Source organism: Alteromonas lipotrueae (genome assembly GCF_019249215.1).
GTDB lineage: Bacteria > Pseudomonadota > Gammaproteobacteria > Enterobacterales > Alteromonadaceae > Alteromonas > Alteromonas lipotrueae.
Genome location: NZ_JAESDI010000012.1, coordinates 1 through 115,343 on the forward strand (window position 1 = coordinate 1; position 115,343 = coordinate 115,343).

The window sequence follows — 115,343 nt, forward strand, 5'->3', positions numbered from 1 at the left end:
TCGAATATGAATCGTCGTTGTGTGACACTCTTAATGAGTGCCCACACAGATTGTCTTGTTATAAATTGTTAAAGAACGTGGTGCAGAATCGCGACGCTTTCGGTCGGGACTTCTGCGCAAGGAGGACGCACATTACATATTGCAGTGTCGTTTCTCTTGCTGTGCCGATAAGTATTTTACCGACCTCACTATAAGCTCTCGCTTTCCGTGAGCGCTTCTCTTCGAAGCGGATGCGCATTTTACGCCGTTTGTTTTTAGTGTCAACGTTTTTCGTAAATTTCTTTTCGAATCGTCATTTACTCCGAAGAGCCTCTAAAAACTGCTTTTTCGTCGTTGTTACCAACTCCTTGAAGCGAGGCGCGCATTCTACATCGTTAAGTTCCGATGTCAACCCTGTTTTCAAACTATTTAACCAGTCTTAAATCAGGGTTTAGCGCTATGTCTTGCGAGTGCCTGAAGCCCCTCAAAACGTGGAGCGCATTATAGATAGGTGGCGTAAAAGATCAACCGTTATTTGACAGTTATTTGTATTTAAAACCATTTTCACCTTTAAACGCTCATTTTTACATCATTTGGGTGTATTCCATTGGTCTTTAGGATAGTTCTTTCACATTTTATTGTTCTAATTGTTACAAATGAGTAAACTATGACCAGCCTTCATTATGATAATAAACACTAGAAAGGTAGGTATATGAAAGTAGGCTTTATTCAATGCACTGTTATTAGTGCTATCTTTGCAATCGCAGGATATCTGTTGTTTTCATCAGCTAGTATAGAGGCGCACGTGCCGTTAACGGTTTCAGCGTCTTTATTAGTAAGCGGTATATTAACTCCGTGGCTAGCTTCACTCCTTAACAATTCACCCTCTGAAAATGCTGCGCCCTCCACTAGCAGCACAACCACTGAAACACTCTATGTCGGTAATCTACCGTATCGTGCAAACGAATCTGCGGTTAAAGAGTATTTTGGTAGTTTTGTCGAAGTGCAATCTGTCCGACTCATGAAGGATAGAAAAACTGGCAAGCGAAAAGGTTATGGCTTTATTGAAGTGTTAACTAGCGATCTTGACCCAGTAATAGCGAAGACTAACGACTCAGTGTTCCAAGAGCGAACATTAAAAGTTAGGCCAGCTAAAGATAAAGTAGAACAAGCATAAATAAAAAACCTGGGTTTTAAGCCCAGGTTTTTTTCTTTATTCCGTAGCCGCTTGCTGTGGCATTGCGTTCAATAAGTTTTGATTAAACGTATGGAAGCGATTTATAGCTGATACTAAATCTGGTATTTGTACATCTTTCATTTCACTGATAATACCCGCAAGTAAGGTATTATAGTCATCTCCAGAGCTTAAAGTATTCTCAGCATTTTCGAATGTAGACATCATCTTTTCTAGATACTGTGCGATTGGGCTAACTACATTGCCATATTGGTTTTCAGCTTCACCTTCTTCACTATAATGCTTAACGTTCTCATAAGCCTTTACCATTTCGGTTTGTGTAGTGCGGTTTAACTGCAATGCATACCCAACTAACTCTTTATCATCGAAACCTAAATTCAACGCTTGTTCGAAGGCCTTATCCATATCGCCGCTATAGAATGTATCAGCTAAGTCCTGTGCTTCACCCACAAGGTCTGCAATAGCTGTCATTTCATCTTCATCGATTTCACCCTTTAACGAAAAGCTGATGCCACTTCGTTCAAAGTATTCATATTGAGAGGACTGTTGCACCACAACTGAACCCGTATTCGAACTAGACTCTTGGGTGTCGTCATTTGCGGGTATATACAATGACGTCTGGCTAGCAGCACTAAATTGTCTGATACTTTCAAAGCTAAGGTTTACTTCATCCCCATCTTTGGTTCGAATAAGCAAACTACCTGATTTAGCATCAGATGCAGATACCGCGTTAAGCTCGCTCACACTCACTGGATTAGGGTTGAAGATATTCTGTTCTAAATCGTCGATGCCGCCATCTATCATTTCACGGCTACGAGTAACACCTTCTTCAATCTCATCATTCATAAAGCCTTCGAGATCCTTTTCAGCCATAGCGAAGCCACGACTTACGCCTTCACGGGCCTGACCAAATAACCCTTTTAGGGTATCGTCATCAGCGCCACCGTCAGCAGCACCTTGAATGACACCGGTCACGAACCCAAGTACATTACGTGCGACTTTCTCGAAATCGAATAAGCTTTTATTTTCTTCGCCGTCTTCAGACTGCTTGCTTTCATTCGGGCGCTTGCCATCAATAACCACATTTTGACTTAAACTACCACTGAAGACCTTTAAGCCGATACTGGTTTGCGTGCTATTCACGGTGACCGTTGCTGAATGCTGTTTGGTAAACTCGGCTGCTTGTTGTAAACCCTCCTGTTGAAGCTGCTTCTTTATAGCTTCATTCGGGTGAACCGATGCCTTTTCATCCACTTTCTGGTCGCCCATGAAAGCCTTAATTTGACTCACGTTCATAATTTGATCCTCACTATCCTCAATCAAGTTATCGGCACCAATCACGTATTGTTTAATTTTAATACGAAATTTTTGGTTCTGTGAGTTTTATCCGTTGCACATATAATATAAGGCACTACAATTCGCAGCCTTATTTAAATGATGTTCGGAGAACCACATGACAACCACCACTGCAAAAGACTATCAAGCTCAACTCGATGAGAAAGTGGATCGGTTAGGTACTCTCCTAGCTCCGTTTAACGCCCCTACCCTGTCGGTGCATCCGTCTAAACCTGAAAATTACCGCATGCGAGCTGAATTTCGCGTATGGCACGACGGTGACGATCTTTATCACATCATGTTCGATCAAAGTTCTAAAGAGAAATATCGCGTAGATACGTTTCCACCAGCAAGTGAAACTATTAATAATGCAATGCTGCAATTAATAGACTATCTAAAACCAAACGAGCTGCTGCGCAAAAAACTTTTTCAAATTGATTATCTAACTGGGCTATCCGGCGAACTCGTTATTAGCTTGCTGTATCACAAGCCACTTGATGATGCTTGGGAAGCACAAGCTGAACTGCTTCGCACCTTTTTATCTACGCAATTTACCGCGGTAAGTATTATTGGACGTGCTAGAAAGCAAAAGCGCATTGTGGGTAACGACTTTATTATAGAGCGCTTACCTATTAATGGCCGTGAGTTTGAATTTAAACATATTGAAAATAGCTTTACCCAGCCTAATGCAGAAGTAAATTGCAGCATGATTGAATGGTCACTTGAATGCTCTGCTCCCCTAACCGGTGATTTACTAGAAATGTATTGTGGTGCAGGGAACTTCTCGATGCCATTGGCGGTTCATTTTGACAATGTGATAGGAACCGAAATAGCAAAGCCCTCGGTACAAGCAGCGCAATACAATATTGCGGCAAACCACTTAGATAACGTGAAAATTGTGAGATTGTCGGCAGAAGAGTTTACCGAAGCAATGAACGGGGAAAGAACCTTCTCTCGCTTAGAAGGTGTCAACTTAGCTGAATACAATTTTACCACTGTATTGGTTGACCCACCCCGTGCAGGGTTAGACGTAGATTCATTAAAAATGATTCAAGGGTACGATAATATAATCTATATTTCTTGTAATCCTGAAACTTTAGCTGAAAACTTAAGCCTGCTTTGTGATACTCATGAAGTCGCAAATGCCGCGCTATTCGATCAGTTTCCGTTTACCCATCATATTGAAGCGGGTGTGTTACTCACCAGAAAGTAACGCTTGGCCTTATTTGATTGGTTTTATCGATGCTTTTGAAACCTGCTTTGAAAAGTGTCAACGCTATTTAGGACGGCTCACGGCATATATAAATGGCTTGAGGGCTTCGCAGCAAGCTCAAATTCTAACGCTTAAGTTGGGTCAGGTGATGTCTCTGATGAAAGCTTCGACATTGCGCCCAATTGCACGAAACGTAATTGGGCTTTAACCCTTTCACCAATTTCCACCTTTAACTTAGTATCAGCCTCTAGCGCTTCTGCCCCTGCACTAAATACCAACCTAACCATCGCATCAGCTTGCAGCTGCGCAATATTGTACTCCACGCCTTGTTGCTCGATGATGTAATCGGTTAGCTCTTCAATAAAATGCTGAATTTCGCGAAAAACCGCCATTCGGTATGCCGCTGACGTACCCGTATGTTCCCGCAACAATAATCGAAACACATTTTTGTTTGCTGAAATGAACTCCATGAAGGTTTCAACTGACGTGTGAATTACGCCGCCACCTGAAGCTATTCTACGGCGAGCCTGGCGCATTAATTGGCGAAGGGCTAACCCAGCTTCATCTACCAGCGTTAACCCTAATTCATCCATATCTTTGAAGTGTCGATAGAAGGACGTTGGCGCAATGCCAGCCTCTCGCGCTACTTCACGTAAACTAATAGCAGACAAACTGCGATTTTCATCCAGTAATAGGAATGCCGCATGAATGATATTTTGGCGGGTTTTAAGCTTTTGTTCCTGACGAGTCACAATAGTACCAGTTTGTTAGTCTTCACTAGTCTATCCCATGAGTGCCTATGGGGAGAAGCTTAAATTAATTCGGCTCTAGGCATAAACAGTATTAGCACTTACTTAGTATTATCTCCATAGCGTTTTATAGTAACTGTTGTTACTGTACATTCAACTCTTAACAAGTTGTTAACCATGTAGCCGTTATTCTCCTGTAAGGCATTACTGGGACTTTATTAGAGTGCCTAGCCAGAATTAATTTATCTCATTATTTCCTGTGGGAATGCTGGACTATGGGGTTATAGGACTATCGGCCTACATGAACGAAAATAACTGATCCAATAATGAAAAAAAGTATTCAGCCCTACGTGCTACGATTCATTTCGAGTAACACGCTACTAAGTATTAAACGCCGCTATTATTCTAGTGCACGCCTTTTTAGGCGTGGTGTACCTAAATTAGAAATTTTCATAAAAGTAGATGACCCCTACTCATTCCTACTTGTTCAAGCATTACCGACACTAGAAAAAAAGTATCGCGTAGCCATTACAGCTCGCGTCATTATCAATTCAGATCCAGTGATGTTTCCTGAATTAACTATGTGGAATAAGCATTCAATTAATGATGCGATGCATTTAGCCCACGTCTACCATCTTCATTTTCCGTGCTCTGCTACTGAGATTACCCACCAAGCACGCTCAGTTTTTACTGCGTCCTGTGCCGTTCAGCAAAAAATAGATGAAGGCGCTTCATGGACAGCCATTGCTGAATTGCTACTTGCCTATTGGAAAGGTAATCATATTGATGCCTCGTCTAGCATTGATGAGGCGGCATTAGAAAAACGCTTTGAAGCACACCTACATCAGCTTTCCTCGAAAGGTCACTATCTGCCCGCCACGACTTTTTACGAAGGTGAATGGTATTGGGGTGTGGATAGGCTTGATCACTTAGAACGTCGACTTATTGATGAAGGCTATGGCATACAACCCAACACTCAAATCGAATTTGATAAAACCTACACTTCACTACTACAGCCTCTCAATTTTTCGATAGATACGAAAAAGTGCGCCGAACCTTTAACCCTGTTTTGGTCTGCCCGTAGCCCTTATTCTTATATTGCGTTGTTACAGGCCGTAAAACTAACCATTCACTACGGTATTCCCCTTGAAGTAAAACCTGTATTGCCGATGATGATGCGTGGGTTGTATGTTCCCCCTAAAAAAGCCATTTATATTTTTCTAGACACAAAACGCGAGGCACAGAAACTGGGGATTGAATATGGGTTTCTTGCCGATCCGTTAGGTGAAGGTGTAGAGCGATGCTATGCGTTACTAGCCTATGCTCGGGCGAATAATAAATATCTGGATTATTTACTCTCGTTTGCGAAGTCGGTAAATGCACACGGTGTTAGAGCAGATAAAGACAGCGGAATGAAAAAAATAGTGGAAGGCGCAGGGCTATCTTGGCAAGAGGCAAAGCGACACTTAGCCAACACTGACTGGAAAGAAGAGGTCACTGCAAACCAATCGGATATTTACCAAAAAGGCAGTTGGGGTGTGCCCGTTTTCAGATATAAAGATATTCAGGTATGGGGACAAGATAGGTTATTCGTAATGGAAGATGCCATTCGGCAAAACCTTAACCGCATAAAGGTGCAACAGTGATGGGTAGTGCATAACATTGGCCACTCCCCCAACTTGAAGCGCCTACCGATGTAAGTAATTCAATAATTTCGTTTATAAACACCGATAAGACTTCCTTAGCATAAAGTGTAGTAGGCAATTTCTTGAAGCTTACTATAATTAAAGTTTACACACGTAAGCAGAACTTCTGTCCATTCTGCTTGCCTGATGAGCAATAAAACGATAAATTAGCGCACAGTTGTAAGCTGAGTTGTAGAAAATGAAAAAACCACCTCTTATCCTGACGAATGTCTTAGTGTTCATTATTACCGGCGCCATCGCCTTTATTGGCGTACCTGTTTGGGTTATCAATCATGGAATTGATTGGGCGGAAATAGGCACTGCGATTTTCTTATTTTATTTCACTGGTATGTCAATTACTGCTGGTTACCATCGTCTGTGGTCACATAAAACCTATGATGCGAATATTGTCGTGCGCGTAGTACTTGCCATAGGTGGCGCAATGGCGCTGCAAAATAGTATTTTGCACTGGAGTTCAGATCACAGAATTCACCACCGTCATGTAGATGACAACGAAAAAGACCCTTATTCTGCAAAACGCGGTTTATGGTTTGCACACATTGGTTGGATGCTCCGCGAGTATCAGGAAAAACGATATGACGACTATAGAAACTGCAAAGACTTGCAGAAAGATAAAGTTGTTATGTGGCAACACAATTACTATTTACCTATCGTTCTTGCTGCTAACTTCGGCGTTACTGGCTTTTTGGGTTGGTTGAATGGCGACATTCTAGGCATGATTTTAGTGGCTGGCGTATTGCGCTTGGTACTTGTGCATCATGTAACCTTCTTTATCAATTCCTTAGCACATTTCTGGGGAAACCAGCCGTACACTGATTCAAACACGGCCAGAGACAACGGCGTGCTTGCGTTTTTTACCTTCGGCGAGGGTTATCACAATTACCATCATATTTTTGAATATGACTATCGCAACGGTATTCGTTGGTATCAATTCGATCCTACAAAATGGTTAATTCGCGGACTGTCTTACGTGGGTCTAACGCATAACCTACGTCGTGTACCTGAAGAGCGTATTGAAAAAGCGAGAGCTGCCATGCAACTGCAACGCGCTAGCGAACAAGTCTCTGTACTACCAAATGCAGAAGAGTTAATGCACACTATCGAGCAAGAGTATGAGTTACTTATGCAACGTATGTCTGACTACTATGCGGCGAAAAAACGCTTGATGAAGGTAAAACAAACATCACTCAAGCGCACCATAGAAGGCTTAGAGCTTACCTACAAGTACAAAGAGCTTAAGCATGCGTTAGCCCTACAGAAAGAAAAGTGGCTTCAATTACAGAGCCTTTCGCTGCAAGCCGCATAGAATTATTGGCTACACCCTAGTGTATTTTAAGAACCCACATGCGCCTTGCACATGTGGGTTTTGTTTATTTGGCGATTAGCACTAGAGTTAGTGTTACAAACCCAGTAACGTAGAATATTAGTAGAAATTATTTTACGACAAGCGCGGCCACTCAAAAATAGGATGTAGTTATGGCGACAAAGCAAAAAGACAAACCAGTAACCCCTTCTTACCAATACGATGCCATTGTTATTGGCACAGGACCTGGGGGCGAAGGTGTAGCCATGCAGTTGGCTAAAGCTGGCAAGAAAGTCGCCGTAGTAGAAAGGTACGAAGCGGTGGGAGGCGGATGTACGCATTGGGGTACTATTCCATCTAAAGCGTTAAGGCACTCAGTTAGCCGCTTAATTGAATACAATAGCTCTCCCCTTTTTGCTGATAACCATTTAAGCCGAAGCCTCACTTTTGCAGAAATTATGCATCATGCCAGTGGTGTCGTAAAAAGTCAGACCCGTCTTAGATCATCCTTTTATGATAGAAACCGTGTCAACTTGTATCATGGTGAAGCCAGCTTCCTAGATGCCAATACCTTACAAATTGTCCGTGATGATGGGTCGAAAGATATTTTAACAGCAGCACAAATTGCTATCGCCACCGGCTCACGCCCTTACACGCCTAAAGATATCGATTTTGATCATCCTAGAATTTACAATTCCGATACTATTTTATCTCTCGATCACGATCCTAAATCCATCATAATTTACGGTGCAGGTGTTATAGGGTCTGAATACGCCAGTATCTTTCGAGGAATGGGCGTAAAAGTCGACCTCGTGAATATGCGCGATAGGTTACTGTCTTTCCTTGATACCGAAATTTCAGATGCGCTAAGTTACCACCTGTGGAATAACGGCGTGCTTATTAGGCATAACGAAACCTATAAGTCGGTGGAGGGTAAAGAAGACAGTGTAGTATTGAACCTAGAGTCAGGTAAACGAATGAAAGCTGATTGCTTATTGTTTGCCAACGGCCGTACAGGTAACACTGACATGTTGGGTTTAGAGGCCATTGGTCTCAAAGCAGATAATCGCGGGCAACTCAGTGTGAATGAGAAATACCAAACCCAAGTGGACAACATCTTCGCTGTAGGAGACGTTATCGGATACCCAAGTTTGGCGTCTGCCGCATACAATCAGGGGCGATTTGCCGCTGAAGCAATGTTAGGGGCAACGACACACACCGCACTCGTGGCCGATATTCCCACTGGCATTTATACTATTCCTGAGATTAGTTCGGTTGGTAAAACCGAGCAAGAGCTTACTGCCGCAAAAGTCCCTTACGAAGTGGGTAGAGCTCAATTTAAACATTTGGCTCGCGCTCAGATTGCGTCAACACAAGTTGGTAGCTTGAAAATTCTATTCCATAGAGAGACTAAGAAGGTCTTGGGTATTCATTGTTTTGGAGAGCGTGCATCTGAAATTGTGCACATTGGGCAAGCTATTATGCAGCAAAAAGGTGATGGGAATACCATCGACTACTTTGTGAATACAACATTTAATTACCCCACCATGGCCGAAGCTTATCGCGTAGCAGCAATTAACGGGCTCAATAGAATATTTTAGGGAAATTTGGACACAAAAAAACCGGCACTGAGTGCCGGTTTTTTTAGTGCGATTAATCTCGGTAGGCAGCCAGAGTATTTAGCGCTGAAAGCGCATCTCTATGTGCTACGATATCGATCTGCATCTTTTCTTGGTCGAATGTCATTGTTGCAGTTGCGTAGTCTCCAAGACTTTCGCTGGCAACATTTACCAAATCAGTTTGTGCATCACGGAAATGAATGTTGTTGTTGATGTTCTCAGCTATACATTCATTATTCAATTCGAACGATTTTGCGTCCATACAATCGAAAAGCTGGTTTTCGCCAGAGCCCGCATGCGCAATACCAAAGACGGACATTAAGGTTAATCCTAGTACTACTTTACGCATGGTTTTTCTCCTGTTCAGCAGTTCATTACTGCGATGATCTAATAATAATGTATATACGTTTTAATGTCAAATCGGATCACGGAAATGTGACAGCAATATTACAAAGTGAAATATTATGAGCAATTCAGCAATTAATTTTGAGGATTTAGTCAAAGAGGCAAAACAGTGTTCAATGTGTATTGAACACCTCCCCTATGGCGTAAACCCAATTTTCTCAATTGGGCCACAGGCGAAGGTTGTGCTAATTGGTCAAGCGCCCGGCCTAATCGCACATCAAAAGACAAAAGCCTTCAGTGATAAAAGTGGTGAAAGGCTAAGGCAGTGGTTACACATCGATATTACAACGTTTTATGATGAAAACAAATTAGCGATTATGCCTATGGGGTTTTGCTTTCCGGGCTACAAAAATGGGGCCGATGCGCCGCCTAGAAAAGAATGTGCTCCCACCTGGCACGATAAGATGTTAGACGCCATTCAACCAGAACTAATTCTTCTTGTAGGTAGATATGCCCAGCAGTATTACTTGCCCAAGCACCGCACACTAACAAACGCTATAAAAAACAACAGTGATAACAAGTTTGCCGTGCTGCCCCACCCTTCTGGTAGAAATAACCGCTGGCTCGCACAGCATCCTTGGTTTGAAACTGAATATTTACCCCATGTGGTAGCACGCTTAACGCCACTACTTGAGTGAACCGTTAGCTCGCGTTTTTTTGGGATACAAGGTAATCCATCAATTCATTAAATGGCATGGGCTTAGCGTAAAAGAAACCTTGCGCTTCGTTACAACCCAGTTTAATCATATACTCAGCTTGCTCCTTGGTTTCAATCCCTTCAGCAATAGTGAGTAGTCCTAATTTGTTTCCTAAGGTCACAATGGTCTCAGCAAGCACTGCGCTCTTACCGGGTTCAATATCTCGAATAAACGAGCGATCTACTTTTAAGCGATCTAATGGAAGTTGCTGCAAGTAACTCATAGACGAAAATCCCGTACCGAAGTCATCTATTGCTATGGCAACACCATGCTCTTTTAACGTTCTAAGGGCATCTATCACAATTTGCGGTTCATCCATTACCACACTTTCTGTTATTTCTAACTCGAGTAAACTTGGATCGCATTTAGATGTGCTAATAGTGCCAAGCACTTTATTAACAAACGACCTATCTCTAAATTGAGGCATTGATATATTTACCGCCACCCTTAAGTCGCCGAAATTAGCCTCTTTTAAATCTTTCAATCGGTGGCAGGCTTCTTCGAGTACCCACTCACCAATATCAACAATAAGACCTGAATACTCAGCCAGAGGCACAAACACAGCGGGGGAAATATAGCCGTTTTTCCCATCAGGCCAACGTAGCAAACCTTCCATGCCTACCACTTTCTCGCTACCTAAGTCTACTTGCGGTTGGAACCATAACTCTAGCTTACGTGCCATGAAGTCGCTGCGTAAGCGGCGGATCATTTCAAGGCGCCACGTAGTTTTGTCTTCAATATCTTTAGCAAAATACTCGAAGTTATCGCTGATATTTTTTTTCGCGCGGTTTAACGCAATATTAATGCGTTTTAAAATTTCTAAGCCAATATTTCGTTTGTCGTCAAGTTGACATAGCCCCATCGTCACGCTGACAGGCAAGGTATGGTCGCTCACCTTAAACGACGATTGAAACAATGAGTTGATGTTGTCGGGGTTAACCACATTCGAAGGGCCAATAAGCCCGAACACATCCGCACCAATGCGCCCAATTTTTACTGAGTCATTGAAGCACGCTTGAAACCTATCACTGATAGCACGCAATAGCTCATTTCCAGCTTCTTGACCTAAACCATCGTTGATGTCTGAAAAATGATTTACATCAATAAGCGCAACTGAGCAGTTTTCGCATGCAAAAATATGCGGCTTATCGAGCATATTGATAAATTCATTACGGTTGGGAAGTCTCGTAAGCCAATCCCTAAAGGCAGCGTTTCTTAGTTGGTGAAACAAGTTTACGTTTTCATAGCCTACCGAAATACTGGATAAAAACACTTCTAACAAGCTTTTATCTAGGCTAGTAATTTCACTTACCATATTCACGTAAACGGCCGCTTCAAACCCGGAGCGGTTAATATACAGCACAGATGAATCAGATTCGAAAATATGGCGTTTGAGGCGAAGACAACGAACTACTTGCTCGGCAATTTCGCTGTTATTAATGTTATCGATAGACTCATTAATAAAAGAAGCATATTCGCCAGCGGCTCCTAAGATATACACACCGTTGTCGTCTTTATCGAGAACCGAACCAGCCCTTGCGCAAACTAGCCCTTCAGCATCCAATCCAATCAACGAACTAATCTGGGTGACAACCCCTTCGCAAAACCCTTTTACCGAATGCTCTTCAAACAAATTGGCCGACGAGGTAATGATTTTCTCTAAGCCAACGCGGTTTTGATTGATTGTCATAATTTGCTGATACGAGCGCAGAGAAGAGATAACCGTGGTCATCAGCTTGGCGCGGGTAAGCTCAGTCTTTGTTTTGTAATCGTTAATGTCGTAGAGCTTAATGACCTCTTCTTCAGGTGCATAACCAGGTTGCCCTGTTCTTAAGACAATACGTGGCTCGGTTAGCCCCATAGATTCGCGAATATAACGCACAACATCGAAACCGGCGTCGTCAGTTTCCATTACAACATCCAGTAGAATGATAGCAATGGTTTTGCCGTAATCATGCAACAGGGTTTTGGCTTCTTTAGCCGAATAAGCATGAAGGAAATTAAGTTTTCTGTCATTGACAATAAGGTCGGAGAGCGCGAGTCGCGTAACGGTATGAATCTCCTCGTCGTCATCAACGATGAGAATATTCCATTCCTTATAGATTGTAGTGTCGATATCAGAACTTCCATCATCATCTAAGAAGATAAGTTCATCATTATCGTAATCCGTTGCCGACATAACTGCTTAAACCCTCGTCACTGATTCATACATACTTTTTTGTCTGTATGCTGTTTATCAGAATTGCTAAATCGATACTGCAATGCAATAGTGGTAATCTATTGTTTATGCTTTTAATGGCAATCTACATATTAAAATGAAGATAACCCCTGATCCTTATACCAGCTCACTTCCTAAGACCAAGCGCCCTACTGAACCATCGCCGGCTAGCCGTAACGAAAATTCAAACCAAAGTGCCACTCAAAACGTGCAGCAAGATACACCGACGCACTTTGTACGGCAAAAGATACTCTCTTGGTTCTCTCGTGTCGGTATTTCTCCATCAATGGCGAAAGATCCAAAAAGCCAACGAAACACGTTAGAACGAAGAAAGCAGATAATTGAACTACAAAAAGCCGCAAACCTCCAGGCTGTCTTAAATATAGCACTAAATGTAACTATAACCGAATCAGAAAATGATGGGCTTGATCCAGATTGGTTTTTTGCCTTTAGCAACATGGCAGAAGAGATCCACAGCCCAGGAATGCAGGAACTTTGGGGCAAGATTTTTGCCGTTGAGGTAAGTAAACCCGGCAGCTTTTCTCTTCGCAGCTTACAGATGTTGAAATTGCTTACTCACAGAGACGCAAAAGTCTTTGCGAAGGCCGTCAGTATAGCCAGTAGAAGGCAACACGATACCATCCCTCGTATATTAGTCGGTTTTCATAGAAAAAAAGGCATACTTTCATTTTTCAAACGTGCGGTTCCAGAACAGTTAAATTTAGCCTCTGTCGGCCTTTCCTATCCTGATTTACTGGCGCTCCAAGATATGAAACTACTTTATGCCAGTGAGATAGAAAGCGGTGAATATGCAGAGGGCCAACAAACAAAATGGCGCTGTGGTGCCGAGCAGTTCACTTTGGAAAGTAAGCAGCCAGGTGTGGCCCTAGTGTATTTTAAATTTACCGCGGTAGGAAGCGAGCTTTATAAGCTCGTACCAAGAAAACAAAACCCAGCTTACCTATCGGCACTTAAGGGCGTATTAAGCGAAGTCTTCAACATCCATTAACCCGCTATTTAAGCCCCGCCTTTTTCAGCCCGCTTTTTCAGTAAGCTAAGCGAGCGAGGTGACATGTTAGATACCGTCACCGAACTCGTGTAACCCACACTCACGCTTAAGCCCGAAGAAGCGAGTATCTTGTTCACTCATGCCTTCCTGCAAAGATTGTGTGGTATGCCAATCGCCAATAGATACATAACCTTCATCCCATAAAGGATGGTATGACAAACCATGCTCTTTTAGATAATAGTGCAGGTCTTTGTTGCTCCAATCAATTATAGGGTAAAGCTTAAACTGATTACCCACCTTTTGAAGCACTGGTAACTTGCCGCGGGTATCAGACTGGCTGCGGCGTAGACCCGCAAACCATGTTCCAGCATTAAGGTCTTTTAGGGCACGTTGCATAGGTTCAACCTTGTTCATTCGGTTGTACTGCTCAATACCTTCAACACCTTGCTCCCACAATCGACCAAAGCGAGCTTCCTGCCACGCAGATGAAATATCTGCGCTATACACGTGCAAGTTCAAATTCAATGCGCTTTTAAGCTCATCAATAAACTTGTAGGTTTCAGGAAACAAATAACCAGTATCCGTTAAAACTACGGGAATATCTGGCTTAGCTTGGGTAAGCATGTGCAGCATAACCGCAGATTGCGCACCAAAGCTTGATGACACAATGTGACTGTCAGGTAAGTTTTCAAGCGCCCACGCAACACGGTCTTGAGCACTCATTTCTTCCAGTTCAACATTGATATCGGCAAGGGATTCCTTGCTGATATCAAGTGTTAACGGACTGCTATTAAGTCGCGTCGAATTACTCATAAAAGTCTCTAGCTGAATCGACAACGGGTGCGACAATTTCAGCGCGAATAACATAATCACCAAACGATTCGTTACCGTTACGCTCTTTCGCCCACTTGCCAATTAATGAATCAAGTTCCGCCATAATTTCTTCTTCACTGATGTTTTCACGATACATTTTAGGAATACGCGTTCCTTCACGATCGCCACCTAAGTGGAAATTATATTTACCAGGGCCTTTACCCACTAAACCGACTTCGGCCAACATGGCACGACCACACCCATTAGGGCATCCCGTTACACGGAAAATAATACTGTCGTCAGCTAAACCATGCTTCGCTAGCAAGCCTTCCAGTTCCGTTACCGCATCAGGCAAATAGCGTTCTGCTTCTGCCATTGCTAATGGGCAGGTAGGCAGTGCAACACAAGCCATTGAATCAAGGCGCTGGTTTGAAATTTCTGGCGCAATAAGGCCATGCTCACGAGCCAAGGCTTCAATCTTTTCTTTATCTTCTGCCGGTACACCTGCAACAATCAGGTTTTGATTCGCGGTTAAGCGGAAGTCGCCAGTATGAATTTTTGCAATTTTAGCACACCCTGTTTTCAAGGTTTTGCCCGGATAATCTAAAATTCGGCCGTTTTCAATAAATAACGTTAAGTGGTATTTACCGTCAATACCTTCAACCCAACCGAAGCTATCGCCACGGGTTGTGAATTCATATGGACGAGTGTCGCCAAAGGTCACGCCGGCACGCTTCTCTACTTCGGCTTTAAAGTTATCTACGCCAACTCGTTCTAACGTGTATTTGGTTTTAGCGTTTTTACGGTTAACACGGTTACCCCAATCACGCTGAGTAGTTACCACTGCTGCAGCAACGGCTAATGTGTCATCCAAACCAATAAAACCAAAGTCACTGGCTTTACGTGGGAAAGTGCTCTTATCGCCATGCGTCATGGCAAGGCCGCCGCCCACGAGTACGTTAAAACCAATCAGCTTGCCGTTTTCGGCAATAGCCACAAAGTTAAGATCGTTCGCGTGAACATCTACATCGTTTTGTGGTGGAATAACCACGGTGGTTTTAAACTTACGGGGTAAGTAATTGTCACCTAAGATTGGCTCGACTGGCTTTTCAGTAGTTTCCACTCTTTCACCGTCTAACCAAATTTCAGCATAAGCACGGGTTTTTGGAAGTAAATGCTCGCTTATCTTCTTAGCCCACGAATATGCTTCAACGTGTAAGGCAGACTCAACCGGATTAGAGGTACAAAGTACGTTTCGGTTTACGTCACCAGCGGTGGCAATAGAGTCGATTCCTGCTTTATTCAGCATTTGGTGCATCGACTTGATTTTCGGCTTTAATACACCGTGAAACTGGAACGTTTGACGAGTAGTAAGACGAATGCTGCCGTACATAGTGTGATCGGCAGCGAATTTGTCGATAGCTAACCATTGGTCAGGGGTAATAACGCCACCCGGTAAACGGGCACGTAGCATTACGTTGTGCAATGGCTCTAGTTTTTGCTTAGCACGCTCGGCGCGAATATCGCGGTCGTCTTGCTGATACATACCGTGGAAGCGAATAAGTTGGAAGTTATCCGCCGTGAACCCACCGGTTAAATCGTCTTTTAAATCGGTTTCGATAGTGCCGCGTAAGTTGTTACTTTCACGTTTTAAACGCTCGTTGTCAGCCAGTTTGCCCTCAACGATAAATGGTGATTTTTCATTGCTCATTAATAGACATCCTTCTGGTAACGTTTCGCTTTGCGTAATTCAACTAAGTACGCTTTAGCATCGGCTTCTGATTTTTCGCCGTACTGTTGCACAATACTGATAAGTGCATTTTCCACATCTTTTGCCATGTAGGTTGCATCGCCACACACATAAAAATGTGCACCTTGCTGAAGCCATTCGTACACTTCTTTACCATGCTCAAGCAAACGGTGTTGCACATAAACTTTCTCTTCTTGGTCGCGAGAGAAAGCCAAAGTAATTTTATCTAGTAGGCCGTCTTTCACGTAACCTTGCCATTCCACTTGATACAAGAAGTCTTGCGTGAAATGCGGGTTACCGAAGAACAACCAGTTCTTACCTTCAGCCTCTTGTGCATCACGCTCTTGCATAAAGGCTCTAAAAGGGGCAATACCCGTACCTGGGCCAACCATGATAACCGGTGTATTTCCATCTTCAGGTAAACGGAAGTGATCGTTGTTTTCAACAAACACGTCTACTTCACCGTTTTCTTCTAAATATTCACATAAAAAACCAGATGCCCCGCCTTGGTGGCGATGACCAAAGGCTTCATAGTCTACGTGAGCTACCGTTAGGTGAACTTCGTCTTCAACTTCGGTTTGACTAGACGCAATAGAGTATAAACGCGGTGTTAGGGGTCGAAACGCTTCAACCAGTTGTTGCGCCGTTAAGCTGCCCGGATGGTCGCGCACAATATCAATCAATTGACGCTCTGCCATGTAGGTGCGCAATTTCGCTTTATCTTCCATCATCGCGGCTAAGCTTTCAGAGCCAGTAGCTGCTTGATAGGCTTTAATGAAGTTAGGGTAACTAAGCGTTAGCTCAAGCTTGCTGGTTAATGCTTCACGCAACGTCAACGTTGCGTCAGCAACCTTCACTTCTGCATCGCCATCAAGAGAAAGTGTATCTATAAATGCATTAACAAGACTTGGCGCATTTTTAAACCACACGCCTAATGCATCACCCGCTTTGTAAGTAATACCAGAATCTTCAAGGCTAATTTCAATATGGCGAATGTCTTTTACTGAATCACGGCCTGTAATTTTCTGAGCATCAAGCAAGGTTGCCGTAAAAGGTGCTTTTTTGGTATACGCTTGTTCAGGTGCGCCTTGCACGGCTGAGCCGGTTTGCAGTGCTTGGGCAACAGGCGCTGAAGCAGTAAAGTCATCCTTAAGAGAAGCGATTAAGTCATTCAACCACGTTTCAGCTTGCGCTTCATAATCAACATCGCAATCGGCACGCGCAACTAACTCGGTACCACCAAGTTTGCCTAAGCGTTCATCGAAGTCTTTGCCCGTTTGGCAGAAGAATTCGTAGCTACTATCACCTAACCCTAACACCGCGTACTTGGTGTTGCTTAATTTAGGTGCTTTCTTGCCGCTAACAAATTCATGCAGCTCGATTGCATCATCTGGCGCATCGCCTTCACCATGGGTGCTAACAAAAAGCGCAACATGGGTTTCAGCTTTAAGCGAACGAGGCTTGTAATCTGCCATGCTAACTAACTTTGAGTTAAAGCCCGCTTCTTCCGCTTTAGCCTGACACTGTTGAGCCACACCTTTCGCATTACCGGTTTGCGAACCGAATAAAATAGTAAGTGTAGGGGCATCAGTCTGCGCTGGTGCTACTGCACCGGCAGCGGTTGGCGCAACGGCGCCGCCTTGTGCCGCCGCCATACCCGCAGCATAGCCACTGATCCAAGTCAGTTGATCACGGTTTAACCCAGAAATTGCTTGGGTAATTGCATTGAACTGTTGTTCATTTAATACGGCACCAGTAGCCGATGGATTGTTCGATTGTTGTGACATAATTCTTTAGCCTTAATTCGATGGGCATAAGGCTAACGACTTTCTACAAGAAGAGAAAAGAATAAATGAAACTTTTTTATTACTGAAAGTGATTAAGAGTGAGTATTGAATTATAAACAGGGCTATTTTCTGTGGGCTGCACAACAGGTTGATAGTATTTATCTGCTTTCCTACCCATAATTGATAAATTATAAAACAAAAAAATAAGCATTAATAAAGAGGTTTTAAGCAACCACGAGCTCGACTCACACATTCTATTAGCTAAATGTAAAAATATCTAAGCACTTAATAAATAAGTCAATTTAAGTATAAAACCACTAAGACTACGACGGCAAAACATGCTGTAATTACCCAAACTTTTCAATTGCTGCATTACGTCTCTATTTTCATTTTTTAGATCAACCGCCTCGTTAACCATTCTGTTCTTTCTTAGCGCAATTTCATCTAGTCATGCCGACACAGTTAAGTATTCAGATGTGCAATTGAATCAAGAGTGGCATAAAGATGAGCATGACGAACATTAATCCCATCACGATGAAGTTGAAAAATCCTGATTCAAGCGTCTGGTTTTGGGCGCATCGCCGATGCAGGAATAAGAGTTAAATTTGGCCACTAGCGCAACGGTACAGACATGAAAAAACAAAAAAACGACGCATGTCGGTTTTTTGTTTAATAGCTAGATGTTGGCAACAATTAGAAGTGGACTTCTAACCCTGCAAACGCGCCATCAAATTCCATGTCTGCGTAGATATCGTCTAGATCTTCAATATCCATTGTCACTTTGCGATAGCCCACCTGAAGGGTCATATCAACCGCGATACTTTCGATAAACGAGTAAGTCACTGCCACTTGATAATCACTCAGTTCATGATCGTCAAACGACAAATAGCTACCTTCAGCATAAGCCGCTAAGCCCGTAAACGGCAAGCCAACTTGTACTTTGGAATACACCATTGGTATCACACCAGAAAAATCACCTGAGCCCTGTGTGTCGCTAGCGGTATCGTAAACTGAGAACGCGCCGTCAATATACTTAGCATTCAAGCCCACATCGAAACTAATTAGGTCGTTGTCGAACAGTTCGTAATACAAAATAATGTCAGTCGCATCTAACTCAACAATAGTATCTACTTGGCTCTCTGCGGTGTACAGATCACCATCGAAGGTAAAGTTAGTATTTAGCGTAGTCGTGCCCGAGTTATCAAGGGTGGTATGCCCTATCTTAACGTTAGGCACAAATGGCAACGGGTGCTCAAATGCAACGTATAACGCGGTATTTGTTTCATCATCAAAATTAAAATCAGCGGTAGACGAACTATCGGCAAAACCACCACTGGTATCCGTTTGCCAAACTTGTGCACCTGCGTACACCCCTGCAATTGTGTCTGCATGTGAAGATGCGGAGAAAAGAGCACAACCTACTAAGGTTGCCAAAAGACACTTTTTCATTTGTTATCCTTGACTGAGAAGTTCTGAAAGTTCAATTAAAGCAGCGTTAGCGCGAGAAATATAGTTCGCCATCACTAAAGAATGGTTAGCCAGCATACCAAAGCCACTGCCATTTAGAATAACAGGACTGAACACAGACTGCTGAGTTGCTTCAAGCTCACGAATTATCTGCTGTAAGCTAACCAACGCGTTTTTATCTTCTAATACATCGTAAAATTCAACTTCTACCGCTTTAAGAAAGTGTAGTAGCGCCCATGTCGCGCCGCGCGCTTCATGAAAATTATTGTCTAGCTTGAACCAACTGGTTTTAACCGTGCGCTGCTGCGCTACCGATGTAGACCGCTTCGCTTTAGAATCGCCCGCTAAATCTGTATTAATTCTTGCAGAACCAACACTGGCACTTAAACGCTGAGAGTAGCTGCCTAAACGCTTTTCAACTTGCTTAAGCCACTCACGTAAATTATCAGCACGGGTATAAAATTGACTGTCGGAATTTTGCGGGTTCGCAAGCTGATCGCGATAAAGCTTTAGAAGTTCTATGCCGTCTCGGTAACTAGACTCAGACGACGGAAACATCCAACTTTTATGATCCATGTTAAATTTAGGATGCGCTTTAGTGAGATAAGGGTTTTCTAACGATTGAGATTGCGAACGGCTAAAGTCTTTACGCATAGAAAGCGCAAGGTCACGAATCATTTCCAGCGCGCCAAATTCAAAAGAAGGCATATTGTCTAAGAAAACACCCGGCGGCATCACATCGTTCGACAGGTAACCGCCAGGTTTATCTAGCAAGGTTTCAGAGACATCAATCATGGTTGCAGTAAGCGTATAGCCAGCCACGTCTTCTGGATTAATATTTTGTGCTTGCTGTGCCACCCGCTTTTTAACGTCATAGGCGTCTGGTGCCATGCTCCAATACAAACCTATTAACCAAAAAATCAGAAACAACACTGCAATGACAAGGGCTACTCGTTTTGTGCTAATTGATTTTCTCATATCAATGCCAACCTTCCTTTCAAATGACACAAAGCCGGACTTAACCGGCAATGTATAACTAATTATAAATACGCGAGAATTACTAAACCTTTATGACGGTTGCAGTTATATCACCATTTAACGGCCTAATAACACAACTTAAATAAACTTATAATCATCATACAGGACGATTTAGGTGTTGATCGCGCTTGGATTTGTCCTTAAATGCATAGATAAGTATAGCAAGAACGACGATTGGCCAAAACGCGCCAATGCCTGCAGCAAGTAACGCCAAGAACACCGCGCCTACAGCCAACAATAGCGTGCCAAGAACACTGACTGCTACGACAAAACCCACTACTGCTAAAAGAACCCCTATGACAGATAGCGCAGCAAGGTTTTCCCAAGGGCTAAGTAATTCATCTGACATTACGATATGCATACCAAACCAATCGTCAATGACACTGCCTAAACAATTGACCAGAATCACAGCTAACACAATGGCGATAAGAAAATTTTTCATTACACTGCCCTTGGTAATAGCATGACTGCTGCGAAATAAGAAACCACGGCGATAGCTGGCATAAAGATAAGCGCCGTTGCTGCACCTACGCGAACCCAAATGGGATCTACCTCTAAGTGTCGTGCAACACCCGCGCAAACACCTGAAATAACCGCGCTGTCTAAATCTCTATAAATACGTTTTTGTGATGGCATTTTCATTTTCATTTCCTCAAATTCATTTCAGATTTGCTTAGGGTTGTACGGTGAGAGTGCGCAGGTAATAACCTACGCCACGCTCTACTCGATATTTATGCGACCTTCTGCTTCTTCAGAGCTGCGAGTTCATTCTCTATCGTTTCATCTGCTTCTAGGGCGTCGAACTCAGCGGCCAACGAGGTAGCATTGCTGCTGTCTTTCGTTAGGTCATACGCATCAACCTGCGCTTCTAATGAGTCGATGCGCTGTTCGTAATGCTCAAAACGCATCATGGCATCATCAATTTTATTACTGTTATCTACACTTTTTACTTTAAGGCGCGTTTCTAACGTTTGTTTGCGGCTAACAAGCGATTTTTGCTTTTGCTTTGCTTCACTTAGCTTGCTATTTAAACGCCCTGTATCAACTTGAATCTTCTCGATAATTTCAGCTAGCTGTACCTGCTGCTGCTCTAACTGGTTGAGCTTGGCAACATACTTCTGCTTTTCTACCAAAGCGGCTTTAGCCAACCCTTCTTTGTCGTTATTCATGGCAAGCTGTGCTTTGTCCTGCCAACCATTGATATCCTTTTCTGCTGACGCCATATGCCGAGCTAAGGTTTTCTGGTCGGCTAAGTAACGTGCTGCATCAGTGCGTACTTCAACCAAGGTCTCTTCCATTTCTTGGATAATAAGACGGATGATTTTTTCTGGATCTTCAGCCTTATCTAACATGGCATTTAAGTTTGCTTGCACGATGTCGTTTATTCTTGAAAACATACCCATTGTTATTGCTCCGTTTCAGTGTGATTAATAACGTAGACTAGGCAGTAGCCATACTACGGTTGGCGATTAACTATGCTGACGCCAATCTTGTCGCTTACATCTCTTTGCTTACTATATTCATTACAATTGGCGTGCCAAATAAGTAAGCAACTGTTTTATATAAATAAATCGTAAACTTATAATTTACTAATGCATCGCACCATCCATATAAACTAACTATTTAGTAAATTTAACCACTTACATTTCGTCAATTTAACCACTTATAAAATCAGCGCTACGTTCTAAATTTAAGGCAAAAAAAACGACCTTATTAGGTCGCTTTTCATAAATAGGGTAAAACCGGTGATGGCTTACTCAGCACGGGGGTTCGCTTCTTCAATATCGGCAGTTGATGCCGCTGCGATATCGGTAACCTGTACTTTACCTGTTGTAGCTTCACCTTCTAATTCAAAGTGGTAAGCCGTATTCGCCACCGTTTGATACACATTTGCTTTTACTTCATTGGTCGTGATACTCACGGCGTGATCAACCATATTCGTCAATATTGACTGAAGGATTGATTCTTGCGCATTGGCGCCAGCGCTAAATAAAGTGATAGAAACGATTGATGCTGCTAAAAGTGAAGTTTTCATAATTTCCCTTGATGGTAATCACTGCAACAGCACTTCGCTATTGCTTTGATTAATAGATAGCTAAACTCGTGCCATCTAGAAAAATTATAGGTAAATAATTGAATTTAATTGAGATATTAGAACGTACCACGTCCGCGACATTTCGACCAAATTTCGTACAACACCAAGGTTTAGTCAAATTCATTAAGTAGATTAGTGTATTTGACCACTCGGTGCCTGACCACTCATTTAGGAAATATTATTCGCCGCCTTTTGCGCATTGTAGTCATTGATTTCTTGCTGTGCTGACTCAACAGCTTCAAGCGCATTCATTAATAAATGAGGATCCGGAGACTTTCCGGTACCATTTTGGCTTAAATAACGACGCCAAATTCGCCCACCAGCTTGTCCTTGATACAAACCGAGCATATGTCTAGCCACATGCCAGGGCTTAAAGTAAGGATCGTCTTGCCGCGCAATACATAGCTCTATGTATTGCTGCATGTTAAGTACTACATCACGACGGCTAATAGGCTGCACCGAATTGTCGCCAAAAATCTCGGCATCAACACTAGACAGAATGTAGGGGTTGGCATAAACCTCTCTGCCCATCATCACGCCATCAACGTATTTCAACTGTTCTTGAGTATCGGCTAACGTTTTAACACCGCCATTAATACTAATAGAAAGCCCAGGATGAGCCTCTTTTAGCATATGCACTCTAGGGTAATTCAGCGGTGGAATATCTCTGTTCTCTTTTGGGCTTAGCCCTTGTAGCCAAGCTTTGCGCGCGTGAACAATAAAGGTATCGCAACCAGCGTTGGCGACGATGTCAACAAAACGGGCGAAGTCTTCATACTCATCCATGTCGTCGATACCAATCCGGCATTTCACCGTAACAGGAATATCTACAACCGCTTGCATGGCCTTAACGTTCTCAGCCACCACTTCTGGCTGAGCCATTAAGCAAGCACCAAAGCTGCCGTTTTTCACCCTATCAGAAGGACAGCCCACATTGATGTTAACTTCGTCGTAACCCCGATCCTGCGCAAGTACCGCACATTTAGCCATATGCTCTGGGTTGCTGCCACCAAGCTGCAGCGCTACAGGGTGTTCTTCTTGGTTAAATCCAAGGTAGTCGCCTTTGCCATAAATAATCGCCCCTGTAGTTACCATTTCGGTATAAAGCAAAGAATGCTTTGACAGCAACCGAAGAAAATAACGGCAATGGCGATCGGTCCAATCCAGCATTGGCGCGATAGAGAATTTACGATTTAGCGGAGCGAAAGACAAAAAGTCACCTCAATATTATATAGATAAGTAGCGTTTCCTTGTTTTAAAGACTAATACTTAAGTCTATAAACACTTCGCTGAATGACATTATTTTACTACTGTAACGGTAAAGGTTAAAGCTCATCGGTCATATTAGCGGCGTGCGTTGGCGCGAAAGTAAAAAACACATTTAGAACTAATGTGTTATTTCCAATCTCGCCTTTACGCGTTATGGTAGGAAAATGAATAAAAAACATCCTATTTTTCAATTTAATGGGCTTATCTGATACGCCCATTTCAGAGGTTTGATGTGAACGCAGTTATGTTTATGCCTAAGGGAGATTTTTTGCATGGCAAATAAACCATCTAAAAACGTGGAAGCCAAAGCCGACGTTACACAAGCGGGTGATGAGCTTACTCAGTTGAGAGAGATACTTTTTGGTCAAACTAATCGAGCATTCAAGGCAGATTTAGCCAGCTTAGAATCTCGCATAAATGACAACTTTGCGACCTTAAATAACCAGTTAGAAGTTCAGTTCAACGACATTAGAAAGCTCATCGATAACCAAGTTCAAGATTTATCACATCGACTTGAAGGGGCGAATAGCTCAAACAGCAATGTACAGAATCAACTTCAAGCCACTACAGATAAATTACAATCAGAACTTGAAATAGCCGAAACCTCTGCCAAAAACGATAACGATGCCCTAGAAGCACATGTAGTGAAAGAACTAGATGCTTTAGAAAGTGTATTTAGTAAACGTCATCAAGAGCTACTCGCGCGTCTGCAGCAGGTGACAAGTGAACTATCAGAAACGAAAACTGATAGAAAAACGCTGGCGAACTTGCTTTCCACTATGGCTTCGAACTTAGCGACTGACCAGTAGCCATTAATGGAAGACAACGGGCTTTCTCCTGAGTCAAAAGATAATTCTCTAGATCAAATCAGAGCGTTAATACTTGGCCGGGACGACAAATATATACAAGAAATCGTAAAACGCGATGCCAAAGAAGTGGTAGGCGGTATTGTTTCTGAAGCATTACATGAAAGAGAAAATAAAGACGGCTCGGTGAATAAAGTGCTGGTGCCGCTGGTTGAAAAATCACTGCATCGCTCAATTGAAGCAAACAGCGATAAAATCGTAGGGACACTATACCCTCTTGTCGGCACCTTAGTTCGCAAAGCGGTATCGTCATTTTTAGTCGATTTTGTAGAAAGAACCAACGCACTTATCGAAAACAGCCTTAGCCCTAAAAGCGTTTCGTGGCGTTTTAAAGCGTGGCAATCTGGTGTTAGGTATTCTGATTACGTTGCTTCTCAAGTCTATCAATACCAAGTTCAGCAGCTTTTTGTCATTCACCGAGAAACCGGTACGCTGCTACATACCATTTCCTCTGATCCTGAACGCAGCAAAGACGCAGATCTTATTTCATCCATGCTGGTTGCTATCAATGATTTTGTTGCTGATGCATTTCAGTCGCAAGAGTATGAGACCGAAAACGAATTAGGTGAAATTAAAACTGGCGACTTCACACTGCTTATAAAAATAGGTCCACAGGCCATTTTAGTTGCCGCGGTCGTCGGTAGTGTTCCACCGGATATTAGAAGCCGACTACAGCAAGCATTAGAAGAATTCCACCAGTTCTACCAGGTGCCATTGCAGGAGTATCAGGGCGACAGCACACCTTTTGCGGGTTGCGAAACGTTGCTGAATGACTGTTTAATTAGCGCGAAAAAAGAGGAAGCGAAAGGTAAGAAAAAAAGACTCATCGGTGGTGGTGTTATCGGCATCGTACTGCTGCTTTTAGCTTATCTTGCATTTTTACGAATAGATTTGTCGATACTGCAAAGCACGATAAGAGATTTATCTCCCCCAGCTGGCGTTGTGCTTACTGACACGGCCGTAAAAGATGGAAAGGTGCAAGTCCGCTTACTGCGCGATCCTCATATGCAATCATCTCTCTCATGGTTAGAAAGCCAAGAAATTAACACTAGCAAAGTGATTATTCACGAAGCGCCGTTTGTGTCGCTACAAAAAAATGTAGTTATCGACAAAGTATCATCCTTAGTCGTAACCATTAACGGACTGACAGCCATTTATGATGAAAATGATGCATTATTTCTGAGCGGCTCAATGACAATTGATGCATTACGTGCATTCACACGTGAACTTCGTGCAATACCCGGTATTTCTCAATTGAAACCTAATCTTTCTGGCATCGATATTGTTGATGAGGTGCGTGCCAATACTGAAGAACTTGATAACGCGGTAATCAACGACCTTGTGGCGAGAATTTCTTCTACGCATTTACCGTTTGCAATTGCGCAAGAGAACCTTGATTCTGAGCAATTGGAAGTATTAGAGCGCTTAGGCCAAGAGTTGTATCAGTTGCAGCTACTTGCGAAGCAGCTTAATCTGTCAGTTGCTGTCTTTATTTTGGGCGCAAGTGATAATTCGGGTAGCCCTTCACGCAATCTTGCTTTAAGCAAATTAAGAGCTAACAACGTGAAAGAAGCGCTGCTACCCATGAAGGTTGACCCTAGCATTCTTTTTCCAATAGGGCTTGGCCAGTTATCTTTAAGTGAGGGTTCAATGGGACGAACTGTATTTTTAAATGTTTTGCTATCTGACCCAAAGACATCAGAGGTAAATACACAGTGATTCAAAAAAAGGTATGTATCTTAGGTCCTACCGGTGTTGGGAAAACGAGCCTTGTTAAACAATTTGTCGAAAGTATTTTCTCTGAAAAATATAAAACGACAATCGGTGTGAAAATCGATAAAAAACAAGTTAACAAAGATGGCCGAGGGGTCCAGTTGCTGCTTTGGGATCTTGAAGGTATCGATAGATACTGCGGTTTCAATCCACGCTATTTACGTGGCGCAAGTGCCTATATCATCGTGGTCGATCAAACCCGCTCGCAGTCGTTATTAGAAGGTATAGAAATCCTAGAAATGGCTAGAGAACATTATCCTGATATTCCTGCTTTCTTCGTGGTCAATAAAACCGACCTCCCTTCAAGCTGGCACTGGAGTGAAGAAGAACTTGATTCCTATGCAAAGAAGTTTACATCACTAACTAAAACCAGTGCAAAGACCGGCGAGAATGTCGAAAATCTCTTCAGTACAATTGCGTTTTGGTAGGAGCAACGTATGGATATACACCTTCTTAATGCGCTAGGAATTACAGACTGCGCTATCTTTAAAAGCACAACGAGCCTTCAATGCCTAACGCCTGATGTTTCGTGGCTACATAAGATCGCCACCCTCGATGAAGATAACAAGGTTAATCCAGATACCTTTTCCTCCATTTTTCTAGACGACTTTATGACGGATGCCAATGATATTTGGCAAAATGACAGCGTATTTACCCTATCTTCAGGTTTTTGGACTGAAGAAGACGAGAACGAGTCCCTCCATTTAGAAGCACTCGCGATTAATAGCGGCGAAGGTGAGCATTTCTTAGTTATAAAGAATGTCGAAAGCCAATACGAAGAAAAACAAAAAACCCTACAAGCCGCACGAGAGCTACTTTTAAGCCATCACGAAATAGTAGGTCAGCACGAATACATCCGCCAGCGTCTAGATAAAACACTACTTAAAAACAAAAATTATGAAAAGCTAGTCCCCCCGATAAAACAAGCTATCCACCACCTAGAAACTGGGGTAGTTATTTTAAATAAAGACCGTGAAACGGTGTTAGACAATAAATCTGCTAGGCAGCTGCTTTCCTGTAGCCGATCAAATGATAGTGCCAATAGGCTTGAACACTTACTTGAAGATGTCAGCGTTCCAGACACCTTCCTCCCAACACTCATTGAAAAACGTTCAGCATGGCAAGGGGAGCTTTATTGGAAGCCTACCGATAATTATGAAATATGGTTACAAGTGACCATTCACCCGGTTATTCATGATAATGAACTCACCCACTGGGTATATCTTCTTACCGATATCAGTCACATTCGAAATAAAGAAGAAAGCGTACTATCTGCCACAGGAATGGACTCTTTAACCAAAATTGCAAACCGCAATTTTTTCAATAGCTATGTTCAGAAGTTGGTTCAAGAGGACGTTAAATTTGCTCTGTTTATTATAGATATACGAGAGTTTAAGAAAATTAACGAAAAGCTTGGCTATCATTCAGGTGATGAGATACTCAAGTCTTTTGCATCAAGATTACAAGGATTTGTTGGCAACAGCGGGTTTATTGCCAGAATAGGGAGTAACGAATTTGCCATTGTAAAACGCACCGATACCTTCAGTGGCGTTAACCCATTAGACTATGCGCAAGCTATGAAGAAGAAGCTGGTTAATACCTATACTTCACTTCATGGTGCCGAATCCAATCTTGGCATTAACATTGGCATCGCGAGTTATCCCGAACATGGAGATCAAGCGAATGTACTACTGCGTCATGCAGATATCGCGCTCCAAATTGCGAAGTTTCAAGGTAAAAACGTTATTCTTGAATACAGCGAAATGTTGCATCGCCAACATCAGAGTATGTCTGAGTTAGAGAGTAAACTTCGCACCGCCATTGAAAACAAGCAATTAGCGCTTTTCTTACAACCTATCGTTGATTTAGAAACCGGTAAAATTGTTAAGTGCGAAGCATTAGCGCGGTGGAAGACAGAAGACGGAAGCTACATTCCACCAGATGTTTTTATTCCAATTGCAGAACGTACAGAGCTGATATTCCCATTTGGTGAATGGTTAGTAGAAGAAGCTTGTAATGCTATCGATAAGCTTACAGAGGCTAATTTAGATATTCGTTTGGCGATTAATATCTCTGGCCGACAAGTTACCGATCTTGTGCTGCTTCATCAAATACAATCATCCTTAAAGCGCCGAGCCATCGACCCAAGGCATTTATCGATAGAACTCACCGAGAGTGTGTTCATCGACAGTTTAGACACTGTCTCCGTGTTGCTGAACGAACTTAGAGCCATGGGCATTACCATCTCAATTGATGACTTTGGAACTGGCTTCAGCTCTTTGGTTTACCTTAAAAAGCTGCCTATTGATGAACTCAAAATAGACCGTTCTTTTGTGAGCGATTTAGAAGCGAATACCGACGACCAGGCTATTATTCAAGCTATTCTGGGTTTGGCTAAAAATTTAAATATTAGCATTATCGCGGAGGGGGTTGAGACGCAAGATCAACAGGCGTTTTTGGTGAATAACGCGTGTACTTATGCCCAAGGTTATTACTTTGACAGACCCATGTCGATTGGCGACTTCGTAGAAAAGCTGCGTTAGAAAGCTGCACGTTATCAGGCAACTAACTAACGCATGTAAAATGGGGCACTGTCGCTTAAATAAGGCCTAGATGCCCAGCATGAAACTCTAGGTGCTCATCAATAAACGACGCTATAAAAAAGTAACTGTGATCGTAACCTTCATGCATGTTCAGCGTTAATTGTGTATCTGTTTGCTGAGCCGCTTGCACAAGTGCCAGTGGTTTTAATTGCTCTGACAGAAATTCATCGCTATTACCCTGCTCAACCAATAATGGAATTGCGTGGTTCTTATTAGCAATAATCTTTGCAGCATCGTATTCATCCCAGGCTGATTTCTCATCACCTAAATACTGACCCAATGCCTTTTGGCCCCATGGGCAATCAGAAGGGTTCGCCACTGGGCTAAACGCAGAAACAGATACATAGCGATTTGGATTACGTAAACCAGCGATTAGCGCGCCATGGCCGCCCATTGAGTGACCGCTAATTGCGCGCTCTTTTGTCACAGGGAAGTGTTGCTCAACAACACTAGGCAATTCATCGGTGACGTAGCTATACATTTGATAATGCTCATTCCATGGCGCTTGTGTTGCATCCACATAAAAACCAGCACCTAGCCCAAAATCATAAGCGCCATTTTCGTCATCAGGAACACCATCACCGCGAGGGCTGGTATCTGGCGCAACAATCGCCATTCCTAGCTCTGCTGCTAGTTTCATCGCCCCTGCTTTTTGCATAAAGTTTTGGTCGTTACAAGTAAGCCCAGACAGCCAGTATAAAACCGGCACTGGTTTTTCAGCGGAGGCAAACGGTGGTAAATAAATTGCAAATGTCATACTGCAATTGGTGCTCTTTGCATCGTGACTGTAGCGTAAATGCCTACCGCCAAATGCACGATTTTCACTAATAAGCTCCATAATGACTCCTGTACACTAATAAATTTAGAAAAATAACCACTTTGCTGTAGCAAACAGTAAAGGGTCTATCGGATTTTAAATCAAGTTCGTTTACACTAAGTGCCTAATTTTTGAGGTAAGTACGATGATAAGAAGCCTAATGCATCATCTGGTTGGCACCATTTCAGTAATTTTTTATTTTTTAAATACAGTTTTATGGGCAACGCCCATCATTATTTTGTCTTTTTTCAAACTTATTCCGCTTGCGCCTTGGAGACGATTTATATCGTATATCTTGGACGCGTGCGCAACCGCATGGATTACGATTAATAATCTTAATCAACGAGTGAGTAGTAGAACAAAATGGGATGTTACCGGCCTTGATCAACTTACCCGCAAAGACTGGTATTTAGTGATTGCCAACCATCAATCTTGGGTCGATATCTTAGTTTTACAACGTGTATTCAACCGAAAAATCCCATTTTTAAAGTTCTTCCTTAAAAAGGAACTTATTTACGTCCCTATCTTAGGCCTCGCCTGGTGGGCTCTCGATTTTCCCTTTATGCGTCGATACTCAAAATCTTTCTTGGCGAAGAACCCACACCTGAAAGGCAAAGACATGGAAACTACTCGCAAAGCATGCGAAAAGTTTCGTACCAAGCCGGTAAGTATTATGAACTTTGTGGAAGGAACACGCTTTACCCAAGAAAAACACGACCGACAGAACTCACCGTTTAGCCACCTGCTGAAACCTAAAGCGGGCGGCGTAGCGTTTGTGCTTTCAGCGATGGGCTCTCAGTTGCACAAGCTCATTGACGTAACGATTGATTACCCTGGCGGCGTTCCCTCATTTTGGGATTTCGTCAGCGGGAAGGTACGTGATATTCGCGTCAGTATAAAAGTAACCCCCATCACGGATATTACCGAAAATGGCTACTTTAATGATAATTACTTTGACGATCCACAAGTAAGAAGCCAATTTCAGCGTTGGTTAAATAGCCGCTGGCAAGATAAAAATGACCAATTAGAATCGATTAACGCAACTCAGAAGCCACTATGATCCGTACCTTGTTTTCTCCTGTAACTTTCGTTGTCCACACGGCGCTTCAAGTAGCCAACCTTGCGCTATGGGGAGGGCTGATCATCTTGTTCGGCGTCATTAAACTGATACTCCCTTCAGGTAAAGTTACCGAAGCGTGGAATAGCGTCATGCACGCTTGCTTGTTTAGTTTTGGACGGGTAAGCGTATTGCTTATTCGCCTCTTTAACAATGTAAACATTGAGTGTGCGGTTCATGGTGAATTGTCGAAAGATAGATGGTATTTGATTATCGCCAACCATCTTAGTTACCTTGATATTGTGCTACTTATTGAATTTGCGACTCATCGTATACCTGCGCCAAAGTTCTTTCTCAAAAAGGAATTAATTTGGCTTCCTTTTGTAGGATTAGGTGCTTGGGCCTTAGATATGCCTTTTATGCACAGATACACTAAGGCCTATTTAGAAAAGTACCCAGAGAAAAAAGGCAAAGATTTGGAAACAACAAGAGCATCTTGTGAAAAATTTCGTACGGTGCCCACCACTGTCATCAACTTTGTTGAAGGCACACGATTTACCACACAAAAACACCATCAGAAGCAAAGCCCTTATGAAACCTTGCTTCCACCTAAAGCGGGAGGCGTTTCCTTTACACTGGCTGCAATGGGTGAGTTGTTTACTAATGTGCTCGATATTTCTTTGCTATATCCAGAAAATAAGCGCCACCCAATGATGGCTATGCTAAGTGGCACAATGACCAAAATCATAATCGATGTTAATGTGATGCCTGTGCCAGCACTTCAGCAACACTCTTCAATGAGTGAACCTGAGTTTCGCACCACTTTCCAAGATTGGTTAAATGCCATGTGGAAAAATAAAGATAGCCGTATCAAACGTCTTTTGGAGTCGTAATTGTGGAAGTAAGTTCGACTGTACGTGATAGCTTCATGCATTTAGTGAAGGATTTCTTTCCATCACTGACTATGCACGACCCGCTATATAATGCGCTAGCATTGGGCACCATATTGACGATAGCGATTGTCATTTATATATTTGCAAGGTTGATTGTTCGCCCTGAAATAGCGAGATGGGTATCGAAGACCACCAACATTTGGGATAACGCATTACAAGAACATGGCTTCTTCCGCCGTCTTATGCATTTATTCCCTGCTCTTTTTATATTTCTTGCCACTCCAGTACTTATTGAAGAAGCCTCTGTGCTGTACGGCTTATTAATAAAAAGCGCGTTGTTGTATATGCTTTACAGTGGACTGTTGGGTATTTACGCCATTTTGAGTACGGTGGAAGATGTATACAACGCCTCTGCATTATCTAAACGTGCACCTATTACTGGCTTTATTCAAGTCACCAAGCTTGGCTTTGCCATTCTTACCATTTTGTTCAGCATCTCGTTAATTGTAGATAAAAGCCCCTTACTCTTAGTGTCTGGCTTAACGGCTATTGCCGCCGTACTGCTATTAATTTTCCGCGATACCATATTGGGCTTTGTGGCAGGTATTCAAATTGCGGCTAACCGCATGTTTAACACCGGTGATTGGATCACCATGCAAAAATACGAAGTAGATGGTGAAATTAAAGAAATAGGTTTAACCAACGTAAAAGTGCAGAACTGGGATAAAACCATTTCAACTCTGCCTACCTATAATTTGACTACCGAGGCAGTTAAGAACTGGCGAGGCATGCAAGAATCTGGTGGCCGAAGAATAAAGCGCTCGGTGTATATCGATGTTCATTCTATTAAATTGTGTGACAACGAAATGTTAGAACGCTTCTCAAAAATTCGCTATATCAGTGAGTATATAGAGAAGAAAACAAATGAACTGCGTGCTTACCACAGAGACTATTCTATTGATGAATCTGACTTATTAAATAGCCGCAAATTAACCAACATTGGTACCTTCAGAGCTTATCTTGAGTCTTATTTGCGTAAACACCCTAGTGTGAACCAGGAAATGACCTTGATGGTGCGCCAACTGCCACCTAACGAAATTGGCCTGCCACTGGAGCTATATTGTTTTAGTATTGAGAAAGACTGGGTGAAATACGAAAAGGTTCAAGCGGATATATTTGACCATGTGATGGCCATGTTATCTTTGTTTGACCTCGTTGCTTACCAGCGTGACGGCCACTTAGGTTACTTATCCAGTGCAATGGAAATAAGCCAGAGCGAACAAGACTAGTTCTTGCAGTGACCAAAAAATGTAAACGATAGACATAAAAAAACCGGCTTAAGCCGGTTTTTTTATGTCTATCATTACTTAAGCCAACGCATAACCCATTAGCAAGCAAACCACTAGCCCAGACACGCCAAAGAAACCATACTCGATTTTTTCTTGCATGCCTTTTGCGCCAGTTTCAGCTGTCATGAAACCCATTACGATGCTGCTAAGCCCCAGAGTGAAGGCAATTAGCGCAACACCAAATACAATTGCGTTAATCCAATCAGTCATTCTCTAAACCCTTTAATTTTTCTGGCATTATTATGCACGAAATCAATCTGGATGAACATGCCTCAAAAAACATTAAATGCAAGTAATGTGCTCTTTTCCTCACCCCTTTGATCTTAGTCAAAAATGCTAAATAGTTAAGCTAATTGCTAACTTTTCGTAAATAGTCAATGTCACATCCTTTCTATAAAACCTTAAGACATTGAAATAAATGTATTTATTAAAATGGCACTGAGGTTGCAATAACAATAACTAGTGTAACAACTAGTGCAATCACTAGGCTATAAAACAGCGTGACCACAACACAGAGTTCATAACACTAGACGGTCTTCGCGACAGCATCATGGTTAATAGGATTTCAGAAAATGAAAATTAAACAATTACTTCCACTCGCCTTAGTATCTTCATCTTTACTTAGCGTGCCAGCGTTTGCTTTTGAGACTAGCTGCGACATCGAATTAGATGGCCATCTTCAATACCACCAGGGCCTAATTACTGTCGACATGCAAAACGGTTCTACCATGTCGATTGATGACACTTACCATTTGGTGATTAACGGTGAGAGTGTGACGTTGAACAACGAACAACAACAATGGGTCAATACCTATTACGACCGTATCGATACTGCTATTCCCATGACTCTTAACATCGCAAGTGAAGGGTTAGAGATTGCCAGTGTTGCCGTTTCTGAAGTATTCGGTGAACTGCTTGGCGGCGATAATGAGCTTACTGAAGATTTCGACACCATGTTCACTTCGCTTAACGAAAAGTTAGCAACGTCTTTTTACGACGACAACGGCAATATCAAAGTGGATACAGCTAAGTTTGACGAGCCAGGCTTTTTCGACGAAAGCTGGGAAGACGAATTTGAAGCGCAATTCGAGTCGCTCATAACTGAATCAATGGGCCGTATTTTGATTGCTGTGGGCACCCAAATGCTATGGAACGGCGGCGATATGGAAGCCTTCGAGGAAAAAATGGAACGCTTTGGTGAGACTATTGAACACCGTGTTGAATCACAGGCCGCAGCACTTGAAGAAAAAGGCGATGCCCTATGTGAAGTGTTGCAAGAAGCTAATTATGCCGAAAACAAAATGCAAGCCAGCATTCCTGGGTTAGGTGGCTTAGACTTAATTGATATGCGCAGTGGCGAAATGAAAATGTAATTGTGTTTTTATTCGTGCAGTGACTGCCCCCACTACATTCAAACCACGTTCAATTTACATTTAATAACCTTACAACGCTAGCTTTCCCGCTAGCGTTTTTTTATAACCAAATTGATTTTAATAGCTTTTCTCCCTCATCGGTTAGCGCTTTGCACCTTATCCTCAGAACTATGCACCTAACACCCAGCATTTGTGTACCTGGTATTTACCACACAGAACCAATCCGTTTTGCGCCTTACCGCGTATTTTTGATACTTTTACTTTCACCCTCTTTTTCTCATCTAGAAGACGTTATGAATAATAAGCTAGTTATCTGCGGTTACGGTTGGCTTGGTGGCTACCTAGGCGAAGCCATGTCAGCTACCCATGCAATTATTGCTACCACGCGAAGCAAAGAAAAAGCGTTGAAAATAAGCGATAAGCACATTAAAGGCTTGGTTTTTAGTTTGGGTGACGACACCACCGCACTATGTAAAGAACTTAACGATGCAACACTTGTGCTAAACATTCCACCTGGCCGTCGTAATACCCAGTTAGATGACTTCACCAATAACATGCTTGCTCTTATTGATAATGCAATGGCGGCCAGAGTAGCTCGTATTATTTTCATGAGTACCACCTCGGTATACGGCGATAATAGAAGTGATGTGTTGAATGAACACGCCAGCACCCAGCCTGAAACCGCATCGGCAAAAGCGCATGTTGCCATAGAGCAGCACGTGTTAAAATTAAAAACGAATGCCAAGGTAGACGCTAAAATAGTACGCCTTGCTGGGTTAACAGGCCCAGATCGCCACCCTGTAAATTCCTTAAGCGGAAGAAGCCTGAATGCGGGCAATAAACGAATTAACTTAGTACATGTTCATGATGTTATTGCCGCGTTAAAGGCACTGATTTTGGCCGAAACTAGCAAGGGTGACAGCACCGATTTATATCATTTATGTAGTTTACAACACCCGAAAAGAGGCGATTACTATACCCAAGCGGCACTGAAAAAAGGCATACCGGCTCCCACCTTTAGTGAGTCAGAGTTGGCCCCTACGGGTAAGGCGATTGATGCAAAAGCGAGTTGGAATTTACTGGGAATACTTCCTGACTATGCCAACCCTGATGACATGATTTAGTTAAATAGGATGTTGTGAAGGACATTCATTTATAAAAAGTGCAGTTTTATAAAAAGAGCAGGCTTATAAATAAAGTACAGAATTACAAATAGATAAGGCGCTCACATTTGAGCGCCTTATCGTTGGTATCTCTATTACAACAAGTTTAGTAAGCGACTAGCCAAACAGGCTAACGCCGAAGTATTTAACCGCCACGGTATTGATGAAAATAACTAACAAGATGGCAGGGATAAACGTTTTAAGCGATACATCGACATACTTTTCAAACCATCCACCGCGATAGCCTGAACTCCCCTCTTCAAGGGATGCGTTGAAGTTTGCACTTTTCCAACGATAAATAACAAAGATACAAATCAAGAAGCCGTTTAATGGCAAAATAGTCTCGTAAAATACGTCAATAATAACGTCGAACAGCGACTTATCTACACCCGCGTAGCTGGCGAACTGCGTAAGTGCATCAACTTTACCAAATGACAAAGTACACAGTACCGCTAGTACAAGCATCACGCTACCAAGTGACGCTAACGCCCACTTCCTGCTTACCCCTTTCTCGTCCATTAGCGCCGCTACTGGCACTTCAAAAATAGACACTAAAGACGTGATGGCAGCAAAGAACACTAATAAGAAGAACAGGCTTGCCACGATAGACGCCCCCACATACCCAATAGAGCTTTGCAGCGCTAAAAATATATTAGGTAAATAGGTGAAAATCATACTCACCGATGACTCACTAAGTTCATCAGGATTAATATCAGGGTTGAAAGAGAATATCGCAGGTAGAATCATTAAGCCTGCAGTGAAGGCCACTGCGGTATCTGTTATTGCCACTAACTTTGCCGACGTAGGCACATCCGCTCTCTTGTCGATATAACTGCCGTAGGTAATCAAAATCCCCATACCTAACGAGAGGGAGAAAAACGCTTGTGCGAGCGCACCATTCACCACACTTGCTGTCAGCTTTGAGAAGTCAGGAATGATATAAAACTTCACCCCTGCCATAGCATTCTCGCGGGTGAGTACGAACAACACTAAGCCAATTAACATAACAAAAAGGGCTGGCATCAGCAGCTTAGCTGCTTTTTCAATCCCCTCTTTAACACCGCCTTGCAGAATGAGATAGACCACACCAACAACCACGGCCATATAAGCGAAAATAGACGATGAATTAATAAATAACCCAAAGGTATCTGGGTTAGCTAAGGTGTCTAAATTACCGCTGACGGTTTCAAAAAGATAACCGAAAATCCACACCGTTATCACCATGTAGAACACGGCAATCATAAATGGCGTAGCAATGGCTAACCAACCGGCGATTTTCCACTTTGCTGAATTGCCACTGATTGCGCTGTATGCGCCTAATGGATCCTTTTTGGCATGACGCCCCACTGACATTTCCGCTAACATCACAGGTAAGCAAATAGCGAATACAAAAATGGCATACATCAATAAAAATGCACCACCTCCATTTTTTGCTGCGCCAACAGGAAAACCCACTAGGTTACCAATACCTACTGCCGATCCTGCCGCTGCTAGAATAAAACCTATGCGCGATCCGAACTGTTCTCTGGCCCCGCTCATATCCCTTCCTCTTGTTGAGTTTATTTTTATGTTTTCTGGGATGGCGATAACTTATGATTATTTCATCGTGCTAATGGCGTCGACTACGTCGTATTGCTCGCCTTTTTTAAGCGAGTCAAAACACTGCACCATTCCCTAAAATGCATGGTAACAGCAGTGTAATAAAAAGTCTTGATATTGGGCTTACAGAAAGCGGCAATTGGCGTATCACCAAGTTACCACCTTACCGTCCCAGTCAATGAAGTGGCAGCTTTCGTCGCGATTTGAATGCCGAGAAGCGCTCAGTGTCGACAAATGGGTAAGCAGTTGTTTAGCGGTAAATTCCGGTGTGAATAGCTTATTTGCTTTTACGTTTTTCTGAAATGGCGCTGATAAACCAGTATCGACAGTGCCTGGGTGGTAACAGATTAAAAGTGGATCTTTTAGTCGCCGTGTATACTCTACCGAGGCTGATTTTACCAACATATTAAGCGCGGCTTTTGAAGCTCGATATCCATACCAGCCCCCCAGTTTATTATCTGAAATACTGCCCACCCGCGCGCTTATGCATACAATAGACGGGCTCTCTTTCACCATCACAGTCACCAAGTACTTCATCCATAAAGCGGGCATCGTACTATTGATTGCAAAGTAGGTTGCTAGCGCTTCTTCACTGATATCTTCCAGCCGCTTTTCCGGGCGGAGCCCCAACGTTTCGTTATTGAGCACACCTGTGGCGACAATCGCTAACTTCACGCGCAGACCTTTGGTTTTTAAGTCTTTAACAAACGCCTCTATATTGCGTTCATTGTGTTCCGGCAAGCTAAATGCCGTTACATTATCAGGCCAAGTGGCGTCTCTATAACCAGTGCGGCTAAGCGCGATTACCTTATTGGGATTATCACCTTCATGGGCCTCAGCGCTTGCCAATAGATGAACCAGTGCCTTACCGATCCCTCCTGACGCCCCTATCACAAGAGTGACCGTATTAGCGCTCTGCTCAGCAGTATTTTGCTCAGTTTTGGGGTTATCTGCCACTGTCGCCACCTTTGCCTTTTGTGCTTTCGGTATTCGTAATATGTTCCGCCCCAGCGGAGCTTCTAGTATTCGCCGTGCTGGGTAATTTTTGTTGCATATCAGCTGGTACACATCGGTCACAAGTACGCTTTTTACCGGTCAATAAATACGAAATGGTATAGCGGTGTTTAGCGAATTTAAGGTAACACCAATCGGCAATAATACGAATACCTGGCCAGCGCAGGGGGGCGTATAGCCAACCTACACCCACAGCTTTCCACGCCTGGTGGGTTACATCTAGCCCCGTAATCAGTGTACCATCGGGTAATACCCCGTGAATTCTGGCGTTGAGTGCATGCCAATCTAATTCAGGGTATTTAGCAGCAAACTCTGGAGTTTGAATATCAACAAGGGTTAATGCACCTTGCTTATCCCGTTTTTGTAAATGGCGCATTTCTGTTTTGCACAACGGGCAGTAGCCATCGTAAAAAATTATCAATGTAGTCACCTCTGACTTGGCGGTAGCTTTCTATGTTCTGGGCTTTTTATTTATTATGCTTTTATACGCTAAAAAAATGCACTTGGATGACTTGAGTTTAACCGCGCTCACACCCACACTGATGTCATACGTTTTTTCTGAGGTAACGCAATGGCAAATTTACAAGTAACCACCCTAGCAGGCGGGTGTTTTTGGTGTATTGAATCAGCATTTAATACTGTTGAAGGTGTTGAAAAAGCGGTATCTGGGTATGCAGGTGGCGAAGATCCCTTACCAACTTATGAATCGGTTTGTGGTGGCGGTACTGGTCACGCTGAAGTGGTTCAAGTTACCTATGATGCAGATAACATCAGTTATCGAGAGATATTAGAAATTTTCTTTGCACTGCACGATCCTACGCAATTGAACCGTCAAGGTAACGATGTGGGCACGCAATACCGTAGTGCGGTTTTCTATCATGACGACGCGCAAAAAGACGCAGCCAAGGCCATTATAGAAGAAATCACCACGGAAGAGATTTGGCCTGATCCGGTTGTCACCGAAGTAGTGCCGATTAATAACTACCATCAGGCTGAAGGCTACCATCAAGATTACTTTAAAAATAATCCGCAGAACCAATACTGTTCAATGGTAGTAGCACCTAAACTAGCAAAGTTTAAAAAGACATTTGCATCCCGTATACGCCCAGAAGCATAAGTAGCCTTATTAAGTATCGCTTGGTTTGAACAGCCTGACAAAAAGTGCGGTTGCAGCGTAAAATCTGCAACCGCATTTTTTATTTCTATCGATAGCCAATAAGTTTGAAGATCAGTACTTTTGAAACTCAATGCTTTCTAAAAACAAAGCTAATTAAACTTAGCGCGATTGCAGGTTAGTGCTACTGAAACCAAGCTCTATCTAGAGGCACTGAGAACAACAAGGGTGCCATAGCCTCATAACGCGCAGTTTCTGCCTCACATTTGATGTTCTTCAAGTAGTTCACTTTCCACGGGTCGTTAATTAGCCACAAGGTATCTTCTACCACAACGAGTCCTTCAATTGAGGCGTTATCCATTACATATTCGCCACAGTCGTTATCTGCATTCACGTTAAACTGCATGGAGATACGTTTAGTTTCAGCCTTACCAGCAACATCAATTACCCATACCTCGTTGTCATTTCGGGCAGCGGCTAATAAGTAACTATTACCGCTATCAGCGGCATTATAAAGTGCTAAACCATTGATAGGGTGACTACCCGCATCAAACGTAGGCACCGACAAATCAGGTTCATCTACCACAGCGAAATCAGCACTTTTCCAAAAGTCATCTGTCATGTTTAACGAGAAAATACGCGGCTGCCCCGCTTTGTCTTTCTCAAGACCTAAGTACAAGGTGCCATCTTTTGCCATGGCCATGCCCTCAATACCGTCGTTAGGAAAGTTACCCACTTCAAATTTGGTAGGAAACTGCAAAGGGCGAACATGGGTCATTGTCACAGTATTGTCTTCATCTCGCGCTAATCGAACCAATAAGGTGGGATAATCGGTCGAGCCCGTATCTTGATATTTCTTTTCGCAACGGGTAGAAAGCGCTCCTGTGCGGGTAGCATCTTCGGTTACGGTATAAATCACATTCGGGTTATGAGGATCGCTAGCAAGCGCTTCTAAATCTGGTGCATTGGTTAAATAGTCACTAAAACAACTTCTGCGCACGCGTGTGGCTAGTTTAAATGCATTACTTGATGTGGTCAGTGTTGCCGTTTCTTTATCAAGAAAGTGCAGTTTTCTTTGCTGCTCAAAGGCGGCACTACCATCTGCTATGGTGACTAATTGACCATTAATTTCAATTAGCCCCGAGGTTTGAGGGTCTTGCATTACCTCGCTGGTGTCGGTGGATATCCAGCGCCCAACAGAGGTTAAAACCGAACTTGTTGTGGCACTAGGTACTTCTTCGTTAAATGCGGCATCTTTGCTCTCGCTACAGCCTGCCATAACACTACTTAACGCGACAACAATACACGCGGCAACCGGCCAATTATTCAACATATCTTTCATTTCCTTCAACGTTAAGATGCCCCTATAACTCACGCCTAGCAAAAGCTGCAAGCACTAGCTTATAATTCTACTGCTCACCAAATCCACGATACCGGCTGCATTTTGACCTGCATTTTGAGCAGTTAGGCAGAAGCAAATTTATGGGCGAAAACCGTCACGAGTAAAGCCCATTAGGGTAAAAAATGTAAGCGAGTATATCTACCATACCGTTTAAAGCCAAAAAAGAGTAAGGTACATTTTTCTTCTTGTTGCTTTTGGTAGGAGCATATTATTTCTAAGCAGTGTATTCCTGCGGTGGTTGCGGGCCCAATCGTTAGGCGAGTCACACAAAGTGCGTGTCATATTTGGTTAGTCACGTCAGAGGCTAAGGCCCCAACATTTACGCTTTCACAAAATGATGCGAAGCTTGACGCAGAGGTGACAAGCACCTGCGTGCAAGTAGGTAAGCACGCCTTCATTCATTTATTATCTGCCACTGTAGATGAAAGCTTTACCGCTAATATACCCATTTACTACCAACTCACCTTTACAGCGACTGAATGCCAAGAAAAGTGGCAAAAAGAGCAAGCAGACTTACTTTATGCTAATCAAACTGCATTGAGCTTTTGCTGGACAAACAAGCCTGAAACCCTATTGCATGGCTCATGTCGAAAGCCTCATTTTGATGGAGATGACGCTCTAGCCCAAGTTGATAATTTACTCGATAATGCCATTGCATCAAATAGCCCTCGCCCTGATGTGCTTATGATGACAGGCGATCAGGTATACACCGATGATGTAGCCGGCCCTACTTTGCAAGCCATTCACCACGTCATTGCATTACTCGGGCTTTTTGAAGAGCCCCTTGAGGGCGCGGTTTTAGAAAATTCCGCAGAACTCCCTACTCACCTGCATGGTTTTTATGAACGTGAGCAGTTACTGCCTCAAACGGAGACGAATACCGCACTTTCATCACTCTTCTTTGGCGCCAAAAGAAAACCCATTTTCACCTCGGTGAATGCGCAAAATCACTTAATAAGCTGCGCCGAAGTGGTGGCCATGTATTTCTTGGTGTGGTCACCTGCCCTGTGGCGAAACGTGACTTTTCAAGTGAATGATATAGCCGCGCAACACAAACAGACCTTTGAAAAAGAACAACGCGCCATTGAAGGTTTTGTGAGCAAGTTGCCAAAAGTCCGTCGTGCACTGGCGCATATCCCCGTTTATATGATTTTTGACGACCACGATGTCACCGACGACTGGAATTTAACCCGGGGTTGGGAGCAAGAAGTTTATGGAAACCCTTTTTCTAAACGTATGATTGGTAATGCCCTTACCGGTTACCTACTTTGCCAAGGCTGGGGCAATGCGCCACAAAAATGCGCGCCGTTGATTGCTAAAGCCAGTGAAACCTTTACCGAAAGTGGCATGGTGAAACAAGATGAACTCATCGATCAATTGTTAGACTTTGAACATTGGAATTATCGCTTAGACACCACGCCCCCTATTGAGGTATTGGATACCCGAACCCGTCGTTGGCGCTCAGAATCAAGTATGAAAAAGCCGTCTGGCTTGATGGATTGGGAAGCCTTGTGCGACTTTCAGCATAATATTATTGGAAAGGATGCCGTGATAGTGGTGTCGGCCGCCCCTATCTATGGGGTGAAGTTTATAGAAGCCATTCAAAAGACTTTTACCTTCTTTGGCAAAGCACTGACTGTGGACGCCGAAAACTGGATGGCGCACAAAGGCACGGCGAATGTCATGCTGAACATTTTTCGACATTACAAAACGCCACCTGAATTTATTATCTTATCTGGTGATGTTCACTACTCGTTTGTATACGATGTACGACTACGCTTTCGTCGCAACAGCCCTCACATTACCCAATTTACCTGTAGCGGATTAAAGAACGCCTTTCCAGAAGGCTTAATTCGCTGGTTAGATAGGCTTAACCGTGTTTTCTACGGGCCAAAATCTGTGCTGAACGTGTTCACGCGGCGCAGAAATATGTCAGTCACCGCCAGAGAGCCATCATCAGGATACGGTGAGCTATATAACGGCTGCGCCATTGGTATATTACAAATTTCACAAAATAGTACAGTTGTTGGCTGCAAAGCTTTGTTGAGCAATGGTAAAGAGGTAGAATTCCCGCCCATAAAAGATAATTAGTGTGTACGGAAAGAGGTTTTCATGAGTGATAATGCGCTGTCGATTGGCTTATTCTACGGTTCAACAACCTGTTATACGGAAATGGCAGCGGAAAAAATTCAGGCACAATTGAATAGCTTTTTCGACGATAACATTGTAGATGTTCACAATATTAAAGATGTAAGTTTGAACAAAACTGCCGACTATGACGTTATTATCTTTGGTATTTCTACTTGGGACTTCGGTGAGCTGCAAGAAGATTGGGAGTCTCACTGGGAAGAAGCCCACCAGCTTAATTTGGAAGGTAAAATCGTAGCCTTATACGGCATGGGCGACCAACTTGGTTACGCTGATTGGTTTCAAGATGCCTTGGGTATGCTGCACGATGCTATCGCCCCTTCCAACTGCACTATTATTGGTTATTGGCCCAATGAGGGTTATGAGTTCACAGCGTCTAAAGCATTAACTGAAGACAAGTCACACTTTTTAGGCCTCTCGTTAGACGACGAGAACCAGTACGACAAATCAGATGAACGTATTGCTGCATGGTGTGAACAACTGCTTATATCGTTAGCGGGTTAGCTGTGACCCAAGGGCGCATACATCAAGACTTCTATCGTAATGGCCCAAGCCATAGAGATGGTGCCGATGTCACTTTTCAAGATATTCGCAAGCTGTTTAATTTTTCGAGTATCACCATTGGAAAATGGGTAACCGCTGATGAACAGCAAATAGCGGCCAACTTATTCTTCGACGCCTTGTATGATCTGGCCACCATTTTAAACGTGAACGAACAAGTGCTGTCTTTAAACGGCACATTATCGCTAGCCTTTGGCAGTGGTGGTCAAAAAGGCGCCAGCGCACATTATAACAGCGCTCGAAGACAGCTCGCATTGGCTAAGAATGCCGGCGCAGGCGCATTAGCTCATGAGTGGTTTCATGCGTTTGATCATTATATTGCACCCAAAATGTTTGCCGATGTAGGTGTGGGTAGCTTTGCCTCGCAAGCGTGGTTAGATAATGCCCAACTCAACCCCCATCCACTCAATGAAAAACTGAGTAAATGCTTCTCTTCGTTGTTTTTAGACAACAATAATCGACCTAACGATTATTTTGTACGATCTGTAGAGGCGGATCGCGCATTAAAAATCTATTATTACGCAATGCCACAAGAAATGGCCGCCAGAGCCTTTGAAGCCTGTGTTCAAGACCATTTGATCAAAAATGCATTCTTGGTTCAAGGCACAAAAAGATCAACTGAGGCTAGACTTGGCATTTATCCTCATGGTAATTTGCGTATAGCGCTCAATGAGTCGTTGATGTTGTATTTTTACCAATTAGGCGTCGCCATTTCCCACAAACAATCTTAAGTTTGTTGTTTTACGATGGAAACTGAGCAATTTTTCAGCAACAAGTGTTAACGAGCACGCTGTTTTGTACAAAACCCTGTTTATTTTTGTTACAGGCAGTATACTAAAGCGCTCGAACGTAACAGAAAAAAGAAGACGAGATGAAAAGAAAAAAGCATACCTCGGCCGAAGACGAGGCTCAGATTGATATGACCCCCATGTTGGACATCGTGTTCATCATGTTGATTTTCTTCATCGTAACGACCTCGTTCGTGAAAGAAAAAGGGTTAGATACAAACCGCCCAGAAGACAATGAGGCTAAGAATGATCAGCCTTCTAAAGCGCTTTCTATTCGTATAGATGCCGATGGCACTATCATGATGGGTGGCCGTGAAGTTGATATCCGCCGTGTTGTTGCAAACACACAAACTTTTTTAGCGGAAAACAACACTGATTCAGCAGCTATACAAGCTGATGAAGATACTGAACACGGTACAGTGGTAGAAGTAATGAACCAGGTTAAAGTAGCTGGTATCGCTAAAGTGTCGGTACTGGTCAAGAAAGGCTAGTTCTTTCGAAAGTTTTAAAAAGCCGCCTCTAGGGCGGCTTTTTCGTTTTTACTCGTCCACCGATTTATAGACTCCCCATCAATGTATTTGAAAAACTTCACTTCGACCTCCAACATTTATGATTGCTCTTTTTTCCATCACTTATCATCTTTGTCACAATACTAAATAAGTTACTGATATTAAAAACGGTACCAAAAATACTGCCTACTGAGAGGGCGTACATTAGCCCAAGTGTTTCGGCGAGCAAGAAATATCGCCTGATTTTGTCTGTTTCTCTTAAGACAATTGAGCCTATAGTAAAAATGAGGGATGACGCATAGGCGATAAAAATGTTCCAGTCATGGTGCAGAATAAACCACTCATACAGCATGAATAGGATATTGGCGGCCACGAAAATAAACAGTACCCATCGGCTACGATGCTTTATAGCGATAAAATTACGCAACCCCGCTAAACATGTACCCACGCCAGCTGCCATGGCATCAAGCATAAAAAAATGCACACTTAAGCTCAGTAAAGCAAAGGCAGAGATAAATAAATAGCGCTCTACACTATTTTGCCTATAACCAATAAAATTAAGTACGACGGCAATAGCACCGAACGCTTCAGCTACAATCAACATGCCAAACTACCTTTGTTAAAAGCGTAAATAGAAATCGCGGCAAAGCGCTTTAAAACGACTTGAGTAATCTCCGCTTTCATCTCTAATCACCAGATTGTCAATGTCGCTCTTTTTGTGTTGTTTACTCATACAAAATACCGTCACATAAGGGGGGCGTTGGTCATTGTGCTGCACTCTTAGAATACGATTTGTGACTAAGCCTATTTCAGCAGCTATGCCTATAATTTCACTCTCCCGAGCAAAAGGATAAAGGCAATAGAACTCACCAGTACTGGTAAGTTGCTCAGTAACAAATGAAAATAGATGCGCTGGGGTAAGTGAAACAGTTTGCCGAGCCTGTTCTCTAGTGTCACTTTGCGACTTGTAGGCATGACTATGGCCTTTTACATGCTCGAAATAGGGCGGATTAGACACGATAAAGTCGAACGCGTTATCCGCAGCTAAGTCCGACAACTTATTATGCTGCACTGTTATTTTTGTTGGCCAAGGTGAGGCAGCTACGTTTAACCTCGCTTGTGATGCAGCCTTTTCATCAATATCGATAGCGGTGATTTTGGCTGATGGCGCAGACGTTTGCGCCATCATTAGCGCGAGAATACCGGTGCCCGTGCCTATATCAAGAATATGGCTACTTTGATTGGGCTTGGCCCAACTGCCTAATATCATACTGTCGGTATTTACTTTCATAGCACAATTGGTTTGATTAACCACAAACTGCTTACAGCGAAACATGGTAGCTCTCTTTATATTTTTGTTTTCTAGGGCGTTGTGCTCTGGCACTACCACTTCTGCCTTGTCATCATGTTTCTTGCTACATCGACAGCATGCACTGGGCGGTATTTTTTTAACGGCCCTTGCATCAATATTTTCCAAACTGGTGCGGTTTTCTGTGCCACATCTTCAAGGGTGCGAAATTCGCTTCGCGTTCCCAACAGAAGTGAAGGACGTACTGCTGCCGCATGAGGAAGCTGTGGCATGCGCATTATCGCGTTTTCTAACTCGCCTTTCACCCGTAAATAAAAGTTACTGCTTTTTGCATCTGCTCCAACCGACGAGATCCATACAAAACTGCCGGTGCGCTGTGCACGAGTAAGTTGAGCAGCAACATGTACGTATTCAAAATCCACCCGTCTAAACGCCGACTTAGAGCCCGCTTGTTTAAGTGTGGTCCCTAAACAGCAATATACGTGATCGACACCGAAGTACCCTTGGTAGTCTTGCAGGTTATCAAAATCAATAACCACGGGTTTAAGCCTATTGTGTGGATCGGCGAATTGATTAGACTGTAGCGGCTTTCTTACCAAACAGGTCACTTCGCTATAGCGGCGGTCCTGTAAAAGTATGTTTACCAACGTTCGTCCCACTAATCCGGTCGCTCCTAGCACCATTGCGGTTTTCATACTTAGTACCTTGTATCCTAAGACAGTTTCTCTACAATCAACTATTCGACAGTTAAAAATATGCAGATAAAAATGAAAAAAGCCCTTTTAATAGGAGCCGCTATGCTCTCTACCGCTTTACAGGCCGAACCGCTCGATATTGAGCGTATTTTCGCTTCTCCTTCCCTTGATGGCAATGCGCCTCGTGCACTTAAAGTTTCTCCTGATGGAGAAAGAGTTACGTTTCTAAAAGGAAAACAGACCGATTATGAACGTCTCGATTTATGGGAATACCATATAGACAGTGGCGAAACTCGCCTTCTATTCGACTCAAATGACCTTCAAAGTGGCGAAGAAGTATTGAGCGACGAAGAAAAAGCCCGTCGCGAACGCATGCGTTTATCGGGTAGCGGTATTGTCAGCTATCAATGGTCTGCCGACGGAAAAGCCCTTCTATTCCCACTAGGTGGCGATGTGTATTACCACAAGCTTGGCGAGAAAGGTGCAAAGCAACTTCTTGATACCGACGTATTTGAAACTGATATTAAGCTATCTCCGAAAGGAAATTACATTTCTTTCATTCGCGACCAAAACTTGTATGTAAAACATATTGAGTCGGGAAAAGAAACGGCCATTACAAAGGAAGGTGGCGACAACATTAAATTTGGTATGGCCGAATTCGTTGCTCAAGAAGAAATGGGCAGAATGACCGGTTACTGGTGGTCACCAGATGAAAGCTTCATTGCATTTACCAAAGTAGATGAAAGCCCTGTAGACGTCATTTCGCGTTCTGAAATCTACGCAGATGACATTAAAACCATTGAACAGAAATACCCTAAAGCAGGCACCAACAATGTACTTGTTGAACTTGCTATTCAAAACATCAATAACGGTGCACGCAGATGGGTAGACTTAGGCGAAGACAAAGACATATACCTTGCCCGCGGTAAATGGATGCCTAACAGTGAAACCTTCACGTATCAGTGGCAAACTCGCGACCAACAGACTCTTGAGCTGCGAGCGTATAACGTTCCAACAGAAAAACAGGAAGTATTGTTAAGCGAAACCAGTAGTACGTGGGTTAACTTGCATAACGATTTATACTTTTTGTCTGACTCAGACCAGTTTATCTGGGCCTCTGAACGAGATGGCTTTAAGCACCTTTACCTTTACGAGAATAGCGGTAAGTTAGTGCGTCAATTAACTCAAGGCGATTGGGTGGTTGATAACATCGAAGCGGTTGATGCCAAGAACAACCGAATTTATTTCGCGGGTCGTAAAGATACACCGCTTGAAAGCCACGCCTATTCGGTATCGTTAAACGGTGGCGATATTTCACGTATTACCAACGAAGGCGCTTATCACAGTGTGTCGTTCAGTAAAGATGCCTCCATCTTTATCGACCGTTTCTCTACCATTAACTCACCTGCCCAAGTAAGTTTAAATGATGCTTCTGGCAAGCGTATTACATGGCTTGAAGAAAACAAAGTTGAAGAAGGCCACCCGTTACATGCCTATATGGATAGCTGGACGAAGCCTGAGTTTGGCGACATTACTACCAAAGACGGCGCCACCTTAAAGTACCGTATTTACAAACCTGAAAACCTTGAAAAGAAACACCCTGTTATTGTGTACCTTTACGGTGGTCCACATGCGCAAGTTGTGACGAATAGCTGGGCAGGTAATCGCGGGTTACTGATGCAACATTGGGTAGATAAAGGCTATGTGGTGTTTACCCTTGATAACAGAGGCTCCAATTACCGTGGCAAAGCATTTGAAGATCCTATTTACAAGAAGATGGGCTTTATAGAAGTTGACGACCAAGTAGCGGGTGTTGAGTTCTTACGAACCCTACCTTATGTAGATGCTAAACGTATTGGTGTTCATGGCCACAGTTATGGCGGTTACATGACGCTAATGACCATGTTTAAAGCGGGCGACTACTTCCAAGCAGGTGTGTCTGGTGCTCCAGTTACCGACTGGCGCCTGTACGATACGCATTACACTGAACGCTATATGGGCAACCCTAAAACTGATGACGATGCATACACAGCCTCTTCCGTATTCCCTTACGCGAAAGACTTAAAAGGTGACTTGCTTATTTATCACGGAATGGCTGACGATAACGTATTGTTCACCCACTCTACGATGCTATACAAGCACCTTCAAGATTTGGCAATTCCATTTGAAACCATGGATTACCCAGGTAAGAAGCACAGTATTCGTGGTAAGCAAACGGGTATCCACTTGTACAAAACCATTACTAACTTTTTCGACAGAAATTTAACGCCTGAGCAATAAGGTTTTAAATTTTAGGCTTTGAAAAAAGCTGAGAACGAAAAACGGCGATGCTTTTAAAGCACCGCCGTTTTTATTTATACTTCCCATTCTTTATGTCAAACCGCCGTGAAATCTAAGCCGGCAATAAGTATAGAATTATGCAAACACCTGATTGGCTAAGTTCTTCTGTACATCTTGCGCAGATGCTTTACTTAACTCAATTTCGATAGCGTCACCTTTACCTGATAACCATATTTTTAGTTCTGCATCGGTATCGAAGTGTCCTGCCGTTTCTACCACAAACTGCGTGATCGACTTATAAGGAATGGAATGGTAATTAACCTTTCTGCCCGTTAGCCCTTGCTTATCAATAAGAATTAAACGCTTATTGGTAAATACGCTTAAATCTCTTACTAGTTTAAATGCTGCGGTGACGGTTTCATTTTCAGCCAATATGGGTGAGAGTTCTTCATTTACCGCTTCAGCACTGGTTTCACTAGCGTTACCTAGCAAGGTGTCAAATAAGCCCATTTTATTCTCCTAAACAGACACGAGTTTTGTCAGCCACTGTACGCGATGAGCAAGGGGCTTGGGCTTGTCTAAGGCAAAACCTTGACCATAGTCTACCTGTAGTGCCTTTAGTACATTTGCCGTTGCGGTATCTACCACAAACTCCGCCACCGTTTGCTTACCCATACTGTGAGCAATATTATTTATCGCAGTAACTGTAGCATGATCAATCGGATCGTGAACAATATTTCGAACGAAGGAGCCGTCAATTTTGACGTAATCAACATCCAAGTTTTTAAGGTAAGTGAACGACGACATTCCTGCACCAAAGTCGTCGAGGGCAAAGCTGCACCCTATTTCCCGAAGGGTGGAAATAAAATGTTTAGCCGCACTTAAGTTAGTGACTGCTGTGGTTTCTGTGATTTCAAAGCAAATTTTTTCTAGTGGTACTGTCGTACCTTGAAGCCGCTGGGTAATTTTTAACAAGGTGATTTCATCGCCGAGGGTAATTCCCGACAAGTTAATCGCTACTTTAGCCACATTGTCTACATGCAGTGGATTGGCCTCTAATGTCTTTAGTGTATTGTCTACCACCCAGTAGTCCACTTTGTTCATCAAGCCGTGACGTTCGGCAAGGGGTATAAACAAACCTGGACTAATAAGAGTGCCATCACTTCCGGTTAAGCGTAGTAGAATTTCATAGTGTTCAAGGCCGTTGGTATCGTCTTCAGTTATGCCATTAAGGGGCATAATGGCTTGGCTATATAATTCAAAACCATCGAACTGTAGCGCTTTGTGCAGCGTGTGTAACACATCATTTTCGCTGTTATCCATGTTCAGTTGTGCATCGTGAGCATGGTAAACAAAGTACCTATTTCTTCCTAAATGCTTGGCCTTATAGCAGGCATTATCAGCGGCCTTGATGAGTTCTGCGGCGTTATGCTCTTGCGGATTCATTTCAATTACACCAATGCTCGCCCCAACGAAAAATAGCTTATCTCCATACATAAACCGGTAAGTAGAGATAGCCTTTAACAGCTTATCGAGCTTAATTTTTACCTTATCAAGGGGCTGTTCATGATAAATAATACAAAATTCATCTCCGCCTATTCGGGCAAGCAAGTCTTTCTCACTAATGTGCTGCCTAAATATGGTAGACACTTCTTGAAGTAACTTATCGCCAGCGGGGTGCCCGCAACTGTCGTTTACTAACTTAAACCTGTCCATGTCGATAAAGCACATTACGCCAGGGTTAGTGCTATCATCCGAGTTTCGTGAAGGGTATATGGTAGTGACGTTGTCTCTTTCCACGTCTGTATTTTTATCAGGCGTATCGGCTGCATTCGCCTCTAAAATGTCACGGAGTTGTTTATCAAAAGCATACCGATTGAGTAGACCTGTAAGTTGGTCATGATTGGCCTGATAGGCGACTTCTTCTTGCAACGCCTGCTCTTTGGTTACATCTTTTGCAATACCTTCAACTGCGATTAGGGCACCAGACTCGTTCAAGATCGGCGTATCTGAAAACTCTAGTACCAATTCTTTTCCTTCACAGCTGGTGTAGTGAACCAAATATGGGTCGGGTTTTACCCCCTCCCCCGATTTCATTCGTATATCGAAAGTCTCGTCTGGTATTTTCCTTAACAGTCGCGATTCTTTCTCGATGAAATACTCTGGCGTAAACCCCAAAATAGTATTAATTCCAGCACTGACATAAATAAACTTATGTTCAGCGGTTTTGGTATAAACGAAGTGTCTATGCATGCCATCGACAAGCCTCCGATAGCGCTCTTCGCTATGTTTAAGTGCTTGCTGAGCTTTGAATCTTTCTGTGACATCCCTAGCGGTTAAGGCAATATTGTCTCCCGCTTTAACCACTTGTACCTTCAACCATTCAGGCGCAATTTTACTTTCCTTAATAGCGACGTACTCTTCAAAGGGCATGTTGTTTGTTGCCACCTCCTTGATACAGTCGAACAGTTCGGCTTTACCTAGAAACGCTAACTGGTCTTTCAGTGTTTTAGTGCTTAACTCTGAGCATGCTCCACGAAATAGAAAACGGCTGTAGCGGTTCGCTTCAACTAGCTCGTAATCACTGCCCTTGGGCCGATAAATGACTAACGCATCTAACGAGGCCTCGCTTGCCGTAAGGTAGCGCTTTTGACTGACCGATAGATTCACCGCACCTTTCATTTGCTTATGAAAAATCCAGCTGGCCAACGCCGACATTAAAAGCCCGATTACCGCGACTAATAGGCCAACGCTATAACGCCCCACTTGAGTTTGCATGGAAAGCGAAAACTGCCGACCAATAAATGAAAATGGCTCAGTAGTAATAACGGTTCCATCATTGACCAACTCACCATTGCTAAATAGGGTGTGCCCCGAGTCTCGAAGCACAAAATTAAACTGAGGACCTTCTAGTTCACCTAGCATAACGCCCAAAATCGTTTGTGCGTCAAAGCCCGCCAATAAGTACCCGTGATTGAGTTCTTGAGGGCTAATAGAACGGCCAACAATAATATGGTAATGACCCGTTACTGACGAATGTACCAACGTACTCGCCAGCGATTCAGCAAGCGCGGGAATAGTTAGCCCCACCGATACGAGTGGCTGGCCGATAAGTTGGTTCGATAGGCGAGTTTTCATTCCATGAGAGGGCGTAGCAACCCATTGAATAATGCCGTTTTGATCAGCAAACGTTAGTGAACTATAGCCGCGCTGCATCCCCATCAAAGACATTGCTTGCGCATTAAACCAATCTACCTGATTGGGCGCAAAGGTTGGCCAGTTACGCATTAAATTGTGGACGGCTTGGATGCGTTCGGTAGAGAATACTTCTAAGCTAATTTTTACCTGTTCAGCAACTGACTGGGCTTTTGAAATCCGCACCCGTTTGTCTTCTTTGTCGAGATAGACACCCGCTGAAACAAAAAGTATGGAAAGAAACACGAACAGCACTAAGGGGAGTCCGTAAATTCGGTGGGTAACTCTTGATTGCATTACAATGACCTCTCATTCGAGAGGCTGGGACTATAAACCTCGAATATGAAATTTTTATGAATTATCCTTTTAGAATTTAAATGGTAGGGTATACCTTTACATAATGATCACTGCGTTTAAATAAACGTATTTCTAATGAAGATACAAGGCGTTACTCATGCACCCTAATGAAACGGAACTCTCCTATTCGTCTATAACTCAAGCGTATGACAGAATAAAAGACCACGTAACGCGCACACCTATTATGGAGTCGAGTTTGTTAAATAGGTGGATGGGGCACCGTATTTTATTCAAAGCTGAATGCCTTCAAACCATAGGCGCGTTTAAGCTTCGCGGCGCACTGAACTTTTTAGGTCACCTTCACGAACAAGGTAAGTTACCAAAACAAGTCGTAGCGAATAGCTCGGGTAATCACGCACAAGCCGTGGCATACGCGGCGGCAAAGTATGGCATTCCCGCGACTATTTTCGCTAGCAAAACAATTTCTCCTATTAAAGCAGCGGCCACTGAAAGTTATGGGGCAACACTTAAGTTGTTCCCCACCCGCCAAGAAGCAGATATCGCCGTGGCTAATGCAGCCGAAGAAGAAAATACTGTGTGGATCCCACCATTTAACCATCCAGACATTGTGGCCGGTCAAGGCACCGCCGCAATGGAAGCCCTCGAAGATACAGGAAAGGTAGATGCTATCTTTGCCCCTTGTGGCGGTGGTGGACTGTTATCGGGTACTTTGCTTGCGGCTCGTGCGCTACAACCCGATGCGCTAGTGATTGGGGCTGAACCACTGGCTGCCAACGATGCATCTCAGTCATTGCAGCAAGGCGAGATTATTGCCCTTGATGCCCCACCGGTAACCCTTGCCGACGGCGCAGCAACGCCCTCGGTTGGCAATGTGACCTTTCCTCTATTACAAGAGCTTGATGATTTTTACGAAGTGGACGAATTGCAAATAGTCTACTGGACGCAGTGGCTACAGCACCTATTAAAACTTCATATAGAGCCCACTTGTGCCATGAGTATGGCAGCGGTTGCTGCTTGGGCTGCTAACACGCCACCTGGGCAAACGGCATTGGTGATGCTGTCAGGCGGCAATATAAGCCAAGCCTCTATGACCGAAATTTGGCAGCGCGACTTTTTACTACAACCCCCTATTATTAACACAGAAGAATAAGCATGCTAAAAATGCACGTTAATACGACAGAAATAGTAAGTGGAATTCCCCCTAATCAAAGTAACAGATACGGCATTAAGCGCTCCTTTCTTAAATTCGGTGGCGCCCTTGCTATAGCCACACTATCGGGTGTTGCGTGTGCAGCAACACTTTTTACCAACGTAAAAGGTTACACGCTGAATGATGATGCTGATTTAATATCGTTCACATCGATTCTTATCGACGAAGGCAAAGTGCTTTCTCTCGATATAAAAGTAGATGAGACCACTGCTCAAACGTTAAATATTTCCAACACCATTGATGGTAAAGGCCGCGTAATGTTGCCGGGGCTTATTGATGCGCACGGGCATTTATTGGGCTTAGGTGCCAACCTACTGGAAGTTGATTTACGTGAAAGTACCAGTGCTGCCGATGCCGCTGATAGCGTAGCAGAATATGCACTGGCGAATAGCACGCAACCATGGATTACTGGCCGAGGGTGGAACCAAGAGTTATGGTCTGATAGAGCCTTTCCAACCAGTGGTGATTTGGATAAAAAAGTGTCCGACCGGCCGGTATGGCTAACGCGTGTAGATGGCCATGCGGGTTGGGCTAATACCAAAACCCTTACCTTGGCCGGTATTACCAAAGACACCCCCACGCCCGTTGGCGGTGAGATAGTTAAAGATGCTAACGGCGAGCCGACTGGAGTATTAATTGACAATGCCATGGCATTAGTCGAACCCTATTTACCAACACAGAGCAATGCGGTTTATAAACGCCAACTTGATGCCGCAGGTAAGCACTTACTATCAAATGGTATTACGTCAATGCATGATGCGGGTGTCGGCCGTGGTGTGTACGACTTCTATATTAAACAAGCAGTTCAAGCTGAATTACCCATTCGAATATACGCCATGATAAGCGCCACTGACCCTGACTTAAGTAAACTACTTGGAAAAGGGCCAATACGAGACGCTAATGATTATTTGTACATTCGTTCAGTCAAAGCCTACGGTGACGGAGCCCTTGGCAGTAGAGGCGCAGCCTTATTAGCCCCCTACTCTGACGCCCCCCACCAGCATGGTTTATTACTCACTCAGCCTGAGGAAATGACGCCGTTATTTACGTCGGTCATCGGTGCTGGGTTTCAATTGAATTACCACGCTATTGGCGACAAAGCGAATCATGTTGCGCTTAATGAATTTGAAAAAACATTTGCTGCTATTGGCGGTAGTGAATTACGTAACCGAATAGAACATGCGCAAGTTATCGCGCCTGAAGATCTCGCTCGTTTTGCCGAATTAGATGTATTGCCATCCATGCAACCAACACATGCCACCAGCGATAAAAATATGGCTGAAGATCGCATTGGAAAAGACAGAATGAAAGGTGCTTATGCGTGGCAAACTTTACTTGAATCAGGCATTCCTTTGCCATTAGGCTCAGATTTTCCTGTCGAACTGGCAAACCCATTTTATGGTTTGCACGCTGCGGTAACCCGTCAAGACAGAGACAATCAACCTGTGAAAGGCTGGTATGCACACGAAGCGCTTACTATTGAGCAAGCCTTTAAAGGCTTTACGTTGGATGCTGCTTACGCGGGACATATGGAAGATACACTTGGCACCCTTACACCGGGCAAATGGGCTGATTTTATACTGGTTGATCAAGATATCTTCACCATTGATAAAAAAGATATTTGGAAAACCCAAGTGCATGCTACCTACATAGCAGGCAAACAAGTGTTTTCGAAATAGCCGTTGTTGGGAGGCAGCACATTGGAAATTGTTATTATACCGGTTACGCCATTTGCTCAAAACTGTTCGCTTATTTGGGACGCAGGTAGTAAACAGGGGGCATTTGTTGACCCTGGCGGAGATATACAGAAACTTATCGGCGCGGCGTCGGATAATCAGGTCACTATTGAAAAAATCATTCTTACCCACGGTCATTTAGACCATGTAGGTGGCACCGTCGAACTGGCTAAACATTACGATGTGCCGATAATAGGGCCACATCTGGGGGACAAGTTTTGGCTAGATGCCCTTATGCAGCAAAGCCAAATGTTTGGCTTTCCACCTGCCACGCCCTTTGTGCCTAACCAATGGTTAAATGATAAAGATACCATTTCAGTTGGCGAGCTAACGCTTGAGGTGTTGCACTGTCCTGGGCATACCCCTGGCCATGTGGTTCTGGTGGAGCGAACGAGTAACAAGGTTATTGTGGGTGATGTGATTTTTGCAGGCTCGATTGGGCGCACTGATTTCCCTCAGGGAAATCATCAGCAGCTACTCGATTCAATAAACGCGAATATTTTAACGCTGCCTGACGATATGGTGATTTATCCTGGTCATGGCCCTACTACCACGGTAGCAAAAGAAAAAGCCAGCAACCCTTATGTTGCGGGGCAATGGGGTTAAGTGCTAATAGAAGTGCCAATACGGTAGCTTTCCTGCCCATTAAAAAAGGCGAGTGATCCACTCGCCTCTTACTATTATCAATGTCTAACGTTATAGCCATTGATGCCTGCTTCCTTTCCTATTGCCTTTACCTATTGGTAGGCACCGCTGGCGTAATGAAGTTCATAGCTGTGGCTATAAATTTCTAGAATGTTGCCAAACGGGTCTTCCATGTAAATCATGCGGTAAGGCTTCTCGCCTGGGTAGTAGTAACGCGGTGCCTTCATGCGTTTCTTTCCACCCGCTTCTACAATCTTCTCTGCCAAGCCTTCAACATCTGGGTCTTGAACACAGAAATGGAACACGCCAGTCTTCCAGTATTCGAAGTTATTTTCAGGGTTTTCCTGATTTTTAAACTCGAAAATTTCTACACCCACACGGTCGCCCGTTGAAAGGTGAGCAATACGGAACTTATCCCAACCTGCACCAAATACGTCGGTACACATCTCGCCAATTGCTGAATCATCTTCAACAATCTCAGTGGGCTTCATAATTAAGTACCAGCCTAGTACTTCAGTGTAAAATTTAACGGCGGCATCAAGGTCTGGAACCGAAATACCAATGTGCGAAAACGTACGTGGATAAGGGGTGTTAACTGCTTCAGTCATCTTTATCTCCTCAATGTAAAGTATGCACGTATATTAACTAGACAAAGCAAACACTAGAAATTATGATTAATTCTCAAATCCATAATTTAAATTTATACCATGCTAAATCCACAGTGGCTTGATACGTTCAAAGTGCTAGTAGAAACGGGGAATTTTACCCGTACCGCAGAACAACGATTTATGACGCAGCCCGGTGTGAGCCAACACATAAAAAAATTGGAAGAAGCCTGTGGCTGTGAGTTACTCATTCGCCTAGGTAAAGGTGTAGAGCTAACTGAACAAGGGCAACGAGTTTACGACTATGCGCAAAGCTTGAGTAAGCATGAACAGGCACTCATAGAAAGCTTAAAGTTTGATGCGCCCTACGAAGGACAGTGTGTAATTGGTTGCTCGGGTGCGTTGGCTCAGCGTTTGTACCCTGTACTTGTTGAGCTACAGGTTGCCCATCCGAGTTTGAGTATACATTTAGAAGTTGCGCCCAACCGAACCATCCTCAATAGCATTCACGCTTCTAGCCTAGAGTTAGGCATCGTCACGCAACAACCTGATGAAGAGATGTTTTCCTCTGAAAAAATCGGTAGCGAATCTTTGGGGCTTATATTGCCCAAAGGTGCTCTTGGTAATTTAAGTACGAATAGTGCTGATAATAGTGCTGACAATAGTGCAAGTAGCCAAGAAAAAGACATTGCCGATATCTTGCTATCGCTTGGGTTGATTAACCACCCCGACGCCATGCACTACCTAAAACTTTACTTTAGCCACTCGGGCGAGCAAGCGCTAATGCAATTAGATCCTAGTCGGTTGCCAAAGCGTGGTTACATTAATCAGCTGTCTCAAATTTTATTGCCCGTAAGCAAAGGGCTGGGCTTTACCGTACTGCCCATTAAAGTACTAGATAGCTTTGCCAACGCCACTGAAAGTTTAACGATATACCCTGCAACAAACGATGTTGCGGAGCCTCTTTACTTTGTGAAAACACCCCACCGTTCGTTGCCACTACGCTATCAAAAAATTCAGTCGTTGATTGTACAAGCGCTTGGAAGCAGTTAAATCAGCAAAAAGCGATGTTAGCTCAACTTGCTTGTTACGCGCTCAATTCAGGGCTTGGGCTTGTCATGGCCGCTTCAGATTTGTGCACAGGAACATCCACTTTACCGCTGGCAATCACCTCGCCTTGCTGCCATAGCTTCCATTCACCACGCTCGTAAATATCCCATTGTTCGTCATGGGTTAGTGGCGCAGTGGCAATGATACTCACCACATCGTTGGGTGTGGTTTCTGCAGCAAAATCAATCTCTACCTCCACGTCGCTGAGGCAAGCTGGGCCAAACGGGGCACGGCGGGTAATGCTCGCCATTTTGGTGCTACAAAATGAAAACAACCAGTCGCCATTGCTTAATAAACAATTGAATACGCCCTGCTCTGCGTAGCCTTTTGCGATATCCACCAGTGTATCGGCCAATTGTTGCGGCATCGCATCACGAGGCAAGTTCTCGCGCACCTGATTCATTAAGTCGCAGAACATGGCTTCGCTGTCAGTATCCCCAACGGCTTCATACATACCTTCACGAGGTACAAAGTTAGGCAGCTGCCCATTGTGGGCAAACACCCAATACTTACCCCACATTTCACGGGTGAAAGGGTGGGTGTTAGCAAGGTTTATATTGCCTACATTAGCTTGGCGAATATGACAAATAGCCGTTTCGCTTTTAATCGGCAGGTGAGATACAAACTCTGCAATTTGAGACGTGGCACAGGGCTCTGGATCGTGAAAAAGGCGAATGCCCTTGCCTTCATAAAATGCCATGCCCCAGCCATCTTTGTGCGGGCCTGTCTCGCCACCACGTCGGGTGAGGCCAGTAAAGCTAAAACACAAATCAGTTGGCGTATTGGCACTCATGCCAAGCAGTTCACACACGATGTACCCTTTTTTAGAACGTTAATAATAACAGGCTTGAGCATAAACAAGCTTGGCGCGCTAAGCAACGCGCAATACGTCTAATTTACACCTATTTATTGTGCCTGTTTTGCAAGCTAGCTGGGCGATAAGGCGCATCTACACCAACATACGCTGGACCAAAGGTAGCTAAGCCCTTTGGGGTTAAAAATGCATCAGGTGCAGGCAAAATAATAACCGCTAACGATTGGCCAATTTCATAATGCGGATTGGTCACTGGCTCACCGGTATTCTCATCAATTACACAAATGAGATCTGGAATAGTCACATCCACTTCACCATCGTAGTAGCTGACCAGGTTTTCGTTCTTAACCCCTAACTGGTAGGTATGTCCTGCGTCATCTCCCTTCATCATCGTCTGCGCCAGCTAAATCAACGGTTCCGACAGAAAAGCCACCTATGGTATCAAATTCAAAGGCTGTCACTTTGCCTCTAAAGGCAACAAAACCATTGCCAACGTCTGCAATCACTTTGGCAATATCCGCACCTTGCTGTTTGGCTGCCGACACTGCTTTACCTAGCGCCCACGCTTTTGAAATAGTTCCACCAATAAGGGCATGACGGATATCTTTTACCGGCATAGCGTGGTCGATAGCCGCAATGTCGTTGGCGCTAACTCGGCAAAGTGCACGCATAACGTGCTCGGCTCTTTGGTCATCATGCAACCCTTCACACACGAAGATTTCGCAAAAGCTATTGGCGGCAATAACAGGCGCGGCATCAAGTCCGTTTAGATAATAGGTTGAGTGGGTTATTTCAGGTACAGCCCGCCCAGCGGGATCACCGTCAATCACCACGCCACCATTTAACGCTGCGGTATAAAATGCCACAGCCGTATTGGAACCGCCCATTTCACAGCATACCGTGCCATAAAACTTTCTATCAAAATAAGACTCTATGCGGCTATACGCGGCGCATATAGCTGGCTCAGCATTTCTGGGTAAGGCTTTGTATTCGTCGGCCTCTTTGGCCGTTAAATCGAGGGCGCCGAGCAAATAAGGCGTGCAAATCCATTCATCGTCGGGGGCTTCATCTAGCCCTACAAGCCGAAGTGGTAATCCTTTCTCTATCACTTCGTTAATTAATTCTAGGCCTTCACTCATTTCACCACCGCCCCCGGTGCCTAGCACAGTACAGCCTAGCAAAATGTCTTTCATATCTTGAAAGCTTAGTTCTTTCATAGGTTTTCTCTTTCGGTGGTGTCTTTGGTTGCGGTTATGGTTGCGGGTGTAGCGCTATTGGCACTGTTCTTTATGGCGGTCTTATTAGTAAGAACTCGCATTGCGCGGGATAAAAAAAGGTAGCTGGCTAAGGAAATAATTAAGGCGTCTATGGCTTCAATAGGGGTGATAAAAAGCCCAGTTTCAGCGCTCGAAAAGCTAAACAGGATACCGGTTATCCACGCGGCTATGGCGCAAATGTTAAACGCAGGAATAAAGTCACCCGCCCGGTACACAGCTTGTCGTCGCAGAATAAAAAAGTCAGCGCAGTAGATAGCGGCAACAGGGGTAAACATGATGGACAAGGAGAAAAGGAATTCAGCGCGAAAAACAGTTCTAAATGTAGTAACTCGTGTGTTTAAGCCAACAGAAACCACCTTATGAAAAAGATTATTCATTTAGATAGTTACAATCAAAAAATATTGGCTATATTGCATTTGCAAGCAGACCTCACCAACGTGGAATTAGCGGGCCGAGTTAACCTTTCCCCTAGCGCCTGCTTTCAGCGAGTAAAAGCATTAAAAGAAGCCGGGTACTTTCGCACCTTTCACGCTGATGTGAATATTGAAGCCATGTGCGAACATGTTTTCGCGTATGTTGAATTTACCTTGCATGACAATAGTGCCCCATTTAAACGGCGCTTTATTGCTGCTATTCAAGAAATACCAGAGTTCATGGATTGCATGCAGATTACAGGAAAAGTGGATTATGTGTCGTTCAGTTGTTTTGCGAATATCGCCAAACTAAATGATGCCTGTACCTTGCTGAGTGACAGAGAAGAGCTTGGTATTAAGCGCATTGAAAATCGAATTATTTTATCAAGAGAAAAATTCTTTTTGGGCTATCCGCTGGCGCAATTAAAATGGTTAGATAAAGCGAAAATTTCTATGCTTACCGATAACTAAAAAAAGGAGCTGCTACTTAGCTGCTCCTTGTTTGTTTTTAAAAGTGGCTCTACGTGCTTCGACTAAGCGCCTTTGTATAATGTTGTAATCCACTTCTCTTCAGAAATGAAGCTCCATGCCCACTTGTCCCATTTACTATCGAGCCCTGCTTCAGTAATTGCTTCAAGGCTCATGCCTTTTGCTTTCTGCGCTTTTACAAAGGCAAAAGTTTCTTCAATCATGGCAAGAAAATTGGTGTACTCGGTTTTATTGCTAAGTTCTCCATGACCAGGAATGAGCACAGTATCGTCATTTATCTTCGCCAACACTTGCTTGACTGATTCGATGTAGCCTTTAACACTGCCGCCAGAATTTAAGTCGATGAATGGGAATAACCCATTAAAGAATAAATCACCCGTGTGCATGATATCCGGCTGTTCAAACCATACTATGCTATCGCCATCGGTGTGCCCTGATTCAAGATGCATAATGTGAATGGTTTCACCGTTAAAATGTAACTTAATACCGTTTTCATAAGTGATAGCTGGTAGCGCATCTGGCGATACTTTTTCATCGTTGGCTAATCGAATGCGCACGTTATCGTGGGCTAATATAGTCGCGCCTTTGTGGCTGTGGAAAAATGCATTTGAGCCTGTATGGTCGCCGTGGTAATGGGTGTTAATCACATACTTGGGCTTATCGCTGCCAAGCTCGCCAAGTGCCGTCGCAATTTTTTCAGCTAGAGGTGCGAATTGATCGTCAATAATTAGAATGCCATCGTCACCCGCAGAAACGCCGATATTGCCGCCCATCCCCGTCAACATATGCACAGAACCTTTAAGTGCTGTTGCCTCTATTTCAACCTTTTCGAAACGGTCTTGCGAAAAAGCGGCAGGAATGAAGGTGGTCGATACTAAACTTGCAGCAAGTAGAAAACTTCGGGTAAGTTTGTGCGTCATTAGGGTTCCCTTAAAGAGTGCTTATTATTAAATAGATTTAAGTACACTATGACTTAGTTTACGGTTCAGATCATTTTTTCGTCGTTTGGGATCTCACCAATATAAGCAAATCGAGGGACTGACTTACCTTCTACCACCACCTCTTCTTGAAACATACTTAATGGACGAACCCACAGGGCTTTTTCGCCATAACATGGACGATATACCACTAAGGAAGACTCGTCTTCTGAATGTATCGCCACTTCGTAAACGTCGTAATCACTGCCTTTATAATGGCGGTATCGACCTGGGGTTTTAAGTTCTTGGGTTTTAGGTTCCGGGGTAGTCATGATGGTTCCTGCTTTTCACTTTTTTGTTAATTTGAATACGGTAAAATTCGGGCTCTGTTCATAAAGCGTCTGATAAGGTTTCCCGTACTTTGCGGCTATTCACCTATGTACACACCAGTCTACGCTCTTTACTACTCACTTTTCTACTCACCTTCTAGGGGCAAAGGGAGCTGATGTATGGTTTGTGCCTCACCAAGACCAATATGTAGCCCAACTAAGCGTATACCACGGCCTTTAGCGCGCTCGTAAGCTTCTTTTAGTAGGGTATCAAAGTAATGCGCATTTAACGAAAGGCATCGATGCTCAACCGTGGTTAGCTGGAAGTCTTGAAATTTAAGTTTCACCCCTTGAGTACGAATACGAACAGGTTTGCCTGTGCGCTTTTCATGCGCCTGAATGCGTTCCTGAAGCTTTTCCAGTAAATGAGGCATAAAGTCTCTACATTCTTCCATCGAATGAATATCGTTGCTTAGGGTGCGCTCTACGCCTATAGACTTACGCTCTCTTGATACTGACAGTTCTCGATCATCAATACCATGCGCACGCTCCCATAATACCGCACCAAATTTACCTAATTCCTTTTGTATGCGCTCAAAAGGATAACTGCGCACATCGTTACAGGTAGCTAAGCCTAATCGTTGTAGCTTTAGCATTGTCACCTTACCTACCCCTGGAATTTTTTTAAGAGGCATGCCCCTCACAAAACTATCTAATTTATCAGGAGTAATGACACAAATACCATTAGGCTTATTTTCATCGCTGGCCACTTTTGCTACGAACTTACAGGGTGCAACGCCCGCCGATGCGGTTAAGCCCAACTCTGACTCAATTCGACTTCTAATTTCTTCGGCTATTAACGTGGCACTGCCACCACAATATTGGCTATTGGTCACATCGAGGTAAGCTTCATCTAACGAAAGTGGCTCGATTAAATCGGTATAGTCGGCAAATATTTCGCGAATTCGTTGAGACTCTTTTACGTAAGCCTCCATGCGCCCTTTCACTAAGGTGAGATTTGGGCAAAGCTTGAATGCATAAGCGGTGGCCATGGCGGAACGAACGCCATATTTACGGGCGGGGTAATTACAGGTAGAAATAACCCCTCGATGCTGAGAGCTTCCACCAATGGCAATAGGGATATTGCGTAACGCAGGGTTGTCACGCATTTCAACCGCAGCATAAAAGCAGTCCATATCTACATGGATGATTTTTCGCATGGTGTATGCTCCCAAACTGCCCCTAAGCCGCCCCTAAGTTGCTAGCTCTTATTATACAAGCCTTTAAAAGGGCTGTATGTAAAAACAGTATTCTAGAACATATCAGTTAGGCTTACCACTGTATACGATGAATAGTGAGCAACCACTTTGCGCGAACTATGAGTGAATGGGCAAAATAGGCGTATCGTTTTAGATAAAAAAAGCGCGGTAAGCTTGCAGCCTATCGCGCTTTTATCTAGGAACGGTTATTGCCGTATAGTGTGATCCAATGTTGTGAAAGGCTCTGTTTTATCAGCGCCTACTTACATCACTAGGTTAACTACATCATCAGATTAAAGGATCTGATTTTGTTTCCATTCATTCAATTTCTTTTCTCTCGCTTCTTCTTTTTCCATACGAGATTTTTTCCTGTCGCAAGGCTCGGGGCAATCACATGCTTTAGCGATACCTAATGCGCCTAGTCCACCGCAACTACCCGAAATAGTTTTGCGCTGCACCAGGTAGCCAACAGCCATGGCGAGTACCATAGTGAGGAAGAAACCGAATGCTAAAATAAACGTAGACATAGCCTACTCCTTAATTATTTACTTCTACCAGTTTATCAAATTCTGGCGTGGCATACTCTTCAAATCCGTCGGCTGTGCGACGAATGAGGAATACAGCAAGTTGCTCTTGCTCTGCAAGGTCGATTGCACGTTGCCACCCCATTACATTAAACGCTGTGGCTAAGCCATCAGCAATCATTGAAGATGGGTTTACCACCGTAACCGACACCAAATCATGGGTTATCGGTGCGCCGGTATTCGGATCAATCAAATGAGAATAACGTTTACCGTCTTCTTCGTAATAGTTACGGTAATCACCCGAAGTCGCTATAGCATTAGTGCCAATAGACACCACTTTTTGTACCGCGCGTTCTGTCGTTACCGGCTTTTCAATCGCAATTAGCCATTCATTGCCATCACCACGCTCGCCTTTAACCCGCATTTCACCGCCAATCTCTACAAGATAATGCTCTAAATCATGGGCATCTAAAATGGCCGCCACTTCATCAACACCATAACCTTTAGCAATCGTTGATAAATCAACATACAGCATGGGGTTTGCTTTCTTAAGGCCGGTTGGCGTAGTAGATAATTTCTCAAAACCTACGTAATCGCGAACTGCATCAATATCTGCTTGGGTTGGCACTTTTTCTGGCCGTTTATTCGGGCCAAATCCCCATAGATTGACCAAGGGCCCAACCGTAACATCTAGCACACCGTCACTCAAACGGGCCAAGCGAAGGGCTTCAGTAACCACGGTAAGTGTCTCTTGAGACACAGCAAAGTTATCTGAATATCGGTATTGGTTAAAACGAGACAACTCAGACGTTGTATCGTAAGTCGACATCATTTTATTAATGTTAACTAACTTAGCGTCAATTTCTTCCTGCAAACCTTCTACTGCCGCCTCACCTTCACCTAGTACGTACTTAACATTGTAAGTCGTGCCCATGGTTTGGCCTTGCAGATGTACTACCGAAAGGGGTTTTTCACTGCAACTGGCAATAAAGAGGATGCTCATAGCAATAACTGCTAATGCTATTCTGGCAAAGAATCGAATCACGTTATGGGTCCTTTAACTAAACAAAAAGGGGGCTTACGCCCCCTTTACTCACTTGTCGATTTTCGGATTAACCACCGAAGTCATCAAGCATAATGTTTTCGTCTTCAACACCTAGGTCTTTCAGCATGTTGATAACGGCTGCGTTCATCATAGGTGGTCCACACATGTAGAACTCACAATCTTCTGGCGCAGGGTGATCTTTCAGGTAGTTCTCAAGAAGAACTTGGTGAATGAACCCAGTGTAACCTTCCCAGTTGTCCTCAGGCTGAGGATCTGAAAGGGCAACGTGCCACTTGAAGTTATCGTTTTCTGCAGCTAACTCATCGAAGTCTTCTGTATAGAACATTTCGCGAAGTGAACGAGCACCGTACCAGAAACTCATCTTACGATCAGTTTTTAAGCGACGAAGTTGGTCGAAGATATGCGAACGCATTGGCGCCATACCCGCACCACCGCCAACAAATACCATTTCGTTTTCGGTTTCTTTTGCGAAGAATTCCCCAAATGGACCAGAGATCGTTGCTTTGTCGCCTTCTTTAAGGCTCCAGATGTACGATGACATTTTACCAGCAGGTAGGCTTAAGTTATTAGGTGGCGGCGTAGCGATACGCACGTTCAACATAATAATACCTTCTTCTTCCGGGTAGTTAGCCATTGAGTAAGCACGAATGGTTTCTTCATCTACTTTAGATTCGATATCGAAGAAGCCAAAGCGTTCCCAATCACCGCGATACTCATCAGGGATTTCAAACTCTTTATACTTAACATGATGCGCAGGGGCTTCAATTTGAATGTAACCACCAGCACGGAAAGGTACGCTTTCACCGTTAGGAATTTGAAGCTTAAGTTCTTTGATGAAGGTCGCTTTGTTGTCGTTAGAAATAACTTCACAATCCCACTTTTTAACACCAAATACTGACTCTTCAAGTTCGATTTCCATGTCTTGCTTAATCGCAACCTGACATGACAAACGGCAGCCTTCACGGGCTTCACCTTTAGTGATGTGATCAAGTTCAGTTGGAAGAATTTCACCACCACCTGAATGCACGTCTACACGGCACTGACCACAAGAACCACCACCACCACATGCTGAAGATACGAAGTATCCAGCATCTGCAAGTGCACCGAGAAGCTTGCCGCCTGGCTCAGTTTTGATTGCTTTGTCTGGGTCACCGTTAATAGTGATAGTTACATCACCGCTTGGTACCAGCTTCGACTTAGCAAACATGATGATAAATACTAGCGCCAATACAATGGCAATAAACATGCCGACGCCTAGGAAAATTTCTACTTGATTCATTTATATGCTCCCGAGCTCGATTACAGCTGAATACCAGTGAATGACTGGAAGCCAAGTGCCATAAGACCCGCAATCATGAACACAGAGCCCAGACCACGAATACCATCAGGCATATCGGCATATTTAAGCTTCTCACGTACAGCGGCCAACAGCACAATTGCAATTGCCCAGCCCATACCACTTCCTACGCCGTAAACGACACTTTCGGTCAAGTTATACTCACGTTGTACCGCGAATGCCACACCACCGAAGATAGCGCAGTTAACCGTAATTAGCGGAAGGAAGATACCAAGCGCGTTATAAAGCGCAGGGAAAAACTTATCTAAGCTCATTTCCAAAATTTGAACCAATGCCGCGATAACGCCGATAAAGGTTAAGAAATTCAGGAAGCTTAAATCTGCGTCAGGGAAACCAGCCCACGCTAGTGCACCTGGTGCAAGGATGTTCACATAAATGATTTGGTTAACCGGTACAGAAATACCCAGTACTACGATTACCGCAACACCAAGACCCATAGCAGTTTTAACTTTCTTCGATACCGCCAAGAAGGTACACATACCTAAGAAAAGTGATAACGCCATGTTCTCAACAAAAATTGAGCGAACAAATAACGACAAATAATGTTCCATGACTTACTCCTTAGGCTCTACTTGCTCGGGACGAAGGGTACGGATAACCCAAATCATACCGCCGATTAAGAAGAATGAGCTAAATGGTAGGATTAACAAACCATTACCCTGATACCAACCACCGTTTTGAACTAGTGGAAGAATTTCGAAGTTCAGAATAGTACCGAAACCGAATAGCTCTTTAATTGTACCAATAACAATGAGTACAAATGAGTAACCTAAACCGTTACCAATACCATCTAAAAAGCTCATCAGAGGTGGGCTCTTCATTGCATAGGCTTCAGCACGACCCATTACGATACAGTTAGTAATAATCAAACCAACGAATACCGACAGCTGCTTCGAAATTTCGTACGAATAAGCCTTCAATATTTGGTCAACTACGATTACCAACGACGCAATGATAGTCATTTGGATGATGATACGAACGCTTGATGGTATCTGGTTACGAATCATTGAAATAAACAAGTTCGAGAACGCTACAACCGTTGTTAGCGCTAAAGACATTACCAAGGCTGTTTCTAGCTTAGTGGTAATAGCCAGTGCTGAACAAATACCCAGAACCTGTAAGGCGATAGGGTTGTTGTCCATAATTGGCCCAAAGAGGGCCTTTTTCATTTCTTTAGTATCTGCCATGAGACTCCCCTTATGAACGCCATGCCTGAGTCTTCAGGAACTGGCCGAAGCCTTGCTCGCCTACCCAGTATTGAATAGTGTTTTCAACACCTTTACTGGTTAGGGTAGCACCTGAAAGCGCATCAATAGTGTGTGGATTGCTTGGGTTTGCATTTTTAACTACGCGGATAGCCACTTCGCCATCTTCAAATAGTTTCTTTCCATCCCATTTGTCCTGCCACGCTGGGTTTTGCACTTCGCCACCAAGTCCTGGTGTTTCTTTTTGTTGATAGTAAATCAACTCACGAACGGTTTCGCCATCGGCGTCAAGGGCAAGAAAACCGTACATAAGATCCCAAAGACCACTACCGTGCACTGGTAAGATAATGCGAGATACATCGCCAGCTTCATCACGTACCAAATAAACACTGGCAACATTAGGGCGACGTTGGAAGCCAACGTTGCTGCTAGTCACTTTTGTGCTGTATTCAGTTTGCTTGGCTGCTTTATACATATCGTAATCTGGCTCTGGCGCTTCTACAAACTCACCGCTTTCCAAATCAACATAGCGAGATTCAATCTTTTCGCTATATGTACTTTCGATGGTTTTACCCGTCATGCCTGTTTCGTAAAGCCCTGCTGCGTTCAAAATGTTGCTCTTTTTATCGAGCGACGCATTAGTTTGTTGTAACGAGCGCAAGCCTACAGCGGCGCCAGATACAACAATTGAACACACAAGACAAACGGCAACTACAACGCCAATCGTTTTTCCTAAAGATTCTTTCTTAGCCGACACGAGCTACCCTCCGCTTGATATTACTTTGTGCGACGAAATAGTCGAACAGTGGCGCCCAAAGGTTGGCAAAAAGAATGGCCAACATTACACCTTCTGGGAAGGCTGGGTTTAGCACACGTACAAGTACTGTCATAAAGCCGATGAAAATACCGTATGCCCACTTACCTTGGTTGGTAAACGATGCAGACACAGGGTCTGTGGCCATAAAGAACATACCAAAGGCAAGACCACCAATAACAAAGTGCCAATATGCAGGCATAGCAAACATGTAGTTGGTATCGCTACCAATCATATTCAGCAAGGTGGCAAACACGGCTACCCCAATCGCTACACCAGCAACAATTCGCCAGCTTGCAATACGCATGTACATAATGAACAAGCCACCAATTAAGATAGCTAATGCAGATACTTCACCCGCAGAACCTGCGATAGTTCCGAAGAAGCTATCAAACCAAAGGTCCATGTTAGCGTAATCAAGCGTGCCTGAAGCCGCTTGGCTTAATGATGTTGCACCTGAGTACCCATCAGCAGCAACCCAAACTTGGTCACCAGAGATTTGTGCAGGATATGCGAAGTATAAGAACGCGCGACCAGACAATGCAGGGTTTAGGAAGTTACGGCCAGTTCCACCGAAGACTTCTTTAGCGATAACCACACCAAAGGTAATACCTAATGCAACCTGCCAAAGCGGGATAGTTGCTGGTAACGTTAATGCGAAAAGTACCGAGGTAACGAAGAAACCTTCGTTAACTTCGTGCTTACGTACCGAAGCAAATAGTACTTCCCAGAAGCCACCAACAATAAAGGTAACTGCATAGATAGGTAGCCAGAAGCAGGCACCATAGAAGAATAACCCTAACAAACCGGAATTCGCTAAGTCTCCACCTAAGGCAGTGAATAAACCTGCTTGCCATGTGTCAGGCAGTGTACCGGCACCAGCAGCAATAGCTTCTTGCGCTTGGAAACCAATGTTGTACATACCGAAGAACATTGCTGGGAATGTTGCTAACCACACCAAAATCATGATGCGTTTAAGGTCAATGCTGTCACGCACGTGCGTGTTAGCTTTGTTTACTTTACCAGGAGTGTAGAAAATAGTTGCCGCTGCTTCATACAGTGCATACCATTTTTCGTGCTTTCCACCTGGCTCAAAGTTCGGTTCAATCTTTTCTAAATACGCTTTTAAACCCATGACTAACCCTCTTTCTCAATCGTGGTCAAACAGTCGCGTAAAATCGGGCCGTAGTTGTATTTGCCAGGGCATACATAGGTACACAATGCCAAATCTTCTTCGTCCAACTCTAAACAACCCAATGTCTGAGCACTGTCACAATCACCAGAAATCAGATCTCTAAGCAAAAGCGTAGGGATGATATCTAGGGGCATAACGCGTTCGTAATTACCAATTGGCACCATAGAGCGCTCAGAGCCATTGGTTGTTGTTGTCATATCAAACTTCTTGCTGCCACCTAAGTGGCCTAGATAAGCGCGCGTGACGGAATGCTTGTCTGAACCAGGTGTGATCCAGCCAAGGAATTTCTTCTCGCGACCTTCTTTAAGCAGTGATACTTGGGTGTGGAAACGACCTAAGAAGCCGTGAACACCTTGTGCTGTTACGCCGTTTAACACGGAACCCGAAACGACACGTACGTCACCGTCTTGTTGTTCGTTTGCTAGCAACTCTTCTAAATCAGCACCTATAGAGGTACGAACTAGACGAGGATTTTTAGCAGATGGACCACCAATAGCAATAACACGACGGGCATCTAGCTCACCCGTAGTAAGCAATGCACCAAAGGCCATTACATCTTGGTAGCTAATATGCCAAACCGTTTTATTCAAACCAGCAGAATCCAAATAATGGATATGTGTACCTGCTAAGCCGGCTGGGTGTGGTCCACCGAATTCTTCTACGTCTACTGCGGCATCGCCAGTGGCTACTGATGAGCCTGCAGCTTTACAAACATAAACTTTGCCGCCACTTAACTGCGTTAACGCTTTTAAGCCGTTTACGAAGTCATCGTTGCGCTCAGCAATAATCACCGCTGGGTCCGCGGCTAGCGGATTGGTGTCCATTGCTGTAACAAAGATTGAATTTGGAATCGAGTCGAGGGCTGGAGATTTGCTAAATGGGCGCGTACGCAACGCTGTCCACATACCTGACTCAACTAGGATTGATTGGAGTCGCTCCCGCTCAGTACTCGCGATTTTGTCTGCAGCAATTTTATCAAAGCTAACAGCATCACTGCCATTAACCTTAACCACTACTGATTGCAAAACACGCTTTGCACCACGGTTTACCTCTACCACTTCACCCGCAGCTGGAGCAGTGAACTTAACGCCAGGATTCTTTTTGTCTTCAAAAAGCATCTGGCCTTTTTTCACTACATCGCCAACTTGGACGTGCATGGTAGGGCGCATACCCACATATTCTTCTCCCAGAATGGCAACGCGTGAAACAGCAGACCCTTCAGCGATCTCCTGCTTCGGCGCTCCCTCTATTGGGAGGTCGAGACCTTTCTTGATTTTTATCATATGTAATCGCACTACTCTAATAGAAATACTCTTTTGCATGACCGTAGACAATCCTGCTTATCAGCATGCAAAAGCGTACTATTGTTAAGGTGTTGAACACCTTTAATATTTAGATTGACGGAATTTTTTACTGTTACGGTCAGCCTGTTATGAAGCCGTAACTTATATTCCAAATGTATAAGCGACGTTATACGCCTTTTCTTTTATAGACCAACAGTGAAAATTCACACTTATTTTTGTTGTTGTATTACTGCTATCAACGCCGTTGTTGAGTAGGGGTAGAATAGACCCCTGCTTAATTTCGGGATTTTAGCATTAACCGAGCGGTTTGTGCCACGCAAATCATAGATAAAGAGCAACTTTTCTATAATTTAATGTAAACCCCATTTACGTTTAAGTGGTAAGTAAACAACGAAAAAGCCGTCTATTCGACGGCTCTACTCAATATTAGGCTTAACTAAGTATAGTAAACCTTTACCATTTCACGAGTGGGTCAATATCCTGTTCGTAATCAACACCTTCAATATCAAAACCAAACAGTTTTAAAAATTCGTGATGATAACCAGCGTAATCGCTTAGCTCATGAAAGTTCTCTTGGGTCACTTTGTCCCACAAGGCTTGAATTTTAGCTTGCGTAACGTCATTGGTTTCAATGCCGTCCATGCGATAGCGGTTTGCCTCATCTAATGTAGGTGTATCACCGAATAGGCAGGTAGAGAACAACCCATGTATTTGTTCAATACAGCCTTCATGGGTCCCGTCGCGCTTCATCACTTCCTGCATTAACGATATATAAAGCGGCATAACAGGAATGGCAGAACTGGCTTGTGTAACCAGAGCTTTCAACGAACTGACATTCGCTTCAACGAGTAACTCGGTGTTTTTACCAATGATAGCAGCAGCGGCTCTGTCTAAGTCTTCCTTCGCTTTTCCGATGGTCGCCTGGCCATAGATAGGCCACGTTAGGGCTTTTCCTATGTAGGTATACGCCGTGGTTTTGCAACCTTCAGCAAGTACGCCAGCTTCGCCCAGTTGATCCATCCAACGCTCCCAATCTTCTCCGCCCATGACTTTAATGGTGTTTAAGATTTCGTCGTCGTTTGCCGCCTCTAGGGTAACATCATGCACTTTGTCTTTGTCGGTATCGTAAGTTTTGGTGGTGTACTCACGCCCCACAGGTTTAAGCGTAGATTTATAGACTACGCCCGTATCTGGATCGGTTCTGCGCGGTGACGCCAAGCTATAAATCACAAGGTCGACCTTACCCATATTGGCTTTAATCTTATCTATTGTTTGCGCTTTAATTTCATCAGAAAACGCATCACCATTGATAGTCTCAGCATAAAGCCCTTTTTTAGCTGCCTGCTGATGGAAAGCAGCAGTATTGTACCAACCCGCAGTGCCAGTTTTACGTTCTGAAGGCGCTTTTTCGAAGCAAACGCCAAGGGTTTTTGCTCCATAACCAAATGCAGAAGTAATACGCGATGCCAAGCCATAACCCGTAGAACTACCTATGACTAGCACATTTTTAGGGCCATCACCCAAGCTGCCTTTCTCTTCAATATAGGCAATTTGTTGCTCTACTGACTTTGCACAACCCACAGGATGTGCGTTTGTACAGATAAAGCCTCTCACTTTAGGCTTGATAACCATATTCATTTTCCTTTTTTATGCGTGCGCCTATTGTAAACGTGCAAAGGCTGATAACAACTCGGAGCAGATGACATCAATATACACACCGAACACCTTATTCATCAAAAAGATACACATGTACAAATGGGTAGCCTAGTACGAAAACTGTTTTTAACGTCTATATCGAAAGAATATCTTGGAACGCTATAGAATGTATACGAAAACAAAAATGATTAACGACTATTACGCTAGAAGTTAATGTAAAACGAGGGTAGATGCTAATTTAAGAACGGACGTATAAGTCGAGCAAGGGAGAGAAAAGTGAAGTGTGAAGTGTGACGTTAAATGTGAAGTGAATAAAAAGGTGAGCCCCCACAAGAGCTCACCTTTTTGAGTGAATTAACCTAAGATATCAAGCAATTCAACATCAAAAATTAACGTGCTGTATGGTGCGATTGCTGCACCAGCTCCTTGCTCACCGTACGCAAGATCATGTGGTACGTATAAACGCAACTTAGCACCAACTTTCATAAGCTGTAGTGCTTCAGTCCAGCCTCTGATCACGCCACCAACTGGGAATTCAGCCGGTTGACCACGATCGTAAGAACTGTCAAAAACGTCACCTGAAGTAAGTGTGCCGTGGTAATGCACGCGAACCGTGCTATCTGCAGTTGGCGTTTCGCCATCGCCTTCAGCCAATACTTCGTATTGTAGGCCAGATTCAGTTACCTGAACTTCTTCACGCTTTGCGTTTTCTTCAAGGAACTTAACGCCTTCTTCGATAACCGCTTTGCTTGCTTCTTCTTTCTCAGCTTGCATACGCTTATGGATTTCGCCGAATGCATCACGTAGTGCGTCGTTATCAACCTGCGGAGCTTGACCCGCGAAAGCATCTTTTAACCCTGTCACTACCGCGTCAATAGCTAAACCTTCAAAAGGATTAGATTGCAATTGTTGACCCATTTGAAAACCAATGCCGTAACTTGCTTGGGTTTCCACTGTGTTGAATGTATCAGTCACAAGAACTCCTGAAATTAAATTACAAATGCAGTACAAATTTCAAACAAACCGCGTTTCACGAATATGTTTCTGCATTTTCCGATGCAAGAGTGTAGCACACCATAATTTATCTTGCTTTGAGCATTAAATAGATGGGGGCAAATGGAACAAAATATTGTAAATTATAACGCAAAGTGGTTTTACAACTTGTTAAGTACTTAGTATGGTGAAGGCCATATAATTGGGAGGATAGCATGCACACTCATTACGATGCTGAACTAAAAGATACAGTTAGATACCTTGGCAAAACGCTAGGTGAAACCATCAAAAACCAATTAGGCCAAGAGTGGCTTGATCGCATTGAGAAGATTCGAAAAGACGGCCGAGCGTCTTATCAGGGAGACACGAGTTGCAGTGATGAACTGAAAGAAACTTTCAAAACGATGACCGACAGCGACTTGTTGACGGTAGGCCGTGCTTTCGCACAGTTTTTAAACCTAGGGAATATTGCTGAGCAAGAATATAACAGTGCAATGAATGTTGACGCGTCTATTGATGCACTGTTTAAGCATCTAGATAAAGCCGACCTCACGGCTGATAAAGTGCAAGAAGCAGTCGGAAAGTTGAACATCGACTTAGTATTAACGGCTCACCCTACCGAAGTCACACGTCGCACCCTTATTCATAAACATAAAGAGTTAGCAGACTGCTTACAGGCTGTGCATCAAGAGTCTTTAACCGATACAGATAGAAGTAAGGTAGAGACTCGTGTTGCTGATTTAATTAGCCAAGCGTGGCACACAGAGGAAATTCGTTCTGTGCGCCCTACCCCTGTTGATGAAGCTCGTTGGGGGTTTTCAGTTATTGAAAATTCACTGTGGGAAGCTGTTCCCGATTTCCTGCGCGAGCTAGATGGCCGTTTGCAAGAAGACTACAGCGTGTCGCTTCCGCTAGATGCTTCACCGGTGCAATTTAGCTCTTGGATGGGCGGTGACCGCGACGGCAACCCGTTTGTAACCTCTAAAGTTACCGAGCAAGTATTACTATTGGCGCGTAAACGTGCCGCGAAGCTTTTTGCGCTTGACTTAGACCGCTTGCAAGTTGAACTGTCTATGTACGACTGCAATAACACACTGCGTGAAAAAGTAGGCGATGCGAACGAGCCTTACCGCGCTCTACTTCGCCCTTTACTAGACCGTTTTATCGCTACCCGAGATGGTATTGCTAATTATTTAGCCGGTAAAAACCCAGATACGTCTAACTGGATTGAAAGTAACGACGAACTGTTAGAAGCCCTACTACTTTGCCACCAGTCACTTATCGACTGTGGCATGGATGTAGTCGCTAGAGGCTTACTGCTAGATACCATTCGCCGTGCCCGCGTTTTTGGAATTCACCTACTTCGTTTAGATGTACGCCAAGATTCAGAACGCCACGCTGATGTATTTAGTGAACTTACACGTTACCTTGGGTTAGGTGACTACTCACAATGGAGCGAAGAAGACAAACAAGCCTTCTTGCTACGTGAGCTTGGCTCAAAGCGCCCACTATTCCCTGCCCAATGGGGCGCATCGGAAGATGTGAAAGAAGTACTTGATACTTGTAAAGTAGTGGCTAAGCACAGCAAGCACGGTTTTGGTATTTACATTATCTCGATGGCGAGTGAGCCATCAGATGTACTTGCCGTTCAATTACTGCTTAAAGAAAGCGGTGTTGATTGGCCAATGCCAGTTGCACCTTTGTTCGAAACGCTAGACGATTTAAACAACTCGCCAAGTGTTATGCGTAAATTGCTTTCTATCGACTGGTATCGTGGCTATGTGAAAGGCCGTCAATTCGTGATGATTGGTTATTCAGATTCAGCTAAAGATGCCGGCGCACTTGCGGCAGGTTGGGCTCAGTATCAATCTCAAGAAGCGCTAGTGGCTATTGCTGAAGAGTTTAACTGTTCACTTACCTTGTTCCACGGTCGTGGCGGTACAATTGGCCGAGGTGGTTTACCTGCCCACGCTGCTATTTATTCGCAGCCTCCTGGCTCATTAGAAGGTGGATTCCGTGTTACTGAACAGGGCGAAACTATTCGATATAAGTTTGGTATGCCTAAACTGGCCAAACGAAGCCTAGGCATTTATGCCAGCGCGATAATTGAAGCCATGTTGTTCCCACCCCCGGCGCCAAAAGAAGAGTGGCGTGAACTAATTACCACGATGGCAGGTCAGGGTCGCGACAACTACCGCGCTACTGTGCGCCATGACGAAGACTTTGTGCCTTACTTTCGCGTGGCGACACCTGAACAAGAGCTTGGTAAGTTACCGTTAGGCAGCCGACCTTCTAAGCGTAAGCCACAAGGTGGTATCGAAAGTCTTCGTGCTATTCCTTGGATATTTGCGTGGGCGCAAACACGCCTAGTCTTGCCGTCATGGTTAGGTGTAATGCGTGCTATCGATAGCGTGAAAAATGCGGAAAATGAAAAAGTCGTGAATGAAATGTTTGCCGAATGGCCATTCTATCGTTCACGCTTATCGATGCTGGACATGGTATTCCATAAAGCGGATCCACGTATCAGTGAAGCCTACGATGAGCGCCTAGTACCGGAAGAGCTTAAGCATTTTGGTGCAGCCCTTCGAGAGGAACTTAAAGAAAGTATTGCTTCATTGCTAGCATTAACTGGCGAAGACGACATTATGAAAGCTGATCCATTGGGTAAAGAATCAATGGAAATTCGCGCCGCTTACTTGCAGCCGCTTCATTACCTACAAATCGAATTGCTAGATAGAATTCGTAAAGCGGGTGACAATGCGCAAAATACCGCACTAGAGCGTGCCATGATGGTGACCATTACTGGTATCGCAACAGGGATGCGTAATACAGGTTAGTACCTATCTTGATAGGTACGTAATCATACTATTTAACCAAATAGCACAAATAAAAAAGCCCGCTTGAAGCGGGCTTTTTAGTGAGTTTACATTACAAACTGAATGTTAAGCCTGTAATTCAAAGCGATCGGCATTCATCACTTTAGTCCAAGCTCTAACAAAGTCTTTAACGAACTTCTCTTTATTATCGTCTTGCGCATAAACCTCAGCGTAAGAACGTAATATAGAGTTTGAACCGAAGACTAAGTCAACACGAGTCGCTGAATAAACTTGCTCACCGGACACTCTATCTACAATGCCGTAAGTGTTTTTACTTGTGGGCTTCCACGTGTATTGCATATCGGTGATAGTCGTGAAAAAGTCGTTCGTTAGTGAGCCAGCACTACCTGTAAACACACCATGTGCAGTGCCTTGGTAATTTGTTCCCATTGCACGCATTCCACCTACTAACACCGTCATCTCTGCAGCCGTTAACCCAAGCAACTGAGCTTTGTCTAACAACAGCTCCTCTGGCTTAACCACGTAGTCTTTCGGCAAGTAGTTCCTGAAACCATCGGCCTGCGGCTCTAGTGGTGCAAAAGAATCAGCATCCGTCATATCATCAGTCGCATCACCACGACCTGCTGAAAAAGGCACATCAACGCTGAACCCTGCCGCTTCGATGGCTTTTTCGACACCTATATTACCTGCCAACACAATGGTATCTGCTAGACTTACACCGGCTGCCTCAGCAAGTGGTTTCAACACCGACAATACCTTAGCTAGCTTTTCCGGTTCGTTCGCTTCCCAGTCTTTCTGAGGCGCTAACTGAATGCGGGCACCATTTGCACCACCACGTAAGTCTGAACCACGGAAGGTTCTAGCACTGTCCCACGCAGTAGATACCATTTCACCAATTGTTAGGCCGGAATCCGCAATGCTGGCTTTTAATGCATTCACATCGTAGGACGTGCTGCCTGCAGGTACAGGGTCTTGCCAGATAAGCGTTTCTTGTGGCACTTCAGGACCGATATAACGTACTTTTGGCCCCAAATCACGGTGAGTCAATTTGAACCATGCTTTAGCAAATACTTCACTGAAATAATCTGGATTGTTGTAAAACTTCTCAGAAATTTCACGATAAATAGGATCCATCTTCATCGCCATATCCGCATCGGTCATGATAGGGTTATAACGTTTTGACGGATCTTCAACATCAACTGGCTTGTCTTCCTCTTTAATGTCAATAGGCTCCCATTGCTCAGCACCCGCTGGTGATTTTTTCAATTCCCAGTCGTAGTTTAGTAACAGTTCAAAGTAGCCGTTATCCCACTGAGTTGGGTTAGTCGTCCACGCACCTTCAATACCACTTGATACAGTATCGCGACCTATTCCACGTGATTCATGGTTAATCCAACCCAAACCCTGCTCGGCAATATCAGCGCCTTCTGGATCAGGACCTAAGTTTTCCGCACGTCCGTTACCATGGCATTTACCCACGGTGTGTCCACCTGCCGTAAGCGCAACGGTTTCTTCATCGTTCATGGCCATACGCGCAAAGGTTTCACGTACATGTAGTGCGGTTTTAAGCGGATCAGGTTTACCATTCACCCCTTCAGGGTTCACGTAGATTAGCCCCATTTGCACTGCAGCTAATGGATTTTCCATTGTTTCTGGGGTTTCAACGTCGTTATAACGCTCATCACTTGGCGCTAGCCATTCTTTCTCAGCCCCCCAATAGGTATCTTTTTCTGGGTGCCAAATATCGGCGCGGCCAAATGCGAAACCATAAGTTTTAAGCCCCATGCTTTCATAAGCTACTGTGCCGGCAAAAACTAAAAGATCCGCCCAGCTAAGCTTGTTGCCGTACTTTTTCTTGATTGGCCACAATAAGCGGCGCGCTTTATCAAGGTTAACGTTATCCGGCCATGAGTTTAGTGGCGCGAACCGTTGGTTGCCCGTAGATGCTCCACCACGCCCATCTGCAATACGATACGAACCGGCAGCGTGCCAAGACATCCTAATCATTAGGCCACCGTAGTGCCCCCAATCTGCCGGCCACCACGACTGAGAGTCTGTCATTAGCGCGATCATATCTTTTTTCAATTCATCAAAATCAAGCATTTTCACTGCTTCGCGATAGTTGAATTCGTCACCCATTGGATTGGTTTTTGTGTCGTGCTGATGCAATATGTCTAGGTTTAGCGCCTCAGGCCACCAATCCATATTTGTGCTGCCAGTAGCCGTAAGGCCACCATGCATGACGGGACACTTTCTATCTGAATCATTTACATCGCCTAGCTTCGCGTTACTCATATTTGTTACCTCTTGCTGTTCGACAAAGCACTTAATCAATCCAACCGATTGATTGACATGTTATTATTCTAGTTATTAGATTTATATTACTACAGTGAGTTTTTTCGATGCTGATGAATAGGTTTAACGATTAGGAAATCGTTGAACCTTACGATGAGAAAACAAGACCTTATAAAGCTATTCATCAACACTGACATGTAAAATTAATTAAAGAAAGCGTAGACAATATCAATGAATTTTCTATGCCTTTTATCTCGTTTTTTGTAAAAGCTTGTTGATAAATCATAGGGCAACAAACGATATTAGTAACTAATCCCTAGGCAGGAGGTCTTATTTGAACAGATCACTTATAAACCCGCCCCTCGCCTTTTTTGCGCTAATGCCTATAACACAATTTGAACGGTTTACTTTGCCCTCAGGACTCTAGGAAGGTGTGAGCGACTCTGACTATAACGATAAATTACTTCAGATAAATGAAAACGGGGAACACCGCTTTTTTGAGGCATACATTGGCAGTGCATTTCGTCATGGCTGGCGCCTACCGTTTGTTTTTATCTCCCTACATAGATACCGATTGCAAAGTAATAGAATCGACTACCGGTAAAAACAATAAACCTACCTTAAGTAGCACTTATCAATTAGATGATTAGCAGAACCAATCATCCGTTCGCAACTTTTTAAACGTTTACCGATATTCAATAGAAGCGTTAGCCAATACGGCTACTGGCGACATCTCTGCTCTGTGGGTGGGTATCATGCATATTAACAATACAAATGAACTCATCAGCCGTGTGATTTACCCAAATAAAAAGGCAGGATTATTGAGGTCGTAACAAACTGTCGGCAGCATGAATGCTGTCTTACAAAAATGAAATCTATTGAGTGCGATGAGTGCGTGTTAGTAGATAAACGGTTTGAAATTAAATAGTAGCCCCTCCCTTGCTAAGGATGCGGTGGCGGAGCCTACAGAGAAGTATTTACGGCGAATTGATTATGTAGGTACCTCAAACAAAAAGGCAGAATTAGTAAGGTCGTAACAAACTGTCAGTAGCATGGATGCTACTGCCAAGCCTCCATGGATGGATACTCGGCGTGTTTGTGTAGAGCTTACTAATCCTGCCTTGTACATGGGAGCAGCGCTCCCATAATCCTAGCTTTAGCCAGTTACGAAATCTACGCCTAGCTTGATGTCGCCACGAAGGCCATCTAGCATGTCGTTTTTCGCTTTTTCTTCAAATGCGCTTAGCTCGCCATATGGCAAGATTTCTTCAACACCGTTAGCACCAAGGCGAACAGGGTGAGCGAAGAATGCAGCGTCGTCGCTGTCGTCAGTTTGAACGTAAGTGTATTCAACCACGTTCTCACCTTGCATTGCTGCAACCAAAGATAAGCAGAAACGTGCAGCTGCTTGACCCATTGAAAGGGTAGCAGAACCGCCGCCAGCTTTAGCTTCAACAACTTCAGTACCCGCATTTTGGATACGAGTAGTTAGGCTTGAAACTTCATCGTCAGAGAACTCAACACCTTCAACTTGCGAAAGCAAAGGAAGAATAGTTGTGCCTGAGTGACCACCGATTACTGGAACGTGTACAGAAGCAACGTCTACTTCTTTAAGCTCAGCAACGAAAGTCTCGGCGCGAATTACGTCAAGGGTAGTAACACCGAACAATTTGTTCTTGTTATAAACACCTTTCGCTTTAAGCGTCTCAGCAGCAATCGCCACTGTTGTATTAACTGGGTTAGTAATAATGCCAACACAAGCATCTGGACAATTGTCAGCAACACCTTCAATAAGGTTCTTAACAATACCAGCGTTAATGTTGAACAAGTCTGAACGATCCATGCCCGGCTTACGCGGAACACCAGCAGGAATAAGAACAACGTCTGTACCTGTTAATGCACCAGCTAGGTCATCTTTACCGTGACCGGTTACTTTTACTGCAGTTGGGATGTGGCTTAAATCAACAGCTACACCAGGAACAACTGGCGCTACATCATAAAGCGCTAGCTCAGAACCAGCTGGCAATTGTGTTTTTAACAACAAAGACAGCGCTTGGCCAATACCACCGGCAGCACCTAACACGGCTACTTTCATACCATTTCTCCTATGGGATTACTCACGTATTTAAACGGAACGTCACACTAATGCAACGCGGGGGAAAACTCAATCATCTGATGGTCTTAATACGGCCATTTAAGGCAATTTTATGTCGATATTCACTATCATGCATGATTATGCAATTAAATTGCGCAAAGGTCACCTGTAAGGCACAATATAAAATATACGATTATTTAACTTATTAACGTTAACAGATGTGCAGGATGCTATGGCCAACGCAAAACAAGAGCAACTGATTAAAGCCTTTAAAGAAATTTTGAAAGCGGAAAGCTATGGGTCTCAGGGTGAAATTGTCGATGCCCTTAAAACTCAAGGCCATGACAATATTAGCCAATCTAAAATTTCCCGCATGCTAAGTAAATTTGGCGCAGTTCGTACCCGCAATGCTCGCGGCGATATGGTGTACTGCCTACCGCCTGAACTGGGTATGCCTACTGCTAAAAGCCCGTTAAAGCAACTTGTTCTCGACATTGTGCATAATAATGTGATGGTAATTATTCGCACCAGCCCAGGTGCAGCGCAACTCATTGCACGCTTGCTTGACTCATTAAGCAAAAAAGATGGTGTGCTTGGTACCATTGCGGGCGACGATACCATTTTTATTGCACCTGCTGACGTGACCCTTATTGAAGAATTACGCCAACGGGTAGAAGACTTATTCGAGAATGTATAAGGCCCGACTAAATTTTTAAGCAAAAAAAACCGCCATAACAAGATGGCGGTTAAGAATTTGTACCAGGGAGATACAAAACAACTTGGTAGCTGTGCATTTAAATTATCATAGACTTAGAAAAGAATAAGGAAAGAAAAGTAAAGAATTCGAAAACCACAATTAAATGTTTTATACGTTATAGAATTAAATTTCACCACCAACCTTATAACATTAAAAAGCACATCCAACTATCCAAATTAAATTAAAAGCCACCTTACCTTTTACCACAACCTTTCCCCACAAAAAAATAAACGATAAATCAGAAAAAATCGCTTTTAATTTTTCAAATAATAGAACCTATTTTCATCTTCGATACAACACCCTCCCATTTTAAACTTCACATGATATTTAACTGCCCCGCGTCTACGCTACACCTGCGCCCCTAATACACAAGCCCTTCACTAAACCCGCACTAAACCCGCACTAAACCCGCACTATTTGCATGCTAAACCTGCACACTATCTACCTCTCACATTATTTTTAATTTCTATCCATGCAAACCTCGTTTTATTTTTAAACAAGCCAAAAAGATAAAAAGCATAAGAATTATTTTACAAATGTATAGGAGCGTAAAGGTTTCACCGCCCTGCGTATAATTAAAGTAAATTAAGTCTAAATAGAACAAATTATACACTTTGTAAATTGCCAAATAGCGCGACGAAGTGCTTAATTCTCCCGACAGAAAACATCTGTTCAAAATAAAAACTAATAAACGTCTTTGTAATTACTAAATGTAATCACCTTCGACAAGGGGAATTTAAATGTTTAACACGAATAAACTAAGCACCGCGATTAAGCGCAGCATTATGTTAGCGGGTTCTGCTAGCATAATGGCTTCGCCGATGGCATTCGCTCAAAGTGATGATGAAAACGCAGTAGAGCCTGTTGAAAAAATTCAGGTTACTGGTTCGCGTATTAAACGGGTTGACCTTGAATCGGTATCTCCCGTTACCGTCATTACTGCTGAATCTATCGCGTTATCTGGCGATACATCGGTTGCCCAAGTGTTACGTAACTCTTCGATTAACACTTTCGGTTCATTTCGCGGCCAATCTGGCTACGGCAGCGGCGCATCTGCGTCTAGTGAAGTAAACTTGCGTGGTCTGGGTGCAGGCGCAACGCTAGTGCTTATGGATGGCCGTCGCCTACCAGGTTTAGGGTACGACGGTGGCTCATCTTCTGATATGTCGATGATCCCAATGTCAATTGTAGAGCGCATTGAAATTCTTCGCGACGGAGCTTCCGCCATTTACGGGTCTGATGCCGTGGCAGGTGTAATTAACATTATTACTAAGAAGCAGTTTGATGGCGTAAATGTAGGTTATAGCTTTGAAGATCCAGGTGCTGACGGTGGCAACTCTAGCAAGTACAACTTTTCAGCCGGCGTAACCAATGACAAAGGTAGTATCGTTTTCATTGCTGAGCATGAAAACACTCAAGAAGTCACCGATGTAGCAGTTTCAGGCGAAAATGCACTAGATAGCTATTCAACCTACAGCCCTGTTGCCAATTTCTATGATACAAATACTAGTTCGTATCTTTATAACGAAGATTTGTGTGGCGATGTGGCTGACACATCGATTGAATCTGATCGTTGTGGTTATTACTACGGTAATACCACTTGGCTTTATGGCGCGTCTGAGAAAAACTCTTTAATGACTAAAATCGAGTACGAGTTAGCAGAGAACTTGCAACTTATTACTCGTTTCTCTGCACTACAGACATCTACAGACACTCGTTATGCTGCTACCCCAGTATCTACATCTTCGCTGACCATCGATGCGGATAACGCAATGAACCCTTATGGTCAAGATGGCGCTGTTTACTTCCGTACCGCTAGCTTGGGAACACGTGATACGAAAACCGAAAAAACCACGTTTGAAATGGTAACAGGGCTTGAAGGTTACACCGATATTGGTGGAAACGAGTGGGACTGGCAGGTTTATTACCAGCGCACATCGGCAAAAGAAGAGGTATTCAATTACAACTTAGTTAACGACACAGTTGTACAAGATTTAATTGATACTGAACAGTTGGATTTATTTAATGTTCAAGGTTTAAGTACCGACGACTGGTCTGCTTATAATGCAGAGCTATTAGCTAGCGCTGATCACACTGGCACCTACCAGTCTACACAGATGCGTGACATTATTGACGGCAGCATTTCTGGCGAAGTTTTCTCGAATAACTTCATGACAGTGAGTGCTGTTTTCGGCGCTGAGTACTCTTACCTTGATTTTGAGCAGATATCTGACCCTGAATCGGGCTTGGGTATTATTTCAGGCGGTTCGGGCGGTGACGACGTGTATGCGACTCGTGAGCGACAGTCTTACTATACTGAGTTTGCTATCGAACTACCCCATGAAGTGGAAGTATCTGCTGCACTTCGTTACGACGGGTACGAGCTTGAAGGGGATACAGGCGAAAGCATTTCAACCTCTGAGTTCTCAGATACCGTACCTAAGCTAGGTATCAGCTGGCGCCCAACTGAGTCACTGTTACTTCGTGCTAGCTGGGGAGAAGCTTTCCGTACACCTACAATGAGTGAAATGTTCGCAACCATTTCTTACGGCTTCCCAAGCGCGTACGATACCTATTACTGCGATACACTAGATAATCCTGGTAGCGACGATAGTTACTGCTCATCCGGTCAGCAACACCTAACCTATTACGGCGGTAACCCTGACCTTAGCCCAGAAAACTCTGAGTCGCTTACGCTTGGTGTGGTTTACGATGTCACTGATGATTTATCACTTGAAGTGTCTTACTACCAATATGACTACGAAAATAAAATTGAAGATATTGATGTAGATGACTTAATTGCCGCTGACTTAGATGGTACGTCTAGCAGTATCGTTCGTGATAGCGATGGTAAAATTACATCAATTACCTCTGGTTACACAAACTACTCAGAAGTGAAGACCAACGGTTTTGATATTACCGCGAACTACGATCTGGCCACTGAAATTGGAGACTTCGGGGTTAACCTTGAATACTCTCACGTATTTAGTTACGAAGAAGAAGGTACTGAGTGGGCAGGTGAATTATTCTATCCTGATAATCGCGCTAACTTGACGGTAGATTGGACAGACGGTGATAAGTGGACAGTCTCATGGAGAACACTCTTCATCGGCGCCAATGGTGAAACCTATTACGATTACTACGATTATGCCGACAACTATTTTAAGCATAATGTGACGGTTTCATATCATGTGAACGATAATGTTAAGGTTTCTGCCGGAATTGCCAACATTACCGATGAACTTGAAGAGTATGCACCTGGGGAATGGCGCGGATATGATGACTCTTTGTATGACCCACTAGGTCGTACTATGAGCTTCAACGTTCAAGCGAGCTTCTAACATTTAACTTATAAAAAACGCCGCATTTCCTGTGTTCTATCTCTAATCTGTTTGAGATAGAACACAGTCAGCGGCGTTTTCTTATTTTCGTAATCATTAACGCTTTATAAACCCCTTATACCAGCTGTCAATTAGACAACACGGGCTAAGTGAGTAGTGTAAGTGCTTGAAGTACGCTACGAAAGTACCTTAATAAGCGTTTCTGCTGCGGGTCCTGATGATGCTGGGTTTTGCCCCGTCACCAAAAGACCATCAACACACACTTTAACGCCAAAGTCTTCGGTACTTTCATACTTACCGCCTTTACTGATAAGCGCATCTTCCACTAAATAAGGCACTACGTCGGTTAACCCCATTGCGTCTTCTTCACTATTTGAAAAGCCAGTAACGGTTTTGCCGTTAATAAAAAATTCACCATCGGCGCGTTTTACTTCTTTAAGTACGATAGGAGCATGGCAAACAGCGCCTACAGGCTTCTGGGCTTTCACCATATCTTCAATTAGCATTGTGGAGTGAGTATTGTCAGATAAGTCCCATAGCGGACCGTGGCCGCCCGGATAGAACACAGCATCAAACTCATCTGCACGAACATCTTCCAACACAATAGTTGAGGACATTGCGCTTCTTGCAACCTCATCTTTTGTGTAACGGATAGCATCGTCGGTCATGGCATCATCTGCCAAGCTGTTTGGGTCGATTGGCACTTGGCCGCCCATAGGTGAAGCTAAGGTGATGGTATACCCCGCATCTTTGAACGCGTAATACGGTGACGCGAACTCTTCCAGCCACATTCCTGTTTTCTTGCCTGTATCACCTAACAATTCATGTGAGGTCATTACCATTAATATATGTTTAGACATAAGTTCTCCATGTGAACAATTCATTTAGTTATTCGTTCGTATGGCAGTAATAGTTAGATCAGAAAAAGGCAGGGAATGCGATGAGAAACATTAGGAGAAGTTGATTTGCAAGATAAAAAAATGCCACTTCCAAAATTGGAAAGTGGCATTTAACACTACAACTGGTTTTTAAACTGTTGCTTAGAAGCGGTAGTCAATACCTACACGTACTTCCCAAAGCGATGCATCACCCTGACGGCTTTCAGGAGATGAAGTACCTAGAGAGGCTGTGTTGAAATTAACTTCTTCCAAAATACCCCAATCATCGTTGATGAAGTTGGTGAAGTTATCCATTACGAAGTAAACCTGAGCAGAGTGATCTTCACGGAACGCAGGAATGTTTTGTCTAACTGCGATATCCACTTTAACCCACCAAGGGCTAGTTTCATCATTACGCTCTGCGCCAATCGGTAATACGTTATTACCTTCAAGGTATGGCGTATAGCCATATACAGAGTTACCACTGATGGTGTAACTAAACGGACGACCAGACTGCGCTACTGCATAAGCAGAGAAGATAGTGCTGTAACCGTCGATAAGTTCAGTGGTGTAGCGAAGGTCAGCAGTAAAGCGGTGCTCGATATTCCAATCAGACACTGAAGATACTTCTTCGTTAATGTCGGTAAATGCTCTGTACTGGAAGTTAGAGAACGCTACTGAACTCGTCATTGGTTGTACATCTTCAGCGTGGCTGTAGTTATAACCACCGGTGAAAGTAATACCGTTGTCCCAAGACTTGTTCATGGTCGCTGTTAGTGAGTAAGACACTGAATCTTCATCAGAGTTAGTCAGTTCAAGTGAACCGTAACCTACTGAGTCATAATCAGGGTAACCTTCGTCAGTTGTGCCTACACGCTCAAGACCCACATATTTAATCATGGCTTGTTTCTGCGTCACACTTAAAAGGAAATCTAAGTTGAATACGTAATCTTCATCATTGATGTGAGTCATACCCGCAGAGATTTTCCATTCGCGAGGCATTACGAAGCCTGGATCTAGGTTGTTACTTTCAAAGTTACTACCTGCACCAGAAGACATCTCTTCGTCTAAATCAGAAGGTACTGAGTAGCCAGGTCCAGCAGTTACGCCGTCTTCTGTATTAACCCATACAACGCTTCCGTCGAATAAGTTAGCGTATTCACCTTCAACTTCACCACCAATAACGTTCGTGTTTTGATAGTTGTTTGTCATCCATACGTTCGGGTTACCGCCTGAGAACAAGCCAACACCACCACGTAGTTCAGTTGAATCACTCAACGTATAGTTAAGGCCAACACGTGGTTGTAGCAAGCTAAGACCGTCTAGGTTAGCTGTGTTGTCATAACCGTTCCCAGCTACGAAATCAGCATTTCCAACAGGCTCGTCTGATGTTGTAATCCAGTCATAACGTAAACCAGCAACTACTTTTAAATCGTCAGTAAGATAGAACTCATCTTGTGCGTAAGTAGAGTGTGACGTGTAACCCCACTCAGCAGCACGGTCTAATAGGTTGCCAGAATATGCATAACCGTATTCGATTTCTGCATTTGTTCCGTTAGTGAAATCTTCTAAGCTTTCAAAAGTAATAGAGGTTTCAGAGTGCTGAACGAAAAGGTTGTAGATATCTAGTTTGTCGCTCTCGTAACCGAAAGTTAACGCGTGGCCGTTGTCGAAGTAATAGTTACCACGGAACATTAGGCTTAACGCTTCCCAGTCTAAGTCGTTAGCTTGACGGCTGTCATCAGAACCTAAGAAAACCGTAAGGTCGTCTTCAGAAGTATCTGTATCATTACCTAGCTCAATTTTAATTTCGCCAAAGTCGTTACCGCCTGGAGTGCCGTCACCATACATAGAACGCTGGAGGTTATCTAGCTCTGTGCGAGAAACGCGGATTTCAGTCGAGAATTTGTCTGTCCAATCTGAGTAAAGTACACCAACAAATGATTGTAGCTCTGCGCCACGCTCGTAGATGTGGCTAGATAGTTCAAACTCATCTGCGTCGCCGTCAGATTCTGAGAAGTTGTTTCCATCGTTATAGTTGTACGTAAACGCAAAACGGTGGTTTTCGTTAATGTTCCAGTCTAACTTAACAAGAAGCTTTTCATCTTCGTTAGGCATGCTAAGTGGCGTTGTACCAGCATCAAAGTTATATAATGACTGAGATACAGACTGAATTTGTTCAAGTTGTGCTTGTGTAAGCGCAACTTCATTAATTGCGCCAGAACCGATAGCACCACGGTCAAATGTGTTTGCGCCTTCTAGTTTTTCGTAAGCAGCAAAAACAAATAGCTTATCTTTAATCAGCGGTGCACCCACTGTGAAGCCGTAACGTTTTTCAGTGTAACTTCCAAGGTTGATATCATCACCTTCAAGAGAGTCACCACGTAGGCTATCGCTACCATAGTCATAGAACGCAGAACCGTGAACTTCGTTGGTACCTGTTTTACTTACCGCACTGATGTTACACGCAGAGAAACCGCCGTAGATTACATCAAAAGGAGCAATTTCTACTGACACACCTTCGATAGCGTCGAAAGAGAAAGGCATTCTTTCTGTAGGGTAACCGTTCGAGTTAAGACCGAAAAGGTCATTCATGCGAACGCCATCAACAGTTAAGCTGTTAAAACGTGGGCTTTTACCAACACACTGGATACCACCGCTACCGCCTTCATCTACGTAGATACGCGGGTCAATACGAACGATATCAGTGATATCACGGTTAATCGCTGGCGCTTGTTGAAGTGTCGCCAAATCAAAATTTGCTGAAGGGCCAGTTTGACCGAACGCCAAGCTACCTACTTGAGAGGCCGTTACTACGATATTCTCGTAATCGGCTGCAGACTCAAGAGTTCTTTGGATAGTTGCCGCTTCACCAAGCTCTAGGTAAATATCGCTGATCGTTTGATCTGCAAATTCATCTGAGTCGATTTCAACAGTGTAAGGACCACCTACACGTAAACCGCGAAGGTTAAATGTACCAGCACTATTTACTGTGACTGATTTAACCGCACCAGTTGGTACGTGAGTGACTTTAACTACGGTTCCAACAGCAGGGTTGCCGTTTGGTCCCACAATTTGGCCGTTCATATCTGAAGACGTTACTTGAGCCATTGCAGTCGTGGTTAGACCCACTGTTAGTGCAACTGCTGCAGCAACGCGGCTGAGCTTAGCTGATGAGTACATGTGTGTTTCCCTTTTTGTTTAAAATTCTTTTTTTTTAGCGCAGAGGGAATTTATTCCCCTCTACGACCTCTGATATTGACTAAAAGACTTCTTTGAGTGGATGAAATTGTTATAGACCTTCGTGTCATATTTATTACAGTTTTGTATATTTCGTCAATTCTGCGTCAATTCCGTGACGTGATTTCATCTCATTTTTTGCACCACACACCTGACCATTTGGTCAAGTTATTTTACTTATCAAAACCAAGGTCGTCTGACTTGTTCTTGTGGTTTCTATTGATGACATATCATGGACTAATAAACAGCGTTTAATAAAATTCAGTCTGATTTGTAAAAAAACTTTATTTTTCATACTCATAATCAATTAAAATAAATTTACCTATTGCAATAAATAACCTTAGCTGATGAAATCAGCACATAAATCACTAACTCATTTGGTTATTTTTTTGCCAAAAGTCAGAATTATTGCTACCGGAAGGTGGCTCATACTCCTTATTGCCGCACTTGTTTGCGGTAGCGCTGGCTATTTTTCAAAGAAAATAGAATTTATTCCCGTGCCTCCTCAAACTGGTCGAACTTTAACCTGCCAAACAGAGTTACAAAACAATTTAGATATCTTTTCAGTGTATGTCACAGATGGTTCTATCGCGAATATGGCATTAGAACGTTTATGCGACAACAAAATCATCAAAAGGCAATTTGGCCAAGTCAGGGTCATCGTCGGGCAAAGCGACTATGATACCTTTCGGTATATAAACCACGGAGTGGTCGATTTAGCGCTAATTAAACGTAATGTAGTAGATGCTTTCGGTGCAGATCAAATTTATGGTTTAACCCTAATAGCATCGCACCCCAATTACAGCGCTTTCTTTATATCTCAGCGTGAAAAACCGCTACTTGAAAAAGAGTATTTACTTGGCAAACGAATTGGCTTGCTTGATTACCCTTCCAGCCGCTCAGGGCACATAGTTCCAAAAACCATACTTCAAAACCTTGGGTTAACTGAGAATAACGTGAACATTGTGTACTTCAATTCCCACAAAGACTTGCGCAGAGCATTGCTTGCTGGGGAAGTCGATATTATTTCATCGTATTGGGCCGAAGAAGATGAGCAAATATTATCTAAGAACTATGCAACGCCTTTATTAAAAAGTGTTAGCGGCATGCAATGGTTTTTGAAGATGCAAATGCAAAACACTGATTTACTCTGCGCCATGCAGTCTGTAGTGAAAGACATAGCCGATTCTCACGCACGTCCCTATTATAAAACCCTAGTTCTCGTGAATGGATGTAGTGAAGATGAGTAGTATGATGTCAACTGTTCGCCCATTTACCCTAATCTGTGCACTGATACTCTTTGCGGTACTTCAAATCATCAGTACGTTTGGTCAGATTATTGGTATCCAGTCTGCTCGCCATAATGCGAAAGACAATGTAGAAAGAAGAATAATATTGGACAGTGCGTTTCTTGATGTTGGGAATGCAACACTAAACACACCCGTAAACACCTATGCGGTGGGGCGCTATATCGCGACTATTAACGAAGATTTAGCGGCTGATAATTATCCTATTAGAGTCGCATCAATTCAGGGGGTAAGCGCTGATGTAACTTACCCTGAATACAGCTTATCCCATACACTTGTATTTGAAAACGCTGAGCAACAAATTACACTAACCATGCAATCGCTTCCCATGTATCAAAACCTAACGTTTAGTTGGTGGGCGTTAGTAATATCAGTATTGCTCGCGCCAGCGTTTGCAATCCCTAGACAGCGAAAGGCAAAACATACTGTCAGTGAAGAGTTAGTTGCCCCACCTAAGCCTAAACTGGTTATCAATTTACGAGATAAGACGTTAGGGAATAGCGTGAATGACACCGTTGTTATATTGCAAAACAAGCCTCTTTGCTTTTATACAGCGCTTGTCAAATATTGCACAGAGAACCCAGATCACCCGCTTCCCCCACATAAAGATGTACCTATTGAGCTTATTACACTCGCCAATAAAGCTTTTTCGCGATTAATTGAGTTAGGGCATACAAAACGTAAAAGGCCAGACTTTAACGCTAATTTAGACAAGACGTTAAGTGAAATCAGGGCATCACTTGATGAGGTGTTTGCTTTGTATCCTGAGGAGAAAGAACGTTATTATCCTCCACGTGCCCAAGGTGAAGGCTCTCGTTCAAAACAACACTCTTATGCGCTTACAAATTTATCTCCTGACGATGTCGAAATCATAGGGAATTAGCTATTTTTTAATCAACTATGACCGTAATATGAAAATAAATTAAGAAATGAAAACGCGCTCAAATTAAGCGAATGTTATTGATTCGGCTAGCAAATAGCGATCCATTTGACCAATTGGTATGAATATAACATTGATTCATAGAGGTTAAACGCGTATCTTTGCTCCAATAAAATCAGCTTTCTAAGATTATGCAATCGCCTTTAATTATTGCCATTTCTGGAGCTTCAGGCTCTGGAAAGTCACTGTTTACCGAAAATTTGTTTAACGGCTTCTCTGCTCAAGGAAGGCCTGTGCAAGTGCTTCGCGAAGATCATTACTATCGCGCACAAGACCACTTGCCCATGGAAGCACGAGAGAAAAACAATTACGATCACCCCAACGCCTTTGAGCATGAATTGCTTAAAGCGCATTTGCAGGCACTTAGAGATGGTCAGCCTATTGATTATCCTCACTACTGCTTTAAAACGCATACTCGCCTGCCGGACACCGAACGTTTGAACCCAGCGCCAGTCATTATTCTTGAAGGAATTATGCTGCTTGCCCGTGCAGATCTTCTGCCACTTTATGACGTTAAAATCTTTGTCGATACCCCACTCGATATTTGTCTTATGCGCCGCATGATACGAGATATTAAAGAGCGTGGGCGCACTATCGAGTCAGTTGCCAAACAGTACGAAGAAACGGTAAAACCCATGTATCACCAATTTATCGAGCCAAGTCGGTTCACTGCTGATGTAGTAGTTACACAAGGTGGTAAAAACCAAATTGCTCTAGATGTGATCAAATCTCACATACAGCAAGCGCTTCTATAAAGGATTGATATTATGGTGAGTTTACTGGGCATTGCAGTCCTTTTAGGTATTGCATTCGCGCTTTCGTCGGCGAAACGCAGCATTAGTTTGCGTACTGTCGGTGGCGCCTTTGCTATGCAAGCTTTAATCGGCGCATTTGTTCTGTATTCTGAGCCTGGCAAAGAAGTTCTGTTAGCAGCAACAGGGTTTGTTGCTAACATCATTGCCTACAGTCAAGATGGAATTAACTTTCTCTTTGGTCCTATTGGCGATAAGTCCATTGCATTTATATTCGCCTTTAATGTGTTGCCCGTTATCGTTTTCTTTTCATCACTTATTGCGGTGCTATATCACTTAAAAGTGATGGGCTTAATTATTAAAGTGATTGGTGGCTTCCTTCAAAAGGTATTAAGAACCAGTCGTCCTGAATCTATGTCAGCGGCAGCAAACATATTTGTAGGGCAGACAGAAGCCCCATTGGTAGTTCGCCCTTTCATACCTCATATGACGCGTTCTGAGCTATTTGCCGTGATGGTAGGTGGCCTAGCCTCTATTGCTGGTTCAGTAATGGCGGGTTATGCGGGTATGGGCGTAGACTTAAAATACTTACTCGCTGCAAGCTTTATGGCGGCGCCTGGCGGTATGTTGATGGCAAAAATTATTCTGCCAGAAACGGAAGAACCTAAAGACGGCTTAAGCGAAATAGACGCTGAAGACACCGGCTACGCCAATGTCTTCGATGCAGCTGCTAGCGGTGCTGCATCTGGGATGACACTCGCATTAAACGTGGGCGCTATGCTACTTGCATTCATCGCCCTAATTGCTATGTTCAACGGCCTAGTGGGTTGGACAGGGGGTTTATTAGGGTATGAAAACGTCACCTTTGAAGGGATTATGGGTTACATTCTTCAACCCTTAGCATGGGCAATTGGCGTTCCATGGGAAGAAGCGCAGATAGCAGGAAGCTTTATAGGTCAGAAAATGGTCGTTAACGAATTTGTGGCTTACCTTAACTACCTTGAGCACCAACCTAACCTGTCTGAATCAACGCAAGCTATTGTCACTTTTGCACTTTGTGGTTTTGCAAACTTGTCCTCTATTGCTATTTTGATGGGTGGCATTGGTGCTATGGCACCTACACGCCGAAAAGAAATTGCTCAGTTAGGCCTAAAAGCAGTTGTTGCGGCAACGCTATCAAACTTGATGAGCGCAGCGCTTGCAGGCTTTTACTTAACACTTGGCTAAACTGTCAGATTGAAGTACTAGATTAAGTTTTAGGCTAAGTTTTTGCCCAAATGTAGACTAAATGGTCTACATTGATTACATTAGGCTTCTTAGATGACGTTGATTGATTTAAGTCAACTACCAAAGCTTTTTTGGCGGCCCGTCTACCTTTATAATGCCGCAATCAAAATAAACGGGATAAAGTTATGCAATTAGTTGCTGTTGATTACACGGCGGAAAACGCCCAAGAAGAATTCGTTAAGTCACTACGAGAGACGGGCTTTGGGGTATTGAAAAACCACCCAATTCAACAATCACTCGTGCAAGGCATTTACGATAGCTGGCAAGGATTTTTCGATAGTGAAGAAAAAAATGACTACCTTTACAACAAAGGCAAGCAAGATGGATTCTTCCCTCAAAGTGTTTCAGAGGTAGCCAAAGGCTTCACGAAAAAAGATATTAAAGAGTACTTCCATTATTACCCTTGGGGTCAATGCCCTGACGAACTTCGTCCTTTACTATCGCAGTACTATTCAGAAGCAAACACGCTTGCTTCTGAGCTTTTAGGTTGGATTGAGAAACATTCGCCAGAAGAAGTCAGCGACAAATATAGCCAACCCTTAGGCGACATGATCAAAGATTCAGATCAGACCCTATTACGTGTACTTCACTACCCACCTTTAAGTGGCGAAGAAGAAGTGGATGCTATTCGCGCGGCGGCTCACGAAGACATTAATCTTATTACTATCCTTCCTGCTTCTAACGAACCTGGGTTACAAGTAAAAGCGCAAGACGGCAGTTGGTTAGACGTACCTTGCGATTTTGGTAGCCTGATTGTGAATATCGGTGACATGCTTCAAGAAGCTTCAGGTCACTACTTCCCATCAACCACTCACCGTGTTGTGAATCCAGATGGCGCAGACATGACCAAGTCGCGTATTTCATTACCACTGTTCTTACACCCTCGTCCGGATGTAAAGCTTTCAGAACGTCATACTGCAGGTACATATCTGCAAGAGCGTTTGAAAGAACTAGGTGTTATCTAGAGAGTGCTATTCTCTTAAAATAAAGCCACGTTTTAACGTGGCTTTTTTGCTAGTACGATTTATTGACACTTATGCCACTTTAAATAGGTAATCACCTATGCGTCGAGTAGCTAGTAATTGCGAGCAATCGTAGAAAGCTTGCTCATGTAACGATTCTCATCTTGCGAATTGGGCGCAAATTGAATAGCACGTTTTATATATCGTTCAGCGTTATTGATGTCACCTAGCTCGTAATATGATTTGGCCAACCCGAAGAGCACCTCGTGTCTTGTATTGTCTAAGCGAAGCGCCCGCTGGAAGTGTTCCAATGCGTCTGCAAACTCCCCGTCATCCAATGCTTGCTCCCCTAGAATGAAATGATAAAAGGGGTTTTCTTTTCGTTGCGCTTCTACCCTCGCTTTAATCTCTGCTGATTTATCAAATAGCCCTTGGTGGTAATACAAAATGGACAAGTTGTCCCATGCTGTCAGGTTCTTTTCATCGATATTTAAGGCGAAACGATAACTTTGCTCGGCGGCTTCAAATGCATCTACCATACGGTACAACACACCTAGATTAACCCAACTTTGTTGTAACTCTGGTGATAACACCGCAGCAGCCCTAAAGTAACTATATGCCCGAGTATAACTGTTCGCGATAAGCGCATCAGCGCCTTTATTGTTATAGAACATAGACAGCACAAGGCGCTTCGTAACGGGTACACGTGGGAAGTGCGTTCTAATCATTTGCGGGTCAAAATCAACATCTGCGCGACTTGGTCCGATGTTAGTCACTAACGGGTTTTTAGGTACATTTATGGTTAAGTTAACGTGACCATTTAAGAAACTGAAGCCGTCACGTCGGGTCCAATATTCGGGTATATCTACTTCATAGAATGTGGCATCGTAGCCCGCGTACTGAGCCATAGCATAAGTCATGATAGACAAAGAAAGGCAGTTCGCCGAACGATTATAAAACGTCTCACTAGCAATCGAATTCGCATTGCTGCGGTACAATAACCCCATTTCAGAATGATCAAAAATTGATGAGATCAGGCCTTTTACGTTGGTTGTCTTTCCTCCTGACTCAAAGACCGCCTCGTCTACAAATAACTGAGCATCTTCTTCTAGTGCAAAGACTTCCTCTTCCGTTTCAATCGGAAAAGACGCATAGCTTGGAAATAAATGATCGTGTAATGCTGGATAAGGATTCTTGGCAACAACAGGCGCAGTGCTAGCACAACCTAGCATAGCTGAACTGAATAAAACGAGTAGTGCGATAATAAGTTGTCGAAGTAACATAAAGCAGCCCTCCCCTATTAACACCTTAGAGAAGTATAGCGCAGCCAGTGAAATTTAACATTATATTTACATCCACACCTAACCTGTCTCTTTCTATTACGTAAACTTAATCATCATATTTGGTAGAGGGCACGTAACCATTCTCGCGACATCAATTTATGTTCTACCACAATTAAAGGAAGGTATTTATGGTTAAGTTAATCCCGTTGGTAATGATGAGCTTGATAAGTCTATCAGCATTTGCTGGGCATCATATGGAATCGAAGAAGGCAGATATCGTTGATACTGCAGCTAGTAAAGAGATGTTTTCTACCTTAGTGGCGGCAGTTAAAGCTGCGGATTTAGTTGATACATTAAAAGGTGATGGGCCTTTCACGGTATTCGCCCCAACAAACAAAGCGTTCTCTAAGCTACCAAAAGGCACTGTAGAGATGTTACTTATGCCTGAAAACAAGGCATTACTAGCACAAGTGCTTACTTATCATGTGGTGTCAGGTAACGTGATGGCTGAAGATGTTATGTCGTTAACCAGTGCCACTACCGTAGAAGGCACTGATGTTACTGTGGTTACCGCCATGGGAAAAGTGATGATTAACGACGCTACCGTCATTAAAGCCGATGTAAATACATCAAACGGTGTCATTCATGTTATCGATACCGTTTTACTTCCAGCTGAAGTTAAAAAAGCACTATAGTTCATTTTAGATAAGTAGCGGGCTTCCGCTACTTACCCCCTTTCATGTAAAACAACACTTCAAAACTCATCAGCACTGATGTTTTTGTAATCCATAACCTTCTTGTTATTCGTATACCCATCAATCAGCTTACAAGGAAGAAGTTATGTTCACTGTATACACCTACGTTATCGCGGGCCTTGCGGTAATCATTTTTACGGTATTAGTTCAAAATATCGTTGCCGCAGTCGCGCATCGTAAACAATCATCTTATGTACCAGGAAAAGTCGCAGAAGACTTGAGTCACAATAGCTTTGTGTTTAGAAGCCATAGAACGTTTCACAACTCACTTGAGAACGTAAATCAATTTATTATTCCAGCAATACTGTGCATGTTCGTTGGCGTGGCCCCACTTTATATGGCTATATTAGTCTGGGTGTATGGCTTATGTAGAATCGTTCATATGGCACTATACTATGCGGTAGCGACAGAGAGTAACCCAAGTCCAAGAACCTATTTTTATATGATTGGGCTGGTAATCAACCTAATATTGTATGTGCTTCTCTTTATGGCGTTAATATAGATATAAAAAAATGTTAATAATTAAACTTATGTTTAATGCATTTTTTACACACACCGCGCTACTCTGGGTTTAACGTTTCCAAATAGTTGAAAACGGCTGCGTTGTAGGTAAAGGACTCACATGTTTATTGAGCAAGTAAATAAACGAACATTATCGGACTGCCACTTATTAATTGTAGATGATCAAGCAAGCTCTCGAGTGATTTTAGAAGGCCTTCTTGGTGATATGGTAAGTTGTACATCAGTTTCTTCAGGTGGAGCAGCGCTAGCTTATTGTGACGAAAACACGCCCGACCTGATTCTGATGGATGTTAATATGCCAGGCATGAATGGCCATCAGGTTGCAAAGACCTTGCTTGAGAACCCGAGTAAGTCTGACATTCCGATTATTTTCGTCACTGCCACAACCTCAGACGAAGCCCAATCAAAATGCTGGGATTCTGGCTGTGTAGATTTTGTGACCAAACCCTTTAATGCGTGTACGTTACGAAATCGTGTTAAAGCGCACCTCAATCATAAGCTCAAAAAAGACCTGTTAGAAAACCTCATTTATATCGATAGGCTAACAGGAGCATACAATAGGCATTATTTAGAAGACTACCTTCCGCGCTTTATGAAAGATGGCAAGCGGAGCCATAATTCCCTTTCTCTTGTACTTTTCGACGTTGATTATTTCAAACGTTACAACGACAGATACGGGCATATGGAGGGTGATAGCTGCTTATGGAAGCTTAGCAAAGCGGTTAAAGATAGCTTATTGCGCCCTATGGACAAACTAGTTCGGGTGGGCGGCGAAGAGTTTCTAGTTATTCTACCTTGCACCGATGAGGAATGCGCAAAGTTGGTCGCTGATCGTATTTTGGCCACCGTGTTCAACTTGGATATCGCCCATGCTGACTCAAACCATGCAAGGGTTACCATTAGCGCTGGTATTGCGACAAAAAAACCAGACGACAGCAAAACCATCGACTTCACTATGCTTCGGGCTGACAAAAACTTATACGCCGCAAAAGGGCAAGGTAGGAATTGTGTCGTAAGTAGTGTGGAAACGGCTCACAATGTAATGGAGTAGGAAGCTTAAGTAATATGTTAAAGCCTAGTCTAGGATAATTTATTAAGGTTTAACCACCCCAAGTGTTTTCCTTCCGAGGGCTTTAGTGTGCGACAAGTCCGCCAAACAACTTTGTTGTGTTAGCCCCAATGACGCAAGCTGTGCATAACATAGGAGTAACGCTGCCATGGCATCTTCTAATGCGTTGTGTTGAGGCACCTCCGGTAAACCGGCCCTAAGTAAACATGCTCCTAGAGAAGCGCTATTAGGGGGAATGACTTCATGCTTTTTTTTCAATTCATACAAAGCAAGTTGCAAGGTGTCGATGTAGTAAACCTCTTGTGCTGGCAAGTTTAAGCGCCTGAATACCGCATCTAGCACCGCCAAATCTAAATTCGCATTATGGATAACTAAAACCTTCGAGGGTAACTGTGCGATAAATTCAGTCAGTACATCCTCTATTTTTTCGCCCTTTGCAATATTATCCTGAATAAGTCCATGGATAACGGGGCTTTGCCCTAAAGACGCATTGGTTTTCACAATGCTATAAGCGCTAGTCTCTAAAGCAATGCTACTATTTCGCCCACATACCCAGCCAAAAGAGGTAATTTCTGACTCATTGGCGTTTAAAGAGGTCAGCTCTAAATCAATAGACATCAGGGTAGTGTCTTGTAAGGTCGCGCCTTTAAACCTATCGAATGACGCTTGTCCACGCCCAGATAACCAATCACTTAACCATTGCAGCATACTTACGCCATACCGCCAGAGAAATTCATGATAATCGCTTTCTGTGCTCTTTCAATGGCTTGAAACGATGCCTTTAGTTGATGCCGTTCTATGGAAGATAAAGACGACACTGACACACTATTATCGGCCACGTTATGCTGAAGTTGATGCCGCCATCGTAAGCGATTTAAAAATATCCAAATATCCCGCAAATTCGCGGCATCCTTGGTTGAAAGCTCTGAATTTTCGGGCAGCAGAGATAGTCTCGCAAGCGTACCAGGTACCGATATACCTCCTGCTAAGGCATAAATACGCACAATATTGTTTATCAATGCCACCGCGCGTACTTTTAAATCAATCGTATCTTTTAGTTTCCCTCCCTTTTCATAAGTAAACTTTTGAAACATAGAAAGGGGCACAGAAACTTCATTTGCATGACGAGACAATGCAGCGAGAAACAAACTTTGTTTAAGCAAAGGCATACGTTGGTGTTGTAGCGTTTTAAACAAACCCACATCACCCGCAGCGCAGCGTGCATCGAGGAAGATATTAAAGTGCATAATGGCATCTTTGGTAGGCGCATTTACCCATTGCCGCGCTTGCTCAACCGCTTCTTCTAGCGATAACCGAAGCTCAGGGTTGCTCGCCATAATATTACCACTGCATAGTTTAATACCACATTTTGCCAACCCCTTGCAGACATAGTCAGCCATGGCAGCAAAGTAATCAGCTTGCGCTTTCGTGGGCGATTCAGCTAAAAGCAGCGCGTTGTCTTGATCAGATCCCATTGTCTGGTCTTCTCTCGCTTGTGAGCCATATACTAGCCACGAAAACATCATACCGGCTTTACCGTGATCTTGCTGAAAGAACCCAATCAGTTTTCGCGTCATAATATCGGTTGCCTGAGAAAGCACTTTACCCGCAATATCATAATCGCCAGCGTGTTTAGCGTGTGCAGAAAAGTAATGCGGTAGCTGCCACGCTAAACGTGTTAATTCGTACAAACTGCTCGCTTTCGACAATTCACCAATAATAAAAAGTACGCTGCCTCGTTGGTGGCGGACAATATCGCTGGCCGTGACCATACCTACGGGTTCCTGACTGTCTTTATCTAATATAGGTAAATGATGAATGTTTTTTTCGGTCATTAACGCCATGGCGTCAAATAACGTTAGGTTACTGGCAACATTAGCCGGCGACGAGGTCATAACACTGCTAACAGGGTTCGTCAGATCAACGCCAGCAGCAACCACTCGGGAACGTAAATCCCTGTCGGTAACGATACCGACTAGCTGCCCTGCTTCAGTGATTAAAAGGGAAGATACCCGGTTATCCGTCATCAACTGAGCCGCTTGTTGAATAGGGGTATTTACGTCTGTGCCAATGGGGGTTTTCTCTGTTAAGTCATAAAGTGGTTTATACAACCACATAGATTTAGACTCAGTAATGGCTTGATTTTGCAGCGCATCATGTCTCAAACCATTAAAAAAGGTAGCGATGCTATCGTAACGAAGAAGCGCTTTAAATGGTGCTTCATGGAAGCTATACACCAGACCAGGGCTCTCTACCGTCACCGCCATCGGATAATCACTACCATCCAAAATACGCTGAAAACCAAAATAGTCTCCTTCGCTGACATAACGCGGATTTTCTTGCCCTGCACTTACTGAAAACTGACCACTTTGAATGAGATAAATTCGGCGAGATTGCCCAATCAGGGTATCTAGATTTTCTTTTGTTACATAGAGCAATTCTGCCGAGGTAAGTAAATCAGTTAACGATTCCACATCGAGCGTGTCAAAGGGCGCAGAAGCAGCAACAAAATCTGCGACTTGCTGGGCAATAGCTGTCATATGTAATGCTCCTGAAACGATAAAAACCAACTCGCCTTTTAGAGTCTCCTCTTAGAACGAGTTGGTTTGGAAAAGGCTCGACCACGTGCCGAGCATCAGTTTGCTGTTTTACTATAGCTTCTAACAGTTAGTGTGCAGATGCCTCGCCCGCGCCTTTCGGATAGCGAATGCTCTCTACCAACTCTTGGATTTCTTCCGGCGCCTCATCGGTAAACTTAAACACGATGAAAGCAACAAGGAAGTTAACCATCATACCCAAGGTACCAATACCTTCTGGAGAAATACCAAACCACCAGTTTTCAGGTACATTTGCCGCAGGGTTCACAAACTTGAAGTAAATAATGTAGGCAGCAGTGAAAGCAATACCTGCAACCATGCCCGCAATTGCGCCTTTATCATTCATTCGTTTGCTAAAGATACCCATAATAATGGCAGGGAAGAAACTGGATGCCGCCAGACCGAACGCGAAGGCGACCACCTGCGCCACAAAGCCCGGTGGATTTATCCCAAAGTATCCCGCAATAACAATGGCTACACCCGCCGCAAGTCGTGCATAAAAAAGCTCGGACTTATCGGTAATATTGGGCGCAAAGTTGCGCTTCAACAAGTCATGAGACACAGATGTGGAGATAACAAGCAGTAAACCTGCGGAGGTAGACAGCGCTGCGGCAACACCACCTGCGGCAACTAATGCAATGACCCATGCCGGTAAATTCGCAATTTCTGGGTTAGCCAACACCATAATGTCACGGTCGACTTTCATTTCGTTGCGCTCATCACCAGAGTAAAACATCACACCATCACCGTTCTTATCGTTGAACTCGATAAGCCCAGTTTGCTCCCAGTTTTTAATCCACGACGGTGCTTGCTCGTAACTTGTTCCGGTTAGCTCAGGCCCGTTAATGGTTTCAATCATATTCACTCGTGCAAACGCAGCCAGCGACGGCGCAGTGGTATACAAAATAGCAATAAACGCGAGTGCATAACCAGCAGACTTACGTGCATCATGTACTTTCGGTACGGTGAAGAAGCGAACGATAACGTGAGGTAATCCAGCCGTACCTACCATCAATGCAAAAGTAATAAAGAAAACATCAATGGTACTCTTAGTGCCGGACGTATATTCATGGAATCCGAGCTCTACCGACAGGTTGTCGAGTTTCTGCAAAATATGCATCCCTGACCCATCTGCGAGCGTGGCGCCGAACCCCGTTTGTGGAAGAATATGGCCTGTTACCATGATAGAGATAAATACCGCAGGCACAATATACGCAAAAATCATTACGCAAAACTGCGCAACTTGGGTATAGGTAATGCCTTTCATGCCACCTAGCACCGTATAGAAAAACACGATAACCATGCCGATAACCACACCAACCACGATGTCGACTTCTAAGAAACGACTAAATACTACGCCCACTCCTCGCATTTGCCCTGCCACATAAGTAAAGCAAACAAAGATGGCACAGAAAACCGCAACGGTTCTTGCGGTCTGTGAATAGTAGCGGTCGCCAATAAAATCCGGTACAGTAAATTTACCGAATTTACGTAGGTAGGGCGCTAGACACAAGGCAAGTAATACATAGCCTCCTGTCCATCCCATTAGGTAAACTGCGCCGTCGTATCCCATAAAGGATATAAGTCCGGCCATTGAAATAAATGACGCTGCCGACATCCAGTCTGCAGCGGTAGCCATACCGTTTAATACGGGAGGTACACCGCCGCCAGCAACGTAAAAGTCGTTAGTAGAACCCGCTCTAGCCCATACAGCTATGGCGATATATAGCGCAAATGTTGCGCCTACAATAATAAATGTTAGTAGTTGAACGTCCATGGTATTACTCCTCGTTTACGCCATAACGTTTATCCATCGCCTTCATCTTTGACATATAAACAAAAATTAGAGCGACGAACACATAAATGGAACCTTGTTGCGCAAACCAGAAGCCCAGTTTAAATCCAAAAAAGTGGATATTGTTTAGCACATCGACAAACAAAATGCCGGCGCCAAACGACACCGCAAACCAAACGACTAAAAGCTTGGCAAGGAGAGACAAGTTCTCCTTCCAATACGCTTTTTTGTCGTCATCATTTCTAAATGCCATTGTTCCGTCCTCATGTCAGGTTAATCAATTGTTTTATTTTTACATTTTCCTAACGCCCGGCTTTGCTAACATTATTGCCAAGCTTTCTCGTTCAGACCAACTGGCCTTAGACCGGCAAAAGTCAAGCACTTAGGAGCACGATGTATACTCTAGACCTCACCATTAAAATTCCAAATGAGACCATGGTCGTAGGTAGACCAAGGTCGAAATGCTTATAATGCACACAGACTTGTTAACTTTTGGTTAAAGGAAATTCATGACGTTCGGTTGGGTTACGCTTGCGGTACTGTATTTATTTTTGCTTTTTTCTTTGGCGAGTTGGGGCGATAAGAACTCGCCGCGAGCACGAGCGTTAACCTCGCACCCAGCGATCTACTCGCTGGCACTCGCAATATATTGCACGGCGTGGACATTTTTCGGCATGGTGGGTCAAGCCAGTCGCGACACATGGATTTACCTGCCTATTATGTTAGGGCCAATCTTGGTCTATGTGCTCGGGTACCGATTTATTTATAAGCTGACGCTGGTAAGTAAAAAGCAACATATCACCACAATTTCTGACTTTATCGCGTCTCGTTATGGGAAGCGCCAAACCGTCGCTCTGCTAGTGACCGTTATCGCACTACTGGCAACCATTCCCTATATTGCGTTGCAGTTAAAAGCGATTGGCTCCACTTTTCAGCTGTTAACCCAACAGCCTAATAGTAATTTTATCGTAATTGCTGCCACTACGTTTATTGCTGTATTTGCGATTTATTTTGGTACTAAACATGCCGATGTAACCGAGTACCGCAGAGGGTTAATGCTCGCTATCGCCTTTGAGTCTACTATTAAGTTACTGGCGTTGGTGTTAGTTGCTTTTGTGGGCTACAGCGCGTGGCGACAAACCGAAACAGGCCCTTTTCTAGAAACCTTTGTGAATACAGCTGCACTTTCACAATTTAGCTCATTCAACTTTATCGCCCAAACCATCATGGCCGCGGCTGCCATTGTATGTCTGCCTCGACAATTCCATGTGGCGGTGATTGATAACCTTAGTCTTTCGCATTTAAAAACAGCCCGATGGTTGTTTCCCCTTTATCTCGCAATTATTTCTACGGTTATTCCCATTATTGCTATTGCGGGTAAAGCTATTTTTGCTGGCGCCAGCGTTGAGCCAGACTCCTATGTATTGTCACTCGCCATGTTCTCTGGCTCGGCCTGGCTACAGGTTATTGTATTTGTAGGAGGGTTATCAGCCGCAACTGCAATGATTATTGTGGCAACCCTAACCTTAAGCACCATGTTGACCAATGATGTGATCTTGCCCCGCTATTTAGCGTTTCGAGGAAACTCTGCGCAAAAAAGAGACTTCTCTGCGCAGATACGCCTTATCCGGCGTATTGTTATTGGTTTTATATTGCTGATGGCGTTCCTATACCATCAACAAATGACCAGTAGTCGCTCGCTACACTCAATTGGACTTATCGCGTTTTCATTAGTTATTCAGTTAATGCCAGCGATCCTCGGTGGATTATATTGGAAGCGCGCGCATGCCCATGGTGTGTACGCGGGCTTGTTAGTTGGAATTATACTTTGGGTGCTGTGGTTAGTGTTCCCACTGGTAGGAAAGCAAACATCACAATTTGCTAATAACGAGCTTATCAGCCAAGGTGCGATGATAAGCCTTGGTGCTAATACCGTGATGTATATTATTTTCTCTTGGTTTGCCCCGCACCGGCTCATCGACAGAATTCAAGCCGAAGCCTTTGTGTCTCCTGCTGTGGTTAAAAACAGTGTAGTAAAGGGGCCAAATAGTAATGTAACGGTATCTGATCTTATTACTCTACTATCGACCTTTATGGGCACAGGTCGATGCGAACAGCTTATTGAGCAATATCAGCATCTCAACAGTTGTATCTTGAACCATCAAGCTTCTCCCGATGAAGACTTTCTTACGTTTTGTGAACGGGCGCTGGGGGGGGTTATCGGTGCTTCCAGCGCCAAAGTGTTATTAGACAGTGCACTGCGTGGCAAGAAAATGGACTTCACGGAAGTGATTAACTTTTTCGACGACACCACACAGGCCATGCAATTCAATATGACCGCGCTGCTGACCTCGTTGGAGAATATGGACCAAGGTATTAGCGTAGTGGATAAACATTTAAATTTAGTGGCTTGGAATAAGCGGTACGCAGCGCTATACACCTATCCTGAAGATTTTCTTGCGGTGGGCATACCGATTGAGAAACTTATTCGCTTCAATGCATCACAGGGGGAATTTGGCAAACTGGACGTAGAAGCGGAAGTCGAAAAGCGCCTAGAACATTTGCGCTCTGGTACCCCCCACCGATTTAAACGACAACGAAAAGATGGCCGCGTGATAGAAATGGTGGGCAATCCCTTACCTGGGGGCGGCTTTGTTACTAGTTTCAATGACATCACCGATCACATTGAGATTCAACAAGCCCTTGAAGAATCTAACATCGACTTAGAAGCCAGAATTAAACGGCGTACCGAAGAAGTGCATACCATTAACGCCGAACTGCGGCTTGAAATAGAGCGTCGCTCTGGTGCAGAAACTGAACTTATACGCGCTAGAAAGGCAGCTGAAGATGCAAATGCCAGTAAAACTCGCTTTCTGGCACTTGCCAGTCATGATGTACTTCAACCTCTCAACGCCGCCAAGCTATATATATCAGCGCTAGAGGAACAAGAACTATCGAATGGGGTACACGAAATTATTCAAAAACTGCATCACTCAGTGACCTCAAGTGAAGCACTTATCGGTACGCTTTTAGACATTTCACGCCTAGATCAAGGTGAAATGAAACCAGATATTGAGCCCGTGGATGTACACGCTCTGCTCAGCCCGCTTATCGACGACATAAGAATGCGGGCACTGGAAAAAGGCCTTTCACTGCGCGTATGGGTGAAACCCCTATGGGTAATGGCGGATAAAACCTACTTGTACCGAATTATGCAGAATTTGCTGTCAAATGCTGTGAAATATACCCAAAATGGTAAAGTTGTATTGGTTATAAAACCCGTAAAATCAGCCGTTTCTTTTCGTGTTTACGACACGGGAATTGGAATTTCGGAAGATAAAAAAGATAACATCTTTAGTGATTTCTACCGCATTAATCAAAGTGCAGAGCATGGTATTGGCTTAGGTCTAGGCGTGGTACGTAGGTTAAGCCAACAGTTGGGTAGCGATATAACCGTGTCGTCCTCACCGCAAAAAGGTAGCTGCTTTACCTTTACCCTACCAAAAGCTCAGCCAGGCTCTTCAACAAGTACGGCAGCTAAGCCTAAAAACACAACCTTCACTGGACTGCAGGTACTTTGCGTAGATGATCAACGGGAAAACTTAGATGCAATGCAAACGCTGCTAGCGCGCTGGGGTGTCAAGGTGATGGTGGCGGGGTCTTGGGATGAAGCCCTTGCCCTTATTGAGCAAACATTACCTCAGATATTATTGATGGACTATCAATTAAGCCACGATGAAACGCAAAACGGCTTAGCCTTAATAGACAAGATTAGGTTCCAGCTTGATGCCATATTACCCGCCGCGCTTATCACAGCCACACCAGATGAAGATTTAGTGGCTAAATGTAAGGAGCAAGGGGTTAACTACCTATCTAAGCCGCTAAAACCTGCAAAACTAAGAGCGTTACTTCAAAGCATGACTCGCCATATTCGGGAGTCACACTATACCGATAGCGACTAAATTTGCGGGTCGCTTTTCACCCTGCTCTTTTTCGTCGGTTTATCGGTTTTTTCTTCTATTTTACCCGCCGTCGTTGGGGTTACTTTACCCATGGTGCCCCACGCTGATTTGGGATTAATAAGCACAGGACGAGTTAAAATTAGGTTATTGGGGTACATGAGGGTTTCGCGCTCAGAAGTAACCAGCCGAGTACTAAATGGCCCTAAGTCAGCAATATAACCCTCTATAAAATTATCGCCATCGAGGATACGAATAAAATTTCCTCGGCGATACGCAACGTTCGTCAACAGTATGAAGTAAGCGGTAATATTGCTTATTAATGACCAGCTGGCGAAAAGCGCTACTCCAGTTACTGTGATAATAGAGGTTGATAATACCAATAGGCCTGAGAAGTCTATTCCCCACGCAAGCAGCAATAACGCTAGCGATACTGTAGCCACGATAACTCTTGCGGCAAATAATCCTTTGATTGCGCTGGTAGACTTTAATTTGGTTTTCTCGATATTGGTTTCAAGTTTGGGTAGGATTTTTCTTGAAGCCGCCAAATAAAAAAGCAAAACCAACCCACTCCAAATAAGGTTTGATTGGTAGCTCGTAAGCCAAACCAATACCTCTTGCCACCACTGCATCATAGTAAAAAACTCATTATATCCTCATGTTACCCCATGCTATCGCGTAACGATTTTGAGTTCATCCAGATATTACTGTCGCCACCACAATAATAATTCGTAAGACCATTAATAAAAGCTGCTTTATGATGCGCGCCAATTCGCTGTACAACGACTAATCTGGCTATGCACCTAAAAAGGTGCTAATGATTAAACAGCACTTTTTTAAAAAATTTATAACCACAGGCAATTTACAATGCGCATAGCGATTTTATCCCGGAATTCTCGTCTCTATTCTACCTCTCGTTTAGTAGAAGCAGGTCGTGCTCGCGATCATGAAGTAGATGTTATTGATACCATGCATTGCTATATGGATATAACCAGTTCGCGGCCATCTGTGCGCTATAAAGGTAAACGCCTGCCTTATTACGATGCGGTTATTCCTCGCATTGGTGCTTCTGTTACTTTTTACGGCACCTCTGTGGTACGTCAATTCGAAATGATGGGTACTTACAGTGTTAATGAGTCTGTGGCAATTAGTCGTTCTAGAGACAAGCTACGTTCTCTACAATTACTATCGCGCAAAGGCATTGGCATGCCGCGTACAGGCTTTGCCCATCACCCTGATAAAATAGAAGACGTGATAAAAACCGTGGGTGGCGCACCAGTGGTCATTAAACTGCTTGAAGGTACCCAAGGTATTGGTGTGGTATTGGCTGATACCCATAAAGCGGCTGAATCAATTATTGAAGCCTTCATGGGATTAAATGCCAGTATCTTAGTTCAAGAATTTATCAAAGAGGCCGGTGGCTCTGATATTCGATGCTTCGTGGTAGGCGGTAAAGTCGTTGCCGCGATGAAACGTCAAGCTGCACCGGGTGAGTTCCGCTCTAACCTTCATAGAGGCGGTCAAGCCAGCTTGGTAAGACTAAGCCCAGCTGAACGCAAAACTGCCGTAGATGCAGCCAAGACTATGGGCTTGAATTGTTGTGGTGTAGACATTTTACGTTCAAACAACGGCCCCGTGGTAATGGAAGTAAACTCGTCGCCAGGTTTGGAAGGCATTGAAAAAGCCACTAACAAAGATGTCGCCGGTATGATCATTGAATTTATTGAAAAAAGTGCAGAGCCGCACAAAACGAAGACGCGAGGTAAAGGCTAAGTGGCAGTGGATAATTTAGTCATTGGTGGGCAAAGTATCGCGCCAGGTGAATCGGTTAAAATTGAGCTGGAGATGCCCCCATTATACACCGCGACAAACATGAGTATTCCCGTTTATGTTACCCGAGGTAAACGCCCTGGTCCTACTATGTTTGTGAGTGCCGCTATTCACGGTGATGAACTAAATGGTATTGAGATTGTAGGCAGACTCATTCGCTCACGGGCCATTGAACGGTTAAGAGGTACCCTTATCGCGGTGCCCATGGTTAACGTGTATGGCGTGTTGAACCAGTCTCGCTATTTGCCAGATCGCCGCGACCTAAACCGCAGCTTTCCTGGCAGCAAAAAAGGCTCGCTTGCAGGTCGACTAGCCAACTTGTTCTTGAAGGAAATTGTGCAAAAGTGCGATGTAGGCATAGACCTGCATACTGGTGCAATCCACCGCAGTAATTTACCGCAAATTCGCGCAGACCTAGACGACCCTGAAGTACTAGAGATGGCAAAGGCGTTTGGCGTTCCCGTATTATTAAATGCTGAGCTGCGGGAAGGTTCCTTACGAGAAACCGCTAGCGAGAGTGGCGTTAAAATTTTGCTCTATGAAGCAGGGCAAGCCCTTCGATACGATGAGTTCTCAATTCGAGCTGGGCTTCGCGGTATTATTAATACCATGCGTCATTTGGGTATGCTGAATAAGAGCCGCAGTAAAGGCCATAGTATTGAACGGTTTATTGCCCGCCAAAGTGGCTGGATACGGGCAACAGAAAGTGGCTTTGTTACCCATTTAGCCCAATTGGGCGACCATGTGAACAAAGGGGATAAATTGGCGACTATTGCCGACCCATTTGGTGGGTATTTGGCCAGTATTGAAAGTCCAGCCGAGGGCGTGGTGGTGGGTAAACAAAACATACCACTGACTCAAGAAGGAGAAGCGGTATATCATATTGCCTATTTCTCACAACCCGATACAGTGGCAGAACACGTTGAGTTATTGCAAGACAACCTGCTACCAGGTGAAGCGGAATATACTTGATTTAAGGCGAATACATGACAAATAAGAAAGTAGTGGGTGCGGTTGAGTTATGCGACCTTCCTGCCTTTACCATCACAGATTTAAATGTTCGGGTTGATACTGGCGCAGCAACCTCCTCTTTGCACGTAGATAACATTGAAGAGTTTGATGTAGATGATGAATTGTGGATACGCTTCGATATCCACCCTGATATTCATAATGTTGATAGAGTGGTAAGAAGAGAAGTAAAAGTTGAAGGAAAAAAACGGGTAAAAAGCTCAACCGCCACAAGAGAGAAGCGTTATGTGATAGTAACGCCTATAATCATGGATAGTGTGCAATGGGATATACAGTTAACCCTAACAGACCGCTCTGAAATGACCTACCTTATGTTACTTGGCAGAGAGGCCATGAGCGGCCGCTTTTTGGTAGATCCTGAGCACGACTTTTTACTAACAGGGAAGGATTAATAGTCGATACAATGATAGGACATACGATTAGCCGAACTATACTTACGTCAACACTCCTACTGCTAAGTGGCTTATTCACTCCACTAGGTCTAGCAGGCGAGGTCACTCACTCGTCTAGCCTAGAAAAGAACAGTAAAGCAGCGTTGCCTCATAGAATGCTGCGCCTTCCTAATGTTCACCCTGGTCGAGATCCCGTTTACGCATACGCCAAAACACTACTCTCAAAAGCACTGGAAGTGACAGAAGATAAGTATGGCACCTTTGAGTTACAAGTCAGTAAACAGGAAATTGCGCAAGAGCGCCAATTAAGAAGCTTAGAGCACGACATGTTAGATGTAACGTGGAGTGTGTCTTCTATCGACAGAGAAAAACAACATCGGGCAATACGTATTCCTATCATGGGCGGATTTTTTGGCAAGCGCATTATGCTTATTCGCGCCGACGATAATCGCTTCGATAACCCGTTAACGCTTGAGAGCCTAAAATCAATGCGTGCGGTGCAAGGCTACGACTGGCCTGACACCCGAATTTTTCGTCACAATGAAATTCCCGTCCTTGAAACTACTTATCAAGCATCATTTCGAATTGTCGCTGAAGGCTTTGCCGATATGTTTCCGCGCAGTGTAATGGAAATAAAACATGAATTAGACAAGCAACCTGACAGCACATTGAAAATTGAGCCCCATTTGTTGGTGTCTTACGACAGTCCTTTGTTTTACTTTGTTGCATTAGATCAGGAAGCCTTGGCTAACCGAATCAGTGAAGGGCTTACTATCTTGCTAGAATCTGGAGAATTTCAGACATTCTTAAAGGCGCAGCCTGTTTACCAAGAAAGCACGATGCTAATGCGTGGGCGTACTGAGATTGAAATTGAGAACCCTTTGTTAAGCGAACAAAGTAAGGCTGCACTTAAGCATTATCTTACTTATTTTGAACCCGCTTTGCTTGTTGAGCCTGTTGAAGTGCCGCTAGAAAAGACTAGTGATCACTTGTAGCAGGCGGCTCTAGCTCTAGTTGAGATGCAATTAATACCGCTTGAGTACGATTATTGATGCCAAGCTTTTTGAAAATGGCGGTAACGTGGGCTTTTACCGTGGCTTCGGCAATATCTAAATTATAACCAATTTGCTTGTTAAGTAACCCGTCTCGCATAAAGCACAGTACTTTGTATTGTGAAGGCGTTAGTGAAGCAACATTATCTGCAAGCTCAGAAAACTCCTCGTCAATCTCATCTACACTATCGCTTAAATTAGGTGGCAGCCATACGTCCCCATCTAAAATGGCTTGTACCGCATTGGCAATATCACCCGAGCTGGCAGTTTTAGGGATAAATCCCAGCGCCCCGGCACTCATGATTTTTGATATAAGTTGGGTATCTTCCGTGCCAGACACTACCGCTACAGGTACGTCAGGAAACAGTTTACGAATGTGAATTAACCCGAAAAGGTCGTTGCTGCCTGGCATATGTAAATCAAGCAGCAACAAGTCGATATCCTCGCGATTGAGAATATCGACTGTCGATGTTAAATCACCAGCTTCTGATAGCGTCAGCGCTGGTAAAGACAATGACAAAGCGCCTCTTAAGGCATCCCGATACAACGGATGATCATCGGCAATTAACAGGGTTGTCATTGCATTATCCTTTATGATTTGTTTAGTCGCTCCTCAATGAGTGTATCAACAACTGACGGATCCGCCAATGTAGATATATCACCAAGTTGCTCATGTTCGTTCGCGGCAATTTTACGCAAAATACGACGCATTATTTTACCTGAACGGGTTTTAGGTAGGCCAGCCGACCACTGTATTTTATCTGGTGTCGCAATGGGGCTAAGCTCTTGTCTAACCCAGTTTTTAAGCTCTGTGGTTAGCGCATCATCAACGGCAACACCGTCAATTGGGGTAACATAAACATAAATACCCTGCCCTTTAATATCATGTGGGAAGCCCACTACAGCTGCTTCGGCCACTTTGGGATGGGCCACTAATGCACTCTCAATTTCAGCGGTGCCTAAACGGTGACCAGATACATTTAACACGTCATCTACACGCCCTGTGATCCAGTAGTAGCCATCTTCATCACGCCTTGCACCGTCACCGGTGAAGTATACACCTTTGTACGCACTAAAGTAGGTACTGATAAAGCGTTGATGATCGCCATACACAGTTCTAGCCTGGCTCGGCCAACTATCCTTAATCACCAGATTACCTTCGGATGCCCCCTCAAGTTCATTTCCTTCAGCATCAAAAAGCGCAGGTTGAATACCAAAAAATGGTCGCGTAGCTGACCCAGGCTTAAGTGCTGTCGCCCCCGGCAATGGCGTTATCATATGACCACCGGTTTCAGTCTGCCACCACGTATCCATGATAGGACAACGGCTTTGACCAATTACTCGGTGGTACCATTCCCACGCTTCAGGATTAATAGGTTCACCCACTGTACCCAGTAAACGTAACGATGAAAGGTCACAGCCCTCAGCGGGTTTATCACCGTGAGCCATCAATGCACGAATAGCGGTTGGTGCGGTGTAAAGGCTGTTTACTTTGTATTTTTCTACTATTTGCGCGATACGTCGCACGTCAGGATAGGTAGGAACACCTTCAAAAAACACCTGAGATGCACCGTTAATCATAGGGCCATACACCATATAGCTATGCCCAGTGATCCAGCCTACATCGGCAGTACACCAGTAAATATCATTATCTTGATAGTCAAAGGCGTATTTAAATGTCATTGCGGTATAAAGCAAATAGCCACCGGTAGTATGCACTACACCCTTAGGGGTGCCCGTTGAGCCCGATGTATATAAGATAAAGAGTGGATCTTCCGCGTTCATTACTTCAGGCTCACACGTCGTGGAGCACTCAGCCACAAGCTCATCCCACCATACATCGTGACTTTCGTTCCACGCTACATCTTCGCCTGTCACTTTCTTAACGATTACGTGAGTAATTGAGGGGCAGGCCCCCTTTGACAAGGCCTTATCTACATTGGCTTTTAAAGGTACAGATCGCCCCGCTCGGCGGCCTTCATCTGCTGTAATAACTACCTTAGCATCGCTGTCGTTAATACGATCGGCAATCGCATTCGGCGAGAAGCCACCAAAAATAACGGAGTGAATAGCACCAATACGGGCGCACGCCAACATAGCGTATGCAGCATCGGGGACCATAGGCATATAGATAGCGACTCTATCGCCTTTAGTTATACCAAGTGATTTAAGTGCATTAGCTAATTTACAGACTTCATCATGCACTTCTTGAAAGGTAATATCCTGGCTTTCTTCAGGGGAGTCACCTTCCCAGTGAATGGCCACTTTATCAGCATTGTCTGCTAGGTGGCGGTCGATACAGTTGTAACTGGCATTTAACTCGCCGTCTTCAAACCATTTTATGGAAACATCATTGTCACCAAAATGGGTGTTTTTCACTTTGGTCGGCTTTTTAAACCATTCAAGTAAGTTTGCGTGTTCAGCCCAAAATGCTTCAGGGTGTGCTACAGAATTAGCATACATCTCAGCGTACTGAGCATCCGTTAAATGGGTCGTACTTTTAATTGCGTCAGGAACAGAAAAAATCTTACTGGCAGTCATAAAAAATTGCCTCCAATATCAATAATGTGAAATGCTTTTATATACTAAACACTGTAATGATTAGACTATAAAGTAAAAATGCGACTTTGGTCTTACGATTCACGGACTTTAGTCCTAGGAATTCGACTGCTCGCCAATTACGACTATAGTCGTATGCGACCATTAGCTTATTCCAATTTGTATCAAGGTCGGCAAACCTATAGAAGTTAACTTTGAATTTACATTTATTTAACCACACTTTAGGGCAAATATAATGAAAGCCACAATAAAAAACTCAGTGCTAGCCGTATCGTTAGCACTTGCAGCGTCTAACGCCACTCTCGTTAGCGCCGCTGCCTTAGGCGATACCAGCGTTAAATTCACCGGCTACATAAAAGCCGATGCGATGGTGAGCAACTACTCTGAGGGCACGCTAGGTTCCGGTAGTATTGGTCGAGATTTTTACATACCCTCGCTGACTCCGGTTTCAGGCGGCGATGAAGGCACCCAATTCGATGCACATATTCGTCAATCCCGCTTTAGATTTAGCACCAACACGCCAACAGCGGAAGGTGACGAAATCAAAGGGGTATTAGAATTAGATTTTATCGTCACTAGCGGTGGTGATGAACGTATTAGTAACTCTTATACACCCCGTGTTCGCCACGCCTACATTCAGTATAAAGAATGGTTAGTGGGTCAAACATGGACCACATTTATGGATGTGGGTTCCCTGCCGGAATCTCTTGATTTCATTGGTACGACAGACGGCATTACATTCGGTAGACAAGTTATGGTGCGATACACCAACGGCGGTTTACAATTGGCGTTGGAAAACCCTGAAACTACAGTAACACCCAACGGTGGTGGCGGACGTATTGTAGCTGACGATAATGCCGTTCCTGACTTTGTTGCAGCTTACACTGCTAAACAAGACTGGGGTTACGTAAAAATAGCAGGCCTTGTACGTCAACTTTCATATGATGACGGCAGTGGTATAGATGCCGATGAAACCAGTTATGGTGTCGCCTTGTCAGGAAAATACAAACTATCGAACGGCGATGATATTCGCTTTATGGTGAATACAGGCCAAGGGATGGGTAGATATTCCGCATTGAATGCCGCAAATGGCGCAGTCATCACAGCCGATGGCGATTTGGAAGCTATAGATTCAACGGGTTATGCTATTGCCTATCGTCACCTTTGGAACGACAGAATGCGAAGCAGCATCATGTTTTCAGCATTAGATATTGATAACGACACTAACCTTACCGGTCTTAGTGTGACAGAAAGCAGCTACAGCGCACGTGCTAACTTACTGTATTCGCCTACCAAAGCGCTTACCTTTGGTGCAGAGTACGCGTTTGCACATCGCGAAATTGAAGAAGGTTTGGAAGGTGATATGAACCGCCTTCAGGTTTCTGCAAAATACGCATTTTAATCTGATACTTATCAGTAATGAATACGGGCGCCTCTTGAGGCGCCCTTTTTATCTTCGCCTGTCTGCATACGTATTCACATTGTTTACATTTAATTTACATTCTAGTGTCTAGTTAGTTTTCTCCATGCAGTTAAATAACGTCACTAGGACTCTTTTATGATTAACCGTAAATTGCTGGCTTCCAGTGCAGTCGCTACCTTACTAGGCTATGGTATAGCCTCCCCTGTTGCGCATTCACAGCCTTCCACATTTGTGCACTTATTCGAGTGGGATTGGCAGGATGTAGCAACCGAATGTGAAACCTATTTAAGTCAAAATGGGTTTGCTGCAGTGCAGGTTTCCCCGCCCAACGAACACATTAATGTTCCTCAGTGGTGGGCTCGCTACCAGCCTGTTAGCTATGATTTAGAAAGTCGCGGCGGATCTCGCGCAGACTTTACAAATATGGTTCAGCGCTGCAACGCAGTGGGTGTAGATATATACGTAGACGCTGTCATTAACCATATGGCCGCAGGATCGGGTACTGGAACAAACGGAAATACTTTTGGGAATAAAAATTACCCAATGTACTCGCCTCAAGATTTTCACGATACCTGCTCAGTTGATGATTATGGAGACCGGTGGCAAGTTCAAAACTGTGAATTAGTCGGTTTAGCCGACTTGAAAACCGAATCTAGTTACGTACAAAGCACCCTAGCAAACTACCTTAATGACTTGGTAAATATTGGCGTGGAAGGTTTTAGACTAGATGCCTCCAAACATATGCCTGCGGCAGATATATCGAGTATCATCAATCAGGTCAACGGCTCCCCGCTTGTGTTTCAAGAAGTAATAGATCAAGGCGGTGAGGCCATTAGTGCCGATGAATATTTCTCAAATGGCCTGGTGACCGAATTTAAATACTCAGTTGAAATTGGCAATGTTTTTCGCAATGGATCACTTGCTTGGCTTAGTAACTTCGGCGAAGCATGGGGTTTCATGCCAAGCTATAAAGCCGTTGTTTTTGTTGATAACCA

General features: G+C 43.8%; 100 protein-coding genes and 1 pseudogene (1 of these 101 running past the window's edge). 46 read left to right on the plus strand and 55 right to left on the minus strand.

The window, feature by feature from the left end; all coding sequences use genetic code 11:
* The first annotated feature begins 691 nt into the window (after positions 1–691).
* Positions 692–1,156 carry an RNA recognition motif domain-containing protein gene (locus tag JKP82_RS14895; protein WP_159533220.1) on the plus strand — a complete coding sequence of 155 codons (465 nt, stop codon included), beginning with the start codon at positions 692–694 and terminating at the stop codon, positions 1,154–1,156.
* 36 nt (positions 1,157–1,192) lie between these two features.
* On the opposite strand, the gene JKP82_RS14900 is transcribed toward JKP82_RS14895, so the two are convergent.
* Positions 1,193–2,470, minus strand: coding sequence for a DUF5610 domain-containing protein (locus JKP82_RS14900; protein ID WP_218397652.1), 1,278 nt, complete (start codon positions 2,468–2,470; stop codon positions 1,193–1,195).
* A 157-nt stretch (positions 2,471–2,627) separates the two neighbouring features.
* Here JKP82_RS14900 and trmA point away from each other — a divergent pair, with 157 nt between their 5' ends.
* Positions 2,628–3,722, plus strand: a complete 1,095-nt coding sequence (gene trmA / locus JKP82_RS14905) for a tRNA (uridine(54)-C5)-methyltransferase TrmA (RefSeq protein ID WP_218397654.1) — start codon at positions 2,628–2,630, stop codon at positions 3,720–3,722.
* 131 nt (positions 3,723–3,853) lie between these two features.
* Here trmA and fabR read toward each other — a convergent pair whose 3' ends face one another.
* The gene (fabR, locus tag JKP82_RS14910; RefSeq protein WP_159533225.1) at positions 3,854–4,474 is read right to left on the minus strand and encodes an HTH-type transcriptional repressor FabR; all 621 of its coding nucleotides are present in this window, start codon (positions 4,472–4,474) and stop codon (positions 3,854–3,856) included.
* Between the two features lie 323 nt (positions 4,475–4,797).
* On the opposite strand from fabR, the gene JKP82_RS14915 reads away from it, so the two are divergent.
* The 3 genes from JKP82_RS14915 to sthA all read left to right on the plus strand — a co-directional run bounded on the left by JKP82_RS14915 (position 4,798) and on the right by sthA (position 9,081).
* Positions 4,798–6,117, plus strand: coding sequence for a DsbA family protein (locus JKP82_RS14915; RefSeq protein WP_159533227.1), 1,320 nt, complete (start codon positions 4,798–4,800; stop codon positions 6,115–6,117).
* Between the two features lie 238 nt (positions 6,118–6,355).
* Positions 6,356–7,483: an acyl-CoA desaturase gene (locus JKP82_RS14920; RefSeq protein WP_159533229.1), complete on the plus strand. Its 1,128-nt coding sequence runs from the start codon at positions 6,356–6,358 to the stop codon at positions 7,481–7,483.
* A 170-nt stretch (positions 7,484–7,653) separates the two neighbouring features.
* A complete protein-coding gene (sthA, locus tag JKP82_RS14925; protein ID WP_159533231.1) occupies positions 7,654–9,081 on the plus strand; it encodes a Si-specific NAD(P)(+) transhydrogenase in 1,428 nt (475 codons plus the stop codon).
* Positions 9,082–9,133: 52 nt separating this feature from the next.
* Here the strand turns inward: sthA and JKP82_RS14930 are convergent, their stop codons facing one another.
* A complete protein-coding gene (locus tag JKP82_RS14930; RefSeq protein WP_159533233.1) occupies positions 9,134–9,448 on the minus strand; it encodes a pyridine nucleotide transhydrogenase in 315 nt (104 codons plus the stop codon).
* A 115-nt stretch (positions 9,449–9,563) separates the two neighbouring features.
* On the opposite strand from JKP82_RS14930, the gene JKP82_RS14935 reads away from it, so the two are divergent.
* Positions 9,564–10,142 (plus strand): uracil-DNA glycosylase family protein, encoded by a 579-nt coding sequence (locus tag JKP82_RS14935; RefSeq protein WP_218397656.1) that lies wholly within the window; start codon positions 9,564–9,566, stop codon positions 10,140–10,142.
* A gap of 4 nt (positions 10,143–10,146) precedes the next feature.
* Here JKP82_RS14935 and JKP82_RS14940 read toward each other — a convergent pair whose 3' ends face one another.
* The gene (locus JKP82_RS14940) at positions 10,147–12,381 is read right to left on the minus strand and encodes a bifunctional diguanylate cyclase/phosphodiesterase (protein WP_159533237.1); all 2,235 of its coding nucleotides are present in this window, start codon (positions 12,379–12,381) and stop codon (positions 10,147–10,149) included.
* A gap of 136 nt (positions 12,382–12,517) precedes the next feature.
* Here JKP82_RS14940 and JKP82_RS14945 point away from each other — a divergent pair, with 136 nt between their 5' ends.
* Entirely contained in the window at positions 12,518–13,429 is a 912-nt protein-coding gene (locus JKP82_RS14945; protein WP_159533239.1) for a TIGR03899 family protein, read from the plus strand.
* Positions 13,430–13,495: 66 nt separating this feature from the next.
* Here JKP82_RS14945 and JKP82_RS14950 read toward each other — a convergent pair whose 3' ends face one another.
* The 10 genes from JKP82_RS14950 to dusA all read right to left on the minus strand — a co-directional run bounded on the left by JKP82_RS14950 (position 13,496) and on the right by dusA (position 23,591).
* Complete coding sequence (locus tag JKP82_RS14950) at positions 13,496–14,242, minus strand: phosphoadenylyl-sulfate reductase (protein WP_159533240.1); 747 nt, start codon at positions 14,240–14,242, stop codon at positions 13,496–13,498.
* Complete coding sequence (gene cysI, locus JKP82_RS14955) at positions 14,235–15,953, minus strand: assimilatory sulfite reductase (NADPH) hemoprotein subunit (protein ID WP_218397657.1); 1,719 nt, start codon at positions 15,951–15,953, stop codon at positions 14,235–14,237. The genes JKP82_RS14950 and cysI overlap by 8 nt, the downstream gene beginning before the upstream one ends.
* Positions 15,953–17,779 carry an assimilatory sulfite reductase (NADPH) flavoprotein subunit gene (locus tag JKP82_RS14960; protein ID WP_159533244.1) on the minus strand — a complete coding sequence of 609 codons (1,827 nt, stop codon included), beginning with the start codon at positions 17,777–17,779 and terminating at the stop codon, positions 15,953–15,955. The genes cysI and JKP82_RS14960 overlap by 1 nt, the downstream gene beginning before the upstream one ends.
* 693 nt (positions 17,780–18,472) lie before the next feature.
* Complete coding sequence (locus JKP82_RS14965) at positions 18,473–19,228, minus strand: TIGR04219 family outer membrane beta-barrel protein (protein WP_159533246.1); 756 nt, start codon at positions 19,226–19,228, stop codon at positions 18,473–18,475.
* Between the two features lie 3 nt (positions 19,229–19,231).
* Complete coding sequence (locus tag JKP82_RS14970; RefSeq protein WP_159533248.1) at positions 19,232–20,224, minus strand: DUF2333 family protein; 993 nt, start codon at positions 20,222–20,224, stop codon at positions 19,232–19,234.
* A 157-nt stretch (positions 20,225–20,381) separates the two neighbouring features.
* On the minus strand, positions 20,382–20,726 hold the full coding sequence (locus JKP82_RS14975) for a hypothetical protein (RefSeq protein ID WP_159533250.1): 345 nt from the start codon (positions 20,724–20,726) through the stop codon (positions 20,382–20,384).
* Positions 20,726–20,926, minus strand: coding sequence for a PspC domain-containing protein (locus tag JKP82_RS14980; protein WP_013782645.1), 201 nt, complete (start codon positions 20,924–20,926; stop codon positions 20,726–20,728). Before JKP82_RS14980 ends, JKP82_RS14975 begins: the two co-directional genes overlap by 1 nt.
* Positions 20,927–21,015: 89 nt before the next feature.
* Complete coding sequence (pspA, locus tag JKP82_RS14985) at positions 21,016–21,687, minus strand: phage shock protein PspA (RefSeq protein WP_159533252.1); 672 nt, start codon at positions 21,685–21,687, stop codon at positions 21,016–21,018.
* A 350-nt stretch (positions 21,688–22,037) separates the two neighbouring features.
* A complete protein-coding gene (locus tag JKP82_RS14990; RefSeq protein ID WP_159533254.1) occupies positions 22,038–22,319 on the minus strand; it encodes a hypothetical protein in 282 nt (93 codons plus the stop codon).
* A gap of 228 nt (positions 22,320–22,547) precedes the next feature.
* A complete protein-coding gene (gene dusA / locus JKP82_RS14995; RefSeq protein WP_159533256.1) occupies positions 22,548–23,591 on the minus strand; it encodes a tRNA dihydrouridine(20/20a) synthase DusA in 1,044 nt (347 codons plus the stop codon).
* A gap of 329 nt (positions 23,592–23,920) precedes the next feature.
* Between dusA and JKP82_RS15000 the strand changes: the two genes are divergently transcribed.
* The 4 genes from JKP82_RS15000 to JKP82_RS15015 are packed head-to-tail and all read left to right on the plus strand — an operon-like array spanning position 23,921 to position 28,830.
* Positions 23,921–24,457, plus strand: coding sequence for a hypothetical protein (locus JKP82_RS15000; RefSeq protein WP_159533258.1), 537 nt, complete (start codon positions 23,921–23,923; stop codon positions 24,455–24,457).
* Positions 24,458–24,463: 6 nt separating this feature from the next.
* Positions 24,464–26,233 (plus strand): OmpA family protein, encoded by a 1,770-nt coding sequence (locus JKP82_RS15005; protein ID WP_159533260.1) that lies wholly within the window; start codon positions 24,464–24,466, stop codon positions 26,231–26,233.
* Positions 26,230–26,715 carry a Rab family GTPase gene (locus JKP82_RS15010; protein WP_159533262.1) on the plus strand — a complete coding sequence of 162 codons (486 nt, stop codon included), beginning with the start codon at positions 26,230–26,232 and terminating at the stop codon, positions 26,713–26,715. The genes JKP82_RS15005 and JKP82_RS15010 overlap by 4 nt, the downstream gene beginning before the upstream one ends.
* 9 nt (positions 26,716–26,724) lie before the next feature.
* Complete coding sequence (locus JKP82_RS15015; protein WP_159533264.1) at positions 26,725–28,830, plus strand: sensor domain-containing protein; 2,106 nt, start codon at positions 26,725–26,727, stop codon at positions 28,828–28,830.
* A gap of 55 nt (positions 28,831–28,885) precedes the next feature.
* On the opposite strand, the gene fghA is transcribed toward JKP82_RS15015, so the two are convergent.
* Positions 28,886–29,728, minus strand: a complete 843-nt coding sequence (gene fghA, locus JKP82_RS15020) for an S-formylglutathione hydrolase (protein WP_218397659.1) — start codon at positions 29,726–29,728, stop codon at positions 28,886–28,888.
* Between the two features lie 124 nt (positions 29,729–29,852).
* Here fghA and yihG (JKP82_RS15025) point away from each other — a divergent pair, with 124 nt between their 5' ends.
* Genes yihG (JKP82_RS15025) through JKP82_RS15035 form a run of 3 tightly spaced genes read left to right on the plus strand, consistent with a single transcriptional unit; the run spans position 29,853 to position 32,946 of the window.
* Positions 29,853–30,767: a 1-acylglycerol-3-phosphate O-acyltransferase, YihG family gene (gene yihG, locus JKP82_RS15025; protein ID WP_159533268.1), complete on the plus strand. Its 915-nt coding sequence runs from the start codon at positions 29,853–29,855 to the stop codon at positions 30,765–30,767.
* Complete coding sequence (yihG, locus tag JKP82_RS15030) at positions 30,764–31,657, plus strand: 1-acylglycerol-3-phosphate O-acyltransferase, YihG family (RefSeq protein ID WP_159533270.1); 894 nt, start codon at positions 30,764–30,766, stop codon at positions 31,655–31,657. The genes yihG (JKP82_RS15025) and yihG (JKP82_RS15030) overlap by 4 nt, the downstream gene beginning before the upstream one ends.
* 2 nt (positions 31,658–31,659) lie before the next feature.
* Positions 31,660–32,946 carry a mechanosensitive ion channel family protein gene (locus JKP82_RS15035; protein WP_159533272.1) on the plus strand — a complete coding sequence of 429 codons (1,287 nt, stop codon included), beginning with the start codon at positions 31,660–31,662 and terminating at the stop codon, positions 32,944–32,946.
* Between the two features lie 78 nt (positions 32,947–33,024).
* Here the strand turns inward: JKP82_RS15035 and JKP82_RS15040 are convergent, their stop codons facing one another.
* The gene (locus JKP82_RS15040) at positions 33,025–33,216 is read right to left on the minus strand and encodes a hypothetical protein (protein ID WP_013782633.1); all 192 of its coding nucleotides are present in this window, start codon (positions 33,214–33,216) and stop codon (positions 33,025–33,027) included.
* A 362-nt stretch (positions 33,217–33,578) separates the two neighbouring features.
* Here JKP82_RS15040 and JKP82_RS15045 point away from each other — a divergent pair, with 362 nt between their 5' ends.
* Complete coding sequence (locus JKP82_RS15045; RefSeq protein WP_159533274.1) at positions 33,579–34,379, plus strand: DUF2884 family protein; 801 nt, start codon at positions 33,579–33,581, stop codon at positions 34,377–34,379.
* Positions 34,380–34,672: 293 nt separating this feature from the next.
* Entirely contained in the window at positions 34,673–35,503 is an 831-nt protein-coding gene (locus JKP82_RS15050) for an NAD-dependent epimerase/dehydratase family protein (RefSeq protein ID WP_218397660.1), read from the plus strand.
* A 156-nt stretch (positions 35,504–35,659) separates the two neighbouring features.
* On the opposite strand, the gene JKP82_RS15055 is transcribed toward JKP82_RS15050, so the two are convergent.
* From JKP82_RS15055 to JKP82_RS15065, 3 genes and pseudogenes are all read right to left on the minus strand, one after another.
* Positions 35,660–37,081 carry a sodium-dependent transporter gene (locus tag JKP82_RS15055; protein ID WP_159533278.1) on the minus strand — a complete coding sequence of 474 codons (1,422 nt, stop codon included), beginning with the start codon at positions 37,079–37,081 and terminating at the stop codon, positions 35,660–35,662.
* Between the two features lie 207 nt (positions 37,082–37,288).
* Positions 37,289–38,098, minus strand: coding sequence for an SDR family NAD(P)-dependent oxidoreductase (locus tag JKP82_RS15060; protein ID WP_218397662.1), 810 nt, complete (start codon positions 38,096–38,098; stop codon positions 37,289–37,291).
* Between the two features lie 85 nt (positions 38,099–38,183).
* Positions 38,184–38,576 (minus strand): annotated as a pseudogene (locus JKP82_RS15065) (thiol-disulfide oxidoreductase DCC family protein); the annotation flags it as partial.
* Positions 38,577–38,726: 150 nt separating this feature from the next.
* On the opposite strand from JKP82_RS15065, the gene msrA reads away from it, so the two are divergent.
* Positions 38,727–39,272, plus strand: coding sequence for a peptide-methionine (S)-S-oxide reductase MsrA (gene msrA, locus JKP82_RS15070; RefSeq protein ID WP_218397665.1), 546 nt, complete (start codon positions 38,727–38,729; stop codon positions 39,270–39,272).
* 181 nt (positions 39,273–39,453) lie between these two features.
* On the opposite strand, the gene JKP82_RS15075 is transcribed toward msrA, so the two are convergent.
* A complete protein-coding gene (locus JKP82_RS15075; protein ID WP_218397667.1) occupies positions 39,454–40,602 on the minus strand; it encodes a hypothetical protein in 1,149 nt (382 codons plus the stop codon).
* A gap of 294 nt (positions 40,603–40,896) precedes the next feature.
* Between JKP82_RS15075 and JKP82_RS15080 the strand changes: the two genes are divergently transcribed.
* From JKP82_RS15080 to JKP82_RS15095, 4 genes are all read left to right on the plus strand, one after another.
* Positions 40,897–42,762 carry a metallophosphoesterase family protein gene (locus JKP82_RS15080; protein WP_159534701.1) on the plus strand — a complete coding sequence of 622 codons (1,866 nt, stop codon included), beginning with the start codon at positions 40,897–40,899 and terminating at the stop codon, positions 42,760–42,762.
* 21 nt (positions 42,763–42,783) lie between these two features.
* Complete coding sequence (gene fldB, locus JKP82_RS15085; protein WP_218397669.1) at positions 42,784–43,323, plus strand: flavodoxin FldB; 540 nt, start codon at positions 42,784–42,786, stop codon at positions 43,321–43,323.
* A 2-nt stretch (positions 43,324–43,325) separates the two neighbouring features.
* On the plus strand, positions 43,326–44,111 hold the full coding sequence (locus JKP82_RS15090) for a CLCA_X family protein (RefSeq protein ID WP_159533290.1): 786 nt from the start codon (positions 43,326–43,328) through the stop codon (positions 44,109–44,111).
* A 140-nt stretch (positions 44,112–44,251) separates the two neighbouring features.
* On the plus strand, positions 44,252–44,659 hold the full coding sequence (locus JKP82_RS15095; RefSeq protein ID WP_159533292.1) for an ExbD/TolR family protein: 408 nt from the start codon (positions 44,252–44,254) through the stop codon (positions 44,657–44,659).
* Positions 44,660–44,756: 97 nt separating this feature from the next.
* Here the strand turns inward: JKP82_RS15095 and JKP82_RS15100 are convergent, their stop codons facing one another.
* Genes JKP82_RS15100 through JKP82_RS15110 form a run of 3 tightly spaced genes read right to left on the minus strand, consistent with a single transcriptional unit; the run spans position 44,757 to position 46,681 of the window.
* Positions 44,757–45,281: a YgjV family protein gene (locus JKP82_RS15100; protein ID WP_159533294.1), complete on the minus strand. Its 525-nt coding sequence runs from the start codon at positions 45,279–45,281 to the stop codon at positions 44,757–44,759.
* A gap of 15 nt (positions 45,282–45,296) precedes the next feature.
* Positions 45,297–46,013 carry a tRNA1(Val) (adenine(37)-N6)-methyltransferase gene (locus JKP82_RS15105; protein ID WP_159533296.1) on the minus strand — a complete coding sequence of 239 codons (717 nt, stop codon included), beginning with the start codon at positions 46,011–46,013 and terminating at the stop codon, positions 45,297–45,299.
* Between the two features lie 47 nt (positions 46,014–46,060).
* Positions 46,061–46,681, minus strand: coding sequence for an NAD(P)H-binding protein (locus JKP82_RS15110; RefSeq protein WP_159533298.1), 621 nt, complete (start codon positions 46,679–46,681; stop codon positions 46,061–46,063).
* 72 nt (positions 46,682–46,753) lie between these two features.
* Here JKP82_RS15110 and JKP82_RS15115 point away from each other — a divergent pair, with 72 nt between their 5' ends.
* Positions 46,754–48,961: a S9 family peptidase gene (locus tag JKP82_RS15115; RefSeq protein WP_159533300.1), complete on the plus strand. Its 2,208-nt coding sequence runs from the start codon at positions 46,754–46,756 to the stop codon at positions 48,959–48,961.
* A 135-nt stretch (positions 48,962–49,096) separates the two neighbouring features.
* Here JKP82_RS15115 and JKP82_RS15120 read toward each other — a convergent pair whose 3' ends face one another.
* The gene (locus tag JKP82_RS15120) at positions 49,097–49,471 is read right to left on the minus strand and encodes a PH domain-containing protein (protein WP_218397671.1); all 375 of its coding nucleotides are present in this window, start codon (positions 49,469–49,471) and stop codon (positions 49,097–49,099) included.
* 9 nt (positions 49,472–49,480) lie between these two features.
* A complete protein-coding gene (locus JKP82_RS15125) occupies positions 49,481–52,453 on the minus strand; it encodes a sensor domain-containing protein (protein WP_159533304.1) in 2,973 nt (990 codons plus the stop codon).
* 157 nt (positions 52,454–52,610) lie between these two features.
* Here JKP82_RS15125 and JKP82_RS15130 point away from each other — a divergent pair, with 157 nt between their 5' ends.
* From JKP82_RS15130 to JKP82_RS15140, 3 genes are read left to right on the plus strand one after another with little or no spacing between them, the layout of a single operon-like run.
* Complete coding sequence (locus JKP82_RS15130; RefSeq protein ID WP_218397673.1) at positions 52,611–53,624, plus strand: serine/threonine dehydratase; 1,014 nt, start codon at positions 52,611–52,613, stop codon at positions 53,622–53,624.
* Between the two features lie 2 nt (positions 53,625–53,626).
* Positions 53,627–55,363, plus strand: coding sequence for an amidohydrolase (locus tag JKP82_RS15135; RefSeq protein WP_218397674.1), 1,737 nt, complete (start codon positions 53,627–53,629; stop codon positions 55,361–55,363).
* Between the two features lie 21 nt (positions 55,364–55,384).
* Positions 55,385–56,026 carry an MBL fold metallo-hydrolase gene (locus JKP82_RS15140; RefSeq protein WP_126872841.1) on the plus strand — a complete coding sequence of 214 codons (642 nt, stop codon included), beginning with the start codon at positions 55,385–55,387 and terminating at the stop codon, positions 56,024–56,026.
* A 131-nt stretch (positions 56,027–56,157) separates the two neighbouring features.
* Here the strand turns inward: JKP82_RS15140 and JKP82_RS15145 are convergent, their stop codons facing one another.
* Positions 56,158–56,673, minus strand: a complete 516-nt coding sequence (locus JKP82_RS15145; protein ID WP_013782605.1) for a lactoylglutathione lyase family protein — start codon at positions 56,671–56,673, stop codon at positions 56,158–56,160.
* Positions 56,674–56,772: 99 nt separating this feature from the next.
* Between JKP82_RS15145 and JKP82_RS15150 the strand changes: the two genes are divergently transcribed.
* Positions 56,773–57,723, plus strand: coding sequence for a LysR family transcriptional regulator (locus JKP82_RS15150; protein ID WP_218397676.1), 951 nt, complete (start codon positions 56,773–56,775; stop codon positions 57,721–57,723).
* Positions 57,724–57,757: 34 nt separating this feature from the next.
* On the opposite strand, the gene JKP82_RS15155 is transcribed toward JKP82_RS15150, so the two are convergent.
* The 4 genes from JKP82_RS15155 to JKP82_RS15165 all read right to left on the minus strand — a co-directional run bounded on the left by JKP82_RS15155 (position 57,758) and on the right by JKP82_RS15165 (position 60,248).
* Entirely contained in the window at positions 57,758–58,591 is an 834-nt protein-coding gene (locus JKP82_RS15155) for a class II glutamine amidotransferase (protein WP_159533310.1), read from the minus strand.
* A 91-nt stretch (positions 58,592–58,682) separates the two neighbouring features.
* On the minus strand, positions 58,683–58,985 hold the full coding sequence (locus JKP82_RS20915) for an S-methyl thiohydantoin desulfurase domain-containing protein (protein ID WP_258544407.1): 303 nt from the start codon (positions 58,983–58,985) through the stop codon (positions 58,683–58,685).
* Positions 58,969–59,811: an S-methyl thiohydantoin desulfurase family protein gene (locus JKP82_RS15160; RefSeq protein ID WP_258544408.1), complete on the minus strand. Its 843-nt coding sequence runs from the start codon at positions 59,809–59,811 to the stop codon at positions 58,969–58,971. The genes JKP82_RS20915 and JKP82_RS15160 overlap by 17 nt, the downstream gene beginning before the upstream one ends.
* Positions 59,808–60,248: an SLC5/6 family protein gene (locus JKP82_RS15165; protein WP_159533314.1), complete on the minus strand. Its 441-nt coding sequence runs from the start codon at positions 60,246–60,248 to the stop codon at positions 59,808–59,810. The genes JKP82_RS15160 and JKP82_RS15165 overlap by 4 nt, the downstream gene beginning before the upstream one ends.
* Here JKP82_RS15165 and JKP82_RS15170 point away from each other — a divergent pair.
* Positions 60,231–60,755, plus strand: a complete 525-nt coding sequence (locus JKP82_RS15170) for an Lrp/AsnC family transcriptional regulator (RefSeq protein ID WP_218397678.1) — start codon at positions 60,231–60,233, stop codon at positions 60,753–60,755. The genes JKP82_RS15165 and JKP82_RS15170 overlap by 18 nt on opposite strands.
* A 62-nt stretch (positions 60,756–60,817) precedes the next feature.
* Here JKP82_RS15170 and JKP82_RS15175 read toward each other — a convergent pair whose 3' ends face one another.
* The 13 genes from JKP82_RS15175 to bamJ form a co-directional block, all read right to left on the minus strand.
* Positions 60,818–61,693: an MBL fold metallo-hydrolase gene (locus JKP82_RS15175; protein ID WP_159533318.1), complete on the minus strand. Its 876-nt coding sequence runs from the start codon at positions 61,691–61,693 to the stop codon at positions 60,818–60,820.
* A 65-nt stretch (positions 61,694–61,758) separates the two neighbouring features.
* Complete coding sequence (locus JKP82_RS15180; RefSeq protein ID WP_159533320.1) at positions 61,759–62,022, minus strand: DUF1653 domain-containing protein; 264 nt, start codon at positions 62,020–62,022, stop codon at positions 61,759–61,761.
* Positions 62,023–62,165: 143 nt separating this feature from the next.
* Positions 62,166–63,239: a DNA polymerase IV gene (gene dinB / locus JKP82_RS15185; protein WP_218397681.1), complete on the minus strand. Its 1,074-nt coding sequence runs from the start codon at positions 63,237–63,239 to the stop codon at positions 62,166–62,168.
* 332 nt (positions 63,240–63,571) lie between these two features.
* Positions 63,572–63,805 (minus strand): (Na+)-NQR maturation NqrM, encoded by a 234-nt coding sequence (nqrM, locus tag JKP82_RS15190; protein ID WP_013782597.1) that lies wholly within the window; start codon positions 63,803–63,805, stop codon positions 63,572–63,574.
* A gap of 10 nt (positions 63,806–63,815) precedes the next feature.
* A complete protein-coding gene (locus JKP82_RS15195; RefSeq protein WP_159533324.1) occupies positions 63,816–64,847 on the minus strand; it encodes an FAD:protein FMN transferase in 1,032 nt (343 codons plus the stop codon).
* A 67-nt stretch (positions 64,848–64,914) separates the two neighbouring features.
* Entirely contained in the window at positions 64,915–66,147 is a 1,233-nt protein-coding gene (gene nqrF / locus JKP82_RS15200; protein ID WP_062088288.1) for an NADH:ubiquinone reductase (Na(+)-transporting) subunit F, read from the minus strand.
* A gap of 20 nt (positions 66,148–66,167) precedes the next feature.
* Positions 66,168–66,776: an NADH:ubiquinone reductase (Na(+)-transporting) subunit E gene (gene nqrE, locus JKP82_RS15205; RefSeq protein WP_013782594.1), complete on the minus strand. Its 609-nt coding sequence runs from the start codon at positions 66,774–66,776 to the stop codon at positions 66,168–66,170.
* 3 nt (positions 66,777–66,779) lie between these two features.
* Complete coding sequence (locus JKP82_RS15210; RefSeq protein ID WP_126872855.1) at positions 66,780–67,412, minus strand: NADH:ubiquinone reductase (Na(+)-transporting) subunit D; 633 nt, start codon at positions 67,410–67,412, stop codon at positions 66,780–66,782.
* 10 nt (positions 67,413–67,422) lie between these two features.
* Positions 67,423–68,187 carry a Na(+)-translocating NADH-quinone reductase subunit C gene (locus tag JKP82_RS15215; protein WP_159533326.1) on the minus strand — a complete coding sequence of 255 codons (765 nt, stop codon included), beginning with the start codon at positions 68,185–68,187 and terminating at the stop codon, positions 67,423–67,425.
* Complete coding sequence (locus JKP82_RS15220) at positions 68,177–69,379, minus strand: NADH:ubiquinone reductase (Na(+)-transporting) subunit B (RefSeq protein ID WP_159533328.1); 1,203 nt, start codon at positions 69,377–69,379, stop codon at positions 68,177–68,179. Before JKP82_RS15220 ends, JKP82_RS15215 begins: the two co-directional genes overlap by 11 nt.
* A 2-nt stretch (positions 69,380–69,381) precedes the next feature.
* Entirely contained in the window at positions 69,382–70,722 is a 1,341-nt protein-coding gene (locus tag JKP82_RS15225) for a Na(+)-translocating NADH-quinone reductase subunit A (RefSeq protein ID WP_218397715.1), read from the minus strand.
* Positions 70,723–71,196: 474 nt separating this feature from the next.
* Complete coding sequence (gene fabV, locus JKP82_RS15230; protein ID WP_218397682.1) at positions 71,197–72,375, minus strand: enoyl-ACP reductase FabV; 1,179 nt, start codon at positions 72,373–72,375, stop codon at positions 71,197–71,199.
* A 378-nt stretch (positions 72,376–72,753) separates the two neighbouring features.
* Positions 72,754–73,374, minus strand: a complete 621-nt coding sequence (bamJ, locus tag JKP82_RS15235; protein ID WP_057789303.1) for a BamJ family beta-barrel-assembly machinery protein — start codon at positions 73,372–73,374, stop codon at positions 72,754–72,756.
* Positions 73,375–73,607: 233 nt separating this feature from the next.
* Between bamJ and ppc the strand changes: the two genes are divergently transcribed.
* Positions 73,608–76,229 (plus strand): phosphoenolpyruvate carboxylase, encoded by a 2,622-nt coding sequence (gene ppc / locus JKP82_RS15240; protein ID WP_159533332.1) that lies wholly within the window; start codon positions 73,608–73,610, stop codon positions 76,227–76,229.
* 105 nt (positions 76,230–76,334) lie between these two features.
* On the opposite strand, the gene katG is transcribed toward ppc, so the two are convergent.
* On the minus strand, positions 76,335–78,524 hold the full coding sequence (gene katG / locus JKP82_RS15245; protein ID WP_159533334.1) for a catalase/peroxidase HPI: 2,190 nt from the start codon (positions 78,522–78,524) through the stop codon (positions 76,335–76,337).
* 509 nt (positions 78,525–79,033) lie between these two features.
* Here katG and JKP82_RS15250 point away from each other — a divergent pair.
* Entirely contained in the window at positions 79,034–79,174 is a 141-nt protein-coding gene (locus JKP82_RS15250) for a hypothetical protein (RefSeq protein WP_201510815.1), read from the plus strand.
* Between the two features lie 506 nt (positions 79,175–79,680).
* On the opposite strand, the gene mdh is transcribed toward JKP82_RS15250, so the two are convergent.
* Positions 79,681–80,619 carry a malate dehydrogenase gene (gene mdh / locus JKP82_RS15255; RefSeq protein ID WP_159533336.1) on the minus strand — a complete coding sequence of 313 codons (939 nt, stop codon included), beginning with the start codon at positions 80,617–80,619 and terminating at the stop codon, positions 79,681–79,683.
* A 232-nt stretch (positions 80,620–80,851) separates the two neighbouring features.
* Between mdh and argR the strand changes: the two genes are divergently transcribed.
* Together argR and JKP82_RS15265 are read left to right on the plus strand one after the other, a co-directional pair.
* The gene (gene argR / locus JKP82_RS15260; protein WP_013782583.1) at positions 80,852–81,316 is read left to right on the plus strand and encodes a transcriptional regulator ArgR; all 465 of its coding nucleotides are present in this window, start codon (positions 80,852–80,854) and stop codon (positions 81,314–81,316) included.
* Positions 81,317–82,116: 800 nt separating this feature from the next.
* Positions 82,117–84,717, plus strand: a complete 2,601-nt coding sequence (locus tag JKP82_RS15265; protein WP_218397684.1) for a TonB-dependent receptor plug domain-containing protein — start codon at positions 82,117–82,119, stop codon at positions 84,715–84,717.
* Positions 84,718–84,893: 176 nt separating this feature from the next.
* On the opposite strand, the gene JKP82_RS15270 is transcribed toward JKP82_RS15265, so the two are convergent.
* A complete protein-coding gene (locus JKP82_RS15270) occupies positions 84,894–85,577 on the minus strand; it encodes a type 1 glutamine amidotransferase domain-containing protein (protein ID WP_159533340.1) in 684 nt (227 codons plus the stop codon).
* A gap of 180 nt (positions 85,578–85,757) precedes the next feature.
* Positions 85,758–88,778, minus strand: a complete 3,021-nt coding sequence (locus JKP82_RS15275; protein WP_218397686.1) for a TonB-dependent receptor — start codon at positions 88,776–88,778, stop codon at positions 85,758–85,760.
* A gap of 446 nt (positions 88,779–89,224) precedes the next feature.
* On the opposite strand from JKP82_RS15275, the gene JKP82_RS15280 reads away from it, so the two are divergent.
* From JKP82_RS15280 to JKP82_RS15300, 5 genes are all read left to right on the plus strand, one after another.
* On the plus strand, positions 89,225–90,085 hold the full coding sequence (locus JKP82_RS15280; protein WP_246604425.1) for a PhnD/SsuA/transferrin family substrate-binding protein: 861 nt from the start codon (positions 89,225–89,227) through the stop codon (positions 90,083–90,085).
* 1 nt (position 90,086) lies between these two features.
* On the plus strand, positions 90,087–91,025 hold the full coding sequence (locus JKP82_RS15285) for a hypothetical protein (RefSeq protein ID WP_232370692.1): 939 nt from the start codon (positions 90,087–90,089) through the stop codon (positions 91,023–91,025).
* Between the two features lie 188 nt (positions 91,026–91,213).
* The gene (gene udk, locus JKP82_RS15290) at positions 91,214–91,837 is read left to right on the plus strand and encodes a uridine kinase (protein WP_061997908.1); all 624 of its coding nucleotides are present in this window, start codon (positions 91,214–91,216) and stop codon (positions 91,835–91,837) included.
* A 12-nt stretch (positions 91,838–91,849) separates the two neighbouring features.
* Positions 91,850–93,061: a NupC/NupG family nucleoside CNT transporter gene (locus JKP82_RS15295; RefSeq protein WP_159533348.1), complete on the plus strand. Its 1,212-nt coding sequence runs from the start codon at positions 91,850–91,852 to the stop codon at positions 93,059–93,061.
* Positions 93,062–93,246: 185 nt separating this feature from the next.
* Complete coding sequence (locus tag JKP82_RS15300) at positions 93,247–94,086, plus strand: isopenicillin N synthase family dioxygenase (RefSeq protein WP_061997909.1); 840 nt, start codon at positions 93,247–93,249, stop codon at positions 94,084–94,086.
* Positions 94,087–94,196: 110 nt separating this feature from the next.
* On the opposite strand, the gene JKP82_RS15305 is transcribed toward JKP82_RS15300, so the two are convergent.
* Positions 94,197–95,366 carry a tetratricopeptide repeat protein gene (locus JKP82_RS15305; protein ID WP_159533350.1) on the minus strand — a complete coding sequence of 390 codons (1,170 nt, stop codon included), beginning with the start codon at positions 95,364–95,366 and terminating at the stop codon, positions 94,197–94,199.
* 188 nt (positions 95,367–95,554) lie between these two features.
* Here JKP82_RS15305 and JKP82_RS15310 point away from each other — a divergent pair, with 188 nt between their 5' ends.
* From JKP82_RS15310 to JKP82_RS15320, 3 genes are all read left to right on the plus strand, one after another.
* Complete coding sequence (locus JKP82_RS15310; RefSeq protein ID WP_159533352.1) at positions 95,555–96,061, plus strand: fasciclin domain-containing protein; 507 nt, start codon at positions 95,555–95,557, stop codon at positions 96,059–96,061.
* A gap of 145 nt (positions 96,062–96,206) precedes the next feature.
* Positions 96,207–96,623 (plus strand): MAPEG family protein, encoded by a 417-nt coding sequence (locus tag JKP82_RS15315; protein ID WP_218397690.1) that lies wholly within the window; start codon positions 96,207–96,209, stop codon positions 96,621–96,623.
* A 120-nt stretch (positions 96,624–96,743) separates the two neighbouring features.
* Positions 96,744–97,694: a GGDEF domain-containing response regulator gene (locus JKP82_RS15320; protein ID WP_218397692.1), complete on the plus strand. Its 951-nt coding sequence runs from the start codon at positions 96,744–96,746 to the stop codon at positions 97,692–97,694.
* 42 nt (positions 97,695–97,736) lie between these two features.
* Here JKP82_RS15320 and JKP82_RS15325 read toward each other — a convergent pair whose 3' ends face one another.
* The 4 genes from JKP82_RS15325 to JKP82_RS15340 form a co-directional block, all read right to left on the minus strand.
* Positions 97,737–98,420, minus strand: a complete 684-nt coding sequence (locus JKP82_RS15325; RefSeq protein WP_159533358.1) for a 3'-5' exonuclease — start codon at positions 98,418–98,420, stop codon at positions 97,737–97,739.
* Positions 98,421–98,422: 2 nt separating this feature from the next.
* On the minus strand, positions 98,423–100,252 hold the full coding sequence (locus JKP82_RS15330; protein ID WP_218397694.1) for a DUF294 nucleotidyltransferase-like domain-containing protein: 1,830 nt from the start codon (positions 100,250–100,252) through the stop codon (positions 98,423–98,425).
* Positions 100,253–100,379: 127 nt separating this feature from the next.
* The gene (locus JKP82_RS15335; RefSeq protein WP_159533362.1) at positions 100,380–102,086 is read right to left on the minus strand and encodes a sodium:solute symporter family protein; all 1,707 of its coding nucleotides are present in this window, start codon (positions 102,084–102,086) and stop codon (positions 100,380–100,382) included.
* A gap of 4 nt (positions 102,087–102,090) precedes the next feature.
* On the minus strand, positions 102,091–102,357 hold the full coding sequence (locus JKP82_RS15340) for a DUF4212 domain-containing protein (RefSeq protein WP_057789264.1): 267 nt from the start codon (positions 102,355–102,357) through the stop codon (positions 102,091–102,093).
* Positions 102,358–102,613: 256 nt separating this feature from the next.
* Between JKP82_RS15340 and JKP82_RS15345 the strand changes: the two genes are divergently transcribed.
* Positions 102,614–106,066, plus strand: coding sequence for a PAS domain-containing hybrid sensor histidine kinase/response regulator (locus tag JKP82_RS15345; protein ID WP_159533364.1), 3,453 nt, complete (start codon positions 102,614–102,616; stop codon positions 106,064–106,066).
* Here the strand turns inward: JKP82_RS15345 and JKP82_RS15350 are convergent.
* Positions 106,063–106,698 (minus strand): mechanosensitive ion channel domain-containing protein, encoded by a 636-nt coding sequence (locus tag JKP82_RS15350; protein ID WP_159533366.1) that lies wholly within the window; start codon positions 106,696–106,698, stop codon positions 106,063–106,065. The genes JKP82_RS15345 and JKP82_RS15350 overlap by 4 nt on opposite strands.
* Positions 106,699–106,930: 232 nt before the next feature.
* Here JKP82_RS15350 and rimK point away from each other — a divergent pair, with 232 nt between their 5' ends.
* From rimK to JKP82_RS15370, 4 genes are read left to right on the plus strand one after another with little or no spacing between them, the layout of a single operon-like run.
* Positions 106,931–107,836, plus strand: coding sequence for a 30S ribosomal protein S6--L-glutamate ligase (rimK, locus tag JKP82_RS15355; RefSeq protein ID WP_218397696.1), 906 nt, complete (start codon positions 106,931–106,933; stop codon positions 107,834–107,836).
* Between the two features lie 6 nt (positions 107,837–107,842).
* A complete protein-coding gene (locus JKP82_RS15360) occupies positions 107,843–108,865 on the plus strand; it encodes a succinylglutamate desuccinylase/aspartoacylase family protein (RefSeq protein ID WP_159534707.1) in 1,023 nt (340 codons plus the stop codon).
* A 14-nt stretch (positions 108,866–108,879) separates the two neighbouring features.
* The gene (locus JKP82_RS15365) at positions 108,880–109,314 is read left to right on the plus strand and encodes an ATP-dependent zinc protease family protein (protein WP_159533368.1); all 435 of its coding nucleotides are present in this window, start codon (positions 108,880–108,882) and stop codon (positions 109,312–109,314) included.
* Positions 109,315–109,325: 11 nt separating this feature from the next.
* Positions 109,326–110,309, plus strand: coding sequence for a transporter substrate-binding domain-containing protein (locus JKP82_RS15370; protein ID WP_159533370.1), 984 nt, complete (start codon positions 109,326–109,328; stop codon positions 110,307–110,309).
* On the opposite strand, the gene JKP82_RS15375 is transcribed toward JKP82_RS15370, so the two are convergent.
* The gene (locus tag JKP82_RS15375) at positions 110,293–110,946 is read right to left on the minus strand and encodes a response regulator transcription factor (protein ID WP_013782560.1); all 654 of its coding nucleotides are present in this window, start codon (positions 110,944–110,946) and stop codon (positions 110,293–110,295) included. The genes JKP82_RS15370 and JKP82_RS15375 overlap by 17 nt on opposite strands.
* A gap of 11 nt (positions 110,947–110,957) precedes the next feature.
* Complete coding sequence (gene acs / locus JKP82_RS15380; RefSeq protein ID WP_159533372.1) at positions 110,958–112,907, minus strand: acetate--CoA ligase; 1,950 nt, start codon at positions 112,905–112,907, stop codon at positions 110,958–110,960.
* Between the two features lie 253 nt (positions 112,908–113,160).
* Here acs and JKP82_RS15385 point away from each other — a divergent pair, with 253 nt between their 5' ends.
* Together JKP82_RS15385 and JKP82_RS15390 are read left to right on the plus strand one after the other, a co-directional pair.
* Entirely contained in the window at positions 113,161–114,327 is a 1,167-nt protein-coding gene (locus JKP82_RS15385) for a DcaP family trimeric outer membrane transporter (protein ID WP_159533373.1), read from the plus strand.
* 156 nt (positions 114,328–114,483) lie between these two features.
* Positions 114,484–115,343 carry the 5' end (the start) of an alpha-amylase gene (locus JKP82_RS15390; protein WP_159533374.1) on the plus strand. The gene runs 1,141 nt beyond the window's last position, so only the first 860 of its 2,001 coding nucleotides appear in the window; it begins with the start codon at positions 114,484–114,486; its stop codon lies off the right edge, out of view.

Excerpts from the sequence above, each read along its gene's own strand:
- JKP82_RS15150 (WP_218397676.1), top strand. The coding sequence starts at position 56,773 with ATGCTAAATCCACAGTGGCTTGATACGTTCAAAGTGCTAGTAGAAACG.
- JKP82_RS15135 (WP_218397674.1), top strand. The coding sequence starts at position 53,627 with ATGCTAAAAATGCACGTTAATACGACAGAAATAGTAAGTGGAATTCCC.
- JKP82_RS15125 (WP_159533304.1), bottom strand. The coding sequence starts at position 52,453 with ATGCAATCAAGAGTTACCCACCGAATTTACGGACTCCCCTTAGTGCTG.
- JKP82_RS15340 (WP_057789264.1), bottom strand. The coding sequence starts at position 102,357 with ATGGCATTTAGAAATGATGACGACAAAAAAGCGTATTGGAAGGAGAAC.
- argR (WP_013782583.1), top strand. The coding sequence starts at position 80,852 with ATGGCCAACGCAAAACAAGAGCAACTGATTAAAGCCTTTAAAGAAATT.
- JKP82_RS15055 (WP_159533278.1), bottom strand. The coding sequence starts at position 37,081 with ATGAGCGGGGCCAGAGAACAGTTCGGATCGCGCATAGGTTTTATTCTA.
- JKP82_RS15075 (WP_218397667.1), bottom strand. The coding sequence starts at position 40,602 with ATGTTGAATAATTGGCCGGTTGCCGCGTGTATTGTTGTCGCGTTAAGT.
- JKP82_RS15210 (WP_126872855.1), bottom strand. The coding sequence starts at position 67,412 with ATGGCAGATACTAAAGAAATGAAAAAGGCCCTCTTTGGGCCAATTATG.
- JKP82_RS15225 (WP_218397715.1), bottom strand. The coding sequence starts at position 70,722 with ATGATAAAAATCAAGAAAGGTCTCGACCTCCCAATAGAGGGAGCGCCG.
- dinB (WP_218397681.1), bottom strand. The coding sequence starts at position 63,239 with ATGCGAAAAATCATCCATGTAGATATGGACTGCTTTTATGCTGCGGTT.
- JKP82_RS15115 (WP_159533300.1), top strand. The coding sequence starts at position 46,754 with ATGAAAAAAGCCCTTTTAATAGGAGCCGCTATGCTCTCTACCGCTTTA.
- pspA (WP_159533252.1), bottom strand. The coding sequence starts at position 21,687 with ATGGGTATGTTTTCAAGAATAAACGACATCGTGCAAGCAAACTTAAAT.
- JKP82_RS15015 (WP_159533264.1), top strand. The coding sequence starts at position 26,725 with ATGGATATACACCTTCTTAATGCGCTAGGAATTACAGACTGCGCTATC.
- JKP82_RS15265 (WP_218397684.1), top strand. The coding sequence starts at position 82,117 with ATGTTTAACACGAATAAACTAAGCACCGCGATTAAGCGCAGCATTATG.
- JKP82_RS15385 (WP_159533373.1), top strand. The coding sequence starts at position 113,161 with ATGAAAGCCACAATAAAAAACTCAGTGCTAGCCGTATCGTTAGCACTT.
- rimK (WP_218397696.1), top strand. The coding sequence starts at position 106,931 with ATGCGCATAGCGATTTTATCCCGGAATTCTCGTCTCTATTCTACCTCT.
- fabV (WP_218397682.1), bottom strand. The coding sequence starts at position 72,375 with ATGGTTATCAAGCCTAAAGTGAGAGGCTTTATCTGTACAAACGCACAT.
- JKP82_RS15130 (WP_218397673.1), top strand. The coding sequence starts at position 52,611 with ATGCACCCTAATGAAACGGAACTCTCCTATTCGTCTATAACTCAAGCG.
- JKP82_RS15110 (WP_159533298.1), bottom strand. The coding sequence starts at position 46,681 with ATGAAAACCGCAATGGTGCTAGGAGCGACCGGATTAGTGGGACGAACG.
- JKP82_RS15345 (WP_159533364.1), top strand. The coding sequence starts at position 102,614 with ATGACGTTCGGTTGGGTTACGCTTGCGGTACTGTATTTATTTTTGCTT.
- JKP82_RS15335 (WP_159533362.1), bottom strand. The coding sequence starts at position 102,086 with ATGGACGTTCAACTACTAACATTTATTATTGTAGGCGCAACATTTGCG.
- JKP82_RS15350 (WP_159533366.1), bottom strand. The coding sequence starts at position 106,698 with ATGATGCAGTGGTGGCAAGAGGTATTGGTTTGGCTTACGAGCTACCAA.
- JKP82_RS15175 (WP_159533318.1), bottom strand. The coding sequence starts at position 61,693 with ATGACGCACAAACTTACCCGAAGTTTTCTACTTGCTGCAAGTTTAGTA.
- JKP82_RS15375 (WP_013782560.1), bottom strand. The coding sequence starts at position 110,946 with ATGACAACCCTGTTAATTGCCGATGATCATCCGTTGTATCGGGATGCC.
- mdh (WP_159533336.1), bottom strand. The coding sequence starts at position 80,619 with ATGAAAGTAGCCGTGTTAGGTGCTGCCGGTGGTATTGGCCAAGCGCTG.
- JKP82_RS15305 (WP_159533350.1), bottom strand. The coding sequence starts at position 95,366 with ATGTTACTTCGACAACTTATTATCGCACTACTCGTTTTATTCAGTTCA.
- trmA (WP_218397654.1), top strand. The coding sequence starts at position 2,628 with ATGACAACCACCACTGCAAAAGACTATCAAGCTCAACTCGATGAGAAA.
- JKP82_RS15220 (WP_159533328.1), bottom strand. The coding sequence starts at position 69,379 with ATGGGTTTAAAAGCGTATTTAGAAAAGATTGAACCGAACTTTGAGCCA.
- JKP82_RS14930 (WP_159533233.1), bottom strand. The coding sequence starts at position 9,448 with ATGCGTAAAGTAGTACTAGGATTAACCTTAATGTCCGTCTTTGGTATT.
- cysI (WP_218397657.1), bottom strand. The coding sequence starts at position 15,953 with ATGAGCAATGAAAAATCACCATTTATCGTTGAGGGCAAACTGGCTGAC.
- JKP82_RS15275 (WP_218397686.1), bottom strand. The coding sequence starts at position 88,778 with ATGTACTCATCAGCTAAGCTCAGCCGCGTTGCTGCAGCAGTTGCACTA.
- JKP82_RS15370 (WP_159533370.1), top strand. The coding sequence starts at position 109,326 with ATGATAGGACATACGATTAGCCGAACTATACTTACGTCAACACTCCTA.
- JKP82_RS15300 (WP_061997909.1), top strand. The coding sequence starts at position 93,247 with ATGCAATTAGTTGCTGTTGATTACACGGCGGAAAACGCCCAAGAAGAA.
- JKP82_RS15310 (WP_159533352.1), top strand. The coding sequence starts at position 95,555 with ATGGTTAAGTTAATCCCGTTGGTAATGATGAGCTTGATAAGTCTATCA.
- JKP82_RS14915 (WP_159533227.1), top strand. The coding sequence starts at position 4,798 with ATGAAAAAAAGTATTCAGCCCTACGTGCTACGATTCATTTCGAGTAAC.
- JKP82_RS15000 (WP_159533258.1), top strand. The coding sequence starts at position 23,921 with ATGGCAAATAAACCATCTAAAAACGTGGAAGCCAAAGCCGACGTTACA.
- JKP82_RS15045 (WP_159533274.1), top strand. The coding sequence starts at position 33,579 with ATGAAAATTAAACAATTACTTCCACTCGCCTTAGTATCTTCATCTTTA.
- JKP82_RS15170 (WP_218397678.1), top strand. The coding sequence starts at position 60,231 with ATGAAAAAGATTATTCATTTAGATAGTTACAATCAAAAAATATTGGCT.
- nqrF (WP_062088288.1), bottom strand. The coding sequence starts at position 66,147 with ATGAATCAAGTAGAAATTTTCCTAGGCGTCGGCATGTTTATTGCCATT.
- JKP82_RS15325 (WP_159533358.1), bottom strand. The coding sequence starts at position 98,420 with ATGCTGCAATGGTTAAGTGATTGGTTATCTGGGCGTGGACAAGCGTCA.
- JKP82_RS15095 (WP_159533292.1), top strand. The coding sequence starts at position 44,252 with ATGAAAAGAAAAAAGCATACCTCGGCCGAAGACGAGGCTCAGATTGAT.
- JKP82_RS15120 (WP_218397671.1), bottom strand. The coding sequence starts at position 49,471 with ATGGGCTTATTTGACACCTTGCTAGGTAACGCTAGTGAAACCAGTGCT.
- nqrE (WP_013782594.1), bottom strand. The coding sequence starts at position 66,776 with ATGGAACATTATTTGTCGTTATTTGTTCGCTCAATTTTTGTTGAGAAC.
- JKP82_RS14970 (WP_159533248.1), bottom strand. The coding sequence starts at position 20,224 with ATGAGAAAATCAATTAGCACAAAACGAGTAGCCCTTGTCATTGCAGTG.
- udk (WP_061997908.1), top strand. The coding sequence starts at position 91,214 with ATGCAATCGCCTTTAATTATTGCCATTTCTGGAGCTTCAGGCTCTGGA.
- JKP82_RS15145 (WP_013782605.1), bottom strand. The coding sequence starts at position 56,673 with ATGACTGAAGCAGTTAACACCCCTTATCCACGTACGTTTTCGCACATT.
- acs (WP_159533372.1), bottom strand. The coding sequence starts at position 112,907 with ATGACTGCCAGTAAGATTTTTTCTGTTCCTGACGCAATTAAAAGTACG.
- JKP82_RS14920 (WP_159533229.1), top strand. The coding sequence starts at position 6,356 with ATGAAAAAACCACCTCTTATCCTGACGAATGTCTTAGTGTTCATTATT.
- JKP82_RS15315 (WP_218397690.1), top strand. The coding sequence starts at position 96,207 with ATGTTCACTGTATACACCTACGTTATCGCGGGCCTTGCGGTAATCATT.
- JKP82_RS14980 (WP_013782645.1), bottom strand. The coding sequence starts at position 20,926 with ATGAAAATGCCATCACAAAAACGTATTTATAGAGATTTAGACAGCGCG.
- nqrM (WP_013782597.1), bottom strand. The coding sequence starts at position 63,805 with ATGTCTACGTTTATTTTAGCATTCGGTTTCTTCCTCACTATGGTACTC.
- ppc (WP_159533332.1), top strand. The coding sequence starts at position 73,608 with ATGCACACTCATTACGATGCTGAACTAAAAGATACAGTTAGATACCTT.
- JKP82_RS15285 (WP_232370692.1), top strand. The coding sequence starts at position 90,087 with ATGATGTCAACTGTTCGCCCATTTACCCTAATCTGTGCACTGATACTC.
- yihG (WP_159533270.1), top strand. The coding sequence starts at position 30,764 with ATGATCCGTACCTTGTTTTCTCCTGTAACTTTCGTTGTCCACACGGCG.
- JKP82_RS20915 (WP_258544407.1), bottom strand. The coding sequence starts at position 58,985 with ATGATGAAGGGAGATGACGCAGGACATACCTACCAGTTAGGGGTTAAG.
- JKP82_RS15105 (WP_159533296.1), bottom strand. The coding sequence starts at position 46,013 with ATGTTTCGCTGTAAGCAGTTTGTGGTTAATCAAACCAATTGTGCTATG.
- JKP82_RS14950 (WP_159533240.1), bottom strand. The coding sequence starts at position 14,242 with ATGAGTAATTCGACGCGACTTAATAGCAGTCCGTTAACACTTGATATC.
- JKP82_RS14945 (WP_159533239.1), top strand. The coding sequence starts at position 12,518 with ATGAAGATAACCCCTGATCCTTATACCAGCTCACTTCCTAAGACCAAG.
- katG (WP_159533334.1), bottom strand. The coding sequence starts at position 78,524 with ATGAGTAACGCGAAGCTAGGCGATGTAAATGATTCAGATAGAAAGTGT.
- JKP82_RS15330 (WP_218397694.1), bottom strand. The coding sequence starts at position 100,252 with ATGACAGCTATTGCCCAGCAAGTCGCAGATTTTGTTGCTGCTTCTGCG.
- JKP82_RS15270 (WP_159533340.1), bottom strand. The coding sequence starts at position 85,577 with ATGTCTAAACATATATTAATGGTAATGACCTCACATGAATTGTTAGGT.
- JKP82_RS14975 (WP_159533250.1), bottom strand. The coding sequence starts at position 20,726 with ATGAAAAATTTTCTTATCGCCATTGTGTTAGCTGTGATTCTGGTCAAT.
- fldB (WP_218397669.1), top strand. The coding sequence starts at position 42,784 with ATGAGTGATAATGCGCTGTCGATTGGCTTATTCTACGGTTCAACAACC.
- JKP82_RS15180 (WP_159533320.1), bottom strand. The coding sequence starts at position 62,022 with ATGACTACCCCGGAACCTAAAACCCAAGAACTTAAAACCCCAGGTCGA.
- JKP82_RS15365 (WP_159533368.1), top strand. The coding sequence starts at position 108,880 with ATGACAAATAAGAAAGTAGTGGGTGCGGTTGAGTTATGCGACCTTCCT.
- JKP82_RS14960 (WP_159533244.1), bottom strand. The coding sequence starts at position 17,779 with ATGTCACAACAATCGAACAATCCATCGGCTACTGGTGCCGTATTAAAT.
- fghA (WP_218397659.1), bottom strand. The coding sequence starts at position 29,728 with ATGGAGCTTATTAGTGAAAATCGTGCATTTGGCGGTAGGCATTTACGC.
- JKP82_RS14990 (WP_159533254.1), bottom strand. The coding sequence starts at position 22,319 with ATGAAAACTTCACTTTTAGCAGCATCAATCGTTTCTATCACTTTATTT.
- JKP82_RS15160 (WP_258544408.1), bottom strand. The coding sequence starts at position 59,811 with ATGAAAGAACTAAGCTTTCAAGATATGAAAGACATTTTGCTAGGCTGT.
- JKP82_RS15050 (WP_218397660.1), top strand. The coding sequence starts at position 34,673 with ATGAATAATAAGCTAGTTATCTGCGGTTACGGTTGGCTTGGTGGCTAC.
- JKP82_RS14900 (WP_218397652.1), bottom strand. The coding sequence starts at position 2,470 with ATGAACGTGAGTCAAATTAAGGCTTTCATGGGCGACCAGAAAGTGGAT.
- JKP82_RS14895 (WP_159533220.1), top strand. The coding sequence starts at position 692 with ATGAAAGTAGGCTTTATTCAATGCACTGTTATTAGTGCTATCTTTGCA.
- JKP82_RS14935 (WP_218397656.1), top strand. The coding sequence starts at position 9,564 with ATGAGCAATTCAGCAATTAATTTTGAGGATTTAGTCAAAGAGGCAAAA.
- JKP82_RS14965 (WP_159533246.1), bottom strand. The coding sequence starts at position 19,228 with ATGAAAAAGTGTCTTTTGGCAACCTTAGTAGGTTGTGCTCTTTTCTCC.
- JKP82_RS15320 (WP_218397692.1), top strand. The coding sequence starts at position 96,744 with ATGTTTATTGAGCAAGTAAATAAACGAACATTATCGGACTGCCACTTA.
- sthA (WP_159533231.1), top strand. The coding sequence starts at position 7,654 with ATGGCGACAAAGCAAAAAGACAAACCAGTAACCCCTTCTTACCAATAC.
- JKP82_RS15040 (WP_013782633.1), bottom strand. The coding sequence starts at position 33,216 with ATGACTGATTGGATTAACGCAATTGTATTTGGTGTTGCGCTAATTGCC.
- JKP82_RS15165 (WP_159533314.1), bottom strand. The coding sequence starts at position 60,248 with ATGAATAATCTTTTTCATAAGGTGGTTTCTGTTGGCTTAAACACACGA.
- JKP82_RS15295 (WP_159533348.1), top strand. The coding sequence starts at position 91,850 with ATGGTGAGTTTACTGGGCATTGCAGTCCTTTTAGGTATTGCATTCGCG.
- JKP82_RS14940 (WP_159533237.1), bottom strand. The coding sequence starts at position 12,381 with ATGTCGGCAACGGATTACGATAATGATGAACTTATCTTCTTAGATGAT.
- msrA (WP_218397665.1), top strand. The coding sequence starts at position 38,727 with ATGGCAAATTTACAAGTAACCACCCTAGCAGGCGGGTGTTTTTGGTGT.
- JKP82_RS15005 (WP_159533260.1), top strand. The coding sequence starts at position 24,464 with ATGGAAGACAACGGGCTTTCTCCTGAGTCAAAAGATAATTCTCTAGAT.
- JKP82_RS15100 (WP_159533294.1), bottom strand. The coding sequence starts at position 45,281 with ATGTTGATTGTAGCTGAAGCGTTCGGTGCTATTGCCGTCGTACTTAAT.
- yihG (WP_159533268.1), top strand. The coding sequence starts at position 29,853 with ATGATAAGAAGCCTAATGCATCATCTGGTTGGCACCATTTCAGTAATT.